The organism is Butyrivibrio sp. AE2005 (assembly GCF_000686965.1).
Lineage (GTDB): Bacteria > Bacillota > Clostridia > Lachnospirales > Lachnospiraceae > Butyrivibrio > Butyrivibrio hungatei_A.
On record NZ_JMMD01000011.1, the window covers coordinates 57,672 to 159,418 of the forward strand.

Sequence of the window (101,747 nt, forward strand, 5' to 3'; positions counted from 1 at the left end):
CTTAGTTTTTTTAAATTGACCTCTGCCATTCTCTGTCCCTATACTCTTGCTATTGTTGAGGAATCTCATACAAGTTATCGGTTGCAACGTAAATATAATAAATTAAGATATCGTGCATCCAACCCTGAGGTCTTCGCATGATACCTTAAATAATTTAATAATTATCAGGCAACCGCAAAGTTCTAGAGGCCAGTGTCGATGAAATTACGTTTCCATAGTACGCATCGCAAAAATACTACGATGGTTCATCCTTGAACAAAATCCGTACCGTAACTTGCATAAAATTAGACCGTCTGTAAAAGTGCAGCTCGGTCTTCATCTTGGCGCAGTTAACCCAGCGCCAGCAACTGGCTGTCTGTCACATACGTGATTGAGACCCTCTAGTTTTGCGTCACCGCCTTCCGGCGGCTTTGCCCTTTATTTTGCTAAGTTAAACACGTTATAACGAAAGCGCTAACACAAAAAAATTTTTTCAAAAAAACTATATTTCGTCATCTCGTAAGATGAATATACCCCATCGGATATTAAAACGCAACCACTTTTTCACAAAAAAAACACAGTTTCCATAAAAAGAGGGCTGAACCCACGCTCAGCCCTGTGTTACAAAATTTCACTTTCGCAAAAAAAGTTCTTAGTTTCCAATTTACCGTTTCAGACCTCTGAGGATCTGAAGCATCTCATCAGATGTTGTGATCACACGGCTGTTAGCCTGGAAACCTCTCTGTGTCGTAATCATATCAGTAAACTCTTTCGATAAATCTACGTTACTGGATTCGAGCACTCCGGATGTCATATACCCTCCGTCGGCAGTAACATCCACAATCTGCGCCTGTCCCGAATTAAGGGATTCCGCATAAAGATTGTCGCCAACCTTCTCAAGTCCCATGGCATTGTTGAATTCCGCAACAGCTATCTGTGCGATCTTTACAGTCTGTCCGTTGGAATACTTTGCAAACACCGATCCGTTGTCCGTAATGGACATTCCGGTCATACTTCCGTTTGCATATCCGACATTTAACCCTCTCACATCTCCCTTATACGCATAAATTGTAGAGTTGTGAGATGCAGTTGTGCCTGCATAGTTTGTCGTATTTGAAAAGTCTATATTGAGAGGTCCAATCATCGAAGCTCCGCCTCCGAATGACATGGTCACGATTCCGTTTTCGTTGCCCCCTGCACTTATAAGCTCTCCCGAACCCTTGCTGTAAACAAGATTGATATTGGTATCTGTAGTGTTTTGAAGAAGATTACCCTCATCGTCCTGTACTGACGCAAGAGAAAGCGAATAAGTATTGTCTGCGTCGTCTCCTCCGTTTGTCAGCTTAAACTTAAGAGTATAAGTTCTTCCGTCATTGCCGAATACTTCAAGTCTGACGTTCTTGCCGTCTGCCTCATCGAAAGTGCCGTCAAGACTATCAATATTCCCTCTGAAATATGATGCGGATGTTGCAGTTCCGCCTATCGTCTTAGTTGCATCAGTAATAAGATCAAGTCTCGTCACATTTGCTCCCGGTCTGATTCCGTCTTCACCCATTACACCCATAACATAATATCCGTTATTCTGGGTTACGAGACTTCCCTGCGCATCGATCGTAAACGCACCGTCCCTGCTAAAATTCCTGGTCTGGTTGTCAGGACTTATCACAAAGAATGCATCTCCTGTGATCATCATATCGAAGGCATTTCCCGTAGCCTGCATCGAGCCCGACTTCGAGATGTTTGTATAAATTGAGGAAACCTTCGATCCAAGTCCTATCTGAGCAGCATTTGTAGTCGCAACGTTATCTCCCGCTCCGGTTCCGTTCTTTACAGTCTGATAAAGAACGTCAGAAAAACCCGTTGCCTGTGATTTATATGCTGTTGTATTGACATTGGCAATATTATTGCCAATAACATCCATTTCCAATTGATGGGTTGTTAGTCCGGAAACACCTGACCAAAGTGATCTCATCATAGAACACATACCTCCAAGTCACGTTGCATTATCCACTACCTGCTATTTACTTTATCGGATGCTTTTTTTATTTCCTTTAGAGCAAAATAAAAAAAGTAAAAGAATTTTTTCAACAATGACTGTGTTCTTGTGCTCATAAAATCAAATTACTTTCTTTTCCATTGATCACCCCTTTCGAACATGATAAACATTCCTCATTGGCATAGTACTGCATACCCATTCGAAATACTTTATTAACATATATTAAAATATTATCACTCATGCTGTAACAATTCAATAGTTTTTTATAAAAAAATAAGACCTCCGCCCCGATGGCATCTACATTTTTCACCCTTTCAAGGTATGTAGATCACTGAGCAAAAGTCTTATTTAATATATAGTCATATTCTGTAACAACTGCACGAAACATCAGCCATTTTTCATACTAATCCTGCTGTTAGCCGGAACAGAAGCCGTAATAAACGCATTGGCACCGATAACACTTCCCTCTCCGATTATCGTATCGCCTCCGAGTATTGAAGCTCCGGCGTAAATCGTAACATCATCCTCAATGGTGGGATGCCTTTTAACTCCCTTAAGTGCCTGTCCGCCACGTGTTGAAAGTCCGCCTATGGTAACACCCTGATACATCTTAACATGTTCACCTATTATAGAAGTTTCTCCTATAACGATGCCCGTGCCGTGATCAATCATGAAATACTTGCCGATAGTCGCGCCCGGATGAATGTCTATTCCCGTCTTCGAATGTGCATACTCCGTCATCATTCTGGGAATAAGCGGCACCTTAAGAAGATAAAGCTCATGCGCGATCCTGTTTATAGACGTTGCAAAAAGCCCCGGATACGAAAGAATTATCTCTTCTTTACTGTATGCCGCAGGATCTCCCGAATAGCAAGCCTGAACATCGGTATCAAGGTACTCTCTTATCTTGGGAATCTTTTCAAAAAATTCATGCGTGATCTTCCTGGCTCCACACTCAAGCGTCTCATCACTGGCATCCCTGTAGCTGTCGCTATGTCTGAATGCAATAGCTATCTGCTTGTTCATATTATAGATGACATCCTCGATGACAATCGAGATCCTGTTAGCGTCGCTGTAGCTCTTATACACCTTATCCCTGTAGTATCCCGGATAAATGATCCTTATGAGCTTTATGACGATATCTTTTACAGCATCTCTGTCCGGCTGATTGTAGATATCCATATTGTCAATGTCTCTGCCGTTTTTATAATCCTCGAGAATCAGATTAACAATATCACCGATTCCGCTTTTCATGTTTTCTTTGTCATACTTATAATTGTAATCCATAGCAATTCTCCGAAATGATATTATTCGCTTGACGCTCAAACCATATAATACCATAATAATCGAGAAATTAGGAATTTTTTAGGAGAATATCAATGAATTTTTATTTTGCACCAATGGAAAGCATAACAATGTACCCTCTGAGAAACATCCATAAAGACATGTTCTCGGGCTCTGTTTCCAAGTACTACTCCCCTTTTGTCACAGCAGTAAAGAGTAAACATTTTAAGAACAGGGAAAAAAATGACATCCTCCCCGTACACAACAAGCCTTTCTTCGAAGAACAGGATTCTTCCTTGGTTGTTCAGATAATGTCGGGCAATTCGGAAACTTTCCTCTGGGCAGCAAAAGAGATAGCTCAGCTCGGGTACAAAGAGCTCAACCTCAACCTCGGATGTCCCGCTTCAACCGTTGTAAACAGGCACAAGGGCGCAGGCCTTTTGGCTGATCCCGACTATCTTGATTCAATGTTGTCAGATATATTTGAGGCAAAAGAAAATACACCTGAATTAAAAGATATTGATATCTCCTTAAAGACAAGACTTGGAATAACCGACGAAAGCGAGTCCGCAAGGCTAATGGAAATATACGCCAAATACCCAATAACCGAATTGACTGTCCACGCAAGGGTAAAAGACGACTTTTATAAGAACGCTCCCCGTCTCGATGCATTCTGCAACAGCATAAAAAGATACAGAGAATGCGGTGGTAAGGCTCCCATATGCTACAACGGAAACATCTTTTCCAAAAAAGACTATGAAAACACTTTATCTTTTATGGAAAAAGAAGGTGTCGCAGATGAAGTAAGCTCAATGATGCTTGGAAGAGGAATTTTGGAAAATCCGGCGCTTGCAAGAGAACTGACAGGCGGAGAAACACTTTCAGCCACAGAACTGAAAGACTATCTGACAAGACTCTACGCAGGATATGAGGAATACATCCCAGAAGACAGGAACGTTATCTTTAAACTCCTTGAGCACTGGGCATTTATTCATACCCACTTTGAAAACTGCGACAAGTATTTAAAAGCAATAAGAAAAGCCCGCAGCAAGGGCGAATACCTCGCTGCGGTCCGCAATATCTTTGCAAGCTGCAATTTTATATAATAAGAACCTTTATACAGTCTTTCCGGAATCAAGCCAGACTATTCTGTCTCCGTATTCCGCACACTTCTCCGAGTGTGTGACTTGAAGAATGCTGATCCCTTTCTCTTTATTTATCCTTCTAAACAGCTCCATGACCTCGGCTCCGGACTTCTTATCAAGATTTCCGGTAGCCTCGTCTGCAAGAATAAGCTTGGGGTCGCCCATAACAGCTCTTGCTATCGCAACCCTCTGCTGCTGGCCACCGGAGAGCTTTGAAGGGTATTGTTTTCTCTTTTCCGTAAGGCCTACTATATTCAGGATATCATCAAGCTTCCTCTTAAGACTTGCACGGCTCTTTCCTGCTACAAGCTGCGGAAGCATTATATTATCTTCAACATTGAGATTCTGCACAAGGTTATAGAACTGGAATATAAATCCGATATCATTAAGTCTTATCTCGGAAAGCTCTTTCTCATTGATATTCGATATGCTCTTTCCGCACACGGATATATCTCCGGCAAACTCTCTGTCCAAGCCGCCGATCAGATAAAGAAGAGTTGATTTACCGCTTCCCGAAGCACCCATAAGTGATACAAATTCCCCTTCTTTTACTTCCATATTAACTCCGTCAAGCACCTTGGTACTAACGGTCTTCGCTGATCCAAACTCCTTTTTTACGTTTTTTACTTCGATTATATTCTTCATCTCTTCATGCTCCTTGTCTATTCGTACTTTAACTGTTCCGCTATCTTCATTTTCTTTATATCTTTCATCGTCTTTAATATCGTGATGCTGAATGTGATAAATATACCTACTATGAAAATTGCGGTCTGTCCTGCATTAATAAAAAGCTTCATCTCCATTATTGCCTTCATAGCATTAAAAATGATCACTGTTTCCACAAGACCTATACTTACTCCGAGAGCAACTGCAATAAGTCCCGATAACATCGTCTCTTCAAAGAAAAGCCTAACAAGTGTCCCCTTGCTCATAGAGGTTGAAACAAGAACAGCACTTTCTCTCTTTCTGCTCTCAAATCCCACGATCTGATTACAATATATTCCAATAAGTGACAAAGAAACTCCGATAAGTATTATCATGTAGAGAAGTGCCAGCTCACCGGCATACAGATTCTTAATCTCTTCTATATATTCATCCATAGTATTAATTTTTTCTATTGTGCTGGATGAATAGCTTTTTATAAATTCAGCCGTTTTTTCCGGATTTTCCGTCTTTACATAAGCACTTGCCGGCCTGTTAAAGTAGATCTTTTTATATAAATCCAAAGGCAGCACTATTGTTTTATTGGAACCGTCCGCCCTTGCAGAATCAATAATTCCCGCAACTTTGAAAGTTCCTCTGTACGGAATAATCCCCTCCGCATCCAGCAATATATCCGCGCTGTCTCCGACTTTAAGCTTCAGATCTTTTGCAATTTTCTTGGCTACATATATTTCATCGCTATTTATCACATCCGGAAGGCCGCTATATCCTTGATTAAGCTCAGGGGCTCCTTCAGCTCCCAATATACTTACTTTTTCAAATTCATCGTCGAATTTCCTATTGTATTTATTCTCAAGATAGTCTTCTATCTTCTCATTTCCGACAAGTATTTTGTCACTTCTGGAATAATCAAATTCAACTTTGCTTACTCCATCAAGCTCTTCAATATAATCATATGAATCAACGCTTTCCGAAAGACCTCTGAGGATAACATCGGCATCAGCCGGAGGCAATTCAGCCATGTTTTTTTGTGAAGTGATAAGTATAAACAGTACCAGACATAAACTTGTTGCAACAAATGCAAGTTTAGAGCTTCCAATCGAAGTCTTATTGGTTCTAAGATTCGTTGCAGCAAGTCCGAGTACCGGATTGCCACTCTTTTGACTGATCTTTTCTATAATCTTTGACACCATTCTGAGTATGAACGGATATCCGCCCAAAAGAGAAAGCACCAAAAATACGAACCCAAAAATGCCGAGTAATGCATTGTCTTTAAATACAGTAAGCGCCGGAACTATCATTGTAAAAGCTAATGCAGCGCATATGATCGATATGATCTTAGTTTTCTTTTTGTATTTGTATTCCGTATCCTTATTGTCAAAAATTATATCTCTTATAGCCATACCGGTAGATTTAAGAAGTTCCCTGAGCGGACAGAGCATTTCCACTATGACGGCGCCGATAATTACTGCGATCATAATGGGAACAGATACATTTCCAAGATCCATGACAGTTTCCATACCCGGACCGTCTACCGTAAATACGGCGTTAAATATGCTATCTCTCGAAGCCGCATATAATCCTGTTCCGATCAATCCACCGAACACCCCGTAAAACATGTTCTCGATAAGAATAATTCTGGCCGTAAGATTCGGAGACACTCCAAGGCTTCTTAAAGTTCCAATCGTCGACATTCTGTCACGCATTATTCTTTCCGAAAGCGTAACCGTTACGACAATAACAAGCATAAGAGTTATGAGGAAAAGGACTTTAAATACATTACTGATTGTTTTTATCTGATCCTGAGTTGACTTTCCTCCTATAAGATCATCCACATCATAATTGGGGAACCTCTCTTCCATCGCATTACAAAATTCACTAACCTTGGACTTATCCAAAACCTTAATATATACAAATTGATGTTTTGGTATTCCGTCATGGCACAGTCTCGCCATTCCTTCATCCGTGACAACCGCTGCATATTCCGCATTAAGTAATCCGCTTGGCTTTGCTATCTTCTTGACATTAAACTCTGCATCGACATAATTATCACCGTAAACTTTAAACTTATCTCCCTCATTAAGGCCAAGTTCTTTAGCCATAACTTCACTGACGATAATATCATCCGCACCAAGCGTAACATCCTTCGGGATAAGTCTCATCTTTGAAGCATCCTCAATATTGACACCATATAATTTGAGATTTTTCTGATTGTAATATGCATACATCTGATTGTTGCGAACCGTAACTTTTGAATCCTTTGGTGAAACATATGTTGCTTCAAAATCCGGAAGGCCTTCAAAATAGCTTTCCTCTATATTTTCAGGTGCAAAAACCAACACATTTGATGTTCCCGTCGTCGTACCGTAAATCCCTATAAAGATGTTTTCCAGGCTATTGCTCATGTCAAAAGCCATCATACCCGCAAATGCGCATATTGTAATACTGACCACAAGAACCAGTGTCATAAGTGGCTTCGCAAATATATTTCTGAATGTATGTTTTAAAATAACTCCCATGTTACCACCTTTCGACTCTCTTCTCAGGAGCGACATACATGCCGTCTCCTTCTTTTACATCATAAGCTTCATAGAACTTCTCGCAAGAGCTCAGCGGGGCATTAACCCTTACAGTGCGCGGACTGTGTTCATCTGTATGAAGGCTTGCAATAGCATCTGTATCACTTTTGATTCCTCTCCAGATCTCCGCAAATCCTTCATACATTTCAATATAGTCTTCCTTTTCTTCTGCGATATTGGAAATACATTCTATAGCACCCAGATCCGCATAGTTTTCGCCAAGCGTCTGAACTCCGTCCACGTGATATACATCCATGATCGTATAGCCGTTGTAATAATCAATGCACATATCGGCTCTTTCCTTTAACGCCTTCCTGTCAGTTTCATTAAGCCACTGCGGATTGTAATTTCCCTTATCATCCCAATTCATAAGATTTGAATCAAATGCATGACCAACTTCATGAGCAATAACCATTCCGAGTCTTCCGAGATTGCTGAACTCACTGTTATTCTCGTTAAAGAATGCTCCTTCGGTAATTCCGGCAGTCATAACCACCACATTATCCGTCCAGAAGCACGCATTTACTGTCTGAGGCTGCATAGTATCTCCCTGTTTTGGACGCGGACGCTTTATCAACTCTTTTGTATTCTCAACTTCATATTTTTTTATATTCTTGTATGTATCATAAAAATCTTTTCCGATCAGATTCTCAGTCCCGATAAGTGTTTCGCTGTAATTACCTCCTGTTGTGAATTCAATGGCTTCAAGCTTATTAAGGAGCTTGGTTCTTCCATCTTCCGTAATCCAATCCGCATTACCTATCAATTCTCTGTATGAGTCCTTTATGTTCTCACACATTTCTTTTACCTTTTCATCCTTTGATACAGGATAAAACTTTTCTGAATATATTCTTCCGAGATTATCCGGAAGATCTCTTATTATCGTTTCTTTCGCCTGCATATCAGGTGTTTGTGTTTCTTCTCCGTAGACAGCTTTCAGATTCTTGTATTTATCAGACAGGAATTTGTTATATTTATCTATATATTCGATAAGCGCCCATGTCTTAAATACCTCAAGATTGTTCTCGTCATCAAGCTTTTCTGATATATACTCAAACTGCTCTTTATTAGAAATAACCCAATAACCGTATGGATTTTCCAACTGCATGCCTTTTTCAAAACTCTTTATATCAAACTTAAGCTCATCCATATCCTTAGCATTTATCGTTGTCATGGTAGACCAGTCGAATGTCATTTTAATATCTTTACTTTTATATGCTATATCCACCGCTAATGCTGCAAATCTGTCCGCTGCTTTTTCTGCTTCCTTCTTTTCGGATCCAATATTCACCAAAACTTCTTTTACATGATCTCTTATGTACGATCTTCCTTCCAAAGACTCCGCGATATCTTTATTCGTTTTTTCAAAGATTGATTTAATATCACTAAAGCAAAAAGCATATTCATCAGCCCTTATCAAGCCTCCATCTATTCCAAAATTAAGAACAGGACTTATTCCATATAACCTTTTATACTTGCCGAGTACTTCCATATATTCCTGTTTGTTGCTTATTCCTTCAATCTCTTTTCTTACATTTTCAAAATCCTTATCGGCATCACTTACAGATGCATCATAAGATACAATCTGATCGTAATAATCTGCAATCAAATCTGCATCCGGTGAAGTATGAACCTCTTCACTTTTTATCTCATCTATGATTTCAAATAACCTCTGATCAACAATCTTGTTGCAATCATCAAACGCTCCAAATCCGTATTTGGGATCGATATCTGCCTCCCTAAGAACTTCTGCATTTACATAGCCAAAAAAGTCATCCTGAGGCCGAATTTTCGTTGCTGCTTTACTTTGTGTACTGTTGTTGGCTTCATTGCCAACTTCTTTGGCCTGAACATCCGCTCCGAATATCGAAAAAGCCAGAGCCGATGCAATGGTCACTCCAACTGTAAGACTTCGTATTCCTTTCTTCATATTCATTTCCCTTCCTGAAAATAATTTGTTATCCGGATAAATCTTTAATTGATAGTACTTTATCTATCGTACTATGCTAGAAGTAGTACGACTGTCATAGTATTAATACTACGCCCGTCGTAATATGTCAAGAATTATATGCATTAAGATTAAAAATATTTTTCACCGACAGTACCGAAGTCTATAGTGATATATTATCGATACAGTTCTTAAAAGATCCTTAAACAAGAACGCTTTCCTATAACACAAAAAATGTCTGCCTTCCCAAAAACAATTGGAAAACAGACATTTTTTAATATTTAATTGCAAAGACTCACTTCATACGCTTGTATTTCTCTTCAAATTTCTTTTCAAATTCATCGACCGGCATTGGCATATCGAAGTAGTATCCCTGGAACATTTCGCATCCGAGCTCTTTGAGAAACTCTAGCTGTTCCTTTGTTTCGACACCTTCCGTAATAACACCCATTCCCAGCTCGTGAGCCATGTCGATCGTGTAGTTAAGAATCACCTTTGCCCTGTTCTGATTCTCGGTTTTTCTCAAAAATCCCATATCGATCTTGAGGATATTGGCATTTATGTCTTTTAACATATTAAGAGATGAATATCCGCTTCCAAAATCGTCAATCTCGACCACAAAGCCATCTTTCTGAAGTCCCAGGATAAGATCGGCACACTTGGAAACATCTGTGGTCACAGCAGTCTCCGTAATCTCTATATTGAAATGGCGGGGATTGATGTCATATTCTTTTACAAGATTATTGAATTCTTCCCTTATATCGATGTAGTAAAGGTCCTTTGGCGAAACGTTCACCGATATGGATACACCTTCCATCTCGGTTCCTTTCCAGTAATCGAGCTGTTTAGCCGCAAGTTCCCATATATATCTGTCAAGCTTGTATATAAGATCAGCCTTTTCAAGAACAGTTATAAAAACTCCCGGCTGGATGATACCATTCTCCGGATGTATCCATCTTGCAAGCGCCTCAGCGCCAAACAGTTTTCCGTCGGCGTAAACCTGTGGCTGAAGGTATATTCCGAACTGCCTGTTGATAATGGCAAAATCAAAGCTTGAAAGGATTTCTTTTTCCAAAAGAGCGTTGATAAGCATATCATCGCTGTACCACGCTATCTCGCATACTCCGTCCTTGGTGATCGATTTGCACGCCATGTATGCCCTGTCGCACATGAGCGAAACATCCATATCCTTGTCTCTTATCTCATACACTCCAAGCTGGATATGCACGGAATAAGACGTGCTCGTAAGGCGGTTGGTGACTTCTTTTACAGCACTCTTAAAGCTTGCCTCATCGAATCTCTCCTTCGGCAGGCAAAGAGCAAACTGATCACCGTTTATTCTTCCGTAAACATCTTCTTCTCTGACTCTCTGCGATATGGCATCCGCGATGTTTACAAGGATATCATTTCCTTTGTCTATTCCAAAGAGCTGATTTATAAGCTTAAAGTCTCTGATATTGGAATAAACAAGTACAAACTGCCTTTCCTCGGGCGAATTCTGGAAAAGATTTCTTACAGCCCCGATAAATCCCTCTTTGTTATAAAGCTGTGTGAGATCGTCATGCGTAAGCCTGTACTGCTCACCGTACTCGCCCTCAAGCGAATCGGAAATATTCTGAATAGAGTAGACACTTCCTATGATCTTGCCGCTCTCATCGTGAACCCTTCTAAATCTTACGCGATAAAGGCGCTCTTTTCCCGTAGAATTATAGATCCTGCACCAGGTCGTAGCATCCGCCTCTATACCAAGAGACCTTTTCCACGCTTCAAATGCCTCATACAAAAGATCCAGATCTTCCATGACATAAAACATGCTATAGGCTTTTCTGTTTGCATAGACGCATTTTCCGTTGTTATCGAGGAATATATACCCGTTATCATCTTGCTGAACACCATAAGAAATAAGTTTAAGAAGTTCTTCAGGATCTGATTCTTTATTATAAAAATATGCATTTTTACCAAAGATTTTTTCAGTATTCATATTTTAAATTTTATAATATTCTGATAATTTATTCCAGCAAAAAACAGAAACACCGATAATTAATTCTGATAAAGATTATATATTTCCAACGTTCATAACTGTTCCGACAGACACATAATTGTCAAGAACCGCTCTGTAGTCGGTGCCATCTTCTGCTTCGGGCGTAAACACGCCGTCCACCATGTATCTGGCTCCGCCGTTCTCTAGTTTCTCAACTTCTTTGTATCCGTCCTTATAGACCATGCCGCGCGACACTTCGCGGTCATAGAGAATGCCTTTACACTCTGATAGTGGACAGAACGGGAAGTTAACGTTATAAATCTTTCCGGGAACAAATTCTGTATCTATGAGTTTTTCTAAGATCTCGTAGAGATATTTGTCGGATACTTCGTGACATTCGCCTGCGCCTTCGGAAAAAGCGATTGCGGAAACACCCTGAAACTCAGCCTCAAAAGCCGATCCGCATGTAGCCGAATACTGAATATCCGAGGCAACATTGTACCCAAAGTTTATTCCGCAAAGTACCACCGTAGGCCCGCCGGGAACTATAGTTGTGCAACCGAGTCTTACGCAATCCCCCGGAGTTCCGCTACATGAGTATGCATGAACTTCATGTTCGCCATCAACAGGATATTCCACAGGGAATATATCTATCGCATGCCTAAGGGTTATACTGTGAGATGCCGCACTCCTCTCGCTTTCAGGAGCCACGATCCATACTTCCCCGAATTTTACCGCCTCTTTTACAAGTCTTAAAAGTCCCTCGGACTTTATTCCGTCATCATTGGTTATGAGAATCCTTCTAGTCATTCTGTCCTTTCTCCACTATCAGTTCCTTACAGCCCATCTCATCTTGGTGGATTTGCTTCTGGGATTTATCCTGCACTCCTCCGCGGACGGCCTTATCACATCTTCTGATATCTCGCTGTATATGCCGGCTTTTTTATGCTCTTTAAAAGACTTCTTAACAAGCCTGTCTTCTCCCGAATGAAACGTAAGTATCGCCACTCTTCCGCCCTCGTTAAGTATTGACGGAAGCTTATCAAGAAAAGAATACAGCACTTCAAATTCACTGTTTACATCTATTCTGAGCGCCTGAAAAACTCTGGCGCAACTCTTTTTTATCGTTACCGCTTTTTCCTCTTTAGGAACCTTCCAAAGCGCCGCTTCTATCGCCTCACGAAGCGCGGTTGTCGTATCCATGGGATTGCCTTTTTTCATTAGCGAAAAAACTTTTTCCGCAATCTCTTCCGCATAAGGTTCATCTGAGTTCTCTACAAGCATACCCACAAACTCTTCTTTGGTTATGTTGTGAAGGCGCTCAGCTGCCGATTCTCCGCTGTCCGGATTGAGCCTAAGATCAAGAGGCCCGTCAATCTTGTAAGAAAAGCCCCTTTCAGGGTTATCTATCTGCATGGAAGACACTCCAAGATCTGCCAGAACAAAATCAAACTTTCCGGCTTCATCACACACTTTATCTATATTCTCAAAGTTCATCTGCCTGAACTTGAATACATCCTCTCCATATCCTGCGTTTCTGAGCCTCTCTACAGTCTTCTTCGATTCTATCGGATCGATATCAAGTCCGTAGATACAGCCTTTCCCCTGCAGTTTTTCAAGCATCTTTGAAGTATGTCCGCCGTACCCAAGCGTACAATCAAGCCCCTGCTGTCCCGGCTCTATCTGCAAGAAATCCAAGATTTCTTTTACCATAATGGAAATATGCATCCCCGCAGGCGTCGAACCCTTGGATATTACATGCTCCACCACATCCTTGTACTTCTCCGGATTGTGCTCCTTGTACTTCTCTTCAAACTTCTTGGGATATTTTCCCGAATAACGAACTCTTCTCTTATGCTGCTTTTCTTCCACACTCTTCTCCATTCGCTGTGATTTTGGTGTATTTGCTTTGTTTTTTGGTGCATCCGCTTTTATTTCGGCGCATACACTGTGATTTTGCTACATCTTCTTTTGGCCGGCTCCGGCAGGTCAAAAAACAATGTACTAAAGTGTAGTGTATCATATTTTTGCAGGATTTTTAGCCCGATCCGGTCGCAAAATCCTTTTTTTGACTAATAGAGCAAAAACATATCGAATTAGTCACACTTTTCCCCGGATTTCCAAGGCCACAGTGACTAATACATTTGATAACATTTGTTATAGTCAAAATCTCCCCTTCATTTCCTCATCTAGAACTCCAAAACTCCCTATTTTCAAGAAAAAATGTGACTAAGGAGCTCCGTAACGCTCGAATTAGTCACATTTCTTACAAAATCACACTACAATATCAGTAAACAGAATCAATATACAAATCGTCGATTTCTTGTCTTATCTCATTCTTATATTGTTCCGTAGCTATTTCCTGTTCAAGAAGATTGATTGCTTCTTTAAGATTGTCAGCACGCATATTGTCTAGATATTCCAATATCTTTGCTATGACAGTTTTATCGTTATATTTTTCGGGAATAAAGCCAAATATTTCAGGATATTTATCTATGCGTTCTTTGCGCATTTTATCAAGCTCAGAAATATTCATTTTTATTTCTTCAGTAATCTTCACAATTTTATTAATGGCTTTTCTCTTTACTATGATTGCCAAAAGTATACCGACTCCAACTCCGGCAAATAACAACCCTACGAAAAACTTTGCCAAATTTTGATCCGAATTCAGTTTAGCAAGAAACTCCGGGCTCGCGTAAAATACTAATTCCATGATTCCGCAATAAATTAATTCATAACCAAAGTATCCGATCAAAAACCATTTAATTGCTGCACCAACGCCTCCATGAGCTCTAATTTGGAGTTTTGTATTTTTATAGTCGTAATCACTTAATAAAAATTCTTCCTGATCATCAAGATCGCTAAATTCGTTCTCATTCAGCTTGTCATAAGCTTTTTTCAATGCATCTCGTAATTCTTCTTTGTTCATTTCATTGCCTTTTTTCATACCTCAATCAGTCTCCTCTTCGTTAGCCTTTGTTTTAATATAAAAAGCGCAAAAAAAGCGATACCTACGCATCGCAATAAAACTGTAACTGGCTATCCTTTCGGACCCTATAGCTTTGCGTCATTAGATTTCTCTAATTTTGCCCTTAATTATTCAAGAATAAACGGGATGATACTTTACCCAGAAAAAAAGACTACAAACTTAGATAATACTATGTTTGTAGCCTTATTATTCAATCGGAGTGACGTGATTCGAACACGATTGAAAAATCTCAAAGCCCGCACGGAAAGGAGGTTTGACAACACCGACTGACCGAAAGGTCAAACAACTGGTCAAACAGTTTCTATCGACTTCCCCATACAATTCTCACATCAATGTCTTAGGTATGAATAACTCCATTTATAGAACACAAAATATTTTTTTCTTTTGCAAGTTTAATATAATTCCGAGCATTATTGTCATCCAACAATAAATTGCAATTATTTCTACAACATGAATCTAATATTTGCAATTTCTGCTTAGCACTGTACTTATACTCTTTCTGGCGAAGGAGTTCTGAATTCTTATCAAATACCAACACAGTTTTAATAAGCTCCACATCCTGCCCAGGCATATATTTTTCTTTACCCTGAACATTTCCGTCAGACTCATCTATCCATGTACTGATGCAATACTTCGTGATATCAATGTCTGAATTCACTCTAATTTTTGCATTGTATATCCACCCCAACATATATCCTTTATTCAAATCTGATATAAGTATATCTACATTATTAAGCTTACGATTTGATTTTTGAGGATCATATCTCAAGATTATAGGACAGCTATTGCTAATTAGAACATCTCTATTGCTGATAAAGTTTCGAACTTTCTTATACATTTTGGAAGTTGTCGATATGACATTGGGGACAATCTTCGTACTGATAGATTGCCCATCAGCAATGTCTCTATACAACTTCTTTGGTGTTCTGTATCCATTAGAATTATAGATTTGCTTTGATATTCCTATCAGATGTGGAAAATTATCTGTCTCACCAATAAGGATAAATCCATTCCCATTGTATGTAACAACAATATAAAAGCTTTCAAGATAATAAGTGGCAAATGCCTGAGCGCATTTCCTGATATCTGTAATGTCCATGATTATCTCCAAAAATAAAGTAAAGCTCTTGGCCAGAGCCAAAAGCTTTACTATCGGCAATCGTTCACGATTATTTTTTAAGCAGGGGAGTGCCCGGTTCAGCCGACGTGAATCCCTCAGCAAGTGAGCCTGCATATCTTTTAATACAATAGACCTATATGATACATTATCACCACAACAAAGTCAACTTTTTCTAATTAAATAATACGATAAAGGATACTGTTTTACAAGCAATAACAGCATTCTTCATAGAATTTTAACACATCGATATAACTATCTCTTTCCAATTCTCAGCCCAATTGTCCTTTAAAACGCAAACATGTTTTTTCTATCAACTCCTAGTCGATTAATAAAGAATGTTTCCTCATAATCCCTTCTGTCAAATATGGTATTAGCAACTTGCTTTTCTAGTTGCATAGCATTTCCCCATTTATGTTAGTTTACGCATTTCCACGTCATTATAACATTCCATGACCACAAACAAAAAGAAGAGAAGCAAAGGATTTCCTGCTTCTCTCTGAATATATCCGTATAAAACCTGTTACAGTATACAACTCTGCTATCTAACAAACTTGTCTGCATATTCGATAATTTTAAGAAATTCGCTTATATCCTTAGAAAGTGCATCATCCACGTTAGCCTTAATGCTATTTGGATATTGTGCATTATAAGCAGGTCTCATCATATCTTCATACGAGGTTATCAACTTGTTGACAGCATTTTTGTCGGAAAGGTCTGTGTTTCTAATGTTGTCACGGATGTTTGCAATAAGATTCTGATTTGTTGCTATATCTGTGCTCGCATACTCATTAGTTGATTTTCTTACTTCATTTGGCAAATAAACCTCAATGCCAAAATATTTTCCTGATGCAGGGTCATCATTGGTCTTGGTTTTCTTATTTGCCAGCATCCTTTCCTGAGTTCTGATCAGGTTATGATTATAGTCTTTCATAGCCCGGCTAATAGCTTTTGCCTGATCTTCATTAAATCCTTCAGTAGCACATTTATCAACAACCTTCTGCGCTACTTCCATCTTTGCATAATCTCTGTAACTGAGATATCCATTCTTTAACTGACTTCCGATACCTGTTATCAGATCTCTTGCAGCAGATAACTCCTCATCATTAAAAGAAGCTCCGCCAATTTTATAAACACCTTCTGCATTTTTGCTTACCGGTATGTCTTTTTCATATAAAGCGCTTACAGGATGATTATTCCAGGAATCTCTCACTTTTTCTAATTCTTCAGCACCTAAAGCAGAAATAGACAAGGTAGCTGCCGTATCTGAGAAAGCAGTATTAATTTTAGATTTATCACTTAGTTTATCGGCAACCGCGTTCTGTAAGCCACTGCTCTCATCCTTATTTACAGATTTTGTCTGCATCTCGTCACGCTGCAACTTTGCAGCATATATATCCTGACTAACGTCTTTTACCTGTCTGTTCACTGGAGTTATATTGATTCCTGCCATAATCATCTACCTCCTTGTACATGATTTGTGAATATCACAAGGGTTTCTCTTTTTCCTTTCGGCATCAATCCTTTATCAGATAATACTAATGTCACCAATAGCATCATCTATGTCATGAATAGCGTTCTTCTTATATCTGACTGTCAACAGTGCTGCCCTTAACATCATTTGAAAGTAAGCTCAGCTTATTGAGGATATTCGTAATTTCAGAATTAACAGCATTCTGCGTATCCTCCATAGATGCACCCTCAGAAATAATAGTTCTCTGGGCATCCTCTGCTCCCATGCTGTCAGCTTCTGCACGTTCTCTTCTTGCAATAGCCCGTTTGGTATCAGCACTGGTTCTCTGGCTCTCTGCAGCGTGTTCCTTGATATTCTCTATCATTTCCTGCTGCATAGCTTCTTTTTCGAGTTTCTTTGCTTCTTCCTTCTTCTCTTCTTTCTTCTTTTCGGCAGCTTCTTTTGCTTCTTCCTCGCGCTCCTTCTGCTCTTCGTCAACGTGATCGACTGCTTCCTGCGTCAAAAGAGCTAAAGTCTCTCCGTTAGCAGCTTCAATAATATCTTCAGCTTCATCCTGAGCTTTCAGCATATCCTGAGACTTAGCACGTTCTCTTTTCATATCTGCATAGCCCTGAACATTTCCCATCTGCTGAGCTTTTGCCCTGTCTATATCAAGTGAATTCTGCTGATTCTTCGCAACATAGTATAAAGCCTGCTGCTGATACTCTGACATTTTGCTTTTTTCTTCATCAGATAAACCATCCTTGGAATTATTCATCTTAAAAGCAAGTTTTGAAAGCTCATTATTCTCTTCGCTGTCCGGATCAATTCCATATGCTTCCTGGAGTTCTTTTAACCTGGCATCATTCTCCAGTGTATCCGCAGTCTTTTCGTTGATCTCGTCCTGAAGGCGCTTTATCTCATCTTTAATAGACTGCATCTGTGCATCCAGCTTCTTCTCTCCGCCAAATGCATCGGAAACCACCTTGAGTGCCTGTTTTCTGGCTAGACCCTGCCTCTGCTGGACAAGGCTTTCACCCTTCAGATTGGCACCTGATACTGAGGACAAATTGCCGCTCTTATGTGCAGTTTTACCTACCCCAGTAGTCGACTGGGCATTATTCTGATTTTGGAAAGGATTTATTTGAACATCCGTGTTCTGTTGTATCCTCATAAAGCACCTCCACTTATGGCAAAACTGATACTATCTTGTATCATGCATAAATATGGTCATCTATATGTATATCGGCAAAAATGATTCTTTATTAAAGCCTGAATAGCTCACTCTTTTTTATCAATATTTGACGGCAGAATTGATGACAGCACATCTGAATAATTTCCAGTGCTCGTATACGTGCCACCAGCTCTTGCTGCGGCGTTTGTCATGGACTGTGCCTTGTCGTAAACCCTTGATGCAAAAGAGTTATAACCTGTAAATATACTCTTTAAAGTACTGATATCAGCCTTTTTAAGGGCATCCTCATCAAGCTCAAGCTTATTATCAGCACCTACCGATATACCAGCACGTTCCAAAAGTCTTTCTGTAGACTTTGTGGTCTTGGTCATCCATGCCGCATTTCTTAAAACGTCTTTGGTGTTTGAATTACCGGCACTCTCGATAGTTTTGTTGTAATTATCAACAAATGACTTTACTGCCTTGGTAATTGAATCCCAATCATAATCTTCTTTTGTAGTCTCGTCGCCCGTCTTCTCATCTTTGGTCTTGATCTGTTTCTTTTCCCAAAGAGAATCCTTCATAAGAGCACTTGCTGACTTTGCCAGAGTTCCTGCTGCACTTCCCATGGAAGTAAGTTTTGCAGATGAATCCCTGCCTGATGAAGCACCATCAGCCTTCTGCTTGGCATAATAGGCCTTAACAAGTTTCCCATAGGATCCATTCTTTATACTGGCATAATCTGAGAGGTTTATCCCACCCATGATGCCATTATTATTGCCTGCTCCTGAATTGATACTTAGACCAGCCAGGAATGAACTGGCATTTTGGTTATATGCGCTATAGTCGTTATCAGCGCTATCATAATAGTTACTCTGTGAATATCCTCTGATTGTTGACATATATCCACCCTCCTTTGCTATTACCCGGAATCCATTCCTTAAATGTGGTAATCAATATGCCTATATTTTTCAGGCAACATTTTATCAACCTGCATGTTATTTAGTTCCTTTGCCTGTGCAATTGCAGCGGCATCGGATTCAGCAATTGCTTCATCTGATAATGTCTCAAGATTCTCTTCATTAAGCTCTGCCACGTTCTCTGCCATTTCGGTAAGTTCTTCAATCTGATCCTCAAGTTCATCCATGACCTCAGAAATAATACCTTTATCCTTATCGATACCGGTTGCTTCCTCGATCATTTCTTCACGACGCTCTTCCGGAGTCTTTGGAGCCATCTTCTCAGCTTCTTCAGCAATCTTTTCACCGCGTTCTCTGGCCTCATCCAGTATATGGAACATCTGGGAGTTGTTATATGAGGCTTTAGCTGCATCAATCTGGTCATCATACTGCTGGAACATATCGATCTTCCTCTGGATATCCTCAAGAGAGTCGGTTTTCATGTTCTTTAGGTTTTCCTTCTGCTTTTCAAAGAAGGCTATCTGATTATCACGCTTGGCCTGTCTTTCCATCCGGTCCTGCGTTGCTTTACTCATAGGTCTGTTAAGAAGATTTAACCCTTGCATGTTTATATTCATAGGCGTTCTCCAATATTCTCTGAAGCTCTTCAAACTGCTCCATCGTGAGATCAACGTGCTTTTCTTTGATAGGACTTGGATCTAATAGTTCCCTAAAAAATGTTTTAAGACCATCTGCCATAACCACCAGCCCCCTTATTATGATCAAACCATCTGTTCTTTAGAATGATAATAATCCTCAAACAGCTTATTGGCTGCATTCATAGTCTCTTTGCATATTGCCGGAAGTTCACGTCCCCAGGTCTTAGTAGCCTGCTTGAATCCCTTTTCCATGGCTTTCTGCATCTCTTTCATTTTGTCGACATCATCTCCGGCAAGGGCTGCAGCAAAATCAAACAGTCTCTGGGATGTCTGCTTTACACCGTAGTATCCGTCTTCAGAAATATCTTTCTGTGCCTGAGCTCTTGTAGCCGCATCAACCTTGATATTTCCACCAGCAAGCTGTTGCCACATGCTGTTTCCTGTAGCCTTGCCATATGCACCTACCTGTCCCTGCAGAGTTTTCTGAACTATAGCCATCAGCTGGTTTCTCTGTTGTTCCTCTGCTGCTTTCATCTGCTGAACAATAGCTGCTCTGTCAGTAGCTGATTTCTTATAGATTGCCTTGGAATCATCTTCTTTACTGCTCTTTTCTGTGGCTGTCTTCTCATATACAGCACCCTGCTGGTTTACCGCAGATTCCTTCTTTTCATCTTTCTCATCGTTCTTTGCCCAGCTAGGCTCAGCATTATTAACGCCTGCATAGTTGTAGTTCCCATAGTTTGTGTTAATCCCGATACTCATAATGTAATACCTCCTTTTATTAACATCTGTTAGCAGTATCTGTAAAAAAATAGTTTAAACTGTGGCATCAAATGATCCACCTGTTTCCACCGGCATACTTTGCGATGATGCATCAATTACTGGCATATCCATTCCTCCAAGTGACAACGATACTCCGCAGTCATATCCTCCAGCTAATGAGGCTTTTCCAGCGTTTTCCTTTTCCGATTGTAATCTGTCAAACAAGGCTTTCAGATATTTTAGGTCTGCTTTTAAGATGTCTCTTGCTTCATCCGATCTGTGTTTCACCTTAAGCTGCTCTAGATCTTCCGGTGTCATAGATCCGGAAAGAGCTTCTGCCATCTCATCCAGATCCTCATCAAGCTCAGCTGTTTCTTCTGCCATCTCCATCATGTCCTCAGCTGCCATTTCAAGCTTTTCCATGAGAGCTTCAACCTCTTCCTGTTCCAGCTCTTTAATCTCTTCCTCAGAAGCCTCTTCATCAATGGTTTCTTCCGGCTCAAGCGGCATTTCTTCTTCACTTTCAATGCCTCTTTCTGCCCGTTCTTCCATCTTCAGATTCTTCTTTTTCTTGTCACAGGCACGCTGGACCATTTCTGCATGAAGTATAGCCCTTAGGATTTCTTCTTCATCATAGTCGCCGTTCTTTAGCTGCTTGCGCAAAAGACCTATCTTCATCCTTATGCTCGTTGATACCTGTGCTGCTTTTCCTGATGTCTTGGCAGCAAGCACCTGTGACGAAACCTGTTTGAAACTGTAAAGAGCAGCCTTTTTCTTTTTGCCGGTCTGCTTTGTCGGTTTACAGATTCCTATAGTTCCAACATGATTACCGTATGCATCATAGAGTTTTTTTCTGTAATGCGTTGTATTTCCGCTTACATTTACTTCCCATCCGCCATTCACATGACCACCTCCTTACAGCCACATGATAATGCGCTCCCAGATATCCATATCTGTATGCTTTGGCAGTTTGATTAGTCCGTCATGGATTTCATTTGCATTAATCTCTGCCCAGCTACCACCGCCACCAATTCCGGGAATTTTATAGTAGCCACCTGATGAAATGTAAAACCATCCATCACTTTCATTTGCCTCAGGATACTGCTCCAAAAGGGCTTTACCATCAACATAGATATAGTTGTCATCAAAATCAACCACAACTGATTTGTCAGTATCTGTATATACCTTCTGGGCATTTTCTGAATAACAAATGCCGCTTATCATTCCCAGATCATTGGTCCTATTATATGAATTGGCTTTAATAATTCCCACTGAAGCCACAACCAGAATCGCTACTGCAGCTGCACCAATAGATAGAATCTTTAGATTATAGGCTTTTCTGGCAACTATCCTTTCCAATCTCTTTTTCAGAATCTTATAGCTGTCATCCCATGCAAAAGACATTCCTCCCTCGCATCCAAGCTTCTTCCTTGTCTGCATCATATTCCTGGCACAACCTAAGATTGTCTCGCCATAATCACATGCATCAATTCCGCTTCTCTGGATTGTAACAGTGTCGCAGATGTCCTCAAGGTCTCTTTTCATATATCCTACGCAAAGATGCAGGAACAGATTAGGCCACAGCATAACTCGCAGAATATCATATGCAAGGAGTATCCAAAGATGTCCGAGCATAATGTGCGTCTCTTCATGCTTTATGACAACCCCGGCTTCATCTGATGAAATGCTTTCAGGGATAACAATTACAGGTCTTATGCATCCAGTGCAAAACGAAGACAGTTCACCAGGAAACGTCTTGATTACATATTTTGAACTGTACTCTTCGGAATCATAAAAACGATTTACTGAATCCGTAAGTTTTTTTCTTCTCCACCAAAATTTGAATCCAAATGCCAATATTACAATTATGTAAAGAACTCCTATCCATGTGTGCCCTACACATAGATCATGCCACCAGAGCATCAGATATAAACCGGCCTTAGTCTCATAGTAAACATGAAGCTTCCCGCAAAAAATAACAGGAATCAATAGACACCACAAAGCAGCCTTCCCAAAAACGCTCTTAGAAAACAGCGTGCTCCGCAGAATCATAATGATTCCCAAAACAAAAATCGATATGATTGCGCAAAAACCAAGTATGGTCGCGAAATAGACACATACAAATTCTAAAAATCCATATAGCTTATTAAAGAATAACAGCATTCCCTGCATAACTGCTCCTTCGCTCATCCGTGAGACTCATTTATTCTTCTTAGCCTTAGCTATTAGGTTTTCCAGTTCCTTTATCTGTTCTTCAGATAGATTTTCTTTATCTAATACTGCAAATGCAGCGGAAAGCCTGTTACCTTCAAAATAGCTTTCTACAAAAGCACTGCTCTTTGCCTTTTGGCACTCCTCTCTTCCTCTTGCAGCTGTATAGTGATAAACCCTGCTGTCATCCGGATCAACGGTATATGTAAGCATTCCCTTCTTGCAAAGTCTGTTTATCAGGACCCTTACCATTCTCTGTGTCATCTTGGAAGACTTCGGAAGTCTGTCTGTTATCTCAGCAGATGTAAGGTCATGGCCGCATCTCCAAAGCACCTCCATGATCATCCATTCGCTTTCACTTGGAAGCATCTCTTCTCTTGGCATAATGTACCTCCCGCATGTGCTTAATCAGATTATTTCTCTATTTATAGAATATCACATGAAATAACAAACATTAATTATAAACGCAAATTAATAAACATTTAAGATTTTAAGTCTTTATATCCAAGCTGTGATTAACTGAAATGCTTGCAGATACTTCTGAAGGAGTCGTTGGTGCTACTCTTTCATCTATATGAGGAACACTGGTATTATAAGTTGATGCAGACTTAGTTTTCACTTCTACACCTGCAACAGTAATCTGTTTTTCTTCGCCTTCACCAGGAATCTGAACATTTCCGGAAGCCTTTTCAGCAATCTGTTCCTGAAGCTGCTCGGCCTGCTCTCTTCTTTCAGCACGTTTCTTCTCGCGCTGCTTTTCAATACGTTCATTCTGCTTTTGCTCCTCAGCATCTGCTTTGGCTGCTTCGTTCATATTGCTGTTAAGCTCAGATAGCTGTGACATTTCCTGCTGACCTATTTCAGTTGCTTTTTTCTGTATATGCTCCAGTTCTTCTTTCTTTTTGGTAACGTCTCCACCTCTACCAGAATCCAGCTTGATTTCTGCTTCCAGTACTCCGGCTTTTCCGTCCATCTGTGACTTTATTGCATGCTGAGCCTTAACCTGTTTCATGGAACTGCTGGCAGATATAAGTGATTTTGTCATTACATTTGATAAAGCCATTTGCCTACCTCCGTGTATTATGCTTCTATCCATAAAGTGCCTAAAAATATGTATAGTTATCCTTACAACTTATTTATCGGATAACAATCGTTAATAGTTAATAGTTGTTATCATTTTTTATTATTCTAAGTACAATGCTCTTATCTTTAGCACGTTAATATTTGTAAAAAAGCGTCCCCAAATGTCCCCAAAAATAACCCAAATGGCAACCAAATGGCACTTTTAAATTCAAATTACATTGCTTAAACTTAAAATGCGTAGAGTATTAGCCCTAATGCATTCTATTATAAAATACTGTTGTGGACGTCCCAATTTTGTCACAGTTTTGTCCCGACTTTGTCCTAACTTTGTCCATTGAAAACAATTCTACAGGAGCTAAAATAGTATAAGAAAAAGAATAAAATGTAGGCGTCTCAATCAGAGCAATCAGGAACTTTTCCTGGTTGCTTTTTTATTTGCTTTTGCCAAATAAGCGTAACGTAAAAAATGTAAAATAAGCGAATGCGCCGTTCCGAGTTTTCGAGGTGTAATGGGGCTTGGGGCGTTACGCCCCAACAAGCAAAAAATGGCATTTGTCCCACAAATGCACTGCTTGCCACTTTTTTATAGCCCTCGTAGGGATTCTTGAGAAGCGGCGCCACTGCTGGGTTTAAAGGAGGTTTTGAATATATATATAATCAAGAAAAAGACAGCCAACCAAAAAATGAGTATTTTCGAAGACATAAAAGAGAATATTACAACTCGCCAGGTAGCAGAAAGATATGGAATTGCGATTAATCGTAATGGTATGTGCAGGTGTCCGTTCCATAATGATAGGATTCCCAGTATGAAGATTGATAAGAACTTCTACTGTTTTGGTTGCGGCGAAAAAGGTGATGCCATAGATTTTGTCTCAAAGCATTTTGGACTTAGTCCCAAAGATACTGCACTTAAAATTTGTGAAGACTTTGGTTTGAACGCAAGCACAAATTACCATGCTCCACCAAAATATACATCTCCTCCAAAATCAAACGAGCAGCTTTTTAGACGAATTGAAAAGCATTGCTATCTTGTTTTATGTGATTACCTGCATCTGTTAGAAAAATGGAAAACTGAATATGCTCCCAAGGATGAAAACCATGAATGGCATCCTTACTTTTGCGAAGCTCTGAAGGAAATAGATCTGATTGAGAATCTTCTGGATACAATTCTCTACGGAAATATTTCTGACAGAGCTTTTTTAATTACAAATTATGGAAGGTAATAGATATTGAAAGACGAATGGAACAGCTTAGATGAAAACACAAAGAAGGCTCTGCTTGATGTAGCAAGGCAATTGGAATCTACCAGTGATGAAGTTAACTGGTTTGATCAAAAAGCAAACAGAATTGATGAGGTGGAGTTCTGCTCATGGTTCATCAGAAGACATCCACTTAAATATGTTGGTGGAATCTTTTATGACATTGATGGAATTGTCAGCGAGGAAAAACTCAAAAAGGAAATAGTTGATATTCTGAAACCTTACATAAAAACCAACATAGTAAAAAAGGCTAAGCAGGTTCTTGATGCCATACGCTATGAGGTCCTTTGCGATTCAATGCCAAAACATATAGACAGGGTTCATTTTAAGAACGGAACCTATTTTATTGATGGTGGATTCATCCCTGAAAAGGAATTCTGTTCAAACCGCTTGCCTGTAAATTACAATCCAAATGCAAAAGAGCCTGTGAGGTGGCTTAAATTTCTTGATGAACTTCTTTTCCCTGAAGATATTGCTACTCTTCAAGAATTCATGGGATACATTTTTATCCCTACAACCAAATCCCAGGCAATGCTCCTTCTTGTAGGTAGCGGTGGTGAAGGCAAGTCCAGAGTCGGTTTTGTCTGCAGAAATCTCCTTGGAAATAACATGACTGTATGCAGCGTTAATACACTGGCGAGCAACAGATTTGCTTTGGCGGATCAGGAAGGCATGCTCCTTATGATTGATGATGATATGAAGATGGAGGCTCTTTCCGATACCGGCATTATTAAAGCTGTGGTTACCATGGAAGATAAGATGAACCTTGAACGTAAGGGTCAGCAGAGCTACCAGGGCTACCTAAACGTCAGGATAATGGCTTTTGGTAATGGCTCTCTTAGTTCTCTTTATGATAAGTCAGATGGATTCTACCGAAGACAGATAACTCTCCGGGTAAAAGAAAAATCTGAAAACAGGATTGATGACAGAAACCTTTCAGAAAAACTCACATCAGAAACAGAAGGAATTGCCATTTGGTGTCTGGAAGGATTAAAGAGGCTGATTGCCCATGAATTTCATTTCACAATAAGCGCGCGTACTGTTCAGAATCAAACAGAGCTTCGTAAGGATGAGGATAGCATCCTGGATTTCTTTGAATCAGAAGGATATATATCTTTCAAGGAAGAAGCCCTCTGTACAACAAAGGACTTGTATGAGGCCTATATGCTTTGGGCTAGCGAAAACCTTGTTAAGCCAAGATCTGAAAACTCATTTTCCAGAGAAGTCAAGCAACGTGCCTCTAAGCTTGGAATAACCTACCTCAAGAACGTATCCATAGATAGAAAAACAGCCAGAGTATACAAAGGCCTGTATGCCAATCATATCGTAGATAATGTGCCTTTTGAAAAGTTCAAAGGCGCATAAGGCATATAGGCACTGGTTTTTGAAGTTGCTCCTTATAGATCACAACAAAATATCTCAATCAAGTTGCAAATCATGCGCCTATGTGCCTAAGTCCAGTACGGACAAGGGCTACATAGGCTTTTTATATGCCTTTAAAAGTGCCTTATGGAGCCTGATATATGATTCAAAACGCAAAGGATACAACCCCAATTTCACAGCGTGATATCTTTGAGCAGATAAAAGTACTTAATTCCAAGAAGCTCCGATTGGAAACCGATGCCGACTATGCTACTATAAACTCAGTCGGTGTTGTTATTGAAGATTTGGAAAAACAGATTTTACAACTCAAGATCCAGGCAATTGAAAAAGAGCTTGGGAAAAAGATAACCACTGTCAAAAAGCCTAATAAAACTTTATATTTAGTGTCAATCACAAAGGATGGCAAGAGAAAGCAGATATCAGCAACTTCTGTAGAAGCATTATATCAGAAGGTCATTGGAAGAATGCTCCCTGTCGCAGATACATACAACAGTACTGTCTCTGTACAGGATGTATTTAATCTCTTTTCAGAGCATAACCACACTCCAATAGTTGATAATGATGGCTCAGTAACCTATCCGACCAGCACTGCAAGACGCAAGGATCAGTATTGGAATAAGTACTGGGCAGGGGATGTAATCTCCACTCTCCCCATACAGACTGTAATTTCCGGTGATATCATTGACGCCTTCAAAAGACTTACTGCAAGCAGGAAGTACAATGCAAGACAGATTGATCAAGCAAAAAGCGTCCTTAAGCAGACTTTTGACTATGCTATCTGGCAGAAGATAATAACTATCAATCCCGTTATTTCTCTTCCAAACAACATGTGTCCTAAGAAAGCCAAAAGCATGAATAAAAAGAAGGCAACTTCTAAAGACTGGCGCTGTAGCCTTGAGAATCACCTAAAAGCACTTCCTAAGCAGACAGTTTATTCACTTGCCATAAGATTCTGGCTTACATCTATGCAAAGAGTTGGTGAATGGCTTGCTATCACTTGGGATGATGTTGATTTCGAAAAAGAGACACTAACTATAAAGCACTCTTTATCTAAACGAGAAGTTGACGGAAAACTTGTCGTAGTTGATGATGAGCATTTAAAGGCTGATGAAGTGGCTAGAGAAATTCCGCTGACAGATAAAGCTAAAAACATCTTAAAAGAGCTTTATCTTATCAATGGTCAAAAGAAATACGTTTTTAATAGCAAAGGTAATCTTCCAATCAGCACAAACCGCGTTAATGAGCATATTAAGATGTATTGCAAAGATATTGGTATAGAGCCAATGTCGACTCATGCACAAAGACGCGGAGCAATTCAGGAAGCATATTCTATGCAAATGGGTGAAGATCAGATTAGGGTAACTGCAGGACATGCTGACAGTACAATGACCAGGTACTACAACAGGCAAAACAACCGAACACTGTCAAAAGAAAACCTTGAAACCCTTCTCGGATGATCAGGTCAAACATTTGGTCAAACAAATTCTAAAAAAGGCAAAAGAAAAAACCGCTCAACTGAGCGGTTTTAATCAATCGGAGTGACGTGATTCGAACACGCGGCCCCTACCTCCCTAAGATAGTGCTCTACCAACTGAGCCACACCCCGACGACGTTCTCCATTATATAACGCTGTTTTGAGAAAAGCAATAGGTTTTTTATTCTTTTTTATGTAAAAAGTCAATTCTCTTCCATAAAAGGATGAGTGCAATTATGCCAATCACGCATAAATACTGGGGTTGCTGCACATAACTATTGTCATAATTTACTTTTGCATTTGCTATAATCGGCATCTCTCTGTAAAGGAGCAAACTCGTACCTATTGCGTTTGTGTTTATGGATATTGTTTCAATTTCTTTATCTATATCTTCGAATAATTCGGTACTTCCCATGAAATCCGAGTATATAAAGTATTCACGATTTTCTTTTATGAGAGATAAAGGAATGTCGAGTTGAAAATCTATATTTTCGTAGAACATCTCAAGTTCTGACTGCTCCATATTCCCAAATGTTTTGTATACATCAAGATTCATGTATACACCTTCGGTAAGTCCTTCAAAGATTTTTCCGGGAAGTTCTGCAAAGTCAGATAACGGGCTGTCGGTAAGATCGCTGCTTAGCGGATCTTTCATTATCAGATTAAAAATGAGTTCGGCACTGCCACCTTCTGCTATCTGCTCTAATTCTTTTGGCGTAAAGCAGGAGTACAGTACTTGGTCGTAGTCTGTAAAACGAAAGTTTGGAGCATCCTGACCGATCCTACTTTCAGAATTAAGGATAATATTCACCGTGCCCAACTCATACGATATTTGAGTTGTTTCGTGCATAATACCTCCATTCACATCTTACGAAAAAGGGTATTAATATAATACTATACTCAGACAAAAACAAAGCTAAAAAAACTATTAAACCTTTTGCTTATAAAGATTAGTTTGATACAATTGAAAAATAAAACTGAATTGGGGAGTCAAGGGGAAAAAACATGAATACAATATTTGACGGAACACAGAAAGAAATAGGCAAAGGTGCACAGGCAAAAGTGGTTCTCTACCACGGATATGCATATAAAATCTATGATAAATCTTATCCGACTGAATGGATTGATTTTGAAAAAAAACAGCAAAAAGAAGTAAACATATCCGGCCTAAGCCCGGTAAGATACTATGATACAGAAGATGATCACATTGTAAAAATGGATTTTGTTGAAGGAGAAACATTAGAAACCAGGGCAAGAAAAAGAGATATTACCTGTATGGAAATCCTTTCCGATGCCTTTAGTTTTGTACACAGCAAAGATATTTCCGGGATAAATATGCCTCGTTTATCAGATACTGCAGGAATGAGCATTCCAGATCACGATAAAGAAATTGTTTTGCCAATTATAGAAAGGCTTTCAGCAAAACATAAATCCTGTGTCTGTCATTTAGATATGCATTTTTTGAACATAATGACCTCTGATGCCGGCAACAGTTTTACAATCATTGACTGGATTAACTCAAGAATCGCTCCTGCTGTGTTTGATTATGCCAGAACATATATAATCTTTGACGAATTCTCAAAAGAAGCCTTGGAGGCATTTAAAGCAACAATTCTTCCAACGATGTTGGAATCCGGCGTATCAGAACAAGATTTTTCTGACGCTGTTAAAGCAAGCAAAATACTTAGAGCTGCTGAAAAATAAACTTCAGCACCCTTAATACTCTTCCTCCGTCTCATCACCCTCTCTGATTATCCCAAGTATAGTCTCAGCGTTCTCTTTCGTGACTTTAACATAATCACTGCCGTAAAAATGAGCTACGTTCTGCTTCTTCATGTATGAAAGTATCGTTCCTGTCGTAAGGCGGGCCTGCTCGACATAGTTGTTGAATACGGTTCCGACAATTTTTCCTTCAAGGATTTTCTCGAGTGCGACTTCAAAAGCATCTGCACCGATAATGTAAACATCATCCCCCGCTACAAGGCCGGATTTGCTTACAGCTTCAAGAGCACCGATAGCCATCATGTCGTTATTACAGATAATCACCTCAGGCGAAGGATTTTCCTTAAGTGCCTCAGTAACAACATATTCCGCCACATTCTTATCCCAGTTGCCGTTGCCTTCAGCAAGCTTTTCAACATTCCATCCCGCTTTTTTTAGTGCGTCTATTGAATATCTTGTCCTAAAATAGGTATCCGCGTTGTTTTTTTCTCCTTTGACCATGATATATTGCAGAACACCGTCTCCATTCTTATCAATATTTTCAAAGCCGAGATCCATTATGATCTTTCCCTGAAAAGTTCCTGCCTGTCTTGCATCACAACCAATATAAGTAACGGGCATGCTTTCGCTTTCCCACCTTATCTCTTCGGCTGCATCGGGCTCACGATTAACATATACAAGCGGAACTCCGGCTTCCATCGCAAGATCCGTAACTTCAGCCGTCTTAGATGTATTAACCGGATTGACGACAAGAATATCAACACCCGAAGCAATAAGCTTTCTAAGCTGCAGCATCTGATATCCCTGGCTCACCGCAGAATTGACTACAGTGATGTTTTCTTCCTTAAAGCCCGCTTTCACAAGGTCTTTTATAAGCTCATCCTTAAATAAAGACATATATGTGTCGGATAACTTGTAAATAAATACTCCAACCCTCATATCGGCGGGAGTCATCTCCTTTTCTTCTGCTGAAGACGCCACGCTCGCAGCCGCTTCAGCTTCCGTCTCTTCGATATTTTTTTCAGAACATCCTGCAAGCAACGCAGTAATCAAAACAGAAACTGTCAATACTTCAAACAATTTCCTTCTCATTTCTTTTATTCCTCTCCATAAATATAAAGGTGCTGACTTAATTCAAGATCATGTCAGCACCTATCAAAAACTAAATTATGAATTATGATCATTCAACCGCAGTACTTCCGTCAGAATAGGTAATAACCCAGTAACCCTTTCCGGTTCCGCAATCTTCATGGTAAGCCTTATCTACAATTGTAAGCTCTGCACCGCCACCACACTCTTCATCGCATGATGAACTGCATGCCAAAGCGGAAATATCATATTTCTCCTTAAGTTCCTCAAGTGTCAACTTCTCTTCCGTCGGTTTTTCGTTCTTTTTGGTAACACTTACGGTTGATGCCTTTACAACAGGAGGCGTCGTTTCTTCCGCGACAGCCGTCGTCAAAAAGTCTTTGTATTCCGGTACTGCCACACACAAAATGATGTTGAATACAATGACGCAAGCCATCAATCCCATAAATACCAATGTTGTTGCTGCTACTTTTTTCATTACTTAAAAATCCCCTCAAAAAAATAATAATTTACGGGCTAACCCGCGCCCGCGCGGTATAAAAAAGCACTTAGCCTTTTTTACTGATAAAATACAGTCCAGGACGATGATTTCTCAATAGGCCCCGCAGGATATTTGTCATAAGTCTGCTTGTAATATCCGCTTCCCTTTGCATCCTGCATCTCTGTATCAAAAATATACCAGTTGTCGCCGATTTTTACTTCCGTCCATGCATGTGGCGTTCTTCCTCCACTTGCAGCCGCTACCGTTCCGCTGCACACCTTTGCCTCATACCCCAGCCCCCTGGCTATATAAGCAAACGCCGCCGCATATTTATAGCAGTTTCCCTTTCCGGTAAAAAGAATCCGGCACGCGTAATCGCTCGTCCAATCTCCTACCGGAACTTTCATTTCCCTTTCATAGGAAACCTCGTTTATGAAGTAATTAAAACATCTTTCAAGCTGCCTGCTCTGCGTCATCGTGCCATCTGTACACGCTTCGACAACAGAAGCCGTAAGTCTCATTATCTCACTTTTGGGCTCGGTCAGATTTCCTTTTTTATCCTTCCACCTGATACCGTACTGCGTATGAACAAAATGTTCTCCAGGCACCTTGTCCTCAGTAAGATTCTCGCCTTCCTGTCCATTAACAGCATCTATTATCTGATTCTTCAGCTCCGTCCCCACTCCAAGAAGCGCATTTTCGCCTATCGAAGTAACGCTTGCCGGAATCCTTGCACTTGTAAGCGCCGGTGGGAAGCACAACAGAACCGTTTTATTCTTGTTGTAAAGGCAGTCACTAAATGACGAATAATAAGGATTCTTCTCGCTGACAGTAACTGATTTTAGTTTAAAAAGCCCTTTAAACGCGTCCGATGTAATGGACTGTACATCACTTCCTATATGAACTGTTGTAATTTCCGGATTCTTGCTAAAAGTAAGCGCATTTATCTCAGTAGTTCCCGAAGCTCCCGAATTTATGGTCGTTCCGACCGCTACCGCAAAAGAAACTATAAATGCCGCGACTTTCTTAGCTCTCCGCATCATGTTCTCATTCATTACTTTTCCTTCTTTGGCTTTTCTGTTGCCACTTCAAATTTATATCTTATCTTAGAATACGAAACAACATCTTTTGCATCGCCGCCCTCATTGGGATGCTTTCCGTATCCTGCTGTTGCGGCAATTCCGTCTCCATAGCCCTCTTTTCCGTCGACAATAACCTGGCACCACTGATCTTCCCATGAATTTATATTCTTATGAACCCATGATATCCCCAGATAATCAAGGATAAGTCCAAGCGCTCTTGTCGCTCCCGCGCATGAATACTCGCCTCCGATAAAGACTCCGTATGCCGTGCGGTACATCTTACCCTTTGTGGTATATGTACCAAGATCACAGTATGCTTTGACTATTCCTGCAGCATATGCAACCTTCTCAACGTCTTTAATAGCCTTTTTTTTGGATGACTTAGACTTTGACGATCCCGAAGAACCGGATGATGCCGATGTATTTCCTGCATCTGCGGCATTTTCAATAGCTTCGGCAATCTGCTTTGCAATATTTCTGGCCTGTATTTCCTGATCGTATGTCATTCCACCGTTATCATGCTTTGTCTTTGGAATGACGATAACATCCTTTTCTCCTGTGGGAACAACAAACTCCGTGCTGTCTCCTATAAGTTTATTGGCAACTCTGCCCTCTTTTTTACCAAAAATAACCCAGTGCTCAACAAGTTTATCCGGATTTGCGCCAAAAGCATTTCTCAGATCCGCATAGTTCAGATAATAATACAACGGATTATATTCCGCCTTATAATCAACTCCGTTATATACGGTAGTTGCCTTTGAAAACGCGGTATACGGATCATCAACGGCAAAAGTCTCTACAGTTGCCACTCCCGAAAAATAAACTCCCATAAAAACAGCCGCCGAAAGAAGCGCTGAAACAGCTTTTATTCCTAAGTTTTTCATAATCTATCATCATCCTCCGGATAGTATATGTATTCAGTATATAAATTTTATCGACTTATTTTACAAAAAGTTTAGGATTATGATATTATAATTCGTAATATTAAAATTTGGAATATTTATATTTGAAATACAGGAGTAATCATATATGCGCAAGAGAGGTATCTCTGCGGTAGTTCCCGCTGTGTTGATCGCAGTTATGACTATTGCGGAATGTTTCTGTTCCTCTGTTCCGACGCACGCAAAAGAAGACAATACCGACCTTCAGAGCAACATTGCAAGCACCGGAAGAACTTCTTTAGACAATACACAGAGAAAAGAAGTAATACTTGAACAGGATGACAAACAAAATGATGAACCGACCTACGTTGCTGAGACATCCATTGATAATTCATCAATAAATCCCCAAAAAGAACCATATAATAAACCGGCAGACCAGCCGATTAAAGAATCCAATCAAACAGATTTGCCGAAGGAACTGCCAAAATTAGTTGAAGTGGATCCATTTCCGGTCGAAGAATATGAAGAAGTTGAAGAAGCTACTAAAGAACCGCCGAAATGCAGGGTAACCTTCCGTATTCTCGATAGTTCAGAAGGCGAAATTGACAGTTCAACCGCATATTCTACTACAGGCAACAGCTATATAGCCGAGATACAATTGGACGATGCCATCGAAGAGGGCACAAACACCCAATTTACCTCTTCCATTTCAGATAGCGGCAACAAAATAAATGGTATAACCCTGCAAAATAGTATAGCCTCTTCACTGCTCCGCTATCCTACTGCAGAAGAATTCGGCAAAGGCTTTGCTTTTGATCCCGCCACGCAGTATATTGCCTGGTATGTCATTGACGCAACCTACTCCAATGACATCTATGTAGACGGCGTAATAAGGAAACGAAGCATTCCAATAGAAAAAGATCCGCCTGTAAAAGCAGATCCTGAGATAATTCCAAACGGTCCCGTTCCGGATGTTACCATCAATATCGAGACCGCATGTAACACCCCGGCATTTGAATATGACGGCAAAGACCACTACATCGGCGGTTTCAACATAACGGTAAAAGACAACAATTCAGCCACAAATTATGTAACATCTTTTTTCGATGCACTCGGTAATTTATTAAAACAAGAAGTCCATGCAGGAGAAAACGGTTCAGGTACTTATTTCGAACACAACGGCATCCGTTATTGGGTAAATATTGATGCCGCTTATGTTGTTGCCAAGCAGATCGCGACTTATAAGATTCCTTTTATATTTGACAATAAGGAAATCGCACCTGAAGATATTGTTGTAAAAGTTGTTGATGACGCAGGAAATGTGATATCATCCATTCCATCATCCCGGATTACAAAAAAAGCTCCTTCATCAGATCAGTTAAAAGTCACATCCAGAAAGATCACCATCGAAGCGGGAACAACCGTGCAGAACTATTCAGGACAGACTATAACAAACAAAAATGTTGAGATCACATCAGGTTCACTTCTTAAAGGCCACAGTCTCGTAGATGTTGTCATCAACGGAAGTCAGAGCGGCATAGGCTCATCTGTAAACGAGATCACAAGCTACAGGATTGTCGACGAATACGGCAATGATGTGACCAAATACTACAACGTAGAATGTGTAAACGGTCGGCTAGTCCTTGTCGATGGTCATAACAGCAAAAAAAGTGGCAATTCAGGCGATGACAATGCTCCTGTCACAACAGGTATAAAAGAAAAGGCTCTTCCTAAAAAAGCGGTTATAATAGGCGGAAAAGCAATGGAAAAGACAAGCTCCGAAAACAATAAGATTCTCGGAGTCAGCAGAATTGCAAGAATGTCAAAAACATTTGATGAATCAAACATAAATCTAAGATTATTGATCATCTTGTTAGCGACAGGAACAGCAATCTACCTGTCACAAATAAAGGTAAAAGAATAAGAGAAAAAACAAGGCTTAGTAGTGGCAGAAAATACCACGGCTAAGCCTTTTCTTTGTTTTTAAATATAGTTCATCGCATCTGCAACGGATGAAACGCCCACAATATTTATACTCTTTGCACTCTTTTTAAGCTTACTTTCAAGAGCCTTTGGAACTATGCATGTCTTAAATCCAAGTTTCTCCGCTTCCTGAACTCTTGAATCAGCCATATTTACCGATCTTACTTCACCCGAAAGTCCAACCTCTCCAAAAGCAATGACATCGTCACCTATAGGCTTGTTCTTAAAACTTGAGATGATCGCCATACAGATTCCAAGGTCAAGTGAAGGCTCCGCAAGCTTCATTCCGCCCGCAAGATTTACATATGCATCATATTCTCCCATCTGAAGCCCAACTCTTTTCTCCAAAACAGCCATAAGAAGATTAACCCTGTTATAATCCGTTCCGTTAGCCTGACGCCTCGGAAATCCAAAATTGCTCCTGCATACGAGCGCCTGAATCTCAATAAGTATAGGTCTCGTTCCTTCTACAGAACATGTAACGATAGAACCACTGGCATTTTCGGGCTTTCCCTCAAGCATAAACTCAGAAGGATTGGTAACTTCAGCAAGGCCTTTCTCCTGCATCTCAAAAACGCCTATCTCATTTGTTGAACCGAAACGGTTTTTGACTGCACGAAGGATCCTGTATGATGCATGCCTGTCACCCTCAAAATAAAGAACGGTATCAACCATATGCTCAAGTACTCTCGGTCCCGCAACCTGTCCTTCCTTGGTCACATGTCCGACTATGAATACGGTAATATTAAGACTCTTGGCAATCCTCAGAAGCACGGCTGTAGATTCTCTTACCTGTGAAACACTTCCGGGTGCCGATGTCACGGAATCGCTGAACATCGTCTGTATCGAATCGATTATCACAACTTCAGGCTTTGCCCTGTTTATTGTTTCTTCAATATTCTCAAGATTGGTCTCGCACATAAACTTCAACGTTTCGGAAAAATCTCCTATTCTGTTGGCGCGAAGCTTTATCTGCCTAAGCGATTCCTCGCCTGAAATATAAAGAACGTCCTTCTTATCTCCCGAAAGATTGCCCGCAACCTGAAGAAGAAGTGTTGACTTGCCTATTCCCGGATCTCCGCCCACAAGAATAAGTGAGCCCCTTACAAGGCCGCCTCCAAGCACTCTGTTAAGTTCGTTTATATGCGTATCAGCCCTCTCCTCATCTTTCATTTCTATCTCAGAAAGAGATTTTGGACTGCTGTATTCTCCTCTTATCTGCCCTGCCGATGTGATTCCCTGCTTTTTGGACGCCGGCTTCACAGTCTCTTCCACAAAGGTATTCCATTCTTTACATCCGGGACACTGTCCCATCCATTTGGACGATTCATAGCCGCAGTTCTGGCAGTAAAAAACAGTCTTTATCTTTGTTGCCATATTCTTTCGCACCTTTCTCCTCAAACAAACTCTACTCAAAAAGGGCTCTTCGAATATCATCGAAAAGCCCTTCTTATACTTTTTTACTTCTCAACTTTTACGCTTATAGCGCCATTTCCCGATAACTCAACACTCAGATTAAGTTTACCTCCGAGGTTAGTGCTCATCTTGCCGATGCTGTTACCGTTTACACAAACACTGTACTCTGTATTTTCAAGAAGTCCGAGTGTGATCTGTGCGTCGTTTTCGCCTTCCACACTAAACTCAACTCCTCCTTCTGTCTCTTTAAAGCCTAAAACTGCAGTGCCCGGAACGGATTCATATACGAAATTATCGTTACACTCAAGCTTTGTAATGTCCTTAAAGGTCTTTACTTTAAATACATCTCCGTTGTGTTCAAAGTTTTCTAGTTTTTTCTTTTCATTAAGCTCATAGTTACCGAAGCTGATGCTTCCATCACTCTCGGCACGTATCAACTGCTCTACGACAGCCATAATAACCCTCCTGAGATTTGGTGCTAATAATAGTTATAATTATTATAATTCATATCCATCTAATTATAAACTTAAAATTCACTTATTTTTTTGACGTCTTTTTGGCACTTTTTATACTTTTCTTGGAAGCAGGCTTCTTTGTAGTCACAGAAGTCTTTGTTTTAAGCGCCTTTCCGGGCTTGGTTGTCTTTACAGCGACCTTCTTTACTGAAGTTTTCTTACCATCTGCGGAAACAAATACGATTTTCTTGTCTTTTAAAGATACCGTAACATCGCTTCCTGCCTTGATATTGCCCTTTAGAAGCTCTTCTGCCATCGCATCCTCAATAGCTGACTGAATAGCCCTCTTAAGAGGTCTTGCACCCATTTTGGCGTCAGAATGCTTCTCAATAAGGAATTTCTTTACCGCAGGTGAAATAGTGAGATTGATATTCAACTGCTCCTTACATCTCTTGCTGAGATTGCGTGAAAGAAGCGAAACAATATCCATCATCTCTTTTTCCGTAAGGGTATGGAATACCTGTATTTCATCAATACGGTTGATAAACTCCGGCTTAAAGAGTCTCTTTACTTCCTCCATAACTCCGGACTTCATATCTTCATAGTCCTTCTTGGCATCATCTCCCGCACCAAATCCAAGCTTCTTGGGATCCACGATCTTCTGGGCTCCCACATTGGATGTCATAATAAGGATGGTATTCTTAAAGCTTACCTTGCGTCCCTTTGAATCAGTGATATGACCATCATCAAGTACCTGTAAAAGTACATTGAAAATATCGGGATGTGCCTTTTCAATCTCATCAAATAAGATTACAGAATACGGATGTCTTCTTACTTTCTCACTGAGCTGTCCACCCTCATCATATCCTACATATCCCGGAGGTGATCCGATCATCTTTGATACTGAATGCCCTTCCATATACTCGGACATATCAACTCTGATAAGCGCATTTTCATCGCCAAACATAGCTTCCGCAAGAGCTTTCGAAAGCTCAGTCTTACCTACACCTGTAGGTCCAAGGAACAAGAATGAACCAATCGGTCTGTTGGGATCCTGAAGTCCTACTCTTCCTCTTCTGATTGCCTTTGAAATAGCCTTAACGGCTTCTTCCTGGCCTATAACTCTCTTATGAAGAACAGATTCAAGCTTAAGAAGCTTCTCCGATTCCTTCTCGGCTATCTTTTTAACCGGAATTCTTGTCCACTGGGCAACAACTTCCGCAATATCATTCTCATTTACAACAAGGCCCGTAGAAAGCTCTTTTTTCTTATCTGCATTCTTAGCCCTGTTATACTTGGCAATAAGCTTCTTCTGCTCATTGTTAAGCTGTCCGGCAAGATCGAAATCATCCTTTTTAAGTGCTTCCTCAATCTTAAGATCGTATTCCGCAATACCATTCTCAATCTCTTTGATCTTAGGCGATATTCCAACTGTATGAAGTCTTACCGCAGAAGCAGCCTCATCGATAAGATCGATAGCCTTATCGGGAAGATTTCTGTCATTTATATATCTCTCAGACAATTCAACGGCAGCCTTAAGCGCTTCGGGAGTAATGGTTACCCTGTGATGCTCCTCATACTTGCTTACTACACCTTTCAAGATTTCTTCCGTCTCTTCCTTGGTAGGTTCTTCTACATTGACGGGCTGGAAGCGCCTCTCAAGTGCTGCATCCTTCTCAACATATTTGCGATACTCAGTGATAGTTGTTGCGCCTATCATCTGAATCTCACCTCTTGCAAGAGACGGCTTAAGAATATTGGACGCGTCTATAGCCCCCTCTGCTCCGCCGGCTCCGATAAGTGTATGCATCTCATCAACAAAAAGAATTATGTTTCCGTCATCAATGACTTCTTTGATGACCTTCTTAATTCTTTCCTCAAATTCACCTCTGTACTTAGATCCCGCGATCATACCGGACAGATCCAGAGTCACCAATCTCTTATCCTGTACTGTAAAAGGCACATTTCCGGAAACTATTCGCTGTGCAAGAGCTTCAACTACAGCCGTCTTGCCGACACCGGGTTCACCTATGAGGCAGGGGTTATTCTTGGTCCTACGGCTTAATATCTGAATAACTCTTTGTATTTCCCTTTCTCTTCCGATTACGGGATCAAGTTTTTTCTCGCGTGCCAGCGCAGTCATATCCCTGCTGTACTGAGCAAGGATAGATCCCCTTCTTCCCCCTCTGGGATTAACCTTTCTTCCAAGGTCTTCTTTTACAAGATTTGGATCCTCTCCCATTGCAGCCAAAGTTTCTGCATATATCTTCTGCACAGGCACATTAAGTGTGCTGATAAGTCTTACAGCAACATTTTCTCCCTCTTTGATCAGGGCCAAAAGAATATGCTCTGTTCCGGTCTTATCTGCCTTAAAGCGCTCTGACATGATATGTGAATCCTCAAGAACCTTCTCGGCTCTAGGAGAAAAACCGTCTCTGTCAAGAGTCCTTACGCTGCTTCCGGGAACAATAAGATCCTTTATCATGTCCATCATTCTGGCTTCATCTATGCCGTTATCGATAAGGATTCTGGAAGCAACGCTTCCGTCCTCAAGGATAAGTCCCATAAGAATGTGCTCGGTTCCAACATAGTTAAGTTTAAGATTTCTTGCTGTTTTCTTGGCGAGTCTGAGTGCATCCTCGGCCATGACAGTGAACTGATCATTCATATCCCATCTATCCTTTCGTAATTATCATAAAGCTTATCTACAAGTTCATGTATTTCGTCTCGATCTATTCCCTTACAAATTGCTCTTGCAAGAACAACCGCCAGCTCTGACTGAGCCTCCTGAAGCGCCTGAAGCCTGTTGATATCAATGGCAATTATCGCACCGCGTCTTCTGTCTATCTTCACAAAGCCTTCTCTCTGCAAGATTGAATATGCTTTGTTGACGGTATGCATATTGATACCAATAGTTTCCGCAAGCTGCCTCACACTTGGAAGCTGTTCTCCCTCACGAAATTGAGACGTAGCTATGCCCAAAATGATCTGATTACAAAGCTGAATATAAATAGCTTCATCACTGTTAAAATCAATTTCTATGATCATCTCCGCCTCCTATTGCATACTTGTGATACATTTAGTATAACACGTGATACAGATTCGTCAAATTATTGAATGAAAAAAGCCGAAAAAAAGACGCATTCCTTCGGAAAAACCGCAGGTCTGCGTCTTATATAATCTTATTCTTTTAATACCTATTATCTGTCATCATCATCAAGGTCAAGGAATTCGAACTCGAAGTCATCGTCATCTCCAAGGAAATTCTTTGCTCTTCTTGATGAAGGCTCTTCCTTTTCAACTTCCTCAGATCTCATACGTCTTTCTGAAGGCTGTCTCTCTTCGTATCTTGAATCTCCGTACATCGAATCGTCATCTCTTCTTGAAGGTCTTACTGTTCTTTCCTCAACACTTCTTGAAGGACGCTCTTCAACCTGATCGTCAGCTCTTCTTCTCATAGGTCTCTCACCTCTTGAAGGTCTCGCAACTCTTTCATCGTCATCAGGAGTTACTGTTCTTCTTGAAGGTCTCTCTTGTGTCTCTTCGGCTGCCGCTCTTCTGGGAGATACTCTTCTGCTTTCACGAGGTTCATCCTCATCATCTTCTCTTGAACGTCTTCTCTTAGGTCTTACATCCTCTTCAGAGTCATCTCTCATCTTCTCTCTTGCAGCCCCGCGAGAACGTTTCTTGGAAGGAGCCGAATAACGATCATATTCGTCTTCCTCCTCGTCTACATCTTCGTCTTCTTCGTCCTCTTCTTCATCATAATAAGCTGCGTCTCTGAGTCTGATTCCGAGAATAATAGCTAAAACGAGCAATACAACGGCAAGTGAGCCGACTGCAATTATAACCTTTTTAAATACTGCCAGTTTATCATGGAATTCCTTAGCCTGTTTTGCAAGTTTAACAATCTGAGGAATCTGCATCTTCTGAGGCTTCTCTGCATCTGAGAAATCAGTAAGATACCATATATCATTTTCATATGAAATAGTATACTGTCCGTCTCCGGCCTCTGTGGGAGCAGTAGGCTCTGAACCACTCTGCATATCAGAATCTTCTGACGAATCATCGCCTGTTTCATCTCCGGCGTCTTCAATACCCATAACATCATCCACAGCGGCAAGATCCGCTATTACATCCGGGCTTCCGTCATCTGACGGAGCATCCGTCTGCTCTGATTTAACAGATTTTGATGCTACAACCGGAGTCTCAGAAACAAGATCGCTTCTTACAAATCCTTTGGAGCCGTTTTCTCCGAAAGATATTTCATACCATTTCTTTCCGTCAGCTCCTTTTGTCTCACCGGTAATTGTTACTATATCACCTTTTTTTACTTTTCCTACGGCATCTTTATCAGTGCCCGCGCCCTGTCTGACAGTTCCGTTTTCAGCCAAAACTTCTACAGATTTCTGATCAACAGCCGTTGTACCTGAACCGCCTGTGGAATTCCCTGATGATTCAGATCCGCCTGATTTGCTGACAAGATCGTTTCTTATATATCCGGTTTCATCGCCTTTAACTTTGATCTTGTACCATATTGTTCCGGATTCATCTGTCTCCTCACCGAGAATGTCGACCGTAGCACCTTTTTTTACACTTGATACCTGATCTGACGATGTGCTTGCCGACTTCCTCACCTTTACATTATCAGATGTTACAGTTCCGGTTGTCGTCGTAAATGCATGCGCACCAATCCCGAAGCCGATAAAAACTGCTAATGACAATGCTAGAGAAAGTATAGTGTTTCTTATTATCTTTTCCATCGTATTCTTCATACAGCCTCCTTTTCAACTTAGGATTTGTGCCATTATACTGCAGGCACTTTTGCAGATCGTATTACTTCTTTGCTTCATCTATCGCTTTACCTATATCGTGGCGCATATACTTGTTATCAAAGCTTACCCACTCTGTTGCTTCGTAAGCCTTCGCGCGAGCTTCTTCCAAGGTGTCTCCCTTTGCAGTGATACCAAGAACTCTTCCTCCGTTGGTAACTATGCCCTCCGGAGTTTCTTTTGTTCCCGCATGGAAACAATAATATCCGTCTTTGCCCTTGAAGTTCTCAAGTCCTGTAATAAGTTTGCCCTTTTCATAGCTTACCGGATATCCTTCACTTGCAAGAACAACGCATACAGCTGCCTTATCCTCAAATTCAAGATCGATCTGATCAAGCTTACCATCGATACATGCATTAAATACGTCTATGATATCTGTCTTAAGTCTGGGGAGAACAACCTGCGCCTCGGGATCTCCAAATCTCGCATTGTACTCAAGAACTTTAGGACCATCCTGTGTGAGCATGAGTCCGAAGAATATTACTCCCTTGAACTCTCTTCCCTCACTTGCCATAGCCTCCACAGTTCTGCTGTAGATATTTTCACGGCAGAATTTATCTACTTCTTCCGTGTAGAAAGGACTGGGTGAGAAATTGCCCATTCCTCCCGTATTGAGTCCGGTGTCTCCGTCTCCCGCTCTCTTATGATCCTGAGCTGAAGACATGAGCTTTATTGTCTTTCCGTCTACAAAAGACAATACGGATACTTCTCTACCTGTCATAAATTCTTCGATAACCATGTGATTTCCGGCATCTCCGAATTTCTTATCCTCCATGATCTCTTTTACGCCATCCTTAGCTTCGTCAAGACTGTTGCAGATAAGAACGCCCTTGCCGAGCGCAAGTCCGTCAGCCTTAAGAACAATGGGGAATTTAGCAGTTTCGAGATACTTAAGAGCATCTGCGGCATTATCAAATGTCTCATAAGCAGCTGTGGGAATATTGTATTTCTTCATAAGGTCTTTTGAAAAAGCCTTACTTCCTTCAAGTATTGCCGCATTCTTTCTGGGGCCGAAAACTCTGAGTCCCTCTGCTTCGAATGCATCTACGATTCCGCCAACAAGCGGATCGTCCATTCCGATAACCGTAAGATCTATCTCTTTCTCTTTTGCAAAAGAAACAAGCTTATCAAATTCCATAGGTGTAATCGGCACACACTCAGCAAGTTCGGCAATTCCGCCGTTTCCCGGAGCACAATATATTTTTGATACCTGAGGGCTTCTGGAAACAGCCTCAGCAATGGCATGTTCTCTTCCGCCTCCGCCAACTATTAAAACCTTCATGAAAAAATCTTCTCCTCTTCGTATCCTTCAACAATAACTTTGTGATCTTCTACTCTGACTTTGCCATTGGCTATAAGGTCTATCGCCATAGGCATAATTTTCCACTCCGCCTGCTCCATAATACGTTTCTGAAGCACTTCCGGAGTATCATCCTGCCTGATCATAACAGGCTTCTGCAATATTATCGGTCCGGTATCCGTTCCCTCGTCAACAAAATGAACCGTTGCACCGGATACTCTTACGCCTCTCTTAAGCACCTGCTCATGTACCTTAAGTCCATAAAACCCGGTACCGCAAAATGCCGGTATAAGCGAAGGATGAATATTTATTATCTTGTTGGGGAATGCCTTAACAACGCACTCCGGAATAACAACAAGACATCCTGCCAAAACAATAAGATCCGGATTCGCATCCTGTAAGATCTTAAGCAGGGCTTTATTAAACTCATCTCTGCTGTCAAATTCCTTTGGGCTCTTAACCGCATAGGGAATACCCGCTTTCTTGGCTCTCTCGATCGCATAAGCATTTGGATTGTTGCTGTATACAAGCGAGATCTCTGTATTTGTTATAGAGCCGTCAGCTATTCCGTCGATTATTGCCTGAAGATTTGTTCCGCCACCGGAAACCATAACCGCTATCTTCATACGAGTTCTACACCCTTCTCACCTGCAACTGCCTTACCTACTACCCAAGCCTTGTCTCCGGCTAAAGCAATAGCATTCATTGCAGCATCTACATCACTTGGATCAACGGCAAGAACCATTCCAAGTCCCATATTATATGTGTTGTACATCATCTGCTCTTCAATTCCGCCCTTTTCCTGCATAAGCTTGAAGATAGGAGGAATATCATAGCTGTTCTTCTCAATTACAGCCTTGATTCCGTCAGGAAGCATTCTGGGCACATTCTCATAGAATCCGCCACCTGTGATATGGCTGCATCCCTTAACCTTAACACCGGCATTCTTGATTGCCTTCATCATCTTTACATAGATTCTTGTAGGTGTAAGAAGTGTCTCACCGAGAGTAGCACCGAGCTCATCATAATATGTCTCAAGACTCTCTTTTGTCATATCAAATACTTTTCTTACAAGTGAAAAACCGTTACTGTGAACGCCGCTTGAAGCAACACCGATAAGAACGTCTCCGTCCTTTATTGTGCTTCCGTCGATCATATCTTTTCTGTCAACAACGCCAACCGCAAATCCTGCAACGTCATACTCATCCTCAGGCATAAGTCCGGGATGTTCTGCCGTCTCACCACCGATAAGTGCGGCATCAGACTGCTTACAGCCTTCAGCAACGCCCTTAACTATTGCTGCGATCTTCTCGGGAATATTCTTTCCGCATGCGATGTAATCAAGGAAGAATAAAGGCTCTCCGCCTGCACATGCAACGTCGTTTACACACATTGCAACCGCATCGATACCGATCGTATCATGCTTGTCAAGAAGAAACGCAAGCTTTATCTTTGTTCCGACTCCGTCTGTTCCGGACAAAAGAACCGGATCTTCCATATCCTTTATCTTGCTAAGTGAAAAAGCTCCCGAAAAACCACCGAGACCACCAAGTACTTCAGGTCTGAATGTATCTTTTACATAACCTTTTATAAGTTCAACAGACTTATAGCCTGCTTCAATGTCAACGCCTGCCTTTTTGTAATCCAATGCCATAATATTTAACTCCTCGCATTTTGCCTGTTTATATTCCAATCAATAGTTCTTGTATCCGACTTCCTGAAGTCTTGCGTCCTTGGCAACAACTCCGTCCTTAAGTGATGCAGTGTACTTCTTAAGTTTTTCAAGAAGCTCCGCATCTCCCGTTGCCAGAATCTTTGCAGCAAGAATACCTGCATTTGCTCCACCGTTGATAGCTACTGTAGCAACAGGAATACCTGTAGGCATCTGAACTATACTGTATAATGAATCACGGCCTCCCAAAGAAGTTGTGTGCATAGGGATTCCTATTACGGGCATGGGAAAGATTGCAGCGCACATTCCGGGAAGATGTGCTGCCATTCCTGCTCCGGCGATAATTACTTTAAATCCCTTTTCCTCTGCAGTCTTCGCATATTCAAAAAATTCATCCGGTTCTCTATGAGCGGATATTATCCTCATATCGTATTCGATTCCGAGCTCCTCCAGAATATCTGCAGCTTTTGCCATAACGGGCATATCTGAATCACTACCCATTACTATTCCAACTTTTGCCATGTTTTCCTCCATTTTTCTGCTTCAACATTTAGCCACTTGTATCATAGCACAACACAATATATTGTGCCACTTTTTTATTCAACCAATGGTTTTTTTTCTTACATCCAATGGTTTATTTTATTCATCCAAAGGCTTATTTAATTCCTCCGTGCCGGGAAGCACGAATCTGCCGTTTTCTATGATAGTTATGCCGGTTCCGTCCTCTCTTACGGCTCTGATCTCACCGAGTTCATCGTACGGAATCGTTATATCTGTATGGCAGCTGAAATATGCCTTATCAGGATCTGTTTTTCTCTTTGAGGAAATCTCATTTTCCTTGGCTATATGCCTCTTTCCGTCAAAGTTAAATGTGTCATTGTCCTCTTCATAGGAATAACACGTATCACCTACCGCAAAATGCGGTCCCGTCTTCTCTGCAATCAATATATCGAGTTTGTCCGCAATATTAAATTTCCTTGCAAACGTGTATGCCGTCGTATTTGTTCCGATGGCAAACTCTCCGATCGGCAGAGTATCGTGATTATACAGGATATTTTGCTTTATATAGTTTTTGTTGTCTTCCTCAGTTATAAAATTTGCACAATTGTAATCTTCGATGCATCCGTCCTTAAATTTAATCACGAGGTCTTTAAAGTAAAGTCCCATGAGATAAACGCCCGAAACGTGCAGTATTCCTGATGTTCCGGCAAGTACGGGGGATGTAAACACTTCTCCGACAGGAATATTTACATCGGCAACACAGTTCTCAAAATTTGTTTCCTTCTCTTTGTCTTTTATCTCATGAAGCATAACCTTGATATCTGTGCGATTATCGCCCATTCCCTTGACTGTCACGTACTTCGCTTCATCAAGAGCATCTATGATCTTCTTCTGAATATTCTGATAAAGATTGTAATCAAGCGTGTTTATCTTGACCGTCTCGTCAAAGATGGCCTCGTACTGCTCTCCTATATCGGGGACAGGGAAAGAAATGATCGTAAAGCTTCTCTCTTTTCCTATAATATATTCATTCTGGATAAGTGACGCCTGAATCTTATAACCGCTAAGGAGCTTACTCTGCTCGTCGCTAAGATGAATTGCTTCCTTCTTCTGTTCGGGTGAAAAAGGTACTTCGCCGAATCCTTCAAGTACAGCGGGACCTCCGTAGAGTTTTGCTTCCTTCTTGTACTTTTCACCTGCTGCCCTTACAGCCTCAAGTCGTCTGTTTACAAGAGCCGCATCAAGGAACAATCCGTCATCATCCTTGTGGTCATAATCAAACTGCTTGTTTGGAATTGCGCCGTGACAAGCATTTCTTCTGGCACTTCCGCCCATATAGAAATTACTTGGAATAAAACGATAGATTCCGGATTTAAGACCGATCTTCTCAAAATTCAAAACAGCTTTTTTGATAATTCTCTCAAATCCCAAAATATAAATTACAGAAGCGGTGCTTTTAATGCTGATATCCTTGCCTGTTGCGGCAAAGCCAATGCGATATCCTTCCGTAAAAGTGGTTGCTATCTTATCGATCTCTTCCTCGGACATCTCGATAAGATGCTGCGCGGTCTTTATCTCGTTGTCTGAAATATACTCTCCGAATTTATAGAGGTATCTTATATCAGTCAAGTCGCTGTTCATTATGATATCCCTGAAATAGTCTCTTTCGGGGTTAACTATCTGAGCGAATCTGACCATTCTCTCTTCCTCAGCATAATCACTGTAGAACCAGTACATTATCTGTCTGACGTCCTCATACTCAGGAAGTTTGCCATCAGCGGAAGCCTGCACGAATGCTCCGTATACTTCAAGAAAGAGCTCCGTTCTGATCACAATCTCATACTTCTGAAGTTCAAAAGCATTAGCAATCATGGATCTGAGCTCAAAATAAAGAGATGACAAGATCTTTCCGAATGTTTCTCCGAGTCTGTCACATGCATATACCGGATTACCGTAGCTCTTATCATAGTTTTCGGGAAGAATGTCGCTGTAGAGCTTTTTGTTTCTTGTCTTAAGCTCTTCCAGAGAATCATTGTCTTTTCCGCCGTTTTCAGACCATTTATAGGTCTCGTCTATCATGAGAATAAAGTCTTTTACCGCATGAAAATAATCATCAAATTCTTTATTCTCCAAATGCTCATCGGAAATGCCCGATACCCTCTCCATCGCAAGGGCATATCTCTCATCGGTGACATCATTTCCGACGCTAAATTCAAATACTGCTTCGTTTTCAGTCATTGTCCTATTCCTTTCGTTCCTCGAATCACATAAATCCCAATACCAGAATAAAAATGATAAAGAGAACCGCGATCAGGTTAAGAATAATCCCAAGATTAGGGAACAATTTAAATATATCTTTTTCCATTCGGGACATGATTCCGAGAGCGAGTCCCAAACATGAAAATATCGCCGCAACAAATGCCGCTGCGGCGTATCGCATAAAAGCCTGCCCTCCGTTCCTGTATGAAAAGAGTACCACTGCCACCAATGATACATCTGACAGGAGTCCGAGTATGGTAGACATTATTCCTTTTTCGGGATGCCTGTTATCGGTAAAAACGTACTTTTCCCTAAAATGGCTAAGTTTATTAAGAATCTTTATCTTTTTTAAATTGAGTTTCTTCATATCTACCGGTTGTCTGTTATGTCTTTAAATAATCACATTTTTGCGACTGCCAAGAAGTTTTGCTCCGCATATAATAAGCAAGATTCCGGCAGTTATTCCGACTACAAGTGAAACCACTCCCAATGCTATATTCATGGCTCCTGTGCCACCAAGCACCTTGTATGTATGTTCTTCCATAAATGTACCTCCGTAGCGGTTTCACCGCAGTAAACTGTTATCAGTCTTTCTTAGCGCCGTACTCAGCGTAATACTCATCGATTGCCTTCTTGATATCCTTTGTAAGGATTACCTCTCCGTCAATCTGTCTGTTATAAAGATAGCTTACAACGTCTTCCATTGTAACGATCGCGTGCGCACTAAAGCCATATCTTTCCTTGATTTCGTCAAGAGCGCTCATCTCGCTCTCCAAGCCCTTTTCCTGTCTGTTCAAAGATACCATAAGGCCTACGATATCACAATCAGCCTGTGCCTGGATGATAGGAACAGTCTCTTCGATTGACTTTCCAGATGTTGTAACATCTTCAATTATAAGGACTCTGTCTCCGTCACGAAGCTTTGTTCCAAGAAGGATTCCCTTATCTCCGTGATCCTTGACTTCTTTTCTGTTTGAACAATATCTTATTTCTCTTCCGTAGAGCTCACTGATTGCCATACATGTTGCAACAGTAAGCGGAATTCCCTTATATGCAGGTCCGAAGAGAACGTCAAATTCAAGTCCGAATGTATCGTGAATTGCTCTTGCATAGTAGTTACCGAGCTTCTTAAGCTGTGAACCTGTTACATATGCTCCCGCATTCATAAAAAAAGGAGATTTACGACCACTCTTAAGAGTAAACTCTCCAAACTTAAGGACATTGCTGTCTACCATAAATTCAATGAACTCTTCCTTATATCTTTCCATAACTCATAAACTCCTTTTTATTTCGTTTTTACTCAGAAAAAATATCCAAGCCCAATCCTCTGACAAAGTATTATAACATCTAACTTTAATATCTACAATTAATATATTAAAGTAAGAAATCACACTTCGTTTATCAGAGTTTGACCATGGATATCTTTATTATTTATTCAGCGAGCGCACCTGCGATGTCCGCCTTCATATCAAGGACTGCCGCCCTTGCAGCTTCTCCGACCTTTCCGTCACCAAACTGCTTGTAATTGTCGCTCTTCCATGCTGCTATGATTCCTCTCGAAGAATTTACGATTGCTCCGAGTCCGTCTTTATTAAAGAAGTTAACAAGGTCTTTTCCCTTACCGCCCTGTGCTCCGTATCCGGGAACAAGGATGTAATTGTGAGGCATGATCTCTCTGAGCACCTTGCCCATCTCGGGATATGTTGCTCCGACTACGGCACCCACATTGCTGTATGAACCGTCTGTCGACTCTTCGCCCCACTCTCTTATCTTAGCGCCTACTATCTCATAGAGAGGCTTTCCGTCGATAAGTCTGTCCTGGAACTCTCCGCTTGAAGGATTTGATGTCTTTGCAAGAACGAAGATTCCCTTGTCTTCCTTATTACAAATATCTATGAAAGGCTTAACTCCGTCAGATCCAAGATAAGGATTTACTGTTACGAAGTCTTCGTCAAAGCCCTTAAATACTTTATCGCCAACCTTAACGCCGCCAAGGTGACCAACTGCATAAGACTGGGCTGTTGAACCTATATCGCCTCTCTTTATATCGCCGATAACGATAAGGCCCTTTTCTTTACAATAATCTACAGTTTTCTTAAATGCGATAAGACCGGGAATTCCAATCTCCTCGTACATTGCTATCTGTGGCTTTACAGCAGGAACAACATCATATACGTTATCAATGATTTCTTTGTTGAACTGCCAGAACGCCTCCGCAACTCCCTCAAGGTTCTCACCCTTTTCCTCAAAGCATCTTTTCTTTATTGCTTCGGGTACAAAATCAAGCTTGGGATCGAGTCCCACAACAATAGGCGCACCTGTGTTTACAATCTTGTCAATAAGTTTTGAAATCATATAACTGTTCCTTCCTCACTTTTTTCTTGATCTTATGATAAAAAACTCATCAATGGCATTGGTAAGTTTTTCTTTCGGCATGGATTTAAGGAGGTACTTCTCGGGCTTTAACCCTACTACTTTCATAACGCTCTCCTTGTCATCCTTAGCGGTAAGGAAGATAACCGGAATATCTTTATACGCAGGAGTACTTCTCATCTCCTTGAGTACGGCCGCACCGTCCATTCCGGGCATTTCGTAATCAAGTAGTACCAGATCGATAGGATTTTTTGCCAAAAAAGATAACGCGATCTTACCCGAGCTTGCCATGTACACGTGATACTTTACCGACAGCCAGGTTCTCATCATTCTGAGCATAGTTCCGTCATCGTCAATTATGAGGATCTTCTTTTTAAGCTCATCATCAAGCTCGCTGTATTCAACTACAGAATTAAGCTGTTCCGTAAGGTGCTTGACATCAAGAGGTCTAAGATACGTCTCCTGAACTTTCTCTTTTGCAATATACTCAAGCGCCAGATCAAGTTCCTCTTTGTTTCCTATGATATAGAGCAAAAATCGCTCGCTGTCTATCGCATCATTCAAATACTCAAACAACTCATAGTCGGATTTTGACAGATCCCCCATATACAGAAGGTAGATCATAGGCCTGTCTTCCATAACCTCGATCTGCTCTTTGTCGGGTTCCATCATTAAAACTCCGTATCCTTCTTTCTCGAGCCCCTTTTCTATAGCGTTAACCATAAAGCTTTTCTCGTGGCCAATTAAGAGTACACGTTTTTCCATATCCTGTCCTTCCGCTTTGCGCTATTACTACAATATATTCAACAGTCCGTCTCTGTCAACTGCTGCCATAAGTCTTTTTACCTTTTCATATTTTTCAACATATTCATCGGGAATCTTATATTCACCAAGCATGTTCATAATGTCATCCGCGCTGTCAAAATACGATCCCGATACAAATTCTTTTATCGCCGAAAAAGCATCTGTAAGCTCCGATTCAGGTATTACAGGCTTATCCGAATCTCCTTCATTTTCTTCGCCCACAACAACAGACAATTTGTTGATATAACTTCTGTAAAGCTCAAGAAGTTCCGGTGTCTTCTCCTCAATTTCCGACTTATTCTTCTCTTCCGCACACTTTTCAAGATGCCCCGCCATTTCTGAAAGTTCCAATGCGCCTATTGCCTTTGCGGAGCTCTTAAGCCCATGCACATAGATCATATAATTCTTAATATCATCTTTTGCATACTTTTCTATAAGATCTGCTCTCTCCTTGATGGAAAGCCAGAAGTCCTGCATGACATCAACCACAACTTTTGAAGATCCGCAACGCTCTATGGCACTCTTAACATCAATACCCTGTACCTTCATAAGTTTAAGCGCTGTCTCGTCTTCTTTTTTCGCATCTCCCTTTTCTGCCTCAACAAAATCATCGTCTCCCGGTATGGAAACTTTATACGAAGGAAGATAACTAAGTATCATCTCTTCAAGCTTTGGCGGCGAAACAGGCTTTGAGAGGTAATTGGTAAAGCCTTCCCTAAAGTACATCTCTCTGGATCCCGAAACCGCATTTGCCGTAAGCGCCACAACAGGCGTCTTCTTATTTAGATTATTTGCCATTCCCTTCATCATATGAAGCGTCTGGATGCCGTCCAGCTCAGGCATCCTGTGATCGAGGAAAATGATATCATAGTTATTTTCAGTCACAAGTTCAAGAGCTTTCCTTCCACTAAGCGCCGTATCCACAGTAATAAGCGTCTTTTTCAAAAGACCTTGTATCACCGCAAGATTTGTGCTTATATCATCAACAACAAGAATCTTTGCCTTGGGCGCATGAAAGCTTTCCTTGTACTCTTTCTTGTTTACTTTGCTCTGCCTGTAATCCTTGGCAAATTCGCCAAGCGGCTCCCTGTCCACAACAGTCTGTACTATTTCAAAAGAAAACTCGGAGCCCTTTCCGTATTCACTCTTTACGTTAAGCTTTGACCCCATGAGTCCCAAAAGATTTGTAACAATGCTGATTCCAAGCCCCGTTCCCTCAATGGTTTTGTTTCTCTTTTCATCCACTCTCTCAAAAGCAAGTGTGAGCTTATCGATGTCCTCATCCTTTATTCCGATTCCGGTATCGGTTATGCGGACTCCCAGGATAATCTTTTCATCAAACATATCATCGTAAGCCAGAGAATCGTAATCTTTCTTATAGATCTCCATGGCAACGGAACCGACATCCGTGTATTTCACCGCATTCGTAAGCAGATTCATGATACACTGCTTTATCCTTGTCTCGTCGCCGTACAGAACATGCGGTATATCATCGGAAATGTTCGTGATAAACTCAAGTCCTTTTTCATAGATCTTAGCATCTATCATATTTATGAGGTCGTTTATCATCGATCCAAGCTCATACTCACCGGGGATGATCTCCATCTTTCCCGCTTCTATCTTGGAGAAATCAAGAATATCGTTGATAAGAGCCAAAAGAGTTTTTCCCGAGCTCTGAATATCCATCGCATAGCTTAAGATATCCTCATCCTTACATTCTCTGAGTATCATTTCATCAAAGCCAAGAACAGCATTTATAGGCGTTCTGATCTCATGTGACATATTGGAAAGAAATCTCGACTTGGCTTCGTTCGAGCTCTTTTCCACCCTGAGCTGGTCTTCTATAAGCTGCCTGCTCTTTACAAGTTCAATGTATTCCATAAATCTGTAAAAAGTAAGATCTATAGCATGATACAGGTCTTCTATCTCATCGTTGGTATCTATCCTAAGTCTGTGAACCTCCTCCACACTGGCATTTATGTCCGTTTCCTGCGAATTGTAAATATCGGTCACGGCATTCGACAAAATCCTTATGGGCTCGGCAATCCTATACTGTGCATAGTTGTTGACAAAAATAGCCATCGGCGTAATTATGATCGATATAAGCATCGCCATCTCAATTCCGCCCCGAAACGTCATATCCGCATACAGCTCTCTCGATGCGATTTCCGCTATAATCCCAAGTAAAATTGCCTCAAAGACAATTACCCTCATTACGACATTTCCGATCCTGGACTTGCCTTCGACCATGTATCTGTCATCTTCATCAAGTCTTGTGGTGTCCACATAGTACATTCCGCTTCCAAACATCAATTTGATATCATCCGGCAATTTTTTAAAAACAAAATATATGAAAAAACATGTAAACAGACATCCCGGTGCTTCTCTTAAGAACAGCGGAATAAGCCTGCCCGGATCAAAACCTGCCAAACCGGCACCATTAAGCACGAGCTTACAAAAGCCCCACAGGTCACCCAGGATAAACTGTAAGATCATAGAAGAAAGTATTACTTTAAAAAAATTTTTGAAAAAACCGATTCTTGTAAGAACATTAACGGCACAAGCGATCAGCAGATATGCAAAAGCATGATACATGATTGATCCTTGCAAAAAAGAACCAAAGAAAAAAATAAGAACCAGACTCAGCATCCCGGGAATGATGCCACAAAACGCCGTAACAATCATTATCGGAATATACTTAACAGTCCTCAATACAGAATCAGGCTCTACGCTTCTCAATAAATCAGCGAAGATCAGAGTGAGGACAGATGCTACAAGTACAAGCGTCAGATCTACCCGGTTTCTTTTGGTGGAAAAAACAAAATACTTACTTCTTCTCATAAGATCACCTGTAAACTACTGTTGCGTGCAAGTACTTCTCATTCATGTATGATTCACATACGTTAATACGTATATATTTTATCATATACTTATAGTCGAAAGACATACTAAAATAGATAATTCCATCAAAAAAGAGTTGCTTATCTTGCAACTCTCTTCCTAAATTAATTCTGAAATCACTCCACAATGTGCAGTGCCCAATAATTGTTTTTATGATTTATGAGGACGGGTGCGGATACAAAGGCCTCATCACCGACGTAGCACCTGTCTTTTTCAATATCAAATGTATATTTTCTTCCCTCGGAGTCGTGCTCGTTGATGTAATCTAGCGCCTGCTCAAGGGTCTCATCATTTTTACAAAGATGTATATTCATTTTGTCACACTTTTCCTCTCAATACGGATTGTCTGTATCAGATCCGCGATCGTCCAACCAGCATATTTGCTGCGAATCTCTCGATAAATGCGTTGCATGAAGGATAGTAAAGATGCGGGAATCCTGCAAAAAGATTTCCTTTTATCTGAATTCCTTCCCAAGAGCGGTTCTGCGTACCCTTTGTGATCACGCAGGTATCTCCGTTGTCTGTTGTGTCGTAATAGTGGAACTCATGACCGTTTATACATTCAAACGGCTTTAAATATGTATTTTCTTTTGCGGCAGCTATAGTCACATAGCCAAATCTCGTTAGTTTCCCCGTCATGAAAGCCTTACCGGGGATTGCGCCAACCATCTTATAGGTGTTGCCATCCTTGTCCTCAAGTTCTTCCTGAAGATACATAAATCCGCCGCACTCCGCAATAATAGGAACATTATTGTCTGCCGCATTTTTAATATCCTCAAGCATCGAAGTGTTCTCGGACAGCTCTTTTGCGTGGAGTTCCGGATAGCCTCCTCCGAAGATATAACCGTCTGCCTCAGGAAGTCTTTCATCATGAAGCGGTGAAAAGAACTCCAGCTCTATTCCCATATCTCTCATGAGATCAAAGTTATCTTCATAATAGAAGCAAAATGCTTCATCCTTTGCGATCGCAACCTTCAAAGGTCCGCCCTCTGCAGGCTCTGCGCAAAGCGGAAGTGCAAAACTGTTTTGCAAAGTCCTGAAACTCTCTGCTTTCTCTGCAATATCAAGAAGCTTTTCGAAATCAAGAGTCTCCTCAAGCTTATCGGCTACCGCATCAATTTTTTCCAAAATATCAGGAATCTCATCGGGAAGCACAAGTCCAAGGTGCCTGCTGTCTATACCGGCTTCTTTTATAAAAGGAATATATCCGACAACCGGAATATGCACCTCTTCCTCAATGCGCGATGATATATCTTTTGCGACCATCGGAGAGATATTATTCAATATAATTCCCTTAATTGGATTGTTAATTCTTCCGACATAATCGAAGAATCCCTGTACTACGGGAATTATCGACATGCTCATGCCTTTTGCATTTACAACAAGTATGGCAGGTGTCTCCGTTTCTTTGCTTATATCATAGCTGGAACCGTCTGTTCCGGACATACTTATCCCGTCATAAAAGCCCATTACACCTTCTATAACGCCAAAATCTTTCCCCTCACTGCCTCTGTCGAGTGTACGACGAATACCGTCTTTTCCTGCCATGAAAATATCAAGATTTCGTGAAGGAACATCTAAAACTGTTTTGTGAAAAATCGGATCGATATAATCGGGTCCGCATTTGAATACAGCGGGATTATAGCCTCTTCTTTTGAGAATCCTAAGAAGCGCACAAGTCACTATAGTCTTGCCACTGCCGCTTCCGGTTCCGCAGATCATTACTCTAGGAAAATTATTAGTCATAGTTACCCCTTGTTGTAATTGTAAAGCATTTTCTCTTAATTCTATAATACAACATATCCTTGCTTTTGTAAGCGTTTTTTAAATTATTTTTTAACTCTGTTCATTAATACACAACAAAACGGTCAATAAATCAGATATTTGTTAATTATCACTAATTTGCGATCATGATATAAAAAGCATGAGTTCTATGATATATAATTCAGAAATACTTTTTATCCGAAACTACATACCTGATTCAAATTATATGTTACTATGGTGTGAGTATGAATCTTACGACAATACCGATGATATCGGCATAAAAAAGAGAGGTACATTCAATGAATACACTCACTGACAGGATCAGGCTAAATAACGGAACATCTATACCTTGTCTTGCCTTTGGCACATACAAGATAAAAGATCCCGCAGAAGCTTATAACTCTGTAAAATCCGCACTTGAGATTGGCTACCGTCACATCGATACAGCCGCTTTTTACGAGAATGAAAAGCAGGTCGGACAGGCAATAAACGACTTTATCGCAACAGGTGCCGCAAAAAGAGACGGCATCTTTGTTACCAGCAAAGTCTGGAAGTCAGAACTTGGCTATGAAAAGACTCTTGCTGCTTTTGAAAAGACTATGAGCGAGATCGGTCTTGATTATCTCGACCTCTATCTCATTCACTGGCCCGCATCATATGCATTTGACGATGACTGGGAGAACACAAACCGCGAAACCTGGAAGGCGATGATAGAGATATACAAGTCAGGAAGAGTAAAAGCAATCGGCGTTTCAAACTTCCTTACTCATCACCTCAAGGCGCTCATGGAATTTGACATCATCCCCGCAGTCGACCAGATTGAGATAAATCCCGGTTTCCTCCAGAAAGATACAGTAGATTTCTGTCAGGAACACGGCATCCTCGTAGAGGCCTGGAGTCCGCTCGGAAGAGGCAAATCCCTTGAACATCCGCTTCTTAAGGACCTTGCGGAAAAATACGACCGCACCGTTGCCCAGATCATCCTTCGTTGGGAAATGCAGCACAATGTCGTTCCGCTCCCCAAGTCCGTCAATCCCGAAAGAATCCGCTCCAACTCTGAGCTGTTTGACTTCGAACTTTCGGAAGACGACATGGAGATGATCGACGAAATCGAGCCTTACGGCAATTCCGGCCACTCACCGGATCAGGCGTGATTAACGCGGAATCCAGTGCAAGATGCCGCAACTATCCTACTTCTTAACCATCCTATGATTTGACTATTAAGAATTCTTTGTTATAATAGAATTAGGCAAAGAAACGAGATAATTTATCTTAACAAGCTAACACAAAAAAGCTAGGAGCTGCAACTCCTAGCTTTTTCTATGCCATTTCGTGCAAGGCGGCTTATACCTCAGGCTCATTGCCATCGTCATCTCTATCGAGCCATTTGCAAATATATATTTTTCTTTATCTCTTATAACACATTATCTTGATTATATTGTCACTATATACACCGGGTTGATTGCATCGGCCATGTGATATTCGCCAACTTTCCTATATCTGCTTGCGCTGACTTGAACAATGTCAGGCTCTGCAAATTCTCCCTCTTTAATAACGGTAAGAACTTCCGTAAGTGTCTCGAGTGTGACACAGTTTATCACAATTCGAATATTCTCATTCATCTTCTTCAGAATCTCAATGATAACCCGCATATTTCCGCTGCTTCCGCCGATGAACGCATGTGTAGGGACAAGCAGCTCTCCTTCAACCACACTGCCGGAACATTCATATGTAAAAGCTGAAATACAGGTATTCTCTGCCATTTTTTCAAGCACCTCTGAAGCTTCGCCCTTTATCACAGTAATGTTATCCGTACAGAACTTCTCCTTATTTTTCTTGATAAGTTCAACCGCCTCATCGTTTCGCTCTATCGCACAGACTTTGATATCAGGGTGCAAAAGAGCTGCTTCGACAGATACGGAACCTGTCCCCGCGCCGATATCATAGAGCACGGAATCAGCGGAAAGTCCCAGTTTTCTGATGGATATAGCTCTTATCTCCTCTTTGGTCATCGGAGTCTTGCCTCTGACAAACTCATCGTCAGATATTCCTCTTATTACCGGCATTTCGCCCGCGCGCTCATTCTCTATATACAAAAGGCATTTTCCTTTCTCTTCACGTGAAAAAAGATTATCTCCAAGCTCATTTTCCGATACTTCTAAAATCCGCTCCAGAGCTGTTCCCAGTTCATATCCGATCACAATTTTAAGATCTCCGCATTCGCCGAAACCTTCAACTTTTACGCTATCGTTCCTGCCATAATCATTTATTTTCGCTACCGCAAACGCAGTTCTCGCAATATCGCCCGCATGCGCACAGCTTGAAGGAAGAATGATAAGTCTCTTAGCCTCCGCAATATATCCCGCAACATTGCACTCTCTTCCATGCGCGCTCACTATACTGCAGTCTTCCAGCCCAAGTCCCAATCTGTTTGCAAAAAGAGCCACCGAAGAAATCCCTGATATCTTATGAACTCCATATCCTGCGCCTTCAAAAACCTTCGCCGCATTCTTGGCTCCGCTGCAAAGGCATATATCTCCCGAGAAAAGAGCCAGCGGCTTCTTGTAGTTAGGATATTCATTCAAAAACTCAAGAATATCTTTTCCCATATAAAGAGGAACAAATTCAGCTTTAATCCTGTTCTTATCAACTCTTTCAAGGATGCTCTTCGCTCCGAAAATCACATCCGCATTCTCAAGTGCATCTTCCAGTTCTCTTGTATAATATCTCGCATCACCGGGACCGATCCCCGCAAGTATGATGCTCTTTCCTATATTATCCTTAACTTCGTTTAAGCTGTTACTCTCTTTGACGATTTCGCCGGATTTAACACGCTTCTTGTCAACTCCAAGTTTTTCCAACACTTCCGGCAGACTGTACCCTTTTACAGATGCACCCACATCGCATCCGGAGCCATCAAGTCTGCTCTCGGGACTCTTTATCATAACAACCTTAATCCCGCACTCTCTCGCCGCAAGAAGCTTCTCATCAAGCCCGCCCGTAGCGCCGCTCTCCTTCGTAAGAATCACAGAAGCGCAAATCTCATTTATAAGTACAACATTCATATCTTTGGAAAAAGGCCCCTGCATAGCGATTATCTGCTTTCCTCGAAGCCCCGCTTCTTCGCACTTCGTGATACTCTCGATATTCGGAAGGACTCTTGCGTACACTCTTGTTTTATCGGAAATCTCAGCCATGATTGTCTTAAGATCTTTACTTCCCGTTAAAAGAAGAATGTTGCCGCTTATCTTTTCAAGTTCCTTTGCCGCACTCATGACCGAATCACAAGTCACAATCTGAATACTCTCATTAACCACATCCGCATTCCATAACATCATGCGCTTTCGACAATTACTCTCAATTTCTTTATCAAAACCACATTCGTTGGAAGCAGTCATAAGCTCAATCTTCGCTCCTGTATCTCTAAGGAGCCTCAAATACTCGACTCCGGTCTTTTCACATGCCTTCTTAATCTCAGCCGAAACAAGCGTAGCAAAAGGATGCGTAGCATCAACGCACACCGTAAAGCCCTCGGTAGCCATAAGTTCCGCCATTTCATCCGCGTTCTTTCTTCCGACAATGACATTTTTCTCTCCAAAAGAATCCTCAATTTCCTTGCCATAATCAGTCGCAACACTCACCAAGTGCTGTACGCCCGCCGCAGAAAGCGCAGCCGCAAGCTCTCTTCCTTCAGTTGTTCCTCCGAAAATAAGAACCTCATCTCTCACTTCTGTATCCTCTTAAAGTAACCATGTGCTCGGCAATATCCCTTGTTGAAGAATTCCCGATAAAAATCGTCGAGAACATATCCACCTCAGCACCTTTTAATTCACCCAAAGTCATAACCTTACAATATTCGCCGTCTCTTCCGATGTTTCCTGCAATTCCGCAAACCCGCTCGGGTGGCAGATTCTCCATCAGAATCTCGCAGGCATGGGCAAGATACCCTTTCCTACCCTTACTCTGAGGATTGTAGATCACAATCACCATATCCGCCAAAGCCGCAGCACGAAGCCTCTTCTCGATCAGTTCCATCGGCGTAAGCCTGTCGCTCATACTTATCAGGCAAAAATCATGTATAAGCGGGGCCCCAAGAAGTGCCGCTCCGCTGATTGCCGCCGTAACGCCCGGAACAACTTCCGTATCAACGTTATCGAAATTAACCGCCTCTTCATAGCAAAGCCCGGCCATTCCGTAAACTCCTGCATCTCCGCTACATACAAGCGCTACCTTAAATCCTTCCGCCGCCTTCTCGTAAGCAAGTCTGACTCTCTTTTCCTCACCCATCATTGGCGTTGAGATATATTCTTTATCAGGAAAAAAAGGTCTGACAAGATCGCAGTACACAGTATATCCTGCGATTACATCGCACGCCTTAAGCGTCTCTGCCGCCTTAACCGTCATATTCTCATAATTTCCGGGTCCTATTCCGACAACCGAGACTTTTCCACAACTTCTATCACTTACAGTCTCTCCGCCAACGCATGCAAAATCCATATCAACACTCTCTGCACTTCCGTCACACTCCGTGCCCTGAGACGTTACATTGCCATTTCCCATCACACCTGCCGCAAAAGTCATCCCGTCAAAGCGTTCTTTCTTAACAAGAATCTTCTTGCAACCACAGGCAACGACCGCTCTCTCGCAGACATTATCCGTCCCCGTTATACTCTTTACAAACTCAGAAGCCGTAAACTCCCCTTCCTGCGCCATCAGGACATCCGAAGAAAAAAACTTAAACTCTGCTCCAAGTTCTTTTGACAGACCTATAAGACCTTCTTCCTCTTTCTTAATATCCGCGGAAGCAAGCACACTTACCGCCCTCTTATCTATGTTGTGCTCCGAAAGCTTATCCTCAACAAAAGCCAGCAGCTTCTCATAAGGCGTCCCCTTCTTGCAGCCGACGCCGATTACAATACACCTAGGAATCAGGTTTAGCACTCCGCTCTCAGACTTATCCTTGCGAAAAGAAATTGTAAAACATGCTTTGTCTCTTTCAATATTGCTCTCTTTAACAGCATTCTTACCCGCTATATTTTCAGCGCATTTACAATCTGCATCTACTTTGATATCAGTGCATTTAACCTCACTGCCACAACTCTCTCCAGCTGCCAATCGCCTGACTACATTCGCATATCCCGCATCAACATCATAAGAAGGCATCCCCGCAAGCTCTTTATCCACCTCATACACAGCCTCTTTCTCCTCAAGAAGCCTTGCCGTAAACTCCTTCGCCTTCTTCATATCGGAAATCACAAATCCGTTCTCGGAAGCAAAAACATCAACCGCAAATTCTCCGGAAACGTCAGACGCCGTAGTAACAACCAGATTCGCACCAAGAAGCTCCGCAATCCGCTTTGCATCTCTCACACCGCCTCCGATATGTCCGGACAAAAGAGGTATCACATTCTTTCCCGCTTCATCTATAACAATGACCGCAGGATCCTTCGTTTTATCTTCAATATAAGACGCTATCGCCCTTACCGCGATTCCGGCAGCACCTATGAATATGAGAACATTTCCCTGATGAAAGTTTTCTTTAACAAAGCCATCTAATGTAAAGCCCTCATCTATGCCTTTCACGACAGCATTTTCTCTGCCAAAACTTTTCTTATATCGTTCTCCTTTGCCAAGTCCACTGTCATCACAGCCTCGTTCAAACTCTCCACCCGAAACAAGGAAAAGCACTCTTTCCGCAAGCTCTTTTCCCCTTGAAGTGAAACTTATGATCTTATAATTCTTATATTCTGCCTTTTCCATAAATCTTTTCATACATTTCATCCGTAAGTGAAAACAAATCCTTGATAAGCCCGTCTTCCATGACTTCTAAAGGTGTCTTGCACAGCGTCTTTCCATCATCATATACAAGAAGAAGCCTGTCAGAAACAGAAACAGCAAGCTCAAGCTCGTGAATCGACATAACTATCGTCACACCTTTTTTCGCAAGACCTTCCAGAACTTCCATTAGTTCCATCCTGTACCTGATGTCCAGATAGGATGTGGGTTCATCCATTACAAGATACTCGGGAGACTGCGCTATTGCCCTTGCAATAAGCGTCCGCTGCTTCTGCCCGTCGCTTAAGTTATTAAACTGCTTGTCCGCAAAGCCCTCGATTTTCATAAGAGCTATCGCATCTTCCGCAGCCTGCCTGTCCTCTTTTCCAAGAACTCCAAATCCGTCCGTATAAGGAAGGCGCCCCGCCATCACAACCTCTCTGCAAGTCATATGCTCGGGCTTTATCCTGTCCGTCGTAACTATGGACAGTTTCTTTGCAAGCTCTTTAAGCGGCATCTTAGATACATCACCGCCGTCAACAAATACCGCTCCCGCAACAGGCGAAAGATCCCTGTAAAGAGTCTTTAAAAGAGTGGACTTCCCCGCACCGTTCGGTCCTATGAAGGAGATTATCTCTCCTTTTTTTATTTCAAGATTAACTCCCGGAACAACCGCCTTTCCGCGATATCCCGCAGATAAATCCTCTATTTTCACCTTGTCTTACCTCTTTTTATTATCATGAAAATAACTATCGGCGCCCCAAAAAGTGAAGTCACCGCAGAAATATTGATCTCAGTAGGAGCAAAAAGCATCCTTGCAAGAAGGTCGCTTATCATGCAAAAAACCGCTCCCGACAGGAAAGACGCCGGAATCAGAATTATCGGCTTCGACGACTTCAGAACCTCTCTCATAAGGAAAGGCACAGCAATTCCGATAAACGAAACTGGCCCCACAAATGCCGTAACACACGCCGACAGAACACTTGAAAGCACGATAAGGAGCACTCTGCACAGCTTCACATTTATTCCAACGCTCGCAGCGTAAACTTCTCCAAGTCTGAACGCATCAAGCACTTTGCTCATAAGCATGACCGCCACAAGAACAATTGCCACAATCACCGCAGAAAACCAAGCCGCACTCATCGATGCTCCCGAAAAGCTTCCCTGCGACCAGCTGTGAAGATTGACAATATCCGAATCTTCCGCAAAAGTGACAAGAAAATCCGTCACAGCGCTGCATATGTAGCCTATCATTATTCCCGCCGCAAGAAGCGCCGCCATGTTTCTCACTCTCTTTGAGATAAGAATGATAAATCCCGTAGCCGCCATCGCTCCGACAAAAGCAGTCATCACAAGCATCAGATTCGATGTATAACCCGTTCCCGATGTTATGAATATCAGGCTCATCGCAACCGCCATCTTTGCTCCCGACGAAATCCCCAGAATGTACGGGCCCGCGATCGGATTGGCGAAATATGTCTGCAAAAGAAATCCGGATACCGCAAGAGCACCTCCAAGAACAAGCGTCATTACAGTCCTGGGAAGCCTGATACTTGCTATTATATTCCTGCTCTTAATGTCTCCTCCGCCCGCAAACAATATCCTCATCACTTCATCAAGACTTATCCTGACATTTCCGATAATAATATTTGCAAAAAAAGCTGAGACCAAAAGAACAATCAGCAGCGCAAAAACCACTGCCACTCTTTTATTTCCGTTCTTAGTCATTTATATTTCTGCCTTTTCTAAAGCCCGTAGTAAAATCAGGCGAATACAGCTTTGATTTCTCATAATCCGCCTGTTTAACGCTGTTTCCGACTATTATAAGAGCCGTCTTGTTAATACCGTTCTCCGCCGCAACATCAGGAAGTTTTTCGACATCAGTGATAAATTTCTTCTCATCATCCCAAGTTGCTTTGTATACAATAGCCGCAGGCGTATCTTTCGACACTCCTGCCGCCATCAGTCTCGTGCTCAACGTTTTTGTATCTCCCGCAGATAAAAAGAAAACCATAGTAGCGCCGTGTTTTGCAAGTTCCTCTATGGATTCTTTTGCAGGCACGGGAGTTCTCTTTTCCATCCTTGTGATGATCACGCTCTGCGTTATGCCGGGCAACGTATATTCCATATTAAGCGCTGCCGCCGCCCCGCAAAAAGAGCTGACACCGGGAGTTACATCATAGTCAACTCCAAGCTTATCAAGTTCATCCATCTGCTCTCTTATTGCGCCATAAATGCTTGGATCGCCGGTATGGAGCCTTACCGTCATCTTTTTCTCTTTTTCTGCCTTCTGCACAATCTCTATAACCTGCTCGAGGTCAAGCTTTGCGCTGTCATATATCTCACAGCCGTCTTTTGCATACTTAAGAAGCTCAGGATTTACCAGAGATCCCGCGTAAATTATGACATCCGCCTTCTCCAAAAGCTCTTTTCCCCTAACCGTTATAAGGTCCACCGCTCCGGGGCCGGCGCCTACAAAATGTACCATTAAATCGTCCTTTCCAGATATTCATGGGCTTTTTCGGTGCTTACAAGTTCCGTATATTCGTTGGAAAAAACTATCACCTCAACCTTAAGCGCTCCTTCTGCCCATTTTTCCATATTTTCTTTTATAAGTTCCGCCATTTTGGGGAATACCTTGTCCGCAAGCCCCGCCTCTGTTATGATCCTGACAGCTTCATCCGTCATAACACATTCTGAGAGCTTTTCTTTTAACCCTTCAAATTCTTTATCCCGTGCAAAAGAACTCACGATATCCGTAAGTATCTCCATCCTGTGGTCACCGTACTTAGAATGGGTATTTTTTATGCCGCCTGCAACCTTAACAAGTTTTCCGATATGTCCCGCAAATATCATCTCGGAAAAACCCTCTTCCTTCGCTATCATTACGGCGTCATGGACAAAGTTTGAAGTCATTACGGCGATATCTTTATCTATCCCGCACTTCTTACTAAGGAAGGTTATTCCGTAATTACCGGGCGCAGCCAAAAGAACTTGTCGTCCTTCGGCCTTTCTTACTTTAACCTCGGTTCTTATCGTATCTACTATGGCCTTTTCGCTCATGGGCTCAACTATGCCGGTTGTCCCAAGGATTGATATTCCTCCGACTATCCCAAGCTTTGGATTAAAGGTCTTTTCAGCAATTATCTCGCCGCCGGGGACGCTTACTATAACTTCAAGGCCGGTATTCTCTACATTTCTTTCCTTAAGAACTTCATTAAGATTTTCTGCTATCATCTTCCGCGGAACAGAATTTATCGCTGCTTCTCCTATTGGCTGATCAAGACCGGGCTTTGTCACACGCCCCACGCCTTTGCCGCCGTCTATAACTATTCCGGGAGTGTCTTTGATTCTCACGCTGACTTCAATATAAGCTCCCGTCGTCACATCCGGATCGTCTCCTCCGTCCTTTATCACAGAGCAGGTCACTTTTTTGCCGCTCTCATCGCGAATGACATTAACAATCTCCGCATAGAACGGTATGCCCTTCGGAGTCATTATGTTCACATACTCAATATCCTTAACTCTGTTATCTGCGACAGGTCCGTGATCTGAATCAAGCTCTACTTCCACCTTCGAAACCTCAACCGAGTCCAGCAGCATCATAAGCGCAGCCTTCGCCGCAGCCGCCGCACAGCTCCCCGTCGTAAAGCCGCTCCTTAGTTCCATATGCCTATTTTCCTCCGATGCTCTGTCACAGTTGTAAATAAACAGAATTTACCCCCGTATACTGCACAATCTGATTATAGATGATCAAAACAACACACTCGTCCATATGACAAAAACAGCGTCAACGATACAATTTATACAAAAGCGAATTGCATATCGCCGCCGCAACACCGCTTCCGCCCTTACGTCCTCTGTTAACTATATAAGGAACGTCTTTGTCATTATTTATTATAAGTTCTTTTGCCTCAACAACGTTTACAAAACCGACCGGAACGCCTATTATGAGCTCAGGTCTGTAGCCTTCATCCATAAGCTCTTTTAATTTGATAAGTGCCGTCGGCGCATTTCCTATCGCATAAATTATCGGAACGCCGAGCTTTGCCGCCTTTTCCATGCTGACATATGCTCTTGTAACATTTCGCTTTTTGGCTTCCTTGGCAACTTCTTCATCTGCCATGAAGCAATGAACTTCTCCTCCGAATCTTGCGAGAGTTTTTTTGCTTATTCCCGAAAGTGCCATATTTGTATCGGTCACAATATGTACGCCATTCTTAATGGCCTCAAGCCCCTTTTCCACCGCGCCGTCCGAGAACATCATTGTATCCGCGTACTCAAAATCTGCCGTGGTATGAATCACCCTTATCACGGTAGCTTCTGTATCATCCGGAAGCGTCTTTCCCATTTGTGTGAGTTCTTGTTTTATTATGCCAAGACTTGTTTTTTCTATATCGGAAGGAAGAATGTGCTTAATTTCCATCTGTTTTCCTCATTTTAATACTGCTGTAATTTCATTTAAGATGTCATGACATCTTGAATCAAAGATTCAAGATGCTTGCAAACAGGCCATTCAAAGCGACTTCGTCGCAGGGCCTATTTGCCACCTGAATCATATTCTCACGAAATCCGCAGCAGGTGCGGATTTCTGTAATTTCATTTAATATGTCATACATTCTTGAACATGAAGTTCAAGAATGCATCAACCAAGCCAATTTTGAATCGACTTCGTCGATAGGGCTTGGCTGACTCCTGATTCATGTTCTCACGAAATCCGCAGCTGGTGCGGATTTCTGTAATTTCATTTAAGATGTCATGACTATTTAAGCTTATGAAAAAATCCCGTATCATCGCTTTTACCTGAGAGCACCCCTCCGAGGTCACTTATTATATCACCGGTTTTATTTGCAAACTGATACAGTGATTTGTCTGTATACCAGACATCGCCGTTCTTTACAGCTTTCATATCATTAAATATCACATCGCTTTGCTTAAGTTCGTCAAGGTCTGCGGGCGCATCCTCTATCGCAGCATTATATATGAGAATATCAACATCTCTTGCATAGTCATAATATGCCTCAGTACTTACGCTAAGATATGACGAATTACCTTCTTTACCGGTTTGCGGCGGTGCAACGTAGACTCCGCCTGCTTTTTCTACCATCTTTGCAAAATAGTCGTCTTTCCCCCTCGTAAATATCAGATGTTCTGAATTTACAGAGAAAAAAGATACTGTTTTGCCCGAAAAATCAATATCATCAAGCGATGTAACTTTTACAATCTGCTCTGCAAAAGCCTGCTCCGCCTCTTTTTCTTTTCCCGTCAAAAGTCCGTATATCTTTATCCACTCGCATCTTCCGAGCGGATCCTGCTCATAACTCGATTTATCAATAAAAACAGGTATTTCGAGCTGTTCAAGTTTCTCAATGACTTTAGGAGAATGAAGTATCATAGTCGATTCAATCGCAAGTTCGATGTCATCGGACACCATCATCTCATAGTTTGGTGCACTATACTTTCCGCCGTATTTAAGTTTTCCTTCATCCATCATCTTTACGGCAGAATCTATGTACCAGTCGTCACGCTCAATACCTGAAAGGGCGATATTCTCTGTAGCTCCTATCGTATCAAACTGACACATTGCTCCCGATGCGGCAAGATAAATCTTATCAAGCGGCTTTTGTAGTATTTTTAAATTCTTATCATCGCTCTTTGGGATTTCTTTTCCGTCAGGTACTATAAGATAATTTCTTCCGTCATCTATACTTATAACCGCGTAGCCGTCTGAATATCTGTGTATTCTGTAGCACTTTGCGAAGTTGTTATCATCGGTTGATTCATATGTAAGACCTGCTATCACAGGTGGTTTTTCAAGTTCAGATTCTGTTTTAAGCTTTACTTTCGTTTCTTTTGCAGATTCTTCTTCGATATTTGAATCATCTTTGGAATCAGAAACAGAAAAAGTAAGTGTGTAATCAATAAGATGTGGCTTACTCATGGCTGTCGTATCAGCCTGAACATCCATCTTTTTATCAAGGACTATCGGAATCTCAAATTCAGAATTCCCATCTGTATTTACTTTATCATATCTTTGCCCGTCTACGATCATGTAGTCGTAATTCGGACTGCTCCAAACAATCCTTGCCGTAAGTTTGCCTTTTTTGGCAGTTACAGTGCAAGGGCTTTCTACAGTTGCTCTTCCGCTTCCTCCCGTAAGAGTAACAGATGCGGCATATTCCCCATCTGAAATATTGCCGCATCCGATTACACTTATGGTGAAAAACAGAAGAAACATAATACCTTTTATATAATTATTCAGTATATTTTTCTGTCTGTTCATTGTGGTTTTCATTTACTTGATAACCGCACCTGTGTGCTCAACATAGAGTTTCTGTACATCTGCAATTCTTCCGAGACCGCTGATCTGGCAATCGATCTTTTCGAATGCCCCCGATGCCTCGAATCCGCTCTTCCAGGAATCGGCATCATCTCCGGCCATATCGTTGTTTGCGTGATCTCCTGCAACAACCATAAGGGGACGAAGAACTACTTTCTTATATCCAGCTGCCTTAACCTTCTCGATAACCTTGCTAAGCTCGGTTTCTTCAGGCTCACCTTCTACAGTTCCGATGAATACGTTCTTGTATCCAAGCTTATCCATCTGTGTCTGCATCTGGCTGTAAGTTACATTTGCTGTGTGTGATGTCCCATGTCCCATAAGAACAAATGCTGTGCCGTCCTTATCAGCAGCTTCGATGCTGTCAAACTTTGCTGTCTTAACCGCTTCTGCAACAACTGCCTTTGCTACGGTTTCTTTATCCTTATTGATAACCGAAGCATCTTTTCCAACTTCACCGAGAAGAGGCTCTGCCACTGCTACCTTAGTAAATTTGCTCTCATATTTCTTAAGCGCATCCATAAGCTCGTCATACTCTGCACCGTGCATAAGGTGTGTGGGCTGAACAATAAGCTCTTTTACGCCGTTATTTACTGCTCTCTCAAGCGCCTGATCAACGTTATCGATTGCTTCATTATCTCTTGCAAGAACGTGGTTGATAATGATCTGTGCTGTGAAAGCTCTTCTTACCGCATAATCAGGATAAGCTGCTGCAAGAGCCTTCTCTACTCCACTTATATCCTCAACCCTGCTTTCGTTAAAAGAAGTTCCAAAACTTACTACAAGAATCTCTTTATCCCCAATCTTATCGGCATTGAGGGCATCATCCTTAGATGCATCGCCTGTATCTCTTCCAAAGTAATCAGGATCTGCTTCTTCACCTTCAACAAGCTCCTTCTGACTGTCTGTAAGCGCATCCCACGCTTTCTTTGCTTCGGCGCACTGTTCATCAGTCTTATCCGTACGCTCCTGAACATAGATAGCATCGATCAGCTTTGCAACATTATCAGCTGCTGCCTGATCTTCATCCGAAGCTTCGGGCTTAACATCAGAAACAGAAACCTTATGGTCGTACCATTTTTCCTTTTTTCCAATAAGTGCCACATCAAACTCCTCATCGATTGCAGGAACAGGAATATCGAAGCCATTAACTTCTTCTGTTGTTCCATCTTCATAAGTTACTGTATCATTTGTTGGCTGAAGGAGCTCTGCTCCCTCCTTCTGCGCATCCTCTGCAGTTCCGCAGAACAGATTTAAAATCCCCTTTGATGCAAGTGATACGTGGATTGTCATCTTACCGTCTTTAACGGTAAGTGTTCCTTTTCCGTCATTTGCTTCATTTACATGGAACATTGAGCTGTCTGTGTTAAAAGAAGCTGTGTAGACTCCGTCTGCAAGTTCTCCGTCTGCTGCTTCTGCATCTGAAGCTTCTGAAGATGCCGCATCCGCCGCTTCAGTTGAAACCTCCGATGAAGCTGTGTCTGAAGCTGCTTCATTTTGTGCTTTCCCGCATCCTGCAAACATTGATACACACAATGCTGTTGCAAGTAATAATGCAAGTGTTTTCTTTTTCATAATAGTCCTCCGTGAAAATATATGATTACGAAAGCCTGTGAAGAAAGGTGAAAAAGCGCCATGTAGTAGTTATCACGGCAAGATGTACAAGCTTTTACATCCTTGCCTTTGCAACTACTGTACAATCTTTTTACATCCTAATCTTTTATGTGAAACTTCCACACTAATTCTCCCAAGAAAAAAGCCCGTGCCGAAGCACGAGCTGATAGTTCATACGATGTAAAAATGCGCAAAAGAATCCAATTTGCTGCGTTCTACAGCAAACCACATCTTCGTACAACCAGTTCCTCGTGGCTTGGGTATCCCATGTACAGCGACAGGCAGGTCTCCCGGCTGATCGAAACTTGTAAAAAAATCTCGAATCACGGTGACGAGTTCGTGCAGGACTTACACCTGCTTCCCTTTTCACCCACAGTCCTCTTCCTAAATATGAAATAATGACAGTAAATCTTCTCACCCCATACATAAAGGAACTGCGGACACCTTCCGCTTTTTATGAAATTTTCATCACATATAATAGCACATCTTTAAGAATAATCAAAACCTCGCAAGATATAAAGTACACCGTACAGCATATAAACTTGCCGCTCGTACGGTGTCTCTTTCGCTTTTCACACCGTACGTATCATAAACATACCGCCTGTACGGTGACTTTTTCACTTTTTGTACCGTACAATTCATAAACCTGCCTTCCGTACGGTAACTTTTTCGCATTTCGTACCGTACATATCATAAACATGCCATCCGTACGGTAACTTTTTCGCTAATGTGAACCCCATGTCAAGGACACACGCTTCATTTTTTGGCAGTATTTATTGCCAATGCTGATGGTAGTTGATTGGTTACTTTATAATGATAGTATTCATTTGGTGCCATCCCTTGTAGTTGCACCTGGTACCTATCGTTATTGTAATAGTTAATCCAGTCATTTATTCTGTTCTGGACGTCATCGAATGTCTTCCAGGTTTTTATATATGGGCTAAGTTCATCCTTCATATGTCCAAAGAAACTCTCTTGTGGAGCATTATCCCAGCAGTTTCCTCTTCTGGACATAGATTGTGTGAGGATTGTGTTAGTAATAAGATCTCTAAACTTAACGCTAGTATAGTGACAGCCTTGGTCACTGTGAATGAATGTAGTAGCATTCAATGAGTATAAGTGATTCCTCATTAGTTGACGCACTGTTTCAAGAACAAAGTCTATTTCAAGTGATTCACTAAGCTGAAAAGCCAGTACTTGCATTGTGTAAGCATCAATAATCACTGATAGATAGCAGAAAGCGTCATTTAATCTGATGTAGGTTATATCTGTTAGCAGCACCTGTCGTGGTCCATGGCTCTTGAATTGACGTTGTACATGGTTCGGAGCAACAGCATTTGTCTTGAGTGCTTTTGCCATGCGCCTGTAGGGATTCGCTTTTCGAATAGGACATTTTAAGCCATACTTTCGCATAATCCTGATGACTTTCTTGTGATTCATGGGCGTGCCCGTTCTGACAAGCCTCATGCATATGCTTCGATATCCTTTGGCGTATCCTCTAAAGTCATATGCTTGTTTTATAATAGCAAAATCCCGAAGATCCCTAGCTTCACTCTGGAGACGGTGTTGTGAAGCAGCCTCTGATATGTAGCGATAATACCCGGAGCGCGATACACCTGCGAGTTCGCAGAGCTCCTTTACATCCAGACAACTGTCATTAGAGCTGACTTCTCTTTGGATGGCTTTAAATATATATTCCTTCTGATGAACTAGTTTCCCGGAGGATGAAGATATATATTTTGAATTTTTTTTAAAAACTCAACCTGCTGTTCAAGATGTACGATTCTTTGCTGCATCTCTTTGATAGATGTTGAAGTCCTCTGGGCGTCAAGGTTTTTCTTTGCATAGGCCTTGGTGCGCTCAGCTTGTGACAATCCCCTAGGTGGTTTTAATCCTTCAGGAGAAGTCGCCTCTGCAAGGATATTTCTGCGTATGTTATCAATGGTAGTCCTTGCGAACATCGAGGGATCATACCCAGCAGCCTTAAGAATCTTAGGTGTTGTAAGACCATGGTTAGTTACCTGGTCAATAAAATATTCCTTGAACTCAAGAGTGAACGTTAGCCTATAGGGGGTAGCTGTGTGTGTATAAGGATTCTGAACAAGAATTGCAACTTGTTCATTTGTGTAACATGGTTTCTTTTTTGGATTCATATAGAGTCCTCCCTTGCTAATTATATCAGCAAAGACAGTTACATCCGTGTCCACATGTTGGGATTATCACATTTTTTAGTAAATATACAGCCAATGTTATGTCCACATGTCGGATTTGTTGTTTGAAATCCTGCCAAAATGCTTTTTGGCTGTGTCCACTTCTTGGGGTTCATTTTACGCATTTCGCACCGTACATATCATAAACATGCCATCCGTACGGTACTTTTTACTTTTTCGCACCGCACACATTCTACGCGACCTCTCTGTACGGTGCACTCCTTCACTCCCGCACCGCACACAATCTCCTCAGTCTCTCTGTACGGTGCACCTTCTCTACCGCACAAACTCAACGTACATTTCTCTGTAGCTCATCACTTACTCACATCTGCTAAGCGAAGCACCACCGCTATATGTGTCGGGGAATTCTTCTTCATTCCAGGTCTCATAGTATTCAAGTACATTCTCATCGCTTTCGGAAGTCTGATAAGTATACTTAACTCCTGTTGATGATGTCGCTTGTATTTTGCACTTTGAACCCAGTAACAGCGCCTCTATCTTATCGACATGATCTACAACAAACTCTTCATCTTTAAGATGCCCGTATTTTATCTCTGAATCCGTAAATTCCACATAGTACTCGGGTTGCATACTTCCATCGTCTTCGTATGACATAGAAGCCGTCTGCCATCTTCCCTCCAATTTTGATTTAGAATCATGTAAAGCTGATACCAAGTCCGCCGAATTATCATCTGCATCCGAAGAAATATAGTCAGATGCCGGGCCATCATCGCCAATTACTTCCTCAAGTTCTTCAAAAACATCTTTGTTTTTTTGTCCGCAACTTACTGCTGACAATGCAAATGTTGTCAATAAAAGCATCAAAGGCAATCTTCTCATAGAAATCCTCTTCCAATCTTATTATTTATGCGCTGAATCTGCATATGTTTTTATTGAATCACATAGCATATTATTTAACTCTTACTAAAAATATGCATAGAAGCGCAAAACTTCTATGCATATAATTATACATCTTACTATTTTGGGTGAATATCAATTTTTTAAGCATTTCAGGTTTCCCAGTACAACCAAAAAACTCAATCTCAAATACTACCCAAAATTGAAACACTTTTCACATAGCTGTATATCCACCATCAACCGGAAGGATAACTCCATTTACATATGTACTTGCAGGAGATGAAAGGAAGATTGCCGCACTGTCAAGCTCTCCTTCTTTTCCATAGCGCTGCATGGGAATCATTGTTCGCGCGTACTGCTGGAAGAACTCGCTGTCCAAAGTTTCTTTTGTAAGCGGTGTTTCAAAATATCCGGGACAGATCGCATTTACCGTAATGCCATTATTTCCCCACTCAGAAGCAAGGGCTCTTGTAAGATTGACTACACCGCCCTTTGCTGCATGATATGCAACCGCAGGAGCAATGTTATTTCCAACAAGTCCGTACATGGAAGCAATATTTATAATTCTGCCATATGCGGCGGGAATCATTGCTTTCTTTGCAACCGCTCTTGCCATCTTAAAGCTTCCTGTAAGATCTATAGCCACTTCACCTTCAAATTGAGAGTCTTCAACATCCTCGGCAGCTGTAGCTCCCGATCCAGTACCGGCATTGTTTATAAGAATATCGATTCTTCCGAATTCCTTCATTACAGTATCAACTGCATCATTTACATTTTCTGTGCTTGTAATATCACATACAACGCCGATTGCCTTAACCTTATATTTTTCACTAATTTCTTTTGCTACTTCATCAATAAGATTCTTGCGGCGGGCAACAGCTACAATATTGCACCCCTGTGATGCAAGCGCTTTCGCCATCTGTACTCCGAGTCCCGAAGAACAGCCTGTTATAATCGCAACTCTCTCTGATAAATCAAAATAATTTTTTTCCATGTTTTTTTCTGTATTATCCGATAATTAATGAAATAATGTCGGACATACTTTCCCTTTCCTAGTGCTGCTGTCATAAAATAACTCGACTTATTTGGTGACAGCAGCACTAATATTGTGTTATATTAAGGGCTTATGTAAGCTACCGTAATATCAAAATAGTCTATTCGCAGTGTCCCGTTTCAACGCTGCATTCTCTTATTAAAATATGCCTTACATCATGATTTTCATTCTCTTGAGGCATACTTTCTCTTGTTCTGGCTCACATTTTCTTCATAACGTATGCCCAACATCATGATTTTCGTTCTTTTAAGGCATATTTTCCCTTATTCAGCCTCGCATTTTCTTCGTATTGTATGCCCTACATCATGATTTTCGTTCTCTTAAGGCATATTTTCTCTTGTTCCGCTTCGCATCATCTTCGTATTGTATGCCTTACATCATGATTTTCATTCTCTTGAGGCATATTTTCCCTTATTCAGCCTCGCAGTCTTTACCTAGCGCCCCTATAATGCACCTTTACGCAATGCATGCTCCGGCTGCTTGGCGTGTTCTTCCTCATTTCTCCGTAATTGTATATCCCAAAGCTTCTATATCTTTGGTAAAAGAGCTGTCGTCAACCTCCCTGTCGTAGCTGACAACCGCCTCTTTTTTTCTTAAATTGACTTTGGCTGAAACGCCGTCAATTCTGTTTATTGCGCGCTTAACTCGGTTTACACAGTTTTCACAGTGCATCCCTTCTATTTCAAACACTTTAGTCTTTATAACAGGACCGGCAAGCTCTTTGTCCGGTTCTTTCACTGTCGAGCCGCCTCCTCCGCAGCAACCTCCTTCACCCTTAAAGTGTTTAATCGCTCCGCTAAAAGCCGCGAACAAAATTATTGCCAAAATCGCTGCTATTATAATATTTGACATAATCGGCACCTCACATATATGACATTCTATATTCGTAACCGCTTATCCCCAAACATGCCCCCACTACATTTATTCATTTAGACCTTATTTCTCCACACCCATTCCTTCAGACCTTATTCCCGATTCTTTTTTTGGAAGTAAACGTTATCCAAGCCTTCATCACTTCTTTACTATAACCTCATTTAAATCATTTTCCTTCATCACTTCTTTACTATAACCCCATTTAAATCATTTTCCTTTATCACTTCTTCGCGATAACCGTTATCCACGGCTTGTTTCCATGATGATCCGCAACAACATTCTTAAATCCGGCTCCTTTAAGCGCACTCTTGATATCATCGATCGTATGACATTTCATGCCTTCAACAATCTTCTCAAATCCAAGACTTGCCTTGTCCATTCCGTCAGATTCATTTACGATCATGAATGTTCCACCGGGCTTAAGCGCCTTATTCACTTCACCAAAACATTTCTCAAGTCCCGGCCAGAAATAAATGGTCTCAAAAGCCGTAGCAAGATCAAACTGCTCATTCATATTAAGCTCGGCAACATTCCCCTTCTGCACCTTACATCTTCCACTCGCTATCATATCCGCGTTAAATGCCTTGGCCTTCTCAACGGATAACTCGGAATAATCAATTGCAGTAAGCTTAGAAGACGGATACTTCTTCATAAGCGCAGATGCGTTTCTTCCGCCTCCGCATCCGACTTCCAAAATTTCATCCGGCGCAATTGTCTGAAGGTGCGACATTCCCCAGTCAGCCATCTTCGCATGTCCGCCGTTCATAGTATCAATCATCATCTTTCCCAGAAAACCTTCCGGTTTACTCACCTGATTTACATACTTTTTAAATAATCCCATATTTCTTCATCCTCTCATCTTTTTTATCCGGCAAGCTCAAACTTGCATAGTTCACACCGAGTAATTTACCCAAAATCTGTCACTCAACATTCTTAAGTGCTTCACTCATCGGAATCTTACCTATCTTCCTGTACTCAATAACGGCAACAACCGCATAAGTAATTATTCCCATGAGGAACATCTTTACATAAACCGACGGATCAAGCCAGATAACCATCCAGCCGCTCATCATCTGCTTTAACATAACTCTGAATATTCCGACCATAACATAAGACAATATCGGGTACGAAATAAGGAGCGAAGCCACGACCACCAGCGCCGTGGGGACTATATACAACGCCGCAACCTCTTTTCCCGTGTAACCCAGAATCTTAGCCATAGATATCGACTGCACATTCCTTTCGATGATAAGTTTGGACAAAAGATATATCAGCACAATAAACATGACCACCGAGAACCCGTCTACCATGTACATGAGATTCCCCATCGAAATCATAAGCTGCCTCGACACTCTTGTAAGCGACTCTTCATCTACGACAGTACCAATGTACTTATCTTCTATATCAGTAATTTCCGTATCGGAGAAATATCCCGAGAACATATCTTCCGAAAGTCCCATTATGTCATTTAGATGTTTTTTGCTCATAAAGACCGCAATTCCGCCGTCGTAGTCATATACCCCCGTTACATTAAAGCCGTAATATTTATCTTCATAGGGCTCTTTAAGTGTTATCACATCGCCTTCTTTAAGCCCGTACTTATCTGCATACGCCGATGAAATAAGAACCGTCTTATCATCAAAGTCAGCGTGAATAAACTTGCTGTTCTCTTTTATCCCGTACAGACTTACATCTTCAACTCTGCTTCCGCCTTCACCCGTTGTCTTAAGTCCGTAAGCAGAGAATTTCTCCGCCGTCGGATTATTTGTACTTATCTTGTTCAGTAAAAAGACATATGAAAAAGCCGTCGACAATTCATCTTCGTCATCTATCGCCCCTGCCGGAATCTGAAGCATATATGTGTGCTTTGCAAGCATATTTTCTGTCACAATCCCCTGAAAATGCACAAGAAGCGGCGGAAGCATCATTCCGAAAAAGAGAAGCAGATTGGCAAACAAAAGCCCCATAAAAAGAATTATGTAACTGCTCTTATTCTGAATAAGAATTCTTATACGGAAACGGTCAAAAAACCTTATCTTTTTGTTTAAGACAATCGCAGCACGCGGCTTCTTCCCGCTAAGGTCGCGCTTGATAAGCTTTAAAGGACTTAAACTCAGTTTTTTCCTGAGGACAAAATAAGTTATAAAGATCATTATCACTACAGGAATTGCAGTGGTCTTCCAAAAAGCCTCCGCACTCCAGATTGTCACATATGTAGGAAGTGAATAGCTTCCGTAATACATAGCAACGCATACGTTCTTAAAACATGTATATCCCAGAATATTTCCGATGACCGCCGCGATAACGGTTACAATAAGCGGCATTGACATATAATGTCTTATAAGCTCATTTATCGTATATCCTGACGCCCTGAGCGTACCTATTACAGTAGCTTCTTTATGTATAGTGTTATTGATCGTAACTCCGAATACAAAAGCAACAATGATGATTATTATGTACAAAAGAACTTCCATCATTGCCTTGTCGCCGACGATATCTTCTCCCGTGAATGTAATCGACTGATTAAGATATCCCGGAACAAAATTCTCGAGGGAAACAATATTAGCCAGAACGTCCATCAGATCGTCAGAAGCTTTTTTCTCTTCCTCGTCCGTCTGAGGTTTATTGTCATACAGCCAAGCATAGTTATAACGAATCTTACCCTCATCGTATTTTGCAAACTGCTTATCCGATACGACCGAAACACCAAACGCAGATGCGTCAAACATCATGTCGTTATTGCTGTAAAAAAGTGCGCTGTAATCAGACAATGCCACAAGGCCTACAATCTCATAGCTCTCGCTTCCCGAAACCAGTTTGTCTCCGACACTCAGCCCGTTATTATCTGCATACATTCTGTCTATCGCAATCTCATAAAGGTCATCCGGAAGCCTTCCTTCCATCACGCATGCCTTATCTATCTGTTCCCTGTTTGAAAATATTCTAAGTTTTGTGTTGTTATCAAATTCTTTTTCTATATAGAAGTTTTCAAATATAGAAACTCCTTTTTTCTCAATCCGCTCTTTTTGCGTGGCGGTTATTTTCTCTTCCGTTCTGAAGTTTCCATCTTCTATGTTATATTTTTCAAAGCTCTCGTCATAAGCTTTGATCATGCTCTCACCGGCAACAAGAAAACCCGAAACAAAGCCTATTGAAAAAACAAGCAGAATGAAAATAACAATGTATTTCCCAATATCGCCTGTAAGTTCTCTGATGAGTCTTTTGTTAAGCGGTTTCTTCATCTTACCAGTCAAGCTCTGCCGCTGTTTGTTTCGTTTCATTTCTGTAACTCTTTCTTATAACGCCGTCTCTTAATTTCACTACAAAATCAGCCATATTCTTTATGGCGTCATTGTGAGTGACCATGATGACTGTATTTCCATATTCCTTGTTAACTCTTTCAATAAGTGCAAGAATCTCTTTGGAAGTATTGTAATCGAGGGCTCCTGTGGGCTCGTCGCACAAAAGAATATCCGGATTCTTTACGATTGCTCTTCCTATCGAGCATCTTTGCTGCTGCCCTCCCGACAACTGACTCGGTATTTTGTTCTGATGTTCCTTTAGACCAAGTACCTCTATGATTTCGTCAATATCAAGCGGTTTCTTGGAAAGATATGCCCCAACCTCAATATTTTCTCTGACGGTAAGATTGGGAATAAGATTGTACATCTGAAAAATATACCCAAGGTGCTCTCTTCTGTATGAAGTAAGCGCCTTCTCGTCCATATCCGCCATACTCTTTTCCCTGATTATTATCTTGCCTGAATCGGCGGTATCAATTCCTCCGATTATATTAAGAAGAGTGGACTTTCCGGAACCTGACGGGCCAAGAAGTACCACAAACTCCCCTTTTTCAATGCCAAGACTAATATCCTTAAGTACTTCAATACGGCTTCCACCCTCGCCATACGATTTTTTGATATTCTGTAATTCTAATTGCATAATAATTCCTTGTTCTATGGAATGGTGCCGTCAATTATGTTTGATCATGTCTATTCTCTCAACAGCCCCAATGTCCTCCAATTCTTTTATCATACGATAAACAGTTGCTGTCCCTATTGATTCGTCTCTATTCTTGACAATACAGCATATTGTCTTGCATGAAACACCATCATTCTCAGCAATAACCTTAGCCACAATTTTTCTCTGTTTAGTTATTCGCATTCCGTTGTTTCGTAGCATCATGATTATCTGTTCATCATTCATAATCTCGTCTCCAATTCAAAAAGCCATCATACTGTTCCGTCTGTTATATATCGCATGTTAGCTTAAGCTAACCTTTTGTTATTAAGTAAGCCCGCATTAAACGGGCTTACAAATTATTAGTCAAGTTTATATTCAAGTACCATTTCTCTCTGAGTTCTCTTTATGAGATATACAATAACACCTGCAAATCCTGCGATTGCAACAAGTCCTGCCGCAAATCCTGCGCCTACAGTTCCTGTTGTAATAAGTGTTCCAATCTGATATACAAGGAAACCAACAGTAAATCCGGATGCAAGCTGAAGTCCGATTGCTCCCCAGAGCCACTTGGCAGACTTCATCTCAGAATTCATAGCACCAAGAGCTGCAAAGCAAGGTGGTGTGTAAAGGTTAAACATAAGATATGCAAGAGCTGCAACCTTAGTGATTCCCATTACTGCCGCAACAGCGTTACCTTCTCCGATAAGCTCAAGTTCTTCCGTATCGATAAGATTTGAGATTGCATATACGGTAGCGATTGTTCCTACTACATTTTCCTTCGCAATAAATCCTGTGATAGCTGCTGCCGCAAGCTGCCAGCTCATGACACCTACAACAGGAATAAGAAGATAAGCAAAAGGTCCTGCAACGCCTGCAAGGATCGATGTTCCTTCCATTCCCTCTTCTACAGGCTGGAAGCTGAAATCAAATGTCTGCATGATCTGAACTACAGTATTGCAAACAAGGATAACGGTTCCTGCTTTAACAATGTATGACTTACCTCTCTCAAGCATTGACTTAATCGCAAACATAAGGCTCGGAACCTTGTACTCGGGAAGCTCAATGATAAAGAAGCTCTTTCTGTACTTCATACCTGTGATAGCCTTAATAAGAAGCGCTCCGAGAAGGATAAGCAATATACCTCCCATATAGCAGATGAAACTTACCCATCTTGATTCAGGGAAAAATGCGCCTGCAAAAAGTGCGATAACAGGAAGCTTGGCTCCGCAAGGCATAAATGTTGCAAGCATAGCTGTTGCACGTCTTTCTCTCTCATTTCTGATAGTACGGCAAGCCATGATCGCAGGAATACCGCAACCTGTTCCTATGATCATAGGAATAACCGACTTTCCTGAAAGACCTACTCTCTTAAAGATAGGATCAAGAACTACTGTTGCTCTTGACATATATCCGCAATCTTCAAGAAGCGCGATAAGGAAATACATTACCATAACAAGAGGGAGGAATCCTACAACCGCTCCTACACCGCCGATGATACCATCTACAAGAAGTGCATAGAGAAGCGGATTAGCATCTGCCATTGCATCTCCGACCATTCCCTGGAAACTCTCAATCCATCCCGCAAGAATATCCGCAAGCCATGTTCCGACCGTTGTCTGTGAAATATAGAACACAAGCCACATAATAGCAGCAAAAACAACAATTCCGATAACAGGATGTGTGATCACATTATCGATCGTATCACCGAAGTTCTTATCCTTTGTAAGAACCTTACGGTTCTCAACTTCACTTACAATCTTATTTACAAATTCAAAGCGCTTTCTGTCAGCCGCTTCAACCGCCGTTTTATCATGAACGTCAACATCTCCCTGTCTGTAAGGCTCTTTCTGTCCTTTTCCTTCAAGTGATGCCGCAACCTTAACCACATCTTTAAGACCGTTCTCAGATGTTGCAACAGTCTTGATCACAGGGCATCCGAGCTTTTCTGCCAATGCCTTCTCGTCAATTGAATTGCCTTTTTTGTCATTGGCATCATTCTTATTGAGTGCAACAACAACAGGAATTCCAAGTTCAAGGAGCTGCGTTGTAAAGAAAAGGCTTCTGCTTAAGTTAGTTGCATCAACGATATTTATTATCGCGTCAGGATGCTCATTCTTTACATAAGCACTTGTGATGCTCTCCTCTGAAGTAAACGGTGACATCGAATATGCACCGGGCAGATCGACAGCGATCAGCTCTTTGTCTCCATCATAATAACTCTTTTTAATAGCATGCTCTTTCTTGTCAACAGTAACTCCTGCCCAGTTACCAATCTTCTCGCTCCTTCCCGTCAGAGCGTTGTACATGGTCGTTTTTCCACTGTTGGGATTACCTGCCATTGCGATTCTCATTACAATTCCTCCTAAAATCGTTTAAAAAAATTTATGGAAAGCAGATTTCTGCACATCCTCAGATATTGATAGCTCCCGCTAACTCAGGATCGATATTATATCTTGCATCCTTAATAGCGACCACAAGATTACGTTTCTTATCAACAACAGTAATCTTCTCTCCGCTATAACATCCCAGTGAAAAAAGGAAGCTCTCCATCTCCTCATCTCCACCTGTGTCTATAGCATCAATTATGTATTCCTTACCAAGTTCCGCATCATTAAGTGTCATATTACCCTCCTGTAACTCGAGTTAGCATCATACAATCATTATTAGCTTATGCTAACCTCAAACATAGAATATTCTTATTAAGAATGTTTGTCAATAGCATAATCGCAAAAACATTTCTATCCGCCAAACCGCAGAAAAAATGCCGCATTGGCAAGATGCGGCATTTTGTGTAGGAGATTTCTGTAAACATACGTATGTCACACGTTAGATTTACCTAACTGCGTTCGTGTTAGCACTAGCTAACTTCTTTGTCAACTCTTTTCCGTTAGTTTCTGGTAACCATTTACAATTTTTTGTCTATTTTGCTCATATCAAAGCCACGAAATCTATGATAGACTTCACTGGTGACTGGTTAGCGCTCGCTAACATATTATTTTCTACTTAAGAGAGGAGCTATAAATATGAAAATCAAAGTTTTGTCAGTCATCTTCTCTGCTATTCTTGTATTATCTCTTACAGGATGCGGAAAAGACGACGTGGATTCATCCGCTTCCGATACCGGTAGCAGCACCACAGAAGTAGCCGATAATGCAACCGACAGTACAAGTGTCAGTGGAACATTTGTAAAAATGAATATTCCTTACGGAGATTTCTTTGCAAATGAATTCGAAGGCGGCGAAGGAGTTGATGCCGTATCAAGTGCAACCATGAATAAAGCCGCTAATGACAAACTCACAGGCGGTACCTATCACCTTAAAGATAACAGTATGATCTTAGGTGTCAGCTTTCCCGTCTGCATTCCTGAAGGAACTGAAATTGACGATAGCTTAAAGGTCAATGACGAAGCATCCTTATATGATGCTGCCGACTACTCTTATGTCGAGCTTGCAGAAATTCCAAAGAATTATAAAGAACTTTCAAAAGATTCTTCCGGAAAATATTCATTCAGTAAAACCATCGGTGATACCGAGGATCTTTCTTTATCCGAAGCAAGCATAAATACAGCCACACACTGGGGTGACTATGAGATTGATCTTGACGAGTCTCTTTCTTCTCAGGTAGTATTTGCCGCAACAATTCACACAACCGAAGGGAAGACTTACGGAATGCGTTCACTTGAAAATGTATGGCGCGGCTTTGAGATTGCATTCGCAACAACAGAAAACTATAAGGAACCTCACGGTAACACCGTTGCATATCTTCCGTACGCAGATCTTCCGGGAAAGACAATCGACGAGATTGTACTATATACGGCAGAAGGTGTAAAAAAGACAAATGTTAATCTCTATCTTCCTTTGAAATTCGACAACGAGATAACTGTTGCCGATACTGCACTTACAAGTAAGACAACCACCGTTAAAGTAACCGGTTTCCCTGAAGATTATGAACCTGAATATTCAGTTGAAGGTGACAGCAGCGATATCACTTGCGACGGAGCAAACATCACATGGAAAGATGCTCTTGCCGGAAAATATACACTTACAATAAACGATAAGTCCGGAGTTTATGCTCCTTATACAGCCGATTTCGTACTTTCAACAGACAAAGCAGTTGCCACAGCAAGTGAAAACGGCGTAGTAAAGGCTGACAGTGCTACAGATGATGAGTTTGCTGCATATATAAAAAATATCGAAGCTTATGATGTTAACGGAAACGAAGTATCCGGAACAGATCATAAAGGTGCAAAGATAATCAAAGAAGACGGAACAGTCGACAAAACACTCTCAAATGTTTTTGATAAGACAGGAAAATTCAAAGTAGTTGTAAAATCTTCTGGATATCCCGATGTCACACTTGATGTTGATATCACTGAAGTGGCTCCCGCCAAAGAAGAGCCAAAGAAATAACAGATCTATTTTTCAAAAAGGAGCAATATTGCATGATTATTTTTATATCCTTACTGACAGCTATATTGTTTGTTCTCCTGTTTGAAAAACCGCTGCAAAAAAATCCCATACCCTTCTATGTGATTTTTTCAATCCTTTCCCTTGCAACAATCATCTTACAGTTGCAGGGGATAAATCCCGGCGGTTTTGTAGGAGCATACATATATCCTATGTTCACCAAGGCAGGACTTGCCACTTCATTTTTTGTTCTTGTAATGTATGCTGCAACATTTAAGAACGGATCGCAGCCAATAAAACTCCTTATGTCCATAAGAGGCCCGCTGTCGATAATCGCATCCATTCTGGCTTTGGGACACGTTTTTTCTTATTCGGCTCTGCTGTCTCCAAACGTATCCTCACTGTATATCTTTTCAGTTATCATGCTTTGCATCATGATTCCTCTTTTTATTACTTCTTTTGTTATGATAAGAAAAAAAATGAATCCACGGGCATGGAAAAAATTGCAGCGCTTTGCTTATATTTTTTACCCTATGATCTATGTACATATTCTTTTACTGTATGTCAAAGGCGCAATAAGGGGCGATTCAAAATCCGCTCTGAATATCTTTGTGTACTCGATCATATTCCTGTGGTATTTTATCTGCCGCCCTTTAAAGGCTTACAGCATTTCTCACAAAGACTTTAACCTTGACAAATACAGATATATATCACTTATCTTTGTTGTTTTTGTTTCGCTTGGCTTCTATTTATATATAACCGGTGTTTCGGTTTCCGCCAATGCTTCGAATGATATGAGCTCATCTTTTGAGAGTTCCGAGCCGGAGGCAAACTCCGCATCATCAGTCACAGACGGCATTTACAGTGCCACATGCTTTGGCTATGCAGGAGATATAACGGTTGAGATAAAAGTAGAAAACGGAGAAGTCACCGATATTACTCTTCCCGGCTACGAAGACGAAAGTGACTACAAGCATTTTTCCGAAGAACTGATAGAAGCGTTAAAGCAAGACCCTCTTGCAGATGTCGATACCATTAGCGGTGCAACATTTTCAACAAGAGCCGTTATCGACGCCTACAATGAAGCACTTAAACAGGCAGGTTTGAAATAACTTTTTGCATTATTGGCCAAAAGTTTTGTTGTTGAGAAATCTTCTCGTTTGCAATGCCGCACATATCTTCCATTTGAAATTCTATCTTCCTATAATGATTAATTACCAAAACATTAAATGATATGCGCATTTTTATAAAATGCACAGAAAGGATAACTTATGATCAAGTGGAGTACAGTTGGAAAGATAGCCTGTGGTTTTTTGGTTGGAACGGCAGGAGTTAAAATTCTTGGAAGCAATGATGCAAAGAAATGCTACACTCATATAACCGCCGCTGCATATCGTTGCAAAGATTCAGTTATGGAAACATATACGAACATCAAGGAAAACTGCCAGGATATCAGCGCTGACGCAAAAGAGATCAACGAAAGCAGATATGCCAAAGAAAGAGAAAAAGAAATCGCTGATGCCAAGGCCGTCCTTGAAAATGCAGGAGTATAAGCAAGAGGCGCTGTATGAGATGTAAAATACTTCATGAATCAAAAGAAAGAATGAGAGTCCATTTATACCGGTCGCACATGACGCCTTTCGAAGCCGACCGACTTGAGTATTATCTGGACTCTTTTGATTATGTAAAAAAAGTTTCTGTAAACGAAAGAACATCGAATGCCATCATATTTTTTGACCAAAACAGACGTGATGAAGTCTTATCTTCTCTGTCTGCTTTTGACATTATAAATACCGAAGTAGCGGTCCCCGAACATACCGGACGTGAACTTCGCATAGAATATGAAGATGAGATGTTCTTTCATATTGCACGAAAGGTACTCAATCAGCTGTTCCTGCCCGCTTCTGTCGGCAGGCTGATAATCATTTGGAAAGCTATTCCGTATATCATCAGTGGAATTAAAACTCTTCTGCAGGGAAAACTCGAAGTATCCGTTCTAGACGCAACAAGTATCGGAGTTTCTTTGCTTCGCGGAGATCACAATACCGCAGGTTCTGTAATCTTTCTTCTGAAAATCGGCGAGATAATGGAAGAATGGACACACAGAAAATCAGTGGACGACCTTGCAAGGGCTATGTCACTTAATATAGACAAAGTCTGGGTTATAACAGATGATTCTCAGGAAATTCTTGTAAATATTTCCGATATAAAAATTGGTGACAACATAGTAGTCCGCACAGGAAGCATGATTCCTTTGGACGGAATTGTTTTACACGGCGATGCCTCCGTTAATCAGGCGGCAATGACAGGCGAATCCGCTCCCGTTCATAAAACAATCGATTCCCTCGTATATGCGGGAACCGTTCTCGAAGAAGGAGAACTTATAATCTCTGTTCAAAAAGCTCAGGGTTCGGGAAGATATGACCGAATCGTAACAATGATCGAAGAGTCGGAAAAACTCAAATCAGACACCGAAGCACATGCTTCCCACCTCGCAGACAGGCTTGTTCCTTACACATTTGGTGCAACTCTCCTTACATGGCTGTTTACACGGGATGCCACAAAAGCTACATCTATTCTGATGGTGGATTTCTGCTGTGCACTTAAATTGTCCATACCTATTGCCGTTCTTTCCGCAATGCGCGAAGCCGGAAATCATAAAATCTCGGTTAAAGGCGGCAAATTCATGGAAGCCGTAGCCGATGCAACTACAATTGTTTTTGACAAGACGGGCACTCTTACTTATGCCAATCCAAAAGTCCATGATGTTATAACATTTAACGGCACGGATGCGGATGAAATGCTAAGGCTCGCAGCATGCCTTGAAGAGCACTATCCTCACTCAATCGCCAATGCCGTTGTTAAAGCTGCCGAAGATAAAAACCTGTCTCACGAAGAAAAACATACTAAGGCTGTGTACATCGTCGCACATGGAATTTCAAGTACCATCGATAATCAGAAAGTATGTATCGGAAGCCATCATTTCATTTTCGAAGATGAAGGATGCACTATTCCCAAAACAGAAAAAGAACGCTTTGACAATCTTCCAAATGAATATTCGCACCTATATATGGCAATAGGCGGAGTTTTGTCAGCCGTCATACTTATCGAAGATCCTATCAGAGAAGAAGCTCCGTCAGTTATAAAGAAGCTAAAGAACATCGGATTTGAAAATATCGTAATGATGACAGGCGACAGCGAAAGAACTGCCGCATCGGTCGCTTCAAAAACGGGTGTGACCAAGTATTTCTCAGAAGTTCTGCCTGAAGACAAAGCTGCATTTATCAAAGCGGAACACGAAGCAGGTCGCAAAGTCGTAATGGTCGGTGACGGGATAAACGACTCTCCCGCTCTCTCCGAAGCTGATGCGGGAATTGCCGTAAGCACCGGTGCTTCAATTGCAAGAGAGATAGCCGATATCACCATTTCTTCCGACGACCTTTCGGTGCTCATAACCTTAAAAGAACTAAGCACTAAATTGATGGATAGAATTGACTTTAACTATCGTACAATACTGGGATTTAACTCATTCCTCATCCTTATGGGAATGCTTGGAATCTTCAGTCCAACCACAACGTCACTTCTGCATAACACATCAACGGTTGCACTCAGTATAAGGAGCATGACTGATCTGCTTGATTAACCCCCAGCTCTATCTATGTTTTAAAAAATGCAGTAGACCTTGATCTACTGCATTTTATGTATATTAAAATATTAACTTGTTACTCATGAAGAAGTTTGAAGATCATTATCCTATTCATTTTGCCATTACATTTTTCACAAAAGGAAACTTAATAATAATCTCCTTGTCTTTTTCAATCATACTGAGCAGCCTGCTCGCCGCTCCTGATGGGTGATTAGTACCGGCTTCCCATGCTTCAACCGTCTTATCAGATACGCCCATATAGCTTGCAAATATCTTCTGTGACATACCTGTAGAATTTCTAATCTTCTTAACCTCATCAGCCTCAAATACTTTAACCGGTTCTACAAAAACTTTATGTCTCTTAAGTATTGGCTTCTCGCTCTGAGCATCAGCCAATGCTTCATTTAATCCTGCCATTATGCTTTCATATACACTGTTTTTGCTCATAGTTTGTCACCTCCAAGACTCTTACTAAGTGCCTCAATCACTTTCTTGATGTTGTTACGCTCTTCTTTGGAAAGATTAGCTTTTTCATTTTTACCATAAACTGTGATCAGATAAACTGTCTCAGCCAAAACAAAATCAACATAACAAACTCTGGCTCCACCACTTTTGCCTTTATTATCTAATGCCACCCTAGCTTTTCGAAGACCACCCGTCCCTTGCATAACTGGGTATTTATCCGGATGCTTCATTATATCAAGTTCTAAAAGACGCAAATCATCATCACTAAATCCCAACTTATCCCAATTACGTGAGAACTCTGTTGTCTGAATAAATGTCCTTATCATATATACTCCTGTCACCTTTAATATACCCCCTATCCAATAGGGTGTCAACACAAATTACATTAGCCAAAAAGGCGGCACATGGTAAACCATCACCACGTACCGCCCTATTATACTAATCTTATGCCATCTTCCACTTCTCAGACTGCATCTGAACCGAGATCATATGCTTGTATATTCCGTCGATTTCTCTAAGTTTCGAAGGACTACCTGATTCTGCAACAGTTCCATCCTTAAGCACAACTATCTTGTCCGCTCCGTCTACAGTTCTCATACGATGTGCGATTATAAGAACCGTCTTGTCCTTTATAAGGTCACTGATTGCTTCCTGAATGAGCGATTCGTTATCTACATCAAGAGAGGCAGTTGCTTCATCCATGAGGATAATCGGTGAATCCTTAAGGAACGCTCTTGCTATCGATATTCTCTGGCGTTCACCGCCTGAAAGCTCAGAGCCGTTTTCACCTATAAGCGTGTTATAGCCATCGGGAAGTTTAGCTATGAATTCATCGCAGTGAGCAAGCTTAGCTGCTGCCATAACTTCTTCATCCGTAGCCTCTTTCCTACCGATCCTGATATTCTCAAGTACGGTATTGTTGAAAAGAGTAACATTCTGGAAGACGATTGAATACATAGACAAAAGCTTCTCGGGATCGATCTTCGAAATATCCATTCCGCCGACCGTGATCCGACCTGCATCGATATCCCAGAATCTTGAAGCAAGTCTTGAAACTGTAGTCTTACCGCCGCCCGAAGGTCCGATGAGTGCTGTAACTTCGCCCTGCTTAGCCACAAAGCTCACATCTTTAAGAACAGTCTCACCGTCCTCGTAGGAGAACTTTACATTCTTAAACTCAATATCATATCCGCTATTAGTAAGTTCCTCCGTTCCTGTCTGCTCATAATGTGAAAAGATTTCATCCATTCGCTCGCACTGTGTATCTGTCGCAATAAGTGCCGAGAAATTCTGAAGTGCGATCTGAAGAGGTTCATACATCCTTGATACTACAAGTAAGTACATGAAGAATGTAACAACATCAATTTCATTTTTGATAAGAAGTGCCGATCCCGTTACCGCAACTGTACCTATTCCCAATTTAAGGATCATCTGCGCGCTGCAGACAAATGCTGCATTTAAGAACTCCGAGAAAATATTGTGAGACTCAACATCTTTTATCTTCTTCGTAAGTCCTACCATATATGAATCCTGCGCATTGTATGCCTTTAGATCACGCACAGTCTCAAGTGCCTCCTGAATTCCGTCAAGACATGCAACCTTGTATCTGCTTCCTCTTCTGTTTACAGCATGCATAACACTTCTTGATGTAAAGACTATGATGAAAGCTATGGGAAGCACCCATACTGCCGCAACAGCCATTCTCGCATCAAAGAAGAAAAGGCTGACAACCACGATTGTAGTTGAAATAAATGCACCCACAAGTTCGGGCAGCCAGTGCGACGAAGCAGTCTCGATCATAGCACAGTCGGCCATGATTGTATTTGTAAGATCGGCAAGATCTTTTTTACCAAAAAACGAAAGTGGAATCTTTCTAAGTTTCTCTGCAAGCGAACGCCTTCTTACACCACTCTCCACGTAGGTTGAAAAGAAAGTCGCATTATACTGCAGATACTCCGTAAAAGCGATAAGGAAAAGGCAAATAAGACCGCCTACCACAAACAGTATTACATGTTCCTTGGGAATACTGCCTGAAAGCAGATCTCCTGCCATTGTAAAAAGAATACCAACAGGCATCATCTGTGCAAGATTTGCTAAAGTGCACGCTCCGAAAGCTTTCACCATATCTTTGGTACCCTGCTCCGAAAGCGCATATTTATGTTGCATTTTTTCCATTATACTCATGCGCCCTTACCTACCTTCCAATTAACAGATTTCTGATACTCGTTCCACATATGGCTGTAGATACCGTTCTTTTTAAGAAGCTCATCATGTTTACCCGATTCTGCCACTTTTCCGCCTGACAAAACGCATATCTTATCGGCATCAACAACTGTAGATAAGTGATGTGCGATCATTATTACAGTCTTGTCTTTTGACAGATTTGCAAACGCCTGCTGAACCATGATCTCATTGTCAGGGTCTGCAAAAGCTGTCGCTTCATCGAGAATCAGAATCGGCGCATTCTTAAGGAACGCTCTTGCAATAGAGATTCTCTGTGCCTCTCCTCCGGATACGTAAGTGCCCTTACTTCCGATCATCGTGTGTATGCCATCGGGAAGCTTTTCTATAATATCCCAGCACATTGCATCTTTAAGAGCCTTAATAACTTCCTCATCCGTAGCATTAGGTCTTCCCATCCTGACATTGTCTAATATTGACATCTTAAGAAGCTTACTGTCCTGAAAAACGTATGAAACCTGCTTCATAAGCTCGTTGGTCGCAATATCTTTTACATCGACGCCACCAATCTTAATACTGCCCTCTTTAACATCCCAGAACCTTGCGATAAGTGAAGCGAGCGTGGTCTTACCGCCTCCCGAAGGTCCGACAAACGCAACATGCTCACCGGGCTTAATATCAAGTGTGATGCCGTCTATCGCATTCATCTTGTTTTCGTCATAAGTAAATTTGATATTGTCTATGCTGATTCCGCTATCTTTAGGCATCTTAGGATCTGCTGCCTCTCTAAGCGGTTCAACTTCCAAAAGAGAATACATCCTCTCAAGAGCATCTTTTACTATCATCTGACTCTCTCCCGCGTATGCCACTTTCATAAGTGTAACCGTGAGAATGGGTGTGATTATGATGTAGAAAAGAATGTTATACAAAAACGGATCCGTTACCGTATTTCTTGCAAAAATAAAACTGCATGCCACAAGCGCAGCAAATATCGCATTTGCCGCCGTTGTAAAGCCTATCATAGGCATCCTCATGCCGACAGTATAGGTAATAGTCCACTTTTCATATTTATCAATCGCATCTTTGAATCTTTTAAAAGAAAATACAGACTGACCGAAAGTCTTTACGACAGGTATACCTCTTACATATTCAACCGCCTCTGCCGACATCTCATCAAGAGCATTCTGATACTCCTTCATATCTTCCTGCATCTTCTCTCCCATCATACTGCCCATCATAAGAAAGGCCAGAACAGCAGGAATAAGACAGATAAGGCCTATCTTCCAGTCAAAAATAAGAAGCATAGCGATAAGACCAATAGGTGTTGCATAGCTTACCGCCTTGTCGGGAAGGCTGTGTGCCAGGAATGTCTCCGTAGCAGCACTTGAATCGGCAACTATCTTTCTTATCTTTCCGCTTCCCTGAGATTCGATATATCCCATTGGAAGCTTCATTACATGCTCCATCATCCTTGTTCTCATATTTGCCTGAACTCTGAATGCGGCAATATGTGAACACATAAGAGCTGCGATATATATCACCATCGCAAGAAGGCTCATCCCGACAGCGCTCCATCCGTAAGAAACAATATGTGTCGCCTTTCCGAAATCATCGCGAACTTCCACAACCTCTTTAATAATGCACCATATGTAATAAAATGGAACCAGTGCTACAATCGCACTTATCGCAGCCAGAATCCATGAACTTACAGTAAAATACTTGTGATTCCCTGCATACTCAAACAGCTGCGAAATAACGCTCTTTTTCTTTTCCATCTTTGCTATTTCCTCCGCTTATTTTAATATCAGCAACATGACCTTTTTCCAGTCTAAGAACAACTGTTGCGCATCTTCGTATAAGATCCGGATCATGTGTAACTACAAAAACAGTCTTGTTTCCTCTAAGCGACCTTATAAGTTCAGCTACTTTCTCCATATTGTAAAAATCAAGCCCGCTTGTCGGTTCATCAAATAATATTATTTCCTTTTCCGAAAGAACTGCACTTGCCACTGCAACTCTCTGCTTCTGCCCTCCCGAAAGGCTCATAGGATGCCTGTCTGCAAATTCTTTGAGCCCAAGCTTTTCCAGAACTTCCAGCGCTATCTCTTCATTTTCATCGTCCATGCCAAGTGTCACTTCATCCATAACACTTTCACAGAAAAGCTGATGATTTACATCCTGCATAACCATATACGCGTTCTTAAGAAGCTTTCCGGATCTGTATTTTTTTCCATCGATCTCAATATATCCTTTGAAACTTTTCATAAGACCACAGACGCATTTAGAAAAAGTGGATTTTCCCGCCCCATTATGTCCGACTATGGCAATCACTTCGCCGCGTGGAATTTCCTGCCTTTTTATATCAAGTGCATCGAAACCTCTGTAGCTGTATGAAAAATTTTCAAGAATCATATTTCCTGCATCTAAAGGACTTTCTTTTACGGGAGTCATTTCAAGATTCTCATTAACAGATCTAAGCCCATGACTTCTTAGTTCCACTTCGCTTAAGTTTTTGAACTCATCCATCGTCATGTCAAAGACTATCTTGCCTTTCTTTAAACATATGACTCTGTCGCATATGTCTTTTAGCCAATATAGTCTATGCTCGGCAACCACTATTGTCCTTCCCTCTTTTTTCCAACAATCCAATGTGTCTTTAAGATCATCGATTGCTTCAAGACTGAGATTCGATGACGGTTCGTCAAGAACGCATACTTCAGGATTAAGTGTATCTACAGAAGCACATGCTATTTTCTGCTTCTCTCCACCCGACATATCAAAAATACTTCTGTCCATCAGAGGTCTGATATTCATGGAAGATACCGTCTTATCAATTCTTGCAAGTATCTCTTTCTCGGATATCCCCATATTCTCAGGTCCAAATGCCAGCTCACTTGTGCTATCAACGCAAAAGAACTGACTTCTGGGATTCTGAAAAACAGATCCGACAATCTTTGCCGTTTCATAAAGCTCAGCCTGAATGGTATCCGTTTCATTCACGTAAACATGTCCATTCATCCGCCCTTCATAAAAATGCGGTATAAGACCGTTTATCATCCTGACAAGCGTTGTCTTTCCGCATCCTGATTCTCCGCATAGAAGGACCGCTTCGCCCTTTTTTATTTCCAAAGTGATATTTTCTACAGATGCATCATCAGAATCCGGATAATTAAAACTTACATTTTCAAACTTTATCATTTCACCACATCCACAATCAGTAATATCCACGGAATCAAACACAATGCCATTGCAACATAATCCTGCATTCGAAAACCTATCTTACAGATGTTTGTCCTTTTTACATTTCCGCCAAGCCCTCTTGTAAGCGCAGCTGCTGACAATTCTTCACCTATATTGACGCAACATGTCATAAGAGGCACCATTCTGTATTCAATGATCTTCGATGCATGCTTGCCGGTAAGGCTTATTCCGCGCATTTTCATAGCACATCCTATAGACTCAGCTTCATCTATTACCGTTGGAAAAAAGCGAAACATAACAGACATAGGTATAATAAAGTTGTCACTTACGTGCATTCTTTTCATTGCGGCATTAAACTCGCTGACCGTTGTTGATTCCATAAGATAACGTCCCATCATTATGCACGGAAGAAATCTTCCCAGAATTCCGCATGAACCAAGAAGAATGTAATATAGAAATCCGCTCATGCCGTGGGTATTTGCAAATCCTAAAAGAAATGTCGTAACCCAGAACAAAAATATCCCTATGACAGCCGTCTTAAATCTCTTTGCCGTAATAAGAAGCAGGAAAGGCATCATACACAAAACCGGCACGAGTGCTTCCACTCTTTTCCCGCCTGCACCGCCAAGCGCAAAGGTTGTTATCGTGATAAGGATAAGAAGCTTTGTCCTAGGATCCATAACAAGGCCTCGATTTAGTTTTTTACGATTGTATAATTCACTTTCCATTAAACAATACCGGCTTTCTCAAAATGCTTCTTCATAAAGCTCATTCCAAGAAGTGCTCCGAGAACACCGAAAACAAATGCACACCCCAAGATTATAGGTGCTGTCCAAGGCTGAAAAATAGTCTTGAGCACATTAACATAATCACTTCCGTAAGATGTTCTTGACGCAAAGTAACCGTCGATATCAAGATACAAAGGAAGAAAACATCCAAAGATCGTAATATTCATGATTCCATGGCTTAACATCGTCATCTTCTTGCTTGCGTAATTTCCACCCTTAGCAATAAGATCCGCAACAACACCGCAAATTATTCCAAAAATAAAAGGCCAATAGCCCATTCCGGTTATCCACAAAAATGCTCCGATCAAAACAGTAATGATAGTTATCATTCCAAACTTCTTTACCTTGGTATAAAAAAGCATCATTGTTATTCCGCCGATAAGAGGACACAACACCGCGAGCGACGGCATAAGAACAGGTATAAAACCAAGCATTGAGATTGCCGTCATTATCACACAATAAATAGCGGCATATATTCCGATATTTATCAGATCCTTTCCCCCAAGCTTTCCGTTTGACTTCTTTGTGATTACTCCATCCATACTACTTGTACTCCTTTTGATATAATTGTTTTGGTTAGTTTTAGCTAACTAATAATTAAACTTACCTCGAGTGTCACTTCGACATTCTGATATATAATATCACCATTTGTTAGTTTTTGCTAACTTTTGAACAAAAAATTTTGGAGCAACACTTAATTAGATGTTGCTCCAAAATCTCAAAATAATCCCTTTTATAGTCTTACCCATTCTTTATATACTTACCGGTAGCAGGAGAAATAATAATATTTGCCAATTACTCACTCCTACTCACCAAATACATCATCATATGACATCGATTCCATTTCACCTTTAGCCATCTTATGAGCTTCATTTAGCATTTCCTTTATGGCAGGTCTGACTTTCGATTGTCTTGACTTAAATTCTTTTAAGAGATTCTTTCCCGAATACCCTTCATTTATTAATTCTTCAAGTATTTCTTCCGCAAATTCCCCGTTAGACTCCAAACGAGCAGGACGAATAACAAGTTCATTGTCTCTTATAATACATTCTGCCTTGTCATCAAAACCAAGCTTTTCAAAAAATGCTCCCGGTATTGTTAATTGACGTTTGGAAGATATACTGATTATTTTCCTGTTCAATCCAGCACTCATCGGCTTTCCTCCTATATATAAACCAATTTCACATTTTCTTTGTTTCTTGGTTTCGTTGTAATCAAATTTCTTTATTTTTTCAACTTCAGTATAGTATCTTTATACTTTTTTCATTCTTATAAACAAGTCAAAGGGACGGTTCGTTTGACTTAAATCCGCATCCCCAAGCAAAGGAGAAGTCAAACCAACCGTCCCTTTGACTCCCTGTAGTTATTTGTCACATATAAAATTATAGTAGCTTGCCGAATTGGCACCCACAATGTCGTATAAGGTGTAATCACCCTTGTCATAGGTTACGCCATAATACATTACCGGGGTGGAATTATCCATTGTCTCTGTAGAACCGTCCGCATTATGCAAAACCATATCGGTAAATACTATAACAACATAGCCGCTACAGGACGAATCCGATTCTATTCTTTCATTGGTAACTCTTAAAAGCTCATCATAAGTAAGACTAGTGTTAGCATCTAATTAGTACATTTTAAAATGAGTTAATCCTTTAAATAGCATATAATACAAGAGGAGGAACTCATTATGCCAAGAAAAAACAAACAACACACAAAGCAGTTCAAGTTGGATGCTGTCAACTATCGCAAGGAACATCCTGATCTCACACAGGTTGAATGTGCTAAGAATCTCGGAATAGGTACCAGTACCTTAGCAAGGTGGGAAACCCAGTTCAAAGATAATGATGGTGATATCCCTACCAGAGGATCAGGTAACTACTTATCTGACGAAGCCAAGGAAATAGCCCGTCTTAAACGTGAATTACGTGATGCTCAGGATGCACTTGATGTGTTAAAAAAAGCCATCAGCATTCTGGGAAACGACTAACAGAAGCCATATATACCGAGGTTACTGCTAAGGTAGAGGCATCTAAAGTTACAAAACGCCGCGTCTCTATCTCTGGAATGCTGAAATTTCTTGGCGTGTCTCGCTCTGGATATAGAGCTTTCCTCAATCGGAAAGTCTCTCCTTCAAAACAGCGAAAAGAAACTGTCAAAAAGGAAATCCAGCAGATCTATGATGATTCTAAACAGAACTACGGAGCACCTAAAATAACTCAGGAGCTACGTAAATCCGGTGAGACCATTTCAGAACGCACAGTAGGCAAATACATGCGCGAAATGGGTATTAAAGCTCAGTGGATCAAACCTTGGACTACCACAACCAGAGATTCTGATTTTAGCAAAGAACTTCACAACATTCTTGATGAACAGTTTAATCCAGAACGTCCTAACGCAGTCTGGTGTACTGATATCACATATATATGGACTCAGGACGGCTTTGTATATCTCAACTGCGTCATGGACTTATTTGCCAGGAAAATCATTGCCTGGACTCTTGCAGATACCATGGAGGTATCTACAGTAATTGAAACTATAAATAAAGCAAAAGCCTGCCGCAACACTGATCTGCCTTTGATAATCCATTCAGATCGTGGAAGCCAATACGTTTCAAGCGCATGGCGTGAGGCTACTGAAAAGATGCAGCGTAGCTATTCCCATAGCGGTTATCCATACGATAATGCCTGCATAGAATCCTTCCATTCCTTGATTAAAAGGGAGTGGCTTAACCGCTTTTCTATTATCAACTACAAGCACGCATATAGGCTTGTATTCGAGTATATCGAAACCTTTTATAACACCGTTAGGATCCACAGCCACTGTGACTATATGTCTCCTAACGAATTCGAAGAACTATATGAGAGGGTTATGGTTGCGCCTGCTGCATAAGCGGGTAAACCTCTCATTTTAATTTGTACTATTTATTGACATAGGACCAGACCGTATTGCGGGAATTTAAATTCTGTATACATCATCCCAATTTCATCTCGGATGTGCGTATAATTAGCTTCATAATAACTTCCTTCTCCCATAACAAGCCTAGCTGACTTATTATCAAGAAACTCCCAATAGGAATTCTCTTCCTTGTTCACAAGATCATGTGTGAAATACATTTTTTTGCCTGTCATATCATCTGACTGATTTTCCCAGGTGTCAGCCATCATTTCTTCAATTTCATTAGCTTTATCAGGATCACTGTTTCCATTATCATCTGTATTCTGATTTGTATACTGATCCGTATTCTGATCTGCATACTGATCAATTACATGATCCGATGGCTTATTGGCAAGAAAAGCACCTATTCCAACAAATACAAGTACACCTACTACCACTATTCCTATTATAAGTCCGACATTACTTTTCTTTTTAGGTGGCTGATAGTATGCTTGTCCATAATTCTGATTATCGCTCTGACCATATGTGTTCTGCTGCCCCAAAGGCTGCTGAGCACAAGTTTGCTGACCAAGCGACTGTCCTACCTGCTTACCACAATAGGGACAAAATATAGTTTCCTCTGCTATTTCTTTTCCACAGTATGTACAAAACATTTTTATAAGCATCCTTCCTTCATAATATACTAATTATAATATACTTATTATAGTATACATACCATGATAACTCTCTTGCATGCAAAAAAATCTGAAGCAGTACGCTTAGTGGCATATCGTGATCATGGTCATATCCGCGGAGCGGTTAAGCCTAACATCACATGGGTATTATGAGTCGGATATTGCTATAGATGCCTGTCCAGAAATGCATTTAGCAAAAAATAGACAGGGAAAAAGGCGGTTAAAAACCTGCCTATAATTACAATATGCAAAAAATAGTAAGTAAAAAATATCAACTTCCGCCTGAACCATAACGCCCAGCCGATTTTTGCCATAAAAAACAAGTCAAACCAACCGTCCCTTTGACTCCCTCTTTTTTATTTTCCCACTTCACAAAAGCAAAGGCCTATGCTATATTGAAAATCGAGTTATCGGTAATTCAATTTTCAGTAATATTTAGGAGGTCACAAATGTCAGTACCTGATAAAAGTATAGACCCTAGACTATTAGACAGTGCTAAAGCAGAGTTCCTAAAAAATGGTTTTTTAAAGGCTGAACTTAAAACTATTTGTGAAAACGCCGGCATTACTACAGGTGCTCTATACAAGCGGTATAAAGGTAAGGAGGAATTATTCTGTGCGGTAGTGAAAGATACCGTTGATGCAATTGAAGATTATATCAACAAACGCACTCTCCCTAATCTTTCAGAACTCACTGACGATGAAATATGTCACGCATGGGATATGAACGAAGAAAATACCCTGGAGCTATTCAAAATGCTTTGGGATTTAAAAGATGGTTTTGTGCTTTTGATTTCTAAATCATCCGGCACTCGCTTTGAAAACTATCAGCATGACTTTGTTTCATCCATGAGTAAGGCATACGAAAAATATTACAACGAAGCCAAGCGTCGTAATCTTGCACGAACAGATATCACAAGTAAGGAACTGCATGTGATTTGTACATCCTTCTGGACTTCTGTTTATGAGCCCTTTACACATGATCTAAGCTGGAAAGAAATAGAACAGCACTGTAAAATCATGTGTCGATTCTTTAATTGGACTGACACAATATTATTAGCAGAAAGGTAAGAAAAATGTTTAAAAAAATAAAGCCTTATATGGGTAACTATATAAAGTATACTTACGCCGCAATGATCACAATGTTAATTGCTCTCGTTGCTTCAATGATACCTTATTTTCTGGTATACAAGATTATCGAGCCTTTGCTTAACGGAGAATCTCTCTCCGTTAAGTCCTTTGGCATTTACTTAGTGATTATTTGTGCCTGCGAGTTAGCCTTCTCTAACTTGTACGTACTCGGTCTGAAATTCTCTCATATTTCAGCCTACAATACATTAAAAACAATCCGAATATCTCTGCAACGAAAGTTAGAACAACAGCCTCTTGGCGCTATCCAGGATATGGGTAACGGAAAAATCAAAAAACTATTTACCGATGATATCGAACAGATAGAGATTTTGCTTGCACATGCCGTACCGGAAGGACTCTCAAATCTGTGCATTCCTGTAATAGCATTAGTCTTTATGTTTATAGCAGATTGGAAGCTTGCACTACTTTCTCTTTGCTCTTTACCAATCGGTCTTGCTGCCATGGGAATGATGTTTAAAGCAGGCATGGAAAGAATGAACGCCTACTATTCTGCTGCATCTAAGATGAATGCTACGATCATTGAGTATGTAAATGGTATGGAAGTTGTAAAAGTCTTCGGCCGCGACGGCGAATCTTATAAGCGCTATGAAAGTGATATTAAAAGTTATCGCGATCTAACTCTTGCCTGGTATAAGGTTTGCTGGCCATGGATGGCATTGTACAGTGCCGTTCTTCCATGTATCGCACTTGTTACTTTACCGGTAGGTACTCTTTTTGTCATCAATGGCACTTCAACAATTGCAAACCTTGTTCTTGTCTTTTGTCTTTCACTTTCAATGGGTACTCCTCTTCTTAAGGCATTGGCATTTGCAGGAAAATTCCCTCAGTTGGATTACAAAATCTCTGAGATTGAAGCAGCTATGGATGGTGAGCCACTTAAGACAGGTGGAAATAACTTCAAAGGTACTTCTTGCGAAGTTAAATTCGAAAATGTCCGTTTCGGATATAAAGATGCGGAAGTACTTCACGGTGTTGACTTAGACCTTAAGGAAGACACAATGACCGCACTTGTGGGTGAATCCGGAAGTGGTAAATCCACTCTGGCTAAACTGCTTGTACATTACTACGACCTTAACGGAGGCAGAATCACTCTTGGCGGTCAGGATATCACTGACATGAGCATTGAAGCATTAAACAATCAAATATCATATGTGTCTCAGGAGCAATTCCTTTTCAATACTACTTTGTACGAAAATATTTTGATAGGAAATCCTTCCGCTACCAGAGAACAGGTGCTTGATGCAGCTGATAAAGCTCAGTGTAGTGAATTTCTTGCCAGATTGCCAAAGGGTATTGATACCATGGCCGGGGATGGCGGCAAGATGCTTTCCGGTGGTGAGAGACAACGTATCTCTTTAGCAAGAGCTATTCTTAAAAATGCTCCTGTTATCGTACTTGATGAAGCCACCGCTTTCATCGATCCTGAGAATGAAGAAAAAATGAATTCTGCTATTGCAGAAATAATCAAGGGCAAAACCGTTCTGGTTATCGCCCATAGATTACAAACAATCGTAAACGCCGACAAAATTTGTGTGCTGAAGGATGGTAATTTAGTAGCCGCTGATACCCATGAAGCTCTTCTTGGCAGCTGCGAAGAATACAAAAAACTTTGGAACAGTAGCGAAGCCAGTGCTAACTGGAAAATTGCCAATGCAACTGAAAAAGAGGGAAATGAGGTGGAAGCATGTTAGGATTGATCAAACGAATAATAGGGGTTTCCGGTAAATATAAAGGCGGAATCTACGGTGCCTTTGTCATGTCTTTCCTTAAAGGTATGCTTATGAAGGTTCCTATCATATTAATGTATTTCATTCTTGAAGCATATATAGAGGGTACTATCACAAAAGCTATTTGCATCAAAACTGCAATAATAATGGTAGCAGGTGTACTAGCTCAAGCCATAGCTCAGTATCTTGCAGATAGAATGCAAAGCGCTGCCGGATACAAAATATTCGCAGACATGAGAATGAAGCTGGGCGAGCATTTACGCAAACTTCCTATGGGTTACTTTACCGAGGGTAATATAGGTAAAATCAGTTCCGTATTATCAACTGATATGGTCTTTATAGAAGAAAACTGCATGATGGTTTTAGCCGACATGATGAGTTACTTATTCGCACAGTTTATTATGGTAGTGTTTATGTTCTTCTTTGATTGGCGTTTAGGCTTTGCTTCTGCCCTCATCTCTTTATTTATGGTTATGATAGGTCAGGGAATGATGAAAAATGACCTTGTTCATTCAGATGAAAAGCAAGAGGCCTCAGAAGTACAGACTGAAGCGGTTCTAAACTTTACAGAGGGAATCGGTATCATAAAGACTTATAACCTCCTTGGTGATAAGTCTAAGGAACTTACAAACAGCTTTGAAGAAAATTGCCGTGTAAATCTTGATTTCGAGCATTTTCATATGCCTTGGAAGCGAGCAATATTTCTCCTTTATGGTTTAGGCACCGTTACAATCCTTGGCGTCTCAGCGATACTGTATTTCAATGGATTTATGGAGCTTAAATTTTTCTTTGGTATGCTTCTTTGTCTCTTTGATTTATTTGTACCAATGAGAACCTTCTATGATCAGGAGGCAAGACTTACAGTTATGAACTCCTGCATGGACAGAATTGAAGCTTTATTTGCCGAGAAAGAATTAGATGATAATGGCACTGACAAATTAAGCAGTGAAGCAGCCACAGAAATTGAATACAATAATGTGACCTTTGCTTATGATTCCAAAGATGTTTTAAAAGATGTATCTTTCAAAGCTAATAAGGGTGACATGGTTGCACTTGTTGGCCCTTCCGGTGGCGGAAAATCTACAATAGCAAGTTTGCTTACCCGATTCTGGGATGTTAAAGAAGGAAGTATTCTCTTGCGTGGAAAAGACATCAGAAAAATACCTATTGCAACTTTAATGGATAATATAAGTATGGTATTCCAACGAGTATATCTTTTCCAGGATACCATCTATAATAACATTGCTCTTGGTCGCCCCGATGCGACAAAAGAGGAAGTCATCGAAGCAGCTAAAAAAGCTCGCTGTTATGATTTCATTATGGAGCTTCCCGAAGGATTTGATACAGTTATCGGTGAAGGCGGAGCATCTCTTTCCGGTGGCCAGGCACAGCGTCTTTCCATTGCAAGATGTATCCTCAAGGACTCTCCTATTGTTATCCTGGATGAGGCTACAGCAAGTGTAGATGCCGACAATGAAAGCTATATCCAGTCAGCTATTTCAGAGCTATGCAAAGGAAAGACCCTTCTTGTTATTGCCCACAGGCTCAACACCATAATGGGCGCCGACAAGATTATGGTTATCAAGGATGGTATGATTGCAGAAACCGGAAACCATTCAACTCTCATGAAAAAGAAAGGCATTTATCATAGCATGGTTACAAAACGTGCTGTTTCCGCAGGATGGAAAAACTAAAAAAAATAAGACAGCCGTCATAGACAATGTCATTAAGTTAACATTGGGATAATGCTTTGGATGAGAGAAACGGGAATGAAGATGATAACCTTCATTCCCGTTTCTTCCTTTTTAGGCATAACAAACAGGCGGATCTAAAATCCACCTACTAATCATGTTTTATTTTGATTATTTATGCTACTCTATATAAGAAACTATGAAATACTTTTCCTGTCAGTATTCGTTTACGATGCCTATTAGGTCTAACTGGAATTATATTTCTAGCTATTATAGTTTCTAAATTAGGTGATGTCGTTTTTTCACGCAAGAATAGTCTGCAGACATGAGCAGCAACGGTAAAGTTCGCTTTGTATGTATATTTTCTTTGCTTTTTTTCAATGACTACGTGCGAGGTAATCATTTCCGCAAAGTTATACATTATCAGATGTGCGTATATTTCTTGCTGAATACACATCACCTTTTTTGAATGAAAATCTAGCATTCCAATAGTATATTTTAAATCTCTAAATGAAGTTTCTATCCCCCATCTGGCTGCATATAACTTTTTTAAATTTGTTGGCGTATATTCCTTAGCGTCCAAGTTAGTAATTACGGTTTCATATGTGTCTTCAGTAATCTTGAATCGTACGATTCTAAATTTAAGCTCATAAAAGGCTACTGAATCCTTTTTCCTTAG

The 101,747-nt window shown here is 41.1% G+C and carries 90 protein-coding genes, 1 tRNA gene, 1 pseudogene and 3 riboswitches (1 of these 95 only partly in view); of the genes and pseudogenes, 16 read left to right on the forward strand and 76 right to left on the reverse strand.

Features of this window, described 5'->3' with window-relative positions:
* The 3 genes from DL92_RS18870 to epsC form a co-directional block, all read right to left on the reverse strand.
* On the reverse strand, positions 1–29 hold the 5' end (the start) of the coding sequence (locus tag DL92_RS18870; RefSeq protein WP_034462022.1) for a hypothetical protein. It extends 685 nt beyond the left edge of the window; 29 of the gene's 714 nt are visible here — the first part of the coding sequence; its start codon is at positions 27–29; the stop codon falls past the left edge of the window.
* Between the two features lie 310 nt (positions 30–339).
* Positions 340–425, reverse strand: a riboswitch (cyclic di-GMP riboswitch).
* A gap of 218 nt (positions 426–643) precedes the next feature.
* Positions 644–1,954 carry a flagellar hook protein FlgE gene (locus tag DL92_RS0109580; RefSeq protein ID WP_026667526.1) on the reverse strand — a complete coding sequence of 437 codons (1,311 nt, stop codon included), beginning with the start codon at positions 1,952–1,954 and terminating at the stop codon, positions 644–646.
* Positions 1,955–2,362: 408 nt separating this feature from the next.
* Positions 2,363–3,262, reverse strand: a complete 900-nt coding sequence (epsC, locus tag DL92_RS0109585) for a serine O-acetyltransferase EpsC (RefSeq protein WP_051198911.1) — start codon at positions 3,260–3,262, stop codon at positions 2,363–2,365.
* Positions 3,263–3,354: 92 nt separating this feature from the next.
* Here epsC and DL92_RS0109590 point away from each other — a divergent pair, with 92 nt between their 5' ends.
* The gene (locus tag DL92_RS0109590; protein WP_026667527.1) at positions 3,355–4,365 is read left to right on the forward strand and encodes a tRNA dihydrouridine synthase; all 1,011 of its coding nucleotides are present in this window, start codon (positions 3,355–3,357) and stop codon (positions 4,363–4,365) included.
* A gap of 9 nt (positions 4,366–4,374) precedes the next feature.
* Here DL92_RS0109590 and DL92_RS0109595 read toward each other — a convergent pair whose 3' ends face one another.
* From DL92_RS0109595 to DL92_RS20280, 18 genes are all read right to left on the reverse strand, one after another.
* Complete coding sequence (locus DL92_RS0109595) at positions 4,375–5,049, reverse strand: ABC transporter ATP-binding protein (protein ID WP_026655356.1); 675 nt, start codon at positions 5,047–5,049, stop codon at positions 4,375–4,377.
* A 17-nt stretch (positions 5,050–5,066) separates the two neighbouring features.
* Positions 5,067–7,622, reverse strand: coding sequence for an ABC transporter permease (locus DL92_RS0109600; protein ID WP_026667528.1), 2,556 nt, complete (start codon positions 7,620–7,622; stop codon positions 5,067–5,069).
* On the reverse strand, positions 7,588–9,576 hold the full coding sequence (locus tag DL92_RS0109605) for a M13 family metallopeptidase (protein WP_197027250.1): 1,989 nt from the start codon (positions 9,574–9,576) through the stop codon (positions 7,588–7,590). Before DL92_RS0109605 ends, DL92_RS0109600 begins: the two co-directional genes overlap by 35 nt.
* A 313-nt stretch (positions 9,577–9,889) precedes the next feature.
* Positions 9,890–11,575 carry a putative bifunctional diguanylate cyclase/phosphodiesterase gene (locus DL92_RS18875; RefSeq protein ID WP_051625289.1) on the reverse strand — a complete coding sequence of 562 codons (1,686 nt, stop codon included), beginning with the start codon at positions 11,573–11,575 and terminating at the stop codon, positions 9,890–9,892.
* 75 nt (positions 11,576–11,650) lie between these two features.
* Complete coding sequence (surE, locus tag DL92_RS0109615) at positions 11,651–12,385, reverse strand: 5'/3'-nucleotidase SurE (RefSeq protein WP_026655360.1); 735 nt, start codon at positions 12,383–12,385, stop codon at positions 11,651–11,653.
* 18 nt (positions 12,386–12,403) lie between these two features.
* Entirely contained in the window at positions 12,404–13,459 is a 1,056-nt protein-coding gene (rsmH, locus tag DL92_RS0109620) for a 16S rRNA (cytosine(1402)-N(4))-methyltransferase RsmH (RefSeq protein WP_026667530.1), read from the reverse strand.
* A gap of 403 nt (positions 13,460–13,862) precedes the next feature.
* Positions 13,863–14,522, reverse strand: a complete 660-nt coding sequence (locus DL92_RS0109625) for a hypothetical protein (RefSeq protein ID WP_026667531.1) — start codon at positions 14,520–14,522, stop codon at positions 13,863–13,865.
* Positions 14,523–14,602: 80 nt separating this feature from the next.
* A riboswitch (cyclic di-GMP riboswitch) is annotated at positions 14,603–14,676 on the reverse strand.
* 225 nt (positions 14,677–14,901) lie between these two features.
* Positions 14,902–15,663: a PBECR4 domain-containing protein gene (locus DL92_RS0109630; protein ID WP_026667532.1), complete on the reverse strand. Its 762-nt coding sequence runs from the start codon at positions 15,661–15,663 to the stop codon at positions 14,902–14,904.
* Positions 15,664–16,222: 559 nt separating this feature from the next.
* Positions 16,223–17,134, reverse strand: coding sequence for a hypothetical protein (locus DL92_RS0109640; protein ID WP_026667533.1), 912 nt, complete (start codon positions 17,132–17,134; stop codon positions 16,223–16,225).
* Between the two features lie 130 nt (positions 17,135–17,264).
* A complete protein-coding gene (locus DL92_RS0109645; protein WP_026667534.1) occupies positions 17,265–18,308 on the reverse strand; it encodes a hypothetical protein in 1,044 nt (347 codons plus the stop codon).
* A 107-nt stretch (positions 18,309–18,415) separates the two neighbouring features.
* Positions 18,416–19,210, reverse strand: a complete 795-nt coding sequence (locus tag DL92_RS0109650; RefSeq protein WP_242845848.1) for a hypothetical protein — start codon at positions 19,208–19,210, stop codon at positions 18,416–18,418.
* Between the two features lie 38 nt (positions 19,211–19,248).
* A complete protein-coding gene (locus DL92_RS0109655) occupies positions 19,249–19,845 on the reverse strand; it encodes a hypothetical protein (RefSeq protein ID WP_026667536.1) in 597 nt (198 codons plus the stop codon).
* The gene (locus DL92_RS21045) at positions 19,811–19,966 is read right to left on the reverse strand and encodes a hypothetical protein (RefSeq protein WP_155840017.1); all 156 of its coding nucleotides are present in this window, start codon (positions 19,964–19,966) and stop codon (positions 19,811–19,813) included. Before DL92_RS21045 ends, DL92_RS0109655 begins: the two co-directional genes overlap by 35 nt.
* A 23-nt stretch (positions 19,967–19,989) precedes the next feature.
* Positions 19,990–20,628: a hypothetical protein gene (locus DL92_RS18880; RefSeq protein WP_034468891.1), complete on the reverse strand. Its 639-nt coding sequence runs from the start codon at positions 20,626–20,628 to the stop codon at positions 19,990–19,992.
* Positions 20,629–20,682: 54 nt separating this feature from the next.
* The gene (locus DL92_RS0109670) at positions 20,683–21,531 is read right to left on the reverse strand and encodes a hypothetical protein (protein WP_026667537.1); all 849 of its coding nucleotides are present in this window, start codon (positions 21,529–21,531) and stop codon (positions 20,683–20,685) included.
* Positions 21,532–21,543: 12 nt separating this feature from the next.
* The gene (locus DL92_RS0109675; protein WP_026667538.1) at positions 21,544–22,818 is read right to left on the reverse strand and encodes a M56 family metallopeptidase; all 1,275 of its coding nucleotides are present in this window, start codon (positions 22,816–22,818) and stop codon (positions 21,544–21,546) included.
* 9 nt (positions 22,819–22,827) lie between these two features.
* A complete protein-coding gene (locus tag DL92_RS0109680; protein WP_026667539.1) occupies positions 22,828–23,223 on the reverse strand; it encodes a BlaI/MecI/CopY family transcriptional regulator in 396 nt (131 codons plus the stop codon).
* 106 nt (positions 23,224–23,329) lie between these two features.
* A complete protein-coding gene (locus DL92_RS20280) occupies positions 23,330–23,902 on the reverse strand; it encodes a hypothetical protein (protein WP_026667540.1) in 573 nt (190 codons plus the stop codon).
* A 703-nt stretch (positions 23,903–24,605) separates the two neighbouring features.
* On the opposite strand from DL92_RS20280, the gene DL92_RS18890 reads away from it, so the two are divergent.
* The 3 genes from DL92_RS18890 (at position 24,606) to DL92_RS0109700 (ending at position 28,021) form a co-directional block, all read left to right on the forward strand.
* Complete coding sequence (locus DL92_RS18890) at positions 24,606–25,145, forward strand: CHC2 zinc finger domain-containing protein (protein ID WP_034468910.1); 540 nt, start codon at positions 24,606–24,608, stop codon at positions 25,143–25,145.
* A gap of 6 nt (positions 25,146–25,151) precedes the next feature.
* Complete coding sequence (locus DL92_RS18895; RefSeq protein WP_242845849.1) at positions 25,152–26,546, forward strand: DNA primase family protein; 1,395 nt, start codon at positions 25,152–25,154, stop codon at positions 26,544–26,546.
* Positions 26,547–26,704: 158 nt separating this feature from the next.
* A complete protein-coding gene (locus DL92_RS0109700; RefSeq protein WP_026667541.1) occupies positions 26,705–28,021 on the forward strand; it encodes a tyrosine-type recombinase/integrase in 1,317 nt (438 codons plus the stop codon).
* A 76-nt stretch (positions 28,022–28,097) separates the two neighbouring features.
* On the opposite strand, the gene DL92_RS0109705 is transcribed toward DL92_RS0109700, so the two are convergent.
* Positions 28,098–28,170 (reverse strand) — tRNA-Pro (locus DL92_RS0109705).
* Positions 28,171–28,219: 49 nt separating this feature from the next.
* Complete coding sequence (locus DL92_RS0109710) at positions 28,220–28,888, reverse strand: hypothetical protein (RefSeq protein WP_026667542.1); 669 nt, start codon at positions 28,886–28,888, stop codon at positions 28,220–28,222.
* Positions 28,889–29,043: 155 nt separating this feature from the next.
* Between DL92_RS0109710 and DL92_RS0109715 the strand changes: the two genes are divergently transcribed.
* A complete protein-coding gene (locus tag DL92_RS0109715; RefSeq protein ID WP_026667543.1) occupies positions 29,044–29,742 on the forward strand; it encodes a phosphotransferase in 699 nt (232 codons plus the stop codon).
* Positions 29,743–29,754: 12 nt separating this feature from the next.
* Here the strand turns inward: DL92_RS0109715 and DL92_RS0109720 are convergent, their stop codons facing one another.
* From DL92_RS0109720 to DL92_RS20285, 4 genes are all read right to left on the reverse strand, one after another.
* A complete protein-coding gene (locus DL92_RS0109720) occupies positions 29,755–30,852 on the reverse strand; it encodes a substrate-binding domain-containing protein (RefSeq protein ID WP_026667544.1) in 1,098 nt (365 codons plus the stop codon).
* Positions 30,853–30,940: 88 nt separating this feature from the next.
* Positions 30,941–31,327 (reverse strand): hypothetical protein, encoded by a 387-nt coding sequence (locus DL92_RS0109725; protein ID WP_026667545.1) that lies wholly within the window; start codon positions 31,325–31,327, stop codon positions 30,941–30,943.
* Positions 31,328–31,407: 80 nt separating this feature from the next.
* Complete coding sequence (locus tag DL92_RS0109730; protein WP_026667546.1) at positions 31,408–32,385, reverse strand: transglutaminase domain-containing protein; 978 nt, start codon at positions 32,383–32,385, stop codon at positions 31,408–31,410.
* Complete coding sequence (locus tag DL92_RS20285; protein ID WP_051625290.1) at positions 32,385–33,296, reverse strand: hypothetical protein; 912 nt, start codon at positions 33,294–33,296, stop codon at positions 32,385–32,387. The genes DL92_RS0109730 and DL92_RS20285 overlap by 1 nt, the downstream gene beginning before the upstream one ends.
* A gap of 145 nt (positions 33,297–33,441) precedes the next feature.
* Here DL92_RS20285 and DL92_RS0109740 point away from each other — a divergent pair, with 145 nt between their 5' ends.
* Positions 33,442–35,217, forward strand: coding sequence for a hypothetical protein (locus DL92_RS0109740; protein ID WP_026667547.1), 1,776 nt, complete (start codon positions 33,442–33,444; stop codon positions 35,215–35,217).
* A 59-nt stretch (positions 35,218–35,276) separates the two neighbouring features.
* Here DL92_RS0109740 and radA read toward each other — a convergent pair whose 3' ends face one another.
* The 18 genes from radA to DL92_RS0109830 form a co-directional block, all read right to left on the reverse strand.
* Positions 35,277–36,653, reverse strand: coding sequence for a DNA repair protein RadA (gene radA / locus DL92_RS0109745; protein WP_026667548.1), 1,377 nt, complete (start codon positions 36,651–36,653; stop codon positions 35,277–35,279).
* Between the two features lie 83 nt (positions 36,654–36,736).
* The gene (locus DL92_RS0109750) at positions 36,737–37,147 is read right to left on the reverse strand and encodes a hypothetical protein (protein WP_026655380.1); all 411 of its coding nucleotides are present in this window, start codon (positions 37,145–37,147) and stop codon (positions 36,737–36,739) included.
* 82 nt (positions 37,148–37,229) lie between these two features.
* Entirely contained in the window at positions 37,230–39,815 is a 2,586-nt protein-coding gene (locus tag DL92_RS0109755; RefSeq protein WP_026655382.1) for an ATP-dependent Clp protease ATP-binding subunit, read from the reverse strand.
* A complete protein-coding gene (locus DL92_RS0109760; protein WP_026655383.1) occupies positions 39,812–40,195 on the reverse strand; it encodes a GntR family transcriptional regulator in 384 nt (127 codons plus the stop codon). The genes DL92_RS0109755 and DL92_RS0109760 overlap by 4 nt, the downstream gene beginning before the upstream one ends.
* A 152-nt stretch (positions 40,196–40,347) precedes the next feature.
* Positions 40,348–41,922: an SH3 domain-containing protein gene (locus DL92_RS20290; RefSeq protein WP_026667549.1), complete on the reverse strand. Its 1,575-nt coding sequence runs from the start codon at positions 41,920–41,922 to the stop codon at positions 40,348–40,350.
* A 61-nt stretch (positions 41,923–41,983) separates the two neighbouring features.
* Positions 41,984–43,261, reverse strand: a complete 1,278-nt coding sequence (gene purD, locus DL92_RS0109770) for a phosphoribosylamine--glycine ligase (protein WP_026655385.1) — start codon at positions 43,259–43,261, stop codon at positions 41,984–41,986.
* Positions 43,258–43,905, reverse strand: coding sequence for a phosphoribosylglycinamide formyltransferase (purN, locus tag DL92_RS0109775; protein WP_026655386.1), 648 nt, complete (start codon positions 43,903–43,905; stop codon positions 43,258–43,260). The genes purD and purN overlap by 4 nt, the downstream gene beginning before the upstream one ends.
* Positions 43,902–44,927, reverse strand: a complete 1,026-nt coding sequence (gene purM, locus DL92_RS0109780; protein ID WP_026667550.1) for a phosphoribosylformylglycinamidine cyclo-ligase — start codon at positions 44,925–44,927, stop codon at positions 43,902–43,904. Before purM ends, purN begins: the two co-directional genes overlap by 4 nt.
* Positions 44,928–44,972: 45 nt before the next feature.
* On the reverse strand, positions 44,973–45,473 hold the full coding sequence (gene purE, locus DL92_RS0109785; RefSeq protein ID WP_026655389.1) for a 5-(carboxyamino)imidazole ribonucleotide mutase: 501 nt from the start codon (positions 45,471–45,473) through the stop codon (positions 44,973–44,975).
* Positions 45,474–45,590: 117 nt separating this feature from the next.
* Positions 45,591–47,690, reverse strand: a complete 2,100-nt coding sequence (locus DL92_RS0109790; protein WP_026667551.1) for an aminopeptidase — start codon at positions 47,688–47,690, stop codon at positions 45,591–45,593.
* Between the two features lie 25 nt (positions 47,691–47,715).
* Entirely contained in the window at positions 47,716–48,078 is a 363-nt protein-coding gene (locus DL92_RS0109795; protein ID WP_051199124.1) for a DUF6142 family protein, read from the reverse strand.
* Positions 48,079–48,102: 24 nt separating this feature from the next.
* Positions 48,103–48,255, reverse strand: a complete 153-nt coding sequence (locus DL92_RS21255) for a hypothetical protein (protein WP_026655392.1) — start codon at positions 48,253–48,255, stop codon at positions 48,103–48,105.
* A 40-nt stretch (positions 48,256–48,295) separates the two neighbouring features.
* Positions 48,296–48,979 (reverse strand): orotate phosphoribosyltransferase, encoded by a 684-nt coding sequence (pyrE, locus tag DL92_RS0109805; protein WP_026667552.1) that lies wholly within the window; start codon positions 48,977–48,979, stop codon positions 48,296–48,298.
* A 163-nt stretch (positions 48,980–49,142) separates the two neighbouring features.
* Positions 49,143–50,066, reverse strand: coding sequence for an orotidine-5'-phosphate decarboxylase (gene pyrF, locus DL92_RS0109810; RefSeq protein WP_026667553.1), 924 nt, complete (start codon positions 50,064–50,066; stop codon positions 49,143–49,145).
* A gap of 15 nt (positions 50,067–50,081) precedes the next feature.
* A complete protein-coding gene (locus DL92_RS0109815; protein ID WP_026667554.1) occupies positions 50,082–50,849 on the reverse strand; it encodes a response regulator in 768 nt (255 codons plus the stop codon).
* A 27-nt stretch (positions 50,850–50,876) separates the two neighbouring features.
* A complete protein-coding gene (locus DL92_RS18910) occupies positions 50,877–53,729 on the reverse strand; it encodes a response regulator (RefSeq protein ID WP_051625291.1) in 2,853 nt (950 codons plus the stop codon).
* Between the two features lie 176 nt (positions 53,730–53,905).
* Positions 53,906–54,103, reverse strand: a complete 198-nt coding sequence (locus DL92_RS0109825; protein ID WP_026667555.1) for a hypothetical protein — start codon at positions 54,101–54,103, stop codon at positions 53,906–53,908.
* A gap of 37 nt (positions 54,104–54,140) precedes the next feature.
* Positions 54,141–55,535 (reverse strand): cobyrinic acid a,c-diamide synthase CobB, encoded by a 1,395-nt coding sequence (locus DL92_RS0109830; RefSeq protein ID WP_026667556.1) that lies wholly within the window; start codon positions 55,533–55,535, stop codon positions 54,141–54,143.
* Between the two features lie 317 nt (positions 55,536–55,852).
* Here DL92_RS0109830 and DL92_RS0109835 point away from each other — a divergent pair, with 317 nt between their 5' ends.
* The gene (locus tag DL92_RS0109835) at positions 55,853–56,707 is read left to right on the forward strand and encodes an aldo/keto reductase (protein ID WP_026667557.1); all 855 of its coding nucleotides are present in this window, start codon (positions 55,853–55,855) and stop codon (positions 56,705–56,707) included.
* Between the two features lie 279 nt (positions 56,708–56,986).
* Here the strand turns inward: DL92_RS0109835 and cbiT are convergent, their stop codons facing one another.
* The 21 genes and pseudogenes from cbiT to DL92_RS0109935 form a co-directional block, all read right to left on the reverse strand.
* Positions 56,987–59,281, reverse strand: coding sequence for a precorrin-6Y C5,15-methyltransferase (decarboxylating) subunit CbiT (cbiT, locus tag DL92_RS0109840; RefSeq protein ID WP_026667558.1), 2,295 nt, complete (start codon positions 59,279–59,281; stop codon positions 56,987–56,989).
* Entirely contained in the window at positions 59,271–60,050 is a 780-nt protein-coding gene (gene cobJ, locus DL92_RS21800; RefSeq protein ID WP_051594283.1) for a precorrin-3B C(17)-methyltransferase, read from the reverse strand. The genes cbiT and cobJ overlap by 11 nt, the downstream gene beginning before the upstream one ends.
* An 81-nt stretch (positions 60,051–60,131) precedes the next feature.
* Positions 60,132–61,334, reverse strand: a pseudogene (locus DL92_RS21805) (cobalt-precorrin 5A hydrolase); the annotation flags it as partial.
* A complete protein-coding gene (locus DL92_RS18915) occupies positions 61,294–62,043 on the reverse strand; it encodes an ABC transporter ATP-binding protein (RefSeq protein WP_051625292.1) in 750 nt (249 codons plus the stop codon). The gene DL92_RS18915 and the pseudogene DL92_RS21805, both read right to left, overlap by 41 nt.
* Positions 62,040–63,056, reverse strand: coding sequence for a FecCD family ABC transporter permease (locus DL92_RS0109855; RefSeq protein WP_026667559.1), 1,017 nt, complete (start codon positions 63,054–63,056; stop codon positions 62,040–62,042). The genes DL92_RS18915 and DL92_RS0109855 overlap by 4 nt, the downstream gene beginning before the upstream one ends.
* Positions 63,049–63,816, reverse strand: a complete 768-nt coding sequence (gene cobM / locus DL92_RS0109860) for a precorrin-4 C(11)-methyltransferase (RefSeq protein WP_026667560.1) — start codon at positions 63,814–63,816, stop codon at positions 63,049–63,051. Before cobM ends, DL92_RS0109855 begins: the two co-directional genes overlap by 8 nt.
* Entirely contained in the window at positions 63,816–64,997 is a 1,182-nt protein-coding gene (gene cbiD / locus DL92_RS18920; protein ID WP_034468893.1) for a cobalt-precorrin-5B (C(1))-methyltransferase CbiD, read from the reverse strand. Before cbiD ends, cobM begins: the two co-directional genes overlap by 1 nt.
* Before the next feature lie 121 nt (positions 64,998–65,118).
* Positions 65,119–65,754 carry a precorrin-8X methylmutase gene (locus DL92_RS0109870; protein WP_026667561.1) on the reverse strand — a complete coding sequence of 212 codons (636 nt, stop codon included), beginning with the start codon at positions 65,752–65,754 and terminating at the stop codon, positions 65,119–65,121.
* Positions 65,755–66,090: 336 nt separating this feature from the next.
* Entirely contained in the window at positions 66,091–67,611 is a 1,521-nt protein-coding gene (locus DL92_RS18925) for an ABC transporter substrate-binding protein (RefSeq protein ID WP_155841094.1), read from the reverse strand.
* Between the two features lie 12 nt (positions 67,612–67,623).
* A complete protein-coding gene (locus DL92_RS18930) occupies positions 67,624–68,763 on the reverse strand; it encodes a sirohydrochlorin cobaltochelatase (protein ID WP_420314841.1) in 1,140 nt (379 codons plus the stop codon).
* A gap of 782 nt (positions 68,764–69,545) precedes the next feature.
* Positions 69,546–69,679, reverse strand: a riboswitch (cobalamin riboswitch).
* A 359-nt stretch (positions 69,680–70,038) separates the two neighbouring features.
* Complete coding sequence (locus tag DL92_RS21855; RefSeq protein ID WP_155841096.1) at positions 70,039–71,016, reverse strand: IS3 family transposase; 978 nt, start codon at positions 71,014–71,016, stop codon at positions 70,039–70,041.
* Positions 70,992–71,435: an HTH domain-containing protein gene (locus DL92_RS0109890; protein ID WP_026667562.1), complete on the reverse strand. Its 444-nt coding sequence runs from the start codon at positions 71,433–71,435 to the stop codon at positions 70,992–70,994. Before DL92_RS0109890 ends, DL92_RS21855 begins: the two co-directional genes overlap by 25 nt.
* Before the next feature lie 375 nt (positions 71,436–71,810).
* Positions 71,811–72,332 (reverse strand): hypothetical protein, encoded by a 522-nt coding sequence (locus tag DL92_RS0109895; RefSeq protein ID WP_026655411.1) that lies wholly within the window; start codon positions 72,330–72,332, stop codon positions 71,811–71,813.
* A gap of 232 nt (positions 72,333–72,564) precedes the next feature.
* Positions 72,565–73,344 (reverse strand): SDR family oxidoreductase, encoded by a 780-nt coding sequence (locus DL92_RS0109900; RefSeq protein WP_026667563.1) that lies wholly within the window; start codon positions 73,342–73,344, stop codon positions 72,565–72,567.
* A gap of 555 nt (positions 73,345–73,899) precedes the next feature.
* Complete coding sequence (locus DL92_RS0109905; RefSeq protein WP_026667564.1) at positions 73,900–74,256, reverse strand: heavy-metal-associated domain-containing protein; 357 nt, start codon at positions 74,254–74,256, stop codon at positions 73,900–73,902.
* A gap of 241 nt (positions 74,257–74,497) precedes the next feature.
* Positions 74,498–75,118: a class I SAM-dependent methyltransferase gene (locus DL92_RS0109910; RefSeq protein ID WP_026667565.1), complete on the reverse strand. Its 621-nt coding sequence runs from the start codon at positions 75,116–75,118 to the stop codon at positions 74,498–74,500.
* Positions 75,119–75,197: 79 nt separating this feature from the next.
* Positions 75,198–77,558: an ABC transporter permease gene (locus tag DL92_RS0109915; RefSeq protein WP_330371074.1), complete on the reverse strand. Its 2,361-nt coding sequence runs from the start codon at positions 77,556–77,558 to the stop codon at positions 75,198–75,200.
* Entirely contained in the window at positions 77,521–78,219 is a 699-nt protein-coding gene (locus DL92_RS0109920) for an ABC transporter ATP-binding protein (protein WP_026667567.1), read from the reverse strand. Before DL92_RS0109920 ends, DL92_RS0109915 begins: the two co-directional genes overlap by 38 nt.
* 30 nt (positions 78,220–78,249) lie before the next feature.
* Positions 78,250–78,483, reverse strand: coding sequence for a transcriptional repressor (locus DL92_RS0109925; RefSeq protein ID WP_026655416.1), 234 nt, complete (start codon positions 78,481–78,483; stop codon positions 78,250–78,252).
* Positions 78,484–78,599: 116 nt separating this feature from the next.
* Entirely contained in the window at positions 78,600–80,591 is a 1,992-nt protein-coding gene (gene feoB, locus DL92_RS0109930) for a ferrous iron transporter B (RefSeq protein WP_026667568.1), read from the reverse strand.
* A gap of 58 nt (positions 80,592–80,649) precedes the next feature.
* Positions 80,650–80,862 carry a FeoA family protein gene (locus DL92_RS0109935; RefSeq protein ID WP_026512996.1) on the reverse strand — a complete coding sequence of 71 codons (213 nt, stop codon included), beginning with the start codon at positions 80,860–80,862 and terminating at the stop codon, positions 80,650–80,652.
* Positions 80,863–81,263: 401 nt separating this feature from the next.
* Here DL92_RS0109935 and DL92_RS0109940 point away from each other — a divergent pair, with 401 nt between their 5' ends.
* The 4 genes from DL92_RS0109940 to DL92_RS0109955 all read left to right on the forward strand — a co-directional run bounded on the left by DL92_RS0109940 (position 81,264) and on the right by DL92_RS0109955 (position 86,289).
* Entirely contained in the window at positions 81,264–82,649 is a 1,386-nt protein-coding gene (locus DL92_RS0109940) for a hemoblobin-interacting domain-containing protein (RefSeq protein ID WP_026667569.1), read from the forward strand.
* 32 nt (positions 82,650–82,681) lie between these two features.
* Positions 82,682–83,758 carry an FMN-binding protein gene (locus DL92_RS20295; RefSeq protein ID WP_026667570.1) on the forward strand — a complete coding sequence of 359 codons (1,077 nt, stop codon included), beginning with the start codon at positions 82,682–82,684 and terminating at the stop codon, positions 83,756–83,758.
* 159 nt (positions 83,759–83,917) lie between these two features.
* On the forward strand, positions 83,918–84,199 hold the full coding sequence (locus DL92_RS0109950; RefSeq protein ID WP_026667571.1) for a DUF6110 family protein: 282 nt from the start codon (positions 83,918–83,920) through the stop codon (positions 84,197–84,199).
* Positions 84,200–84,213: 14 nt separating this feature from the next.
* Positions 84,214–86,289, forward strand: coding sequence for a heavy metal translocating P-type ATPase (locus tag DL92_RS0109955; RefSeq protein WP_026667572.1), 2,076 nt, complete (start codon positions 84,214–84,216; stop codon positions 86,287–86,289).
* A 114-nt stretch (positions 86,290–86,403) separates the two neighbouring features.
* Here DL92_RS0109955 and DL92_RS0109960 read toward each other — a convergent pair whose 3' ends face one another.
* From DL92_RS0109960 to DL92_RS0109995, 8 genes are all read right to left on the reverse strand, one after another.
* Entirely contained in the window at positions 86,404–86,739 is a 336-nt protein-coding gene (locus DL92_RS0109960; protein ID WP_026667573.1) for a helix-turn-helix domain-containing protein, read from the reverse strand.
* Positions 86,736–87,098, reverse strand: coding sequence for a type II toxin-antitoxin system RelE/ParE family toxin (locus tag DL92_RS0109965; RefSeq protein ID WP_242845850.1), 363 nt, complete (start codon positions 87,096–87,098; stop codon positions 86,736–86,738). The genes DL92_RS0109960 and DL92_RS0109965 overlap by 4 nt, the downstream gene beginning before the upstream one ends.
* A 103-nt stretch (positions 87,099–87,201) precedes the next feature.
* Positions 87,202–88,935, reverse strand: a complete 1,734-nt coding sequence (locus tag DL92_RS0109970) for an ABC transporter ATP-binding protein (RefSeq protein WP_026667575.1) — start codon at positions 88,933–88,935, stop codon at positions 87,202–87,204.
* A 2-nt stretch (positions 88,936–88,937) separates the two neighbouring features.
* Positions 88,938–90,713, reverse strand: coding sequence for an ABC transporter ATP-binding protein (locus tag DL92_RS0109975; protein WP_034468898.1), 1,776 nt, complete (start codon positions 90,711–90,713; stop codon positions 88,938–88,940).
* Positions 90,676–92,136, reverse strand: a complete 1,461-nt coding sequence (locus DL92_RS0109980; RefSeq protein ID WP_026667577.1) for an ABC transporter ATP-binding protein — start codon at positions 92,134–92,136, stop codon at positions 90,676–90,678. The genes DL92_RS0109975 and DL92_RS0109980 overlap by 38 nt, the downstream gene beginning before the upstream one ends.
* Entirely contained in the window at positions 92,133–92,819 is a 687-nt protein-coding gene (locus DL92_RS0109985; protein ID WP_242827169.1) for an energy-coupling factor transporter transmembrane component T, read from the reverse strand. The genes DL92_RS0109980 and DL92_RS0109985 overlap by 4 nt, the downstream gene beginning before the upstream one ends.
* 47 nt (positions 92,820–92,866) lie before the next feature.
* Positions 92,867–93,469, reverse strand: a complete 603-nt coding sequence (locus tag DL92_RS0109990; protein WP_026667578.1) for an MptD family putative ECF transporter S component — start codon at positions 93,467–93,469, stop codon at positions 92,867–92,869.
* Between the two features lie 263 nt (positions 93,470–93,732).
* On the reverse strand, positions 93,733–94,080 hold the full coding sequence (locus DL92_RS0109995; RefSeq protein ID WP_026667579.1) for an AbrB/MazE/SpoVT family DNA-binding domain-containing protein: 348 nt from the start codon (positions 94,078–94,080) through the stop codon (positions 93,733–93,735).
* Between the two features lie 537 nt (positions 94,081–94,617).
* On the opposite strand from DL92_RS0109995, the gene DL92_RS0110000 reads away from it, so the two are divergent.
* On the forward strand, positions 94,618–94,917 hold the full coding sequence (locus tag DL92_RS0110000; protein ID WP_026667580.1) for a transposase: 300 nt from the start codon (positions 94,618–94,620) through the stop codon (positions 94,915–94,917).
* 8 nt (positions 94,918–94,925) lie between these two features.
* Positions 94,926–95,819 (forward strand): IS3 family transposase, encoded by an 894-nt coding sequence (locus DL92_RS0110005; protein WP_034468901.1) that lies wholly within the window; start codon positions 94,926–94,928, stop codon positions 95,817–95,819.
* Positions 95,820–95,851: 32 nt separating this feature from the next.
* Here the strand turns inward: DL92_RS0110005 and DL92_RS0110010 are convergent, their stop codons facing one another.
* Positions 95,852–96,478 (reverse strand): zinc ribbon domain-containing protein, encoded by a 627-nt coding sequence (locus DL92_RS0110010; protein WP_197027252.1) that lies wholly within the window; start codon positions 96,476–96,478, stop codon positions 95,852–95,854.
* Between the two features lie 470 nt (positions 96,479–96,948).
* Between DL92_RS0110010 and DL92_RS0110015 the strand changes: the two genes are divergently transcribed.
* The 3 genes from DL92_RS0110015 to DL92_RS0110025 are packed head-to-tail and all read left to right on the forward strand — an operon-like array spanning position 96,949 to position 101,071.
* A complete protein-coding gene (locus DL92_RS0110015; protein WP_026667583.1) occupies positions 96,949–97,569 on the forward strand; it encodes a TetR/AcrR family transcriptional regulator in 621 nt (206 codons plus the stop codon).
* Between the two features lie 5 nt (positions 97,570–97,574).
* Entirely contained in the window at positions 97,575–99,341 is a 1,767-nt protein-coding gene (locus DL92_RS0110020; RefSeq protein ID WP_026667584.1) for an ABC transporter ATP-binding protein, read from the forward strand.
* Entirely contained in the window at positions 99,335–101,071 is a 1,737-nt protein-coding gene (locus DL92_RS0110025; protein WP_026667585.1) for an ABC transporter ATP-binding protein, read from the forward strand. Before DL92_RS0110020 ends, DL92_RS0110025 begins: the two co-directional genes overlap by 7 nt.
* A 172-nt stretch (positions 101,072–101,243) precedes the next feature.
* Here the strand turns inward: DL92_RS0110025 and DL92_RS0110030 are convergent.
* Positions 101,244–101,747 (reverse strand): transposase (locus DL92_RS0110030; RefSeq protein ID WP_026667586.1); only part of this gene is annotated, 504 nt, incomplete at its 5' end.

Excerpts from the sequence above, each read along its gene's own strand:
- DL92_RS18925 (WP_155841094.1), bottom strand. The coding sequence starts at position 67,611 with ATGAACAGACAGAAAAATATACTGAATAATTATATAAAAGGTATTATG.
- DL92_RS0109890 (WP_026667562.1), bottom strand. The coding sequence starts at position 71,435 with ATGAATCCAAAAAAGAAACCATGTTACACAAATGAACAAGTTGCAATT.
- feoB (WP_026667568.1), bottom strand. The coding sequence starts at position 80,591 with ATGAGAATCGCAATGGCAGGTAATCCCAACAGTGGAAAAACGACCATG.
- DL92_RS0109730 (WP_026667546.1), bottom strand. The coding sequence starts at position 32,385 with ATGAATGAGAACATGATGCGGAGAGCTAAGAAAGTCGCGGCATTTATA.
- DL92_RS0109910 (WP_026667565.1), bottom strand. The coding sequence starts at position 75,118 with ATGGGATTATTTAAAAAGTATGTAAATCAGGTGAGTAAACCGGAAGGT.
- DL92_RS0109985 (WP_242827169.1), bottom strand. The coding sequence starts at position 92,819 with ATGGATCCTAGGACAAAGCTTCTTATCCTTATCACGATAACAACCTTT.
- DL92_RS0109900 (WP_026667563.1), bottom strand. The coding sequence starts at position 73,344 with ATGGAAAAAAATTATTTTGATTTATCAGAGAGAGTTGCGATTATAACA.
- DL92_RS0109760 (WP_026655383.1), bottom strand. The coding sequence starts at position 40,195 with ATGATCATAGAAATTGATTTTAACAGTGATGAAGCTATTTATATTCAG.
- DL92_RS20295 (WP_026667570.1), top strand. The coding sequence starts at position 82,682 with ATGATTATTTTTATATCCTTACTGACAGCTATATTGTTTGTTCTCCTG.
- DL92_RS0109795 (WP_051199124.1), bottom strand. The coding sequence starts at position 48,078 with ATGAAGAAACTCAATTTAAAAAAGATAAAGATTCTTAATAAACTTAGC.
- DL92_RS0109935 (WP_026512996.1), bottom strand. The coding sequence starts at position 80,862 with ATGACACTTAATGATGCGGAACTTGGTAAGGAATACATAATTGATGCT.
- DL92_RS0109700 (WP_026667541.1), top strand. The coding sequence starts at position 26,705 with ATGATTCAAAACGCAAAGGATACAACCCCAATTTCACAGCGTGATATC.
- DL92_RS0109750 (WP_026655380.1), bottom strand. The coding sequence starts at position 37,147 with ATGGCTGTCGTAGAGCAGTTGATACGTGCCGAGAGTGATGGAAGCATC.
- cobM (WP_026667560.1), bottom strand. The coding sequence starts at position 63,816 with ATGGTACATTTTGTAGGCGCCGGCCCCGGAGCGGTGGACCTTATAACG.
- epsC (WP_051198911.1), bottom strand. The coding sequence starts at position 3,262 with ATGGATTACAATTATAAGTATGACAAAGAAAACATGAAAAGCGGAATC.
- DL92_RS0109595 (WP_026655356.1), bottom strand. The coding sequence starts at position 5,049 with ATGAAGAATATAATCGAAGTAAAAAACGTAAAAAAGGAGTTTGGATCA.
- pyrE (WP_026667552.1), bottom strand. The coding sequence starts at position 48,979 with ATGGAAAGATATAAGGAAGAGTTCATTGAATTTATGGTAGACAGCAAT.
- DL92_RS0109710 (WP_026667542.1), bottom strand. The coding sequence starts at position 28,888 with ATGCACGAAACAACTCAAATATCGTATGAGTTGGGCACGGTGAATATT.
- DL92_RS0109855 (WP_026667559.1), bottom strand. The coding sequence starts at position 63,056 with ATGACTAAGAACGGAAATAAAAGAGTGGCAGTGGTTTTTGCGCTGCTG.
- DL92_RS20280 (WP_026667540.1), bottom strand. The coding sequence starts at position 23,902 with ATGGCTTTATCAAATGTAATGACAAAATCACTTATATCTGCCAGCAGT.
- DL92_RS0109825 (WP_026667555.1), bottom strand. The coding sequence starts at position 54,103 with ATGAATATACATCTTTGTAAAAATGATGAGACCCTTGAGCAGGCGCTA.
- DL92_RS0109720 (WP_026667544.1), bottom strand. The coding sequence starts at position 30,852 with ATGAGAAGGAAATTGTTTGAAGTATTGACAGTTTCTGTTTTGATTACT.
- purD (WP_026655385.1), bottom strand. The coding sequence starts at position 43,261 with ATGAAGGTTTTAATAGTTGGCGGAGGCGGAAGAGAACATGCCATTGCT.
- DL92_RS0110025 (WP_026667585.1), top strand. The coding sequence starts at position 99,335 with ATGTTAGGATTGATCAAACGAATAATAGGGGTTTCCGGTAAATATAAA.
- DL92_RS21045 (WP_155840017.1), bottom strand. The coding sequence starts at position 19,966 with ATGGCAGATGGTCTTAAAACATTTTTTAGGGAACTATTAGATCCAAGT.
- DL92_RS0109830 (WP_026667556.1), bottom strand. The coding sequence starts at position 55,535 with ATGACTAATAATTTTCCTAGAGTAATGATCTGCGGAACCGGAAGCGGC.
- DL92_RS0109990 (WP_026667578.1), bottom strand. The coding sequence starts at position 93,469 with ATGGATGGAGTAATCACAAAGAAGTCAAACGGAAAGCTTGGGGGAAAG.
- DL92_RS0109960 (WP_026667573.1), bottom strand. The coding sequence starts at position 86,739 with ATGAGCAAAAACAGTGTATATGAAAGCATAATGGCAGGATTAAATGAA.
- DL92_RS0109605 (WP_197027250.1), bottom strand. The coding sequence starts at position 9,576 with ATGAAGAAAGGAATACGAAGTCTTACAGTTGGAGTGACCATTGCATCG.
- DL92_RS0109590 (WP_026667527.1), top strand. The coding sequence starts at position 3,355 with ATGAATTTTTATTTTGCACCAATGGAAAGCATAACAATGTACCCTCTG.
- DL92_RS0109870 (WP_026667561.1), bottom strand. The coding sequence starts at position 65,754 with ATGGAAATTAAGCACATTCTTCCTTCCGATATAGAAAAAACAAGTCTT.
- surE (WP_026655360.1), bottom strand. The coding sequence starts at position 12,385 with ATGACTAGAAGGATTCTCATAACCAATGATGACGGAATAAAGTCCGAG.
- DL92_RS0109955 (WP_026667572.1), top strand. The coding sequence starts at position 84,214 with ATGAGATGTAAAATACTTCATGAATCAAAAGAAAGAATGAGAGTCCAT.
- DL92_RS0109995 (WP_026667579.1), bottom strand. The coding sequence starts at position 94,080 with ATGAGTGCTGGATTGAACAGGAAAATAATCAGTATATCTTCCAAACGT.
- DL92_RS0109655 (WP_026667536.1), bottom strand. The coding sequence starts at position 19,845 with ATGAATATAAACATGCAAGGGTTAAATCTTCTTAACAGACCTATGAGT.
- DL92_RS20285 (WP_051625290.1), bottom strand. The coding sequence starts at position 33,296 with ATGAAAAACTTAGGAATAAAAGCTGTTTCAGCGCTTCTTTCGGCGGCT.
- DL92_RS0110020 (WP_026667584.1), top strand. The coding sequence starts at position 97,575 with ATGTTTAAAAAAATAAAGCCTTATATGGGTAACTATATAAAGTATACT.
- DL92_RS0109645 (WP_026667534.1), bottom strand. The coding sequence starts at position 18,308 with ATGAGGATACAACAGAACACGGATGTTCAAATAAATCCTTTCCAAAAT.
- DL92_RS0109815 (WP_026667554.1), bottom strand. The coding sequence starts at position 50,849 with ATGGAAAAACGTGTACTCTTAATTGGCCACGAGAAAAGCTTTATGGTT.
- radA (WP_026667548.1), bottom strand. The coding sequence starts at position 36,653 with ATGGCAACAAAGATAAAGACTGTTTTTTACTGCCAGAACTGCGGCTAT.
- pyrF (WP_026667553.1), bottom strand. The coding sequence starts at position 50,066 with ATGATTTCAAAACTTATTGACAAGATTGTAAACACAGGTGCGCCTATT.
- DL92_RS0109835 (WP_026667557.1), top strand. The coding sequence starts at position 55,853 with ATGAATACACTCACTGACAGGATCAGGCTAAATAACGGAACATCTATA.
- DL92_RS0109600 (WP_026667528.1), bottom strand. The coding sequence starts at position 7,622 with ATGTCGCTCCTGAGAAGAGAGTCGAAAGGTGGTAACATGGGAGTTATT.
- cobJ (WP_051594283.1), bottom strand. The coding sequence starts at position 60,050 with ATGGATTTTGCATGCGTTGGCGGAGAGACTGTAAGTGATAGAAGTTGT.
- DL92_RS0109950 (WP_026667571.1), top strand. The coding sequence starts at position 83,918 with ATGATCAAGTGGAGTACAGTTGGAAAGATAGCCTGTGGTTTTTTGGTT.
- DL92_RS0109725 (WP_026667545.1), bottom strand. The coding sequence starts at position 31,327 with ATGAAAAAAGTAGCAGCAACAACATTGGTATTTATGGGATTGATGGCT.
- cbiD (WP_034468893.1), bottom strand. The coding sequence starts at position 64,997 with ATGGAACTAAGGAGCGGCTTTACGACGGGGAGCTGTGCGGCGGCTGCG.
- DL92_RS18890 (WP_034468910.1), top strand. The coding sequence starts at position 24,606 with ATGAGTATTTTCGAAGACATAAAAGAGAATATTACAACTCGCCAGGTA.
- rsmH (WP_026667530.1), bottom strand. The coding sequence starts at position 13,459 with ATGGAGAAGAGTGTGGAAGAAAAGCAGCATAAGAGAAGAGTTCGTTAT.
- DL92_RS0109905 (WP_026667564.1), bottom strand. The coding sequence starts at position 74,256 with ATGTCAAATATTATAATAGCAGCGATTTTGGCAATAATTTTGTTCGCG.
- DL92_RS0109920 (WP_026667567.1), bottom strand. The coding sequence starts at position 78,219 with ATGCAATTAGAATTACAGAATATCAAAAAATCGTATGGCGAGGGTGGA.
- DL92_RS0109925 (WP_026655416.1), bottom strand. The coding sequence starts at position 78,483 with ATGAATGATGAACAGATAATCATGATGCTACGAAACAACGGAATGCGA.
- DL92_RS0109790 (WP_026667551.1), bottom strand. The coding sequence starts at position 47,690 with ATGACTGAAAACGAAGCAGTATTTGAATTTAGCGTCGGAAATGATGTC.
- DL92_RS0109625 (WP_026667531.1), bottom strand. The coding sequence starts at position 14,522 with ATGAAAAAAGGCAATGAAATGAACAAAGAAGAATTACGAGATGCATTG.
- DL92_RS0109675 (WP_026667538.1), bottom strand. The coding sequence starts at position 22,818 with ATGAGCGAAGGAGCAGTTATGCAGGGAATGCTGTTATTCTTTAATAAG.
- DL92_RS0109915 (WP_330371074.1), bottom strand. The coding sequence starts at position 77,558 with ATGAAACGAAACAAACAGCGGCAGAGCTTGACTGGTAAGATGAAGAAA.
- DL92_RS18910 (WP_051625291.1), bottom strand. The coding sequence starts at position 53,729 with ATGAGAAGAAGTAAGTATTTTGTTTTTTCCACCAAAAGAAACCGGGTA.
- DL92_RS0109580 (WP_026667526.1), bottom strand. The coding sequence starts at position 1,954 with ATGATGAGATCACTTTGGTCAGGTGTTTCCGGACTAACAACCCATCAA.
- DL92_RS0109640 (WP_026667533.1), bottom strand. The coding sequence starts at position 17,134 with ATGGCAGGAATCAATATAACTCCAGTGAACAGACAGGTAAAAGACGTT.
- DL92_RS0109980 (WP_026667577.1), bottom strand. The coding sequence starts at position 92,136 with ATGATAAAGTTTGAAAATGTAAGTTTTAATTATCCGGATTCTGATGAT.
- DL92_RS0110015 (WP_026667583.1), top strand. The coding sequence starts at position 96,949 with ATGTCAGTACCTGATAAAAGTATAGACCCTAGACTATTAGACAGTGCT.
- purN (WP_026655386.1), bottom strand. The coding sequence starts at position 43,905 with ATGAAGATAGCGGTTATGGTTTCCGGTGGCGGAACAAATCTTCAGGCA.
- DL92_RS0109975 (WP_034468898.1), bottom strand. The coding sequence starts at position 90,713 with ATGGAAAAGAAAAAGAGCGTTATTTCGCAGCTGTTTGAGTATGCAGGG.
- DL92_RS20290 (WP_026667549.1), bottom strand. The coding sequence starts at position 41,922 with ATGAAGAATACGATGGAAAAGATAATAAGAAACACTATACTTTCTCTA.
- DL92_RS0109895 (WP_026655411.1), bottom strand. The coding sequence starts at position 72,332 with ATGAGAAGATTGCCTTTGATGCTTTTATTGACAACATTTGCATTGTCA.
- DL92_RS0109755 (WP_026655382.1), bottom strand. The coding sequence starts at position 39,815 with ATGAATGATCAGTTCACTGTCATGGCCGAGGATGCACTCAGACTCGCC.
- DL92_RS0109650 (WP_242845848.1), bottom strand. The coding sequence starts at position 19,210 with ATGTCAACAATCAGAGGATATTCACAGAGTAACTATTATGATAGCGCT.
- DL92_RS0109630 (WP_026667532.1), bottom strand. The coding sequence starts at position 15,663 with ATGGACATTACAGATATCAGGAAATGCGCTCAGGCATTTGCCACTTAT.
- purE (WP_026655389.1), bottom strand. The coding sequence starts at position 45,473 with ATGGCAAAAGTTGGAATAGTAATGGGTAGTGATTCAGATATGCCCGTT.
- DL92_RS0110000 (WP_026667580.1), top strand. The coding sequence starts at position 94,618 with ATGCCAAGAAAAAACAAACAACACACAAAGCAGTTCAAGTTGGATGCT.
- DL92_RS21255 (WP_026655392.1), bottom strand. The coding sequence starts at position 48,255 with ATGGAAGAACATACATACAAGGTGCTTGGTGGCACAGGAGCCATGAAT.
- DL92_RS0109715 (WP_026667543.1), top strand. The coding sequence starts at position 29,044 with ATGAATACAATATTTGACGGAACACAGAAAGAAATAGGCAAAGGTGCA.
- DL92_RS0109680 (WP_026667539.1), bottom strand. The coding sequence starts at position 23,223 with ATGCCAAGAGAAGAGATGCTTCCAAGTGAAAGCGAATGGATGATCATG.
- DL92_RS0109740 (WP_026667547.1), top strand. The coding sequence starts at position 33,442 with ATGCGCAAGAGAGGTATCTCTGCGGTAGTTCCCGCTGTGTTGATCGCA.
- DL92_RS0110010 (WP_197027252.1), bottom strand. The coding sequence starts at position 96,478 with ATGTTTTGTACATACTGTGGAAAAGAAATAGCAGAGGAAACTATATTT.
- DL92_RS18875 (WP_051625289.1), bottom strand. The coding sequence starts at position 11,575 with ATGAATACTGAAAAAATCTTTGGTAAAAATGCATATTTTTATAATAAA.
- DL92_RS0109940 (WP_026667569.1), top strand. The coding sequence starts at position 81,264 with ATGAAAATCAAAGTTTTGTCAGTCATCTTCTCTGCTATTCTTGTATTA.
- DL92_RS18880 (WP_034468891.1), bottom strand. The coding sequence starts at position 20,628 with ATGAGTATCGGGATTAACACAAACTATGGGAACTACAACTATGCAGGC.